Below are 111,375 nucleotides of genomic sequence, written 5' to 3' on the forward strand. Positions count from 1 at the left end.
AGTTCGAGCGTCGAGAATACATGAACGTCGAGCGTGCTCACCCCTCTCAGTGGGCCATGCTGGGCTTTTTCTTCGGCGGCATGATCGTCGGAGGGATCGGGTTTCTGTTGCTCTGGCTGACGCTGTCGGGCGAGTACGTGCTTGCGGTCGCGTTCGGCTGGCTGCTGTACGTGACCGTCCTCGGCGTCGCGTCCTGGGGTGGGTATCGCTACGCTGTCGGACGGTTCGACGCGTTCTCGCTCGACGATATGTAAGGATCGGATAGCCGAAAAAAGCCGACTACTCCTCGATGAGCCGATCGACGATCGCCTCGGGGTCGAACCGTTCGAGATCGTCGTAGTCCTGGCCCGTCCCCAGAAAGAGGATCGGCTTGCCGGTGACGTGGGCGATCGAGATCGCCGCACCGCCCTGGGGATCGGCGTCGGCTTTCGTGAGGATCGTGCCGTCGATCTCCGCGGCGTCGTCGAACTCTCTGGCCCGGTTGACTGCGTCCTGTCCGGCGACGGCCTCGTCGACGAACAGCGTCATGTCGGGCTCGATCACGCGGTCGATCTTCTCCAGCTGGGCCATCAGGTCGTCGCTGGTGTGCAATCGCCCGGCAGTGTCGCCGAGAACGACGTCCACGTCGTTGGCCTCCGCGTACTCGACTGCGTCGTAGATGACGGCCGTCGGGTCCGAGCCCTGCTCGTGGGAGATGAACGTCCGATCGAGGTTCTCGGCGTGCTCGCGGAGCTGTTCGTTCGCGCCGGCACGGTAGGTGTCGCCGTTGGCCAGCACCGACGAATTGCCATGCTGTTCGAGATAGTGGCTGAGCTTCGCGATCGAGGTCGTCTTCCCGACGCCGTTGACGCCGGTGAAGATGATCACGATCGGCTTCTCCGCCTCGGCGATCCGCTGGTCGAAGTCGAACTGGCCGACGCTGATCACGTCGTACAGCGCTTCGCGCAACGCGTCACGGACGAGGTTCCCGGTCGATTCGAGTCGTCTGCGGGTCTCGCCCGTGAGGTTGGCTTTGACCCCGTCGAGGATCTCCTGGGCGACCTCCATCTCGACGTCGCTCTGGAGGAGTGCGATCTCCAGGTCGTCGAGGTGGTCTTGCAGGTCGTCCTCGTCGATGACGGTCTTGCCGGTTGCGAACAGCTTCGCCCTCTCAGCCAGGCCGCGACCCGACGATTCGTCGTCGTCCGACGCGTCTTCGTCGGCCGGCGGTTCGTCTTCGCTCGACGCGTCTTCGTCGGCCGGCGATTCGTCCCCGGCCGCTGATTCGGCAGTCGCTTCGTTCGGGGACGCCGCCGTCCCTGCCGAGGTGTCAGCGGCCACCGTGCCGTGGTCCGTCTCACCCGCGGCTTCGTCGGGCCTGCCAGCCGAAGACGCGCCTCGCGTGGCTGTCTCCGCCGGAGATCCATCCCGCGTCTCTTCCTTCGGGGACTCCTCGGGTTTACTCGGGTCGCTCGTGGGGTCTGGCGGCGCGTCCGCTGGCGACGAAGCGGTCTCGGGTTCCGCGTCCCCGTCGACGGCTGCTTCGTCAGCACCCTCGTCGACCTCTCCGTCGGCCGCCGCTTCGTCGACCTCTTCGACGGCCTCCTCGTCGACGTCTTCCTCGACGTCGCTGCTGAAGCGCCCGAGTTTTTCCTTCAGTCCGTCGAACATCGCCTACTCTTCGTCTTGCTGTTGCTGCATCTGCTGCATCTGCTGCATCTGCTGTTGCTGGAGCTGCTGCGCGCGCTGCTCGAGCTGCTCGCTCTCGGATTCGATCTCGGCGATCTCTTCTCGGACGTCCTCGATCCGGTCGTCGATGGCGTCCTTTTTGGTCTCCAGCGTCTCGATGGCGTCGTCCTGTTCCTGCTCGGCCGCGTAGTCCGCACCGAGTCCGACGATCACTTCGTCGATATCCTGAATCTCCGCGCGGACGTACGCGCCGCCGCCGAGGGGGACCTGCACCGTCGAGCCGGTCTCGAGGGTCTCGATCGCCTCGATCGCCTCGTCGGTCTCGGCCTTCTCGGTCTGCAGGTCCTGGATGTCCTCTTCGAGCTCCTCTTTCTCCTCTTCGAGTGCCTCGATCGCCTGTGCGATCTCCTGAAGCTGACCGCCGCCGGCGCCACCACCGAGGCTCATGCCTGCACCTCCGTGATCTCGATCTGGGTGCGTTTCAGCGCGTGCTTGGATCCGAACTCGGCGTAGGTGCGCTCGATCGCGACGTCCTCGTTCGGTGCCTCGATTGCCGTCTCGAAGTTCTGCTGACCGTCCCGCGCCTGGAACGACCCTTGAACAGTAAACGTGCTCATGGTCGGGTGGTAGAGAGTCAAGGGGAAGAATCTTCCCATCCACTTTCCTGCTGAGGGGGCTTCGCGGTGCTGTGGAGTGTCCCATCCGCAGGAGTGTGGACGAAAACCTGGGTATCGCGGGGATAGCGCTCGGTCCTGTTAATACCGATGGCTATACAATTTCGAAATGATTAGGCACGATGTCGTGCCGGACATCTTTACGAACGCATAGCCACCGGTGTAAACCATCCTGAACAGCCACTACCGATCTACCAGCGTCTGCGCGAATCGCGGATGAGCAAGCGCTGCGCTGAAGCGCGGGGATGGAGTCACCGGCCATCGAGCGGCAGGTGAGTAACGGAAGTCGCGAAAAGCTGCGCCTAGATGTAGCCGAGCGCGTCCTCGATCCGGCCGAGTTCTGGGCCGGTCGTATCCTGGCCGGCGACGTAGCCGGCGTCGTTGGCGAGCAGTCCAGAGCCGACGAGCGAGGCGCCGTAGTTGATCGTACCGATGTCCGCGGGCACGTCGAACAGTGCTTCCAGTGCGTCGAGTTCGCCGTCCGTGGCCTTCGGATGTGCGAGCACTCCCCTATTGGTGACGACTGCGGCTGTCCCGACGGTCTCGACGCCGGCGATGAGACCCCGTTCGATGGGCACGTCGAGTGCGTCCTTGACCGCGAGTACGGCTTCCCGCGAGAGGTCGGGGTGGACGTACGCGCCGGCGTCGTTGGCCAGCACGACGTTGCCGGCGGCGTTGATCCGGCCCGGGAGTTCGACGACCGGTCGATCGATCACCCCGGCGATCCGATCGCGCTCGCGGTCGGTGATCCGGCTGCTGACGAGCAAGCCGTTTTGGTTGCCGGTGGCTAACGCGCCGACCGTCCCGGATCCGCCGACGGTCGTCTCGACGGCCGAGACGTCGAGCGCGTCGGTGACAGTCGCGATGAGATCGGCGTCGAGATCCGGTCGGATGAGCAGGCAGTCGTCAGTGGCACGGGCGAAGACACCGACGTACGACGACCCGGAGAAGGCAGCGCGGGGCACGCTCTACTCGGCCGGCTCGGCCTCGACGACCGCCTCGCCTTCTTCTTCGAAGCGAGCGGCGCGAACCCGAAGTTTGCTCGGCGGCTTCGAGCGGCTGCGCGACCAGACCGCCTCGTTCAGCGATGGATCCAGCCGAACGGCGTCTTCCGGGACGGCGAACTGCTTTGCGAGGTGTTCGCGCATGATCGCCATCGCCTTGTCCGCCCGTTCCTGTTTCGGTGCTGCTTTCGCGTCGCGAAGCGGGACGGTAACGACCCGCTCCTCGAAATCACTCGCACTCATTATTCGTCAGTGTCGCTGCGCCGCCAGTGGCGTCGCTTGGGGTTTCGCTGCACGTCCCGGTCGGTCTTCATGACGACCCACGCCGGAACACGGCTGTTCTGTCGCTCCAGTTTCGCCAGGCGCTTCTTCTTGCCCTTGGATTTCTTGCCCATAGTGTCAGACCCTTCCGCGTGGCTGCTTAAATGTGTGTTCCTTTTCGGTCGGCCCGGTGTCGGTTGGTGGTCTCGCGTTTCCGCACAGCCAGCATGTCGCACGCCAACTGCCCACGGTGGAGTGGAGGTCCCATCTCGCTATCTAGTTTGAAAACTGGGAGGATGGATCTATGTAGGTCGATAGACGATAGTCGAGTCGATGCGGCGTCGAAGATTCCTCACGACGGTGGCGACCGGGGCAGTCGTCGGCACGGCCGGTTGTATGGGCGGCGAGGTCGTCTTTGCGAAAAACGAGTCGGTGATCGTTCCGCCGGACAAGGGGGCGATATTCGAACTTCCGGCGGAGGGCGACGAGATCGAATACACGGCGCGCGATGACGAGCCCTTCACGGTGTACGTCTTCGAGAGCGAGCAGGCGATCGAGGCGTATCGCACGTATATCAAGGGCGGTGAGCCTGACGAGCGACCGACGGGGACCGACTCGTTCGGCGGACAGGCGATCAAGCTCCGGGACGACCTCTACGAGCTGTCGACCGAAGACCGGGCTCGGGAACCGCTGAACGTCGACGGAAACGCGTATTTCGTGCTCGATAACTCGAACTACCAAGACGCGGTATCGGCCCATTCGGACTCGCTGTCCATCCAGCTCGACCTGACGGTCGTTTCGAGTACGCTGCCGATCTGATCGTGGCTGTGATACCGCAGGAGCGATAGTGATTGTTGTACGCCCCTTCCGGGTCGACCGCACGGTGTCGTCCTGTCGAACGGCGTGAGACAGGGCCGGAAGTCGAGTGAAGCGAGTCTGCAGGTGCGGTTGTACCGGTACATCGGTACAGCACTCATTATCAGTTGGAGTCCCGAGCAGTTGCGGATGGACGGGGCGACGGCGAGCCGGCTGCCCAGACAGCCGAACCGGAGAGACCGGCCCGCAAACGGGCGCGAGCGACTTCGAGACCGGTCGGAAACGGGAACGCTTATAAACTCCCCTCTGGAATACCAGTCCTGTATGGCAGACCTAATCGTCAAAGCCGCTGTCAAGGAAGCGCTCAATGACATGAATGTTGCCTCGGACTTTTACGATGCCCTCGACGAGGAAGTCGACGAGCTGCTCGAAGACGCCGCTCGTCGCGCCGAGGCTAACGACCGCAAGACGGTCCAGCCGCGCGACCTGTAAGTCGCCACATCGGACCTCGTTTTTTCGGCGTGCTGGTTCCCCAGCGATAGCTCTCGCTCCGTATCACCGACCGTCGTCGTGGACGTACTCGAGTGCCCGGTAATACTGTTCTCTGTCGACGCGCTGCTCTAGTTGCTCGAGTCGCTCGCTTACTCGCTCCGGAGTCATATCAATACATTCATTATAGAAAATTATAGTTTTTGCGGCCCCACGCCACAACGGCGATGTCAGGGGCTGACCTCCCCCTACTCGACACAGGCCGACAGCAACCGTCGGAATCGACACGGGTCGACAGCAACCGTCGGAATCGACACGGGTCGACAACAGTCGTTGGATAATTAAGACAGTTGGACGGAAACACGATAGCATGGACGTGATCGTACATGGTGGGGCAGGCTCCCAACCGGACCGGCCGTCCGAGAGACGATCGGCGCTTAAAACGGCGGCCAGACGCGGTTCGGCGGCCGCGTCTCCCGTAGACGCGGTCGTCGCCGCTGTCCGCTGGCTGGAGTCGGCGCCGGAGTTCAACGCGGGCGTCGGGAGCGCCGTCCAGAGCGACGGGACGATCAGAACGGACGCGGGAATCATGACCGGACGTGGCTCGGCAGGTGCGGCCTGTTCGATGCCCGGCGTCGAACACGCTGTGGAGGTCGCGCGCGTCGTCATGGCCTCGACACCACACGTCCTGCTGGCCGGCGAGCACGCCGTCGATCTGGCAGCGTCGTTCGGGATCGAGACGCACGTCGACCTCTGGACCGAGCGCACTCGGGAGCGCTGGAACGAGGTCGAACCACCGATGACGGGAACTGGCGACCAGCTCGCCTGGGTCCGGGACCATTTCACGGGACACGACACGGTCGGCGCTGTCGCGACGGACGGCGAACGCGTCGCGACCGCGACCTCGACCGGTGGCCGGTGGTTCGCGCTGGCCGGCCGGGTCGGCGACGTCCCCCAGATCGGAGCAGGCTTCTACGCGAGCGAAGCCGGCGGAGCCAGCGCCACCGGTGCCGGGGAAGACATCGCTCGCGAGACGCTGGCCAGACGCGCTATTCATCGTCTCGAAGAGGGGGCGGACCCGCAGACTGCCGCCGACCGAACGATCGCCGAGTTCGACGACACCCACGACAGCGTCGCCGGCGTGATCGTGATGGACACAGACGGCAACGCCGGACGTGCTCACTGCGGTGAGTCGATGCAGACCGCGAGAGACAGTTTCTGAGAGTGGCTGTTGTAAGTCTGTTCCTGGTCGATCGCCCGGTGACGGGCGATTGTACCGGTCGATCGCTACAGCAGTCACTGTGATGCGACACGAATACGGACGGCAGCGAAAGCGGAACACAAACGCTTTCGGTCGCGCGGATCGAACGCTTTCGACATGAGTGAGGTCGACCTGACGAGCGAACAGTACGAGAAGTGTCGCGAGGCCGGCGAGATCCTCGCGGAGGTACGCGACGAGGCCGCCGAGATGGTCGAAGTCGGTGCGTCCCACCTCGAAGTCGCCGAGTGGGCTGAAGACCGTATCCGCGAACTCGGCGGGGAACCCGCGTTCCCGGTGAACATCTCGATCGACGAGGAGGCCGCTCACGCGACGCCGAGCATCGACGACGACAGTACCTTCGGAGAGGAGATGGTCAACCTCGACATCGGCGTCCACGTCGACGGCTGGCTGGCCGACACGGCCGTCACGGTCGACCTCTCCGGCCACGACGAACTGGCGCGAGCGTCCGAGGAAGCGCTCGACGCCGCCATCGAACTGGTCGAACCCGGCGTCGAGACCGGCGAAATCGGCGCGGCCGTCGAGGAAGTCATCGACGGGTACGGCTTCAACCCCGTCGTGAACCTGACCGGCCACGGACTGGGCCACTGGGAGCAGCACACGACGCCGAACATCCCGAACCGTGCAGTCTCACATAGCACGACCCTCGATATCGGCGACGTGGTAGCGATCGAACCGTTCGCGACCGACGGAAGCGGCAAGGTCAGCGAAGGCGGCGACGAGGAGATCTTCGCCCTGGACAGTGAGGGATCGGTCAGAGACCGGACGGCACGCAAGGCACTCAATCAGATCGTCGAGGAGTTCAAGACGCTCCCGTTCGCCACCCGATGGCTCGACGTCTCCCGGCCGAAGATGGCGCTGCGCCGTCTCAAACAGCAGGGGATCGTCCACGGCTATCCTGTGCTGAAAGAGGACGACGGATACTACGTCAGTCAGAAAGAACACACGATCATCGTCACCGAAGACGGCTGTGAAGTGACGACACGATCACGGTAATCGGCCCCGTCGACTCTAGATGTTGTTCATCCGCACGGCCGTCTGCTCGCCACAGGCGAGACACTCCGTGACACGATAGGGCTCGCGCGAGAACTCCGCGTTGTCGGATCGATCGCTCTCTGTCACGAGTTGCAGTGTGATAGAGTGAACCGTTTCCCGCCCACAGTGCTCACAGAACTCGGATCGCTCGGTGCGTGCCCCCGCTTGCGTTGCCATCGTAGTTGCCAGTTCCGCTGTGAGGGGTATAAAAACGATCGACTGTTCCGCACTGTTTACGACGTAACCACCAGACAGAAACCGGACCGATAGTTACCGGCTGAGAGATCCGGAAACCGTTTATCGCTCTCCCATATCCCGTTTGGACGAGATTGCTGAGAAAACGGCCGACAGGTTTAAATATCCGGTTCGATCGCCGAGCGGCACGCATATCCGTCGGGCTGCCGGAGCGACACACATGGAGCAGGTGTTCGCGCCGTGGCGGATCGAGTGGGTGAAACGCCCGCACGACGACCCCGACGTCGACGAGTGCGTGTTCTGTGAACTGCCGACCCTGGGAGACGACCGAGGGTACCATCTGGTCGCCCGGAGTGACCACGCCTACGTCCTGTTGAATAACTACCCGTACAATCCGGGTCACGCGATGGTGATCCCCTACGAACACACGGGCGCGTACGAGAAGCTGGATCCCGAGGTACTGTTCGATCACGCCAGACTGCAACAGCGAACCGTCGAGGCGATCGAGACGGCGCTCGACCCCGACGGGCTGAACGTCGGAATGAACCTCGGCGGGAGTGCTGCCGGCGGCTCGATCGACGACCACCTCCACACCCACGTCGTTCCACGCTGGGACGGCGACGCGAGCTTCATGACCGTCATCGCCGAAACGAAAGTCATCGTCGAGGCTATCGAAGACACCTACGACCGGTTACACGAGGCGTTCGCCGCACAGGAAGGCGCGACCGTTCCGGCAGAGGGTGGGGCCGTCGAGATCGAGACGACGTCGAAGCCGATTTGATCGTCCGCCTCGAAGCCGGCACCGATGTCGACGTCCCGTCGGACAGCGTTGCGCCGAGTCGGGCTACTCGTGCTCGTGATCAACGCGGGCCTGGTGCTCGCGAAGGGAGCCGTCTGGTGGTACACGGGCAGTCTGGCGGTCCAGTCGGAGGCCGTCAACAGTCTCGCGGATACCGTCTACAGCGTCGTCACGGTCGGCGGTCTCTACCTGACGACCCAGCCCCCCGACTTCGAGCATCCACACGGGCACGAGCGGATCGAACCGTTCGTCTCCCTGTTCGTCGCGCTTGGTGTCTTCGCGGCCGGGATCGGTGTCCTCTACCAGGCCGCCCGGACGGCTCTGACCGGCGACGTCTCCGTCACGCGTAACTTCGCAGCGGTCGCCGTGCTCGCGGGTACTGTCGTCGTCAAGTACGGTCTCTATCGGTACGTCATCGCTGTCGGTCGGGAACACAGTTCCCCAGCGTTACGGGCCACCGCGATCGATAACCGTGCGGACGTTCTCACCGCGAGCGCGGCGCTCGTCGGGGTCGTCGGTGCCACGCTGGGGTATCCGCTGCTCGACCCGATCGCCGCGTTCGTCGTTGCGTTCGGGATCCTCTACACCGGCGTCGAGATCGTCCAGGACAACGTCAATTACCTGGTCGGCCGGGCACCGCCGGCGGATCTCCGCAAGCGGATCGTCCGACGCGCGCTCGCACACCCCGACGTAGAAGGGGCACACGACGTGATCGCCCATTACGTCGGCCCCGAAATCGACGTGAGCCTCCACATTGAGGTCGAGGGCGACCGCACACTCCGGGAGGCCCACGACATCGAGACGGCCGTTATCCAGTCGATCCAGGCGCTGCCGGAAGTCGACGACGTGTTCGTCCACGTCGATCCGAAAGAACTCGGCGAGTGGAAAGACGACGAGGAAGTCAATCGGCTGGTCGAGCCGGGGGAGGAGTGACGGCCGGTCACGACGCGTGGCTCGGCCCGCCAGGACGGCTGACCGACCGGTCAGGATTTCGCAAAAACTAAACACGCAAGCGCGAGACGGACAGGCGTGAGCGAGGGGACGAGACTCGCGGACGCGGACTGGAAACACCGGGTGTTGATCTGGAAGTTCTACCTCTACCGGGCGACGCTTTCGGAGGGATTCATCTACCCGATTATCACGCTCTATCTCCTCGCGCGGGGGCTGAGCGATGGGGACGTCGGACTGGTCAACGGGCTCTTTTTCGCCGGCGTGGTCGGAGCGGAGATCCCGACGGGTTACGTCGGCGACAAGATCGGGCGGCGAAACAGCCTGATAATCAGCACGCTCATGATGTCGGTGTCGATGTTCGCGTTCACGGTCTCCGGATCAGTACTTTCGTTCGCGGTAGTGTACGTCTTCTGGGGGGTCGCGCTGACGTTCCGCTCGGGGACTGGGTCGGCGTACCTCTACGACACGCTTGACGAGCGGCTAGACACCGACGAGTACGCGAAGATCACCGGCCGCGGTGGGGCAGCGTTTCTCGTCACCTCCGCAGTCACCTCGGTCGTCGGCGGCGTCCTCTATGGGATCGACCATCGGATCCCCTTTGTCGCCGCCGGCCTCGTCACCGGATCAGGTGCGCTCGTGTTGCTCACCATGCCCGAGACCGAGCAGTACGCCAAGGGCGACGGCGGCAGCGCGTTCTCGGCACGCGACGCCGTCGAGACCGTCCGCGAGAAGTTCCTCGCGCCGGAGCTCCGGCGGTTCATCGCCTACACCGCGCTCCTTCTGTCGGTCCCGGAACTGGCTGACCTGTACATCCAGCCGATCGTCGTCGCGGCAGGCGTTCCCGAGCAGTCGCTCGGGTTGCTGTACGCCGGCTTCATGCTCGTGACGGCGGTCGCCTCCTACAACATCGATCGCGTTCGCCGGCGGGTCGGGATCGAAGGCTGGTTCGCGGCCGCACCGCTTCTGATGGCGGCCGTGCTCGCCGGCATGCTCGTCGAACCCTGGCTCGCGATTCCGGGCTTCATCGGCATGCGGATCGTCAAGAGTCTCTCGTATGCCTTCCGCGGGCAGCACCTCAACGATCACCTACCCTCTCTCGGACGGGCAACCGTCCTCTCGACGGCGTCGATGGTCTATGGCGTTTCGTTTATTGTCTTCCGCATCGGCGGCGGTTCGCTCGCGGAAGCGTTCGGACCGAAACTCGCGATCGTCGGCCTCGCTGTGGGAGTCGCGGTGCTGACACAGTTGCTCCGGATCAGCGGCGACATCGTCGTCAGACCAGAAACGTAGTGGTTGGCGCAACAATCGAGAATGACGGTGGAATTATACGTTTTGAGCGTATCTAGGGGTGCATGGGCGCGCCGCTCCGGGTGCTCGCGGTCGAACCCGAGGATCTGACCCCGAGCGCGGTGTCACTCTCGCAGATCGACGGCCGACTGGAAGTCGACGTCGAATTCACCCCGGAGCGTGCGCTTGAGGCGCTCAAGGAGCGGTCGTTCGACTGTGTCCTCAGTGCGTACGACCTCCCGGACAGCGATGGAGTCGAGTTCCTCTCGATGCTCAGAGATGTCTATCCAGACGTTCCGGTCGTGTTCTATCCGGCTCGCGGGTCCGAGCGCCTCGCGAGCGACGCGCTCGCGGCCGGCGCGACGGACTATTTGCCGCGGCGCGACGAAGCGATCCATCTTTCGAAGGTCGCCGATCGACTCCAGAAGGTCTGCCAGCACTACCGCGGGCAACGGGAGCAGCGAGCGATCGCCCAGCGCTACGAGACGCTGCTGGAAGACATCTCGGAGACGGTGTTCGTCACTGACGACGATGGGGCATTCACGTACGTCTGCCCGAACACCAGTCACGTGTTCGGCTACACGGCAGACGAAGTGAGCGATCTCGGAACGGTCGACGCGCTGTTCGAAGAGTCGCTGTTCGATCAGGAGACACTGGAGAATCGCGGTGAGATCGAAAACATCGAGACGGAAATCACGGGCGCGACGGGCGACCGCCGGACAGTGCTGGTGAGCGTAAAGCGAGTCGACGCCGAGGACGGGACGACGCTCTACACGGTGCGAGACGTCACCGAGCGCGAGCGCCGCAAGCGCGAGTTGCGCCAGTACGAGCGGATGATCAACACGATGCAGGAGTCAGCCTGTATCTACGACGAAGACGCTCGTTTCAAGGTCGTCAACGAGTACCTGGCCGAGTTCTACGATACGGCTCGGGATGATCTCGTCGGCAAAAAGAGCAACCTCGTTCCCAAAATCAACGCGCAGTACGACGGCGATGCGTTCGGTGAACTGTTTACCGGCGAGCGCACGGAGCTCTCGGGGGAAGTCGCCGGGGAGTTCCCGACCGCCGGCTATCAGGTACTCGACTACCGGCTGACACCGCTGACCGTCGATGGCGAGGTCGAAGGCGTCGTCGGCGTAACTCGCGAAGTGACCGAACAGCGTGAGTACGAACAGCAACTCGAAGAGACCAACGCGCTGCTTTCGGCGCTGTTCGAGGCGCTGCCGGTGGGTGTGCTCGCCGAGGACGAATCGCGCCGCGTGCTCGCGGCGAACGAGCGGTTTTTCGAGTTGTTCGACATGCCCGGAGGGCCGGATGACGTCATCGGTGTGGACTGCGAGCGACTGGCTGAAGAGGCAAGAGACATATTCGTAGACGAGGCGGAATTTCTCGAGGGGATCGACGAACGTATCGACGCACGCGACCCCGTCGACAGCGAAGAGCTGGTGCTGGAAGACGAGCGCACGTTCGCACGGAGCTATCGACCGCTCGAACTACCCGACAGCGACGGTCACCTGTGGATGTATCGCGACGTCACCGAGCAGAAAGAGCGCGAGCAGACGCTCCGGCGCGAGCGCGACCGGCTCGACGAGTTCGCAAGCGTCGTCAGCCACGACCTCCGAAACCCGCTTCACGTCGCCCGTGGGCAACTTGAGTTGGCCAGCGAGGACTGTGACAGCGAGCACCACGAGACCGTCGTGGAGGCGCTCGACCGAATGAGCACCCTGATCGACGACCTGCTGATGCTGGCCCGAGAGGGCGAGCAAGTGAGCGAGCGCGAACCCATCGATCTGGCAACGCTCGTCGAGAGTTGCTGGCAAAACGTCGAAACGAACAGCGCGACCATGCAAGTCGCGATCGACCGGACCGTCAGCGCCGACCGCAATCGACTTCGACAGCTGTTCGAGAACCTGTTCAGAAACGCTGTCGAACACGGGTCGACAGAGCCCGATACTGACACTCACTGGGGTGGCCTCGTGCGTGGCTCCACGGATACCGACGCCCAGGCCGGCCAGGATGTCCCACGCCAGGGCGTCACGATCACGGTCGGAGAACTGGCAGACGGCTTCTACGTCGCGGACGATGGCCCGGGAATCCCGCCGGAAGACCGCGATCGCGTCTTCGAAGTCGGCTACTCGACCATCGACACGGGGACTGGATTCGGGTTGAGTATCGTCGAGCGGGTCGCCGACGCCCACGGCTGGGACGTCCACGTGACCGAGAGCGAGGCTGGCGGCGCGCGGTTCGAGTTCACCGGCGTCGACTGGGTATGACGAAAATTCGCCGGAGGCGACAGCCACACCCTTTGTCGGGCCAATCGTCAGGTATGGCACTCTCGCGACGCACGTATCTGGCACTTGTCGGCGGAACTGCTGCCGTCGCCGGGTGTTCGACCGGCAGTGCGCAAGCGCCGAGCTACGACGCCCCGTCCGTGGCCGTACCCGAGGCGGTCAGTTCGCACCTCTCGGACGCGTCGAACTTCGACGGCACGGCACTCGATCTCACTGGCCGTGACGAAGTCGAAGTGGCCGTCGGCGCGGAAGGAAACGCCGGATACAACGCGTACAGCCCGGTGGCGATCCAGATCACGCCCGGAACGACGGTCGTCTGGGAGTGGATCCGTGGCAACCACAACGTCATCGATACCGACGGCGCTTTCCAGTCGAACCTGGGAACGGATCTGACGTTCGAGCACACGTTCGAGGAACCCGGCACGTACACGTACTACTGTTCTCCGCACGAGAACTACGGCATGAAAGGGGCGGTCGTCGTCGAATCAGAGTGACTGGTGGGCGTTTGTGCTAAGAACGCAAGGGTGACCGTCAGCTCGAGTATCGTCTCCACACACTGGCTGTCGACTGGCGGGCCGGCGACCGAACCGATATACAGATACGCCTGTCGATAGAACCGGACAGCGTGGTCGACATCGAACCAGCGACGGCCGCCGACCCCGAGGCAATTCGCCCGGTGCTGACGGCGGCGTTCGAAGACGAGACAGAAGCCGAGCTCGTCGACGTGTTGCGCGAGGAGGACGCGTTGCGCGCCGACTGCTCGTTGCTCGCTCGCGAGGAGGATCCCGTCGGGTTCGTGGCCGTCTCCGACGCAGAACTCCCGGCCGCCCCCGGCGCGGAGGTCGTCGTCCTCGGTCCCGTCGGGGTCGTCCCGGACCGGCACGGAGAGGGGATCGGATCGAAACTCGTGCGCGAAGCCATGCGGTGTTGCGTGCGCGCGGGCTGTACTGCAGTCGTCCTCGAGGGCGATCCCGAGTTCTACGAACAGTTCGGGTTCGAACCCGCCTCCGCCTACGGACTGGAGAGCGATCTGGACCCGCCGCCGGGAGCGTTCCAGGTCTGGCCGTGTCGGCCGGGCACACTCGAGGGCGTCAGCGGTGAGGTCCGTCATCCGATCCCGTTCCACGCCCTCTAGTCCGAGAGCGGTGCGCTCTTTTTTCCGCCGCACCAACTGCCGATGGCCGATGACGACTCGCCGCGGCCCGACGGCTGCGACCTCCGAACCGGCTTCGACACCCGGTGATGACGATCCCTGTGAGTACCGAGGCCAATTTCCATACAAGAAGTGATACTGCCGGCTGTAACATTTCGAAATAATTCGCCACCCCGGGGTGGCGAATATCTTTACGAACTTACAGCCGGCAGTATGAGTGAACGTGGGTGAATCGCGTTTGCGACCCGCTGAAGTGGGCCGTTGTGCCCAAAGCGCGATTTCGTCGAGGGGCGTCGAGCCCGAGGCCAGAATCGGCGAACAGCCACATGGGTGGACGGGACGCGCTCGACGTCGGGCGCATCGATTGTACGCTACGGCTTCCAACAGATGTATGCCAGTCTAGTTAGTAATTCAACTATTATGGCGCCCTCACATACCACGGTGACGACTGGCACCGAACAGCGCACGTCGGCACGGGACACCCGGCTCCGACTGTGGAACGCCGTCATGGCAGTCCTCCACTTCCTGCAGGGGGTGGCGATGGTCATCCTGGCCGACCAGGTTCTATGGCCGGTCACACGCACCAGATACGGTTTCAATCCCGAAACCGAGACCATCTTTCCGGAGACAGTGTCGTTCGTCGACGCCAACCTCCCGCTGCTCGTGGCGGGATTCCTCTTTATCTCCGCGTTTGCACACGCCGTCATCGCGACCGTCCGGTACGACCGGTACGTCCAGTATTTGGACAGAGGGATGAACCCCTACCGCTGGTACGAGTACTCCGTGAGTGCCTCGCTGATGATCGTCGTGATCGCCATGCTGGCCGGCGTCTGGGATCTGGGAACGCTCGTGAGTCTGTTCGGACTCGTCGCGGTGATGAACCTCGCCGGACTCCTGATGGAGCAGCGCAACGAATCGACCGACGTCACCGACTGGACGCCCTACTGGGTGGGTGTCGTTGCCGGAATCGTCCCCTGGATCGTCATCGGGATCACGTTCATCGGGACGGTGACGGCCAGCGGCGGTGAGTTCCCCGAGTTCGTCATCTACATCTACGTCTCGATCTTCGTCTTCTTCAACCTCTTTGCGCTGAATATGGTCCTGCAGTACCTGGAGGTCTCACGGTGGAAGGACTACCTCTTCGGCGAGAAGACGTACATTCTACTGAGTCTGGTGGCAAAGTCCGCTCTCGCATGGCAAGTGTACTTCGGCACGCTGAACTCACCGATATAAGTATCGGAGGTCCAGGAAACGGAAGATTCCACTCGCCGGAGCGATCCGTAGCGTCTGCTGGTCCCGGCCGCAGGGTCGTCACAGCGAGACGAGCTTTCGAAGCATACTACTGGTGATCGCGAGGTGACGCTGCATCGGATCGTTTGGAATGGGGAAGCGAAGCTTCAGGAGGTCCGGTCCGGATCGATCCGCCAAGAAGTCGAGAATAGCTGTTGAGAACCGGGAAGTAACTTTAATACGATGGGTCGACCGACATGGAACCATGAGTGATTCACAAGCGTACGATCCGGTCATGGTGTCGTCGGACGGGGTGACCGTGGCCAAGCGGTTCGAGGCCGATGAGTTCCCCGTGCCGGCGATCGCCTTCCGGATCGAATCACGCCGTACGGAGCCAGTGACGATCACGCTGGTCGATACCGTCCCGGAGGACGTGGCCGTCGAGGACCTCGGTTTTCACCCGGAGTACGGGAGCGAACACTGGACGATCGACGACCAGCAGATCATCTTCGAGCGGGAGATCGAAGCCGAGTCGGAGTACACAACCGTCTACGGCATCCGCTCGACAGGAACAGACGACGTCGAGAAGTTCCTCACGGAACCGACGATCGAACAGGTCGATCCGCCGCTGGAAGACGAGGGCGACGTGCTCAACGAGTCGAGTTCCGACGTCGTCAAGGACGTGATCGCCGGCGAAAGCGACAGCGTGCCCGGGCTGGACGCCGACGAGGACGAAGAGATCGAAACGCTCGATCTAAAAGACCCCAACGCACCCGACGCGGAGGTCGGACAGGCAGACGCTGCTGACGCCGCCGGTGGCGAGGGTGGGCCGGACCAGTCAAACCTGACGACAACGCTGCTCGCGGAGATCCACCACGGGGCCGTCGACGAGGACGTCGTCCGCGCGCTCAGACAGGAACTGTCTCTGGACGGCGCGGATAGCGGGGCGACCGACGCCCGGATCCAGCACCTCCAGAACGAAGTCAGCGACCTGGCCGCCTACACCGAAACGCTCGAGGAGTTCCTCGCCGAAAACGGGACGGGCGAACAGCTGATCGCGGACTTCCGGAGCCGCCTGGGCTCTTTCGAGGACGAGCTCGATCGAATCCAGCGGTTGACGATGGAAAACGACGAGGAGATCGGCGAGGTTCGGTCCGAGGTCGGAGAGATGTCCGACCAGATGTCCGGCGTCGAGGACACCGTCTCGTCGGTGGAGGGAACGGTCGAAGCGGTCGAAGGAACTGTCGAGGAAGTCGAAGGGACCGTCGAAACGCTCGACTCGCAGGTCGGGGAAATCGACGAGGAAGTCGATTCGCTCGGCGAAGACGTGAACGGAATGGACGAACACCTCGCCACGCTGGAAGGGGAGATCGATTCGCTCCGTGGCGAACTCGAGGAGGTCGACAGCCGCGTCAGCGACGTCGGCGACGTCGACGACCGGATCGACGACATCGAGACCGAGATCGAAGACCTGAAGCAGTGGCGCGAACAGCTCTCGTCGGTCATCGGCGGCGGCGAGTAACGTCACCGGCACTCCGGTAGCGAGTTGTCGGCACGACCGAAGCTTCGTACGACCGATACAGAAGGGATTTCCAGCGGTCCGTATCGAACCGGTTCCGTTTTATCCGCTGCTCCGCTGGGATCGACAATGACAACCGTCAGCGTCGCCGTCCCGCGAAAGGGACGGCCACTCGAAGCGGTGCTCGAACGGCTCGCCGACCGCGCCGGCGCCACAGACGTAGCCGACCGGATCAGTTCGACGCTGCGCTACGAGAAAGCGATCGCCAAGGGCAACCAGTCGGCGGACGCGGACGTCTACGACCGACTCGCGGCGTACAGCGACGTCTCCGAGCCGACCGAACCGGAGTATTCGCTACTCCGAGACGACCGCGACGGTATGCCGCGACGGGTGGTGTTCGACAGCGTGACGATTCCGACCGACGAGGGGGCGGTTCGACTCGTCGGCCGGGAAGAGCCGTTCCGCGCGCTTCGCAAGCACGAGTTCGCCCTCGGATTCGACAGTGCGGATCTCGTTCTCGAGGAAGTCGTTGAACTCCGATCCGATCCACTCGGCGACCTGAGCGCGGTCAACGAGCGTATCGATCCGATGGACACCGACGTTCGGATCCGAACCGGCCTCGGCGACACGGTCTATCACACGCTGCTGGCGACGCCCGACGTCGCGCCGCCCAACAGATCGCTCGACCGATCGTTCGTCGCCGAGTACACGGGGTCACTATGTATCTCACCACGGTACGAACGGCTCGTCGAGGCCGTTCTCGGAACCGACGCGCTCGACGGCGTCGAGTTTACCTATCCCGAAGCGAGCCAGACCGAGGAGTTGGCCGTCGCGAACGCCGGGATGGGCGTCTATCTGACTGTGACCGGATCGACCGCCCGCGAACACGGTCTCGTCGTCGGCGAGTCGCTGTTCCCCAGCGAGACGGTGCTGCTGGAGAACGACGTCGAGCGGACCGACGAAACCGACGCCGTGGCTTCGCTTCTCGCCGGCGAGGACATCGACACCGAACTCGCGCTGGCGTAGCCGTCAGGTCAGCGGCGTTTCTTGTGACCCGGGATCACGGTCATCGTTGCAGTCTAGCAAAGACCTTTGACGAGTCCAGAAGTATTGACAGTCATGACGGACGTACTGATCGTCGGCGGCGGTCCCGCCGGACTGAGCGCGGCACTGTTCACACAGAAGAACGGTCTCGAGACGACGGTCTTCGACACCGACGACACCTGGATCCACAAGGCACATCTGTTCAACTATCCGGGAATCGGGTCGCAAGACGGCTCGGCGTACCTGGAGACCCTGCGGACGCAGGTCGACAGCTTCGGCGTCGAACGCCGCCAGCAGGAGGTCACCGACGTTACGACTGCCGACGACGGCTTCGCTGTCACGACCGACGAAGGCGAATACAAAGGAACGTACCTGGTGCTGGCGACCGGTGCGGATCGCGACCTCGCCGACTCGCTGGGCTGTGCGTTCGACGACAGTCTCGTCGATGTCGATCTGTCGATGGAGACCAGCGTCGACGACGCCTACGCGGCCGGTGCGATGGTCCGCGCCGAGGAGTGGCAGTCGATCATCTCCGCCGGGGATGGAGCTGCGGCAGCCCTGAATATCCTCTCGAAAGAGAGGGGCGAGCACTACCACGACTTCGACGTGCCTGCCGACGCCGCTGCAACGTTCGGCCCCGACGAAGAGTAACGGATCGAGTCGGCTCGACCCGGACGAAGCGTAGCGAATCGAAGAGGCGACAGCGCGGCCGTTTTCACGCTCGCTCGCATACGCCTAGGTATGAAGATCCGCGGCGAACGCGAGTGCCAAGCCTGTGGCACCCAATGGTCGTACTACGAGACGGGATCGATCACGTGCCCGGAGTGTGGCAGTATGCGGAGCGTCGGCGTCGACGAGCGCACCGAACACACCGACAACCCCGCGGAACTCGATCTTTCGCCGGTCACGGGGGCGATCGACGCCGAACCGATCGACCGCGTCGCCGAACGTGCCGTCGAGCAGTGTCGCGAATACGTCCGCAAGCGTGGGTTCATCCGCGGCGGCGAGCTACGCCATCTCGATCCGACGTTCGTCGCGGCCGTCGAACTCCAGCACGTGGCGAGCGAGCTCGCCCGCTCGATGCGGGTGGGCGAGGACGAAGAGCTGTATTTCCTGGCGCTGGTTCGAGGGGCAGCGGACGGTCAGCGACCGGCTCCCGACGATGTGCCAGACACGCTGGCGGCCGCACGCGGGCTCGCGACCGCTGCGGTCATCGACGCATACCGTCGCGATCTGACGCGCTATCTGACCGAGCATCCCGATCCCGAGGCACGCACGACGATGGGGCGGTTCGTCGATCACCGCAAGCGGATCGAGGCGCTCGACGGCTCGATCCAGCCGGACGACGCCGAGACGCTTCTGGACGGCCTGGCCGAGTTGAGCAGGTACGCGGCTGCCGGTGATCAGGCAGCGCTTGCGTCGGCGCGTGATCGACTCGACGGACTCGAATAGCGAATACGGAGATCTAGGGCAGTTCGACCTCGATATCGGCCCGGTTGCCGGCGGCTTTGACCGTGTTGTACAGCAACATCGCGCGGGTCATCGGACCGACGCCGCCCGGAACCGGCGTGATCGCGCTCGCCTTCTCCTTTGCGCTCTCGAACTCGACGTCGCCGACGAGTTCGTACCCCTTCTCGGTGTCGGCCTCGACGCGATTGATGCCGACGTCGATGACGACGACACCGTCCGAGAGCATCGACCCGTCGATCATCTCGGGGACGCCCGCGGCCGCAATGACGATGTCGGCCTGCCGGGTCTTGGCTGGCAGATCTTCGGTCCGGGAGTGACAGACCGTCACCGTCGCGTTCCCGCCCTCGGTTTTCTGCATCAACAGGTTCGCCATCGGCTTGCCGACGATGTCCGACCGGCCGACGACGACGGCGTCTTTGCCCTCCGGATCGACGTCGGCGGCAGCCAGGAGTTTCTGGATGCCGTGTGGCGTGCAGGGTTTGTATCGGGGCTCGCCGGCGACCAGCCGACCGACGTTCTCGGGGTGGAACCCGTCGACGTCCTTCGCGGGATCGATCGCGCGCAAGACCGCACGCTGGTCGACGTGCTCCGGGACCGGCATCTGGACGAGGATCCCGTCGACCGACTCGTCGTCGTTGAGCCGTTCGATCGTCTCGAACAGCTCTTCGGCGGGCGCGTCGGGCTCGATCTCGATGTCGATCGCCTCGATGCCGACCTCCTCGCAGTCGTCCTGCTTCATCGAGACGTACGTCTCGCTGGCCGGGTCGTCGCTCATCAGGACCGTCGCGAGCGTCGGGGTCGTCCCGTCGGCTTCGAGCGTGTCGATGTTCTCGCTCAGGTCGTCTCGGATCCGCTGGGCGACGGCATTACCGTCAATGACGTGGGTCATTACCTCAACCAGGGCGGCCGTGGCTCAAGAACGTCCCGGATTCGACTCGCACTACCGGCTCTATTCACGAACAGGTCTTCTCACTGCGGACAGTCCCCCTCGGTCAGCGGCCGGGAATCGCCGCCCTGCTGGACGAACTGTGCTGTCCCGTCGGGGAGTGACACGACCGCCGCCTGCCCCCCGTAGCCGTGTTGCTGGTCGTGTCCCCGGACCACGACACAGGCGACGCCTGCCGGGATCTCGATGGTCTCCGAGCGCGTGAACGGTGCCGTCGAGTGGGCGTGAAGGAGCGTCCGCCGGCCTAGTCGAGTTCCGTCGAGGCGTTCGACCTGCCACCAGTCGGCGTAGCCGTCCTCGCCGTCATCATCGTGATAGAGGGTGACGTCGAACCGGTAGGCACCCTCTCCGTCTGAAGTGATCTCGACGTCGACGACGTTCGCCTCGCGGAGATCGAGATCCGCTCCACCCGAGGTCGGTGTCCCGTCGGTAGTATTGTCGCTCGTGGGTGTGGGAGAGTCCGACGCACAGCCAGCGAGTACGCTCAGGACGCCGACACAACTCGCGAGCACTGAACGGCGCCTCGTTCGGCGGGGTACAGACATCGGATATCGGTAGGGGAAGACGAGCAAAAAGTGACATCCTCCGCGCCGTTCACGGCGCGGCTTCCCCTCACCGCCGAAAGCGGAAGCGTTGGGAACTTACGTTCGCACACCGACGAGTACAGGGAGTGCCACGCCCCCGTTACTCCTATCCCGTAGGGGATTCGGAGGTACCTTGTTGTTTGCTGTCGGTATCCTCGCCGCTCCCGCAAGGGATACCTTGCGAGAGTCGGGTTGGAATCCCGAAATTGTCCAATTGTCCCGACATGGGGGCGGCCGTGCCGCCTCGGTTGGGTGTGCAAACGGGCGTGGCAGGCAAAAATGTGCCGCTGTGACGCGATTCACGCCCGGCGTAAACGCCGGGGGATTCTCTCGCTGTTGGAAGATAGGTGGTTACGGAGGACTCACCGGCCCGGTTTCACTCGTAGAGGGGTTCCTCGTCGTCGTACAGCGGGTACTCGTCGGTGAGTTCCGTAACGCGTTCGCTGACCTCGGCGACGACGCTGTCGTCGTCGGGTGCGTCGACGACCTCGTAGATCAGATCGGCGACCTCGCGGCAGGTGTTTTCGTCGAATCCGCGGGTCGTCAGCGCGGGCGTGCCGGCGCGAATACCGGATGGGTTGAACGCCGAGCGCGTCTCACCGGGGACGGTGTTCGCGTTGAGGACGATCCCCGCTTCCTCGAGGGCTTCTTCGACTTCCTTGCCCGTCGTGTTGGGGTGTGACGGGCGGAGGTCCACGAGTACGAGGTGGTTGTCGGTGCCGCCCGAGACCAGTTCCAGCCCGTGTTCTTGCAGTCGGTCGGCCAGCGCTTTCGCGTTGGCGACGGTCTGGGCGGCGTAGTCCTCGAAGGCGGGTTCCAGCGCTTCCTTGAACCCGACGGCTTTGCCCGCGATATTGTGCATCAACGGACCGCCCTGACTCCCGGGGAACACTGCCGAGTCGATCTCGTCGGCGTATTCCTCGTCGCACATGATGATACCGCCACGACCGGAGCGGATCGTCTTGTGGGTCGATCCGGTGACGAAGTCGGCGACACCGACCGGCGAACTGTGGACGCCAGCAGCCACGAGACCGGTGATGTGTGCGATGTCGGCGAGGTGGTACGCGCCGACGTCGTCGGCCACGTTCTGGATGCGCTCCCACTCGACTTCTCGCGGGTACGCGGAGTAGCCCGAGACGATGATGTCCGGATCGAACTCGCTTGCGTGTTCGGCCAGCCCCTCGTAGTCGATGTAGCCCGTCTCCTCGTCGACCTCGTACTGCTCGACCTCGTAGACCTGGCCCGCGAAGTTCGCGGGATGACCGTGACTGAGGTGGCCACCGTGGGTGAGATCCAGCGAGAGAATCTTGTCACCGGGTTCGAGCATCGCCAGGTACACGCCCATGTTGGCCTGGCTACCGGAATGGGGTTGGACGTTGACGTGTTCTGCACCCCACAGCTCTTTCGCACGGTCGATCGCCAGTTGTTCGATATCGTCGGCGTACTCACAGCCGCCGTAGTACCGCGAACCCGGGTACCCCTCGGCGTACTTGTTGGTCAACACCGAGCTCTGGGCCTCGAGGACTGCCTCGCTAACGTGGTTCTCGCTGGCGATCATCGCCAGCGTCTCGTTCTGCCGCTCGACTTCGCCCGAAAGGGCCGCCGCGACTTCCGGATCGATCGCTCGGACCGCGTCGTAATCCATGTTCGTGGTTGACGGCCGGCCGGATAATAATCTACCTGTCTGCGCCCGCGGCAGCGAACGTCGTGGCAAGCCGATCGCGCCGCGACCGATAAATACAAGTCGGTGAACCGTACATCTGGAAGATGCATGGTCACCTGGGGGTGACAGTCCTGTGCGAACGTCGCGACGATCGACCGGTCGTAACGACCACGGATACGTGTCGACCATCGTTCGGCGCGTGTCGCCCGCCACGACAGATCGCGGGCCACATCGGACGTGCGACCGCGAACGACAGCAGCAGATCGCTGCCACGGACGTCCGAACTCGAGAGAGCTGACCGAACGGGCGGAAACGTCTGGCTGACCAGTTTCCGCCGGTCATCGCGGTGGTACGCCGTTTGGTGGAAACGTACGGCCCGTATCGCGACGGGTGCGCCGGAACTGTTGCTCCGGCCGCGGGAGACCTGCGACCATGGCCACACGATCTCGAGGACGCTCGCGACGTGTGGCCAACCCATCTTCGGTCCGGCATAGAGCGGAGCCACCGTCAGTGAGCGGTGAGTCCCTGTTGTCGATATGGGGATCTCTGGAATAGTTTCATTCTGGAATATGTGAATATATACCGCAGGCACTATTTATACGATTGATGATGAAAGAATCAGCGTCTATTCCCGTCGTTATCGGCCCCGATGGGAGATCGCTAAACCGCCCGTATTCGGCCACTTCCGTGGGTTTAAAGAGGGTGGCGGATGTAGCGCCTATAAATCGACTCCTGCTTGACCTTACATTCTAATGAAATAAAACCAACTGCAGCGATACAATTAAATGCACGCGGGGAGTAGGTAGTAATACAACATGGTCAGCCAAAACATCCTCGAGTCGGACGTTGAAAGCATACTCGAAACGACGCTCTCGGACGCCGACGAGTTGGTCGTCGTCAATCCCTCACACGAGACAGTTCGAGCACTCGTTTCGTCGATGGGTGGCCTCGACGACGTACCTGTTGTGAACGTACTCGCAGAGGAGCGGACACTCAAGGACGTCATGGACGACTTCCTGGTTGCGAGTGCCGCAGCCGATCTGATCGAAGCGGACACGCTTACGCTACGCGTGCTTGAGGATCCGCCGGTCAATTCGCTGTTGATTTCGACAGACTCCGTCGTCTCGCTCGCCACGGCAGGCGAGCGGGTCGCGGGCCTGACGACGACGGACGACGACTTCGTGACGGACGCATACGAACACTACACCGAGCAGTGGGAAGTCGCAAAACGGTTCAAGCTCCGCACACCGCCCATCTCCCGGGTCCGTGAGACGCTCGGACGAGACATCGGCGAGGACGTTGCAGCCGACTTCGACGGCGTGCTCGACTCGCTGGAGACGGCACGGGGCAACGGAGAGGGTCTCGACGAGGTGACGATCAGCCTGCTGGTCGCCGCGAAGAACGGCGAACTGCTGTACGACATCAGCAAGTGGGGCGAAGACATCGGCCTCGCGAGCAAAGCCACGTTCTCGCGGACGAAGACACAGCTCGAAGATCAGGGCCTGATCGACACCGAGAAGGTCCCGATCGACGTCGGACGGCCGCGGCTCCGACTGAAGTTCGGCAAGGACGAACTCCTCAACGCCAGCGCGGACGAACTGGCGAGCGTCGCACAGAGCCTGATCCAGGCAGAGTGACTGCCGCACCGTGATGAGATAGCGAGCACGAATCGACGCCGCGGGGTTTTTTCCTCCGGCCTACATCTGGACAGCCAGTGATGACTGTAGGTCTCGTCGGATCGGGGCCGGCAGCCGAGGCCGTAACTGCCGCGGTTGCCGACGTGGACGTTTCCGTGACCCAGACAGATCCGTCAGCGTTTGGAAGCGAACAGCTCGGTATCGTCGTCGCGATCGCAGGTGATCGGGCATTCGAACGGGCGAATCGACACGCGATCGAGACGGAAACACCGTGGATCGCGGTCGAACTCGGCGGCATCGGCGGCTATCCGGTCGTCGACGCCGCAGTCTCCGGGTTCGATCCGACGAGTGGGTGCTACGCGTGCCTCCAGGGCCGGGTCGGTGCGACCGTCGATCCGGAGGCACAACCGAGTGCCGCACCGGCTGTGCCGATCCAGCGGTTCGCGGGCGCGATCGCGGGCCGTGCCGCCGCGATGGCAGTCACTGACGGCGATTCGCCGCTGTTCGGACGCGTACAGACGATCCCACAGGCGACCCACCCGCTGCTCGAACTCCCCGGCTGTCGATGTGGATCGGACCTGTCCCCGGAGTTCGAACGCAACACGTCAGCGGGGACCCTCGAAGACGCCCTCGAGATGGCGGAGCAGGCCGTCGACGAGCGGACGGGAATCGTCACCGAGATCGGTGAAGTCGAGTCCTATCCAGCCCCGTACTATCTGGCGCAGGTCTGTGACACCAGCGGATTCAGCGACGCGACGGCCAGCCGGGAGGCGGCGGGCGTCTCCGACGACTGGAACGAGGCGCTGATGAAGGCACTCGGAGAAGCGCTCGAACGATACTGTGCCGGTGTCTACCGGACCGACGACTTCACCGCAGCCGCGGCGGCCGACCTCGACGGTGCAGTCACGCCGTCGCTTTTCGTCTCGCCGGAGCAGCCGGACGACGGTGCGCGACGCCAGTGGGTGCCCGGCGAGCACCTCCAGAGCGGCGACGACGCCTGGCTCCCGGCGGAACTCGTCTATTATCCCCCGCACGAACAGGACATCCGCCCGGCGATTACGACCGGGCTCGGTCTCGAACGCTCGACGGTCGGAGCTATGCTCGCCGGGCTGTACGAGATCGTTGAGCGCGACGCCGCAATGTTGTCGTGGTACTCCACGTTCGAGCCGCTGGGACTCGAGGTGAGCGACGATCGGTTCGAGGAACTGGCGGCTCGCGCCCGGTCGGAAGACCTGTCGGTGACGCCGCTGTTGTTGACCCAGGACATCGACATCCCGGTCGTCGCCGTCGCCGTACACCGGGAGTCAGCGTGGCCGCGGTTCGCGCTCGGATCGGCCGCGGATCTGGATCCCGGGGCCGGCGCGCGGTCGGCGCTCGCGGAGGCCGTCCAGAACTGGCTCGAACTCGACGGGATGGGCCGCGAGCAGGCAGCCGAGGCAAGCGGCGCGATCGGCTGGTACGCCGACTTCCCCGAAGAGATCGAAGCGTTCATCGACGTCGACCAGTCGGTGCCGGCCGCTGACGTGGGGCCCGAGGAGTTACCCTCGGGTGAAGACGAACTGGATCTGGTTCTCGACCGGCTCGCGGAGGCCGACCTGGACGCGTACGCGACCCGTATCACGACCCGGGACGTCGCGTCGATCGGCTTCGAAGCCGTGCGCGTGCTTGCCCCGGGCGCACAGCCGCTGTTTTTCGACGACGCGTACTTCGGCGAGCGCGCCAGAACCGTGCCGGAATCGCTCGGGTTCGAACCCCGTCTCGACCGGGAACACCACCCGTTCCCCTAGATACCGAACGTCGCCCGGATCATGTCACGGGTGCCGGGTCCGAGTCCGACCGCGGCGATCGCCATCAGCAGGACGATGGCGTACCGAGGGTTCTCGTCGATGAACTCGTCGTTGAACAGCCAGACGATCGCCAGCGCGACGGCCATCTTCACCAGCAGGAACGGCCAGGAGGTCCCGATGACGCTGGTCACCGACGACGGGAACACCGTCTCGGTGACCGAGATGATCGTCGCGTTGGCGGGGTGTTTCGGAACGTACTGGAAGGGGAGCCCGAAGGCGTCCCACCAGTCCGACGCAAGGACGTTCGCGACGCCGTCGATGGCGTGGGCCCAGAGAACGACCAGCCCGATATAGCCCGTGCCGCTGTTGATCTCGGGGGCAAATCGATCCGCGAGCCAGTACAGCGCGTACGCGATCCCCGTCGCCAACCCGACGGTCACCAGCAAGAACGCGGGGTACTGTCCGATCGATTCCTCGAGGACGGAGGCGGCGACCAGTCCGGAAAACGTGACGACGAACAGGACCGAGCCGATCGCTCCGAGCACCGGCGGATACGACTCGACGAAGTCGTTGCGTGACAACCAGACGCTCACCAGCAGTGCCGCGAGCGTGAGGAAGAAGACGGTGAAGTAGATCAGCGGGCTGATGAGCAGCGTGTTCAGCGGATAGCCGATGAGCTGCTCGCCGCCGTGTGCCGACTGTGCGAGCCAGTTGTTCGCGTCTTCGACGACCCGAAGGGCCCCGCCGAACAGCATGAACGGAACCAGTCCGAAGAACAGGTTGCGGTTGCGACCCAGGTGTAGCTGCCTGAGCAACAGCAGGATCCCGATCAGGAAGAACAGCCCGACGATCATATACCCGACCTCCGAAACGAGGGTGTATCCGGGTTCGGCGACGACCAGCCCCTGATCGGCCGCATTCGAACAGGCCGCCTGTCCGGATTCGAGCGAGACCGAGCCACCGTCGTTGACTGCACACCGTGCGTTGTGCGCGTCGGCGTACACAGGGCCCCAGAAGTACCGCCAGATGAAGCCGTCGTAAACCTGCCGCGGTGCGAGCACCGAGCCGGCCGCGAGGGCGACGACGCTGGCGAAAAACGTCGCGAGCCACGCGCGGGCAGGTCCGGTTCTATCGATGACGTCCATGCCGAACACGCCGGGGCGGGGCGTGTTTAGGTTTCCGGTCGTGGACGGTGCGGACGTCCCCCCAAAGGCAACTCCGAGACCCTTATCCTCGCCGGTAACCAACAGACGAACACGCGTGGCTATCACGGACAAGATCTACGTCAAGAACCACCGTCAACTCGCCTCACAGATGGAAACGAACTTCCCGAAGGGGGCGTTCTCGGGTGCGACGCTGGATCTACTGTTCCAGGGGGAGAACCTGGCGAAACTCGACGACACGACCCGCGATCGCGTCCTCGATTTCGCCGAGGACTTCCTGGACTGTGACTGTGAAGGAGCACCACACTGTGGCCATCCCGAACGGAAGTTCATCGCCTATTTGCTGGAACTGCGCGAGACAGGCCTCGGACCACAGGCGATGGTCGACGTGATGAGCGACGAATACATGGTTTATGCGTATCCGGGCGACATCCGGTCGTTTCTGGACGATTCGATCAGGCAACTGGAAGCGATCGAGACGCTGGCCGACGTCGACGGGCAACCCGACGCGACCGACGCGGCCCGACAGGCGCGAAAACGGCTCCGCTAGAGGTCCTCGAAATCGCCGATTCGGTAGGGCTTGTCGTCTTCGTCGCCGTCGAGTTCTTCCAGTTGGACGACGTCTTCCTGGTCGTTCTCGTCGAGTTGCTGTCTGAGTTCCGTCGCGTAGCGCTTGTACTCTTCCAGTTGCTCCCGGAGGTGGTCGGCTTCGAGCTCGAGCCGCTCGTGCTCGCGAACGAAGCTCTTTGGAACCTCGATCTTCGGCGGGAAGCTCTGGCTGTCGCTCCCTTCCTCGTCGAGTTCGTGTTCCGGGACGACCTTCACCTGGCCGTCGTGGGCGACGAGCATGTCGACGTAATCCCGGAAGACGGCCGACAGCGAGATGTCGCGCTCCTCGGCGATGTCACGGAGCGTCTCGAACTTCTCCTGGCTGACCCGGAAGGAGATCGTCTTGTTTTTGTTGCCCATGAATGTGTGGATATCGCCCCTCCTGGTACTTAATCGTTTGTCAGACGCTCGCACGTTCACCCCGGTCACAACGAGAACGAGGCACCAAGCAGTACGGCGTTGATCGTGGCGGCGAGGAGCCACGGCAGTGCCAGTCCTATCGGAACGACCGCACCACGCTCGTCGAGCGAGAGGCGCACACCCACGCCGACGACGACGATGAGCAACTTGACGCCCAGAAGGGCAACGATCCCGGCCGCTTCGATGGCGGTACGCATCAGCGGATTGGCCTCCGTGAGCCCCACCTGTAGACCGTAATGTGTGAGCACTACGTCCGCGAAAAGCGTCACGAGCAGCACGATCCAGAGCTGTGGCTCGACAGCAGCGAGGCGGTCGACGACCCGACGATCCCCCTCCGTATGGTTTCCCTGTGATGACAGTCGTATCGACATCGAATCCCCCACGATCCGCCCTTATCTGGCGACACGCGACCCCTCTGGGTTCCTACACCCAGACGCGTGGCACCACTCCTCACGGACGGTTCACAGGATATTTTGGTCGGGAGAAACAAGTACTTTTCCGCTACTGTTCGCTCATCGCTTCGCTGGCCATGTTTCGACCCTGCGCGTTGAGCGTCACTTCCGTGCGGGTTCGAACCTTGTCGACAGCACCGACCTCGAGCAGGTGCTGATAGATCTCCTCGACCTCGTCGACGTCGATCCCGACGAAATCCGCCATTTCGAAGGGGGAAACGCCGGAGTACAGCGCCATCAAAACCTGGCTCTCTGCTTCTGAGAGTTCGTAATCGTCCTCTCGACGCTCGACGACGTGCTCGAATAGCGTCGCCAGCACGGTGGTGTGCCGGGCGTTGCCGGAGAGGTGAGTCTCGACACTGCGATCGTCCTCGTCGGTGTGTTCGACGGCGACGATATCGCGCTCGGCCCCCATGACGGACCCCGTACGCTCTTCGACCGTCCCGACGTCGTCGATTTCCGCCGTCAGCTGGTCCCCGTCGGGAAACTGAAGTTTGAACACGTCCGCATCGAGGGCGAACTTCGCTTTCGACCACGTCGTGTCGTCCTGGACGACACCACCCACGACTGCCGGGTGTTTCGCGAGAACAACGGATCCGCCGAGATTGGCTCGACAGTAGGTCTCGACGAAGTCGTCTCTGTCAGTCGCCGTGACGACGAGCACGGACGAACCGACGCGAAGGGTCACCGTCCCGGCCGTCTCGATGTCGTCCGGAACGACCGATTCGTCACGGGGGATCGTCACTTTCCCGTGCGGGATCACTTGTTTCGAGCCGTCCTGTGCGACGACGAGGCGTTTGTTCGTCAACAGCAATCGACAAGACGTCCAGGAGGGCTGGTCGACGGGCTCACCGTCCCGCACCACGTCGTAAACGTCACCTGCTGTCTCGAGGAGTTTCCGTTCGTCGCCGCTCATTGGCCGCCGTTGTACGAACGTAGGTCGGCAAGCGGTTATAAATCCCGGTCGTGGCGATCGAGATTCAGAACCGGCAGGTCCGCTTTCACGGGAGGGACACGGGAGAGACAGCAAACAGCATTCGTTGGACGGCCGCATTGATCAGGGGCTGTACCGTGTCGTGCCCTTCGAGAGCAATCGTCACGCGTGTCCCGTCCCGGCTGATCTCGGCGTCGTCGAGCGCGTTTCCGATAACCTCGTCGTCGACGCGCTGCTCGAGGAGGACCGGGATCGCTTCGGCGTACTCCTTGAGCTGTCGCGCACCGGTCCCGTCGTCGCCCGTCACCTGCATGACAACTCGCGGTCGGTCGCCGACGGTCGACAGCGAGCCGGCGACGAACCGGACGCTGTCGACCACGTCACGAGAAAACCGCGGTAGATCGCGTGTGATCGCGTCGATCGTCCGCTCGCCGGCAGCCGTGGCGTCGATCGCGAACGTGACCGGCCCGGACGGGACCCGACCGTACGCCCGCCGGACGGCGGGTCGCACGGCGTCGTTCGATCCGGTGTCGGTCGCGACGACGGCGCGCACACCGCCGCCGACGCCGACGACGTGTCGGCCGTCTTCGAGCGTGCCGACGGTCAGACCGGTCTCTTCGAACGTGTATGCGGGTCGCCCCCCGACGGTGGTTTCGGTCGCTTCGCCGTTCTGTGATTCGATCGCCGAGACCACCTCGGTGGTCGACCAGCCGGTATCGATCACCGCGCCGGCCACGCCTTCGGCAGGCGTGGCGAAGCCGACTGCCTGCTCGATCTCGCGCGGATCGAGGCCGACCTGTCCCTCGACGATCGCCGCCAATCCGTTGACGTCAGTCGCAGGCACGGCGTCGTCGAGCAGCGCGCGCAGGGGATCGGCGTCCAGAAGCGCAGCCACGTCGGCGGTCGCGAACGCCGTCGCGGTCGCAGGCACCGGACCGACCGACGGCGTCGACCCGGATCCCAGCACCGGGATCCGGTCGAGGCACCCGGCGAAACCGAGTCCGGCAACCGCTCCTGTCGCGCCTCGAAGGACCTCACGACGCGACCGTCGGGAACCATCCATGTGACGGGATGTGTCCGCCCGGTACAAGTATCACGCGTTACACACCCAGAGAAGCAGTCGACGGGGCCGAGCGCGAGGTCCCGTTATTCGACGTAGTCGATGTCGTCGCCGAGTTGCTGGGCGGCTTTTTCCTGTTCGGCCTCGCTCTTGCCGTAGATCTGGGGGCTCTCGACGCCCGTGACGACGATCATCGTCTCCATCTTGCCCTCGTGGTCCTGGTCGACCGACGCGCCCCAGATGATCCGCGCGTCGGGGTCGATCCGGTCGTAGATCTCCTCGACGACGCCCTCGGCCTCTTCGATGGACATGTCCGGACCGCCGACGACGTTCACCAGCGCGGAGTTGGCACCGTCGAACTCCACGTCCAGAAGCGGCGAGCGTAGCGCCGAGCGGATCGAATCCTGGGCCTTGTTCTCGCTGTCGGACTCGCCGAGCCCGATCATCGCGACGCCGCCGTTCTCCATGATCGTGCGGACGTCGGCGAAGTCGACGTTGACCAGTCCGGGCTTGGTGATCAGTTCGGTCATCCCCTTGACCGAGCGCATCAGCACGCGGTCACAGATCTTGAACGCGTCCTGCAGGGGCATCGACGGGGCGTAATCGAGCAGCCGGTCGTTGGGCACGACGATGACGGTATCCGAGACCGCGCGCAACCGTTCGAGCCCGGCGTCGGCGTTGGCCCGGCGGCGCTCGCCCTCGGCAGTGAACGGGATCGTCACGATCGAGATCGTCAGCGCGCCCTGCTCCTGGGCGGCCTGGGCGATGACCGGAGCCGAGCCCGTACCGGTCCCGCCGCCGAGACCGGCGGTGACGAACACCATGTCGGAGCCGTCGATCGACTGCTGGATGTCCTCGATGTTCTCCTGGGCAGCCTCCTCGCCGATCTTCGGGACCGATCCGGCCCCGCGACCGCCGGTGCGCTTGCGACCCATGAGGATCTTCGTGTCGGCTTTGACCTCGTCGGCGAGGTGCTGGGCGTCCGTGTTAGCGGCAACGAGCTTCGCGCCGTGGATGCCCTCCTCCATCATGCGCGTGACGGTGTTCCCGCCGGCGCCGCCTGTCCCGACGACCGTGATCTTCGTCTCGAGATCCTCTACGACACTGGCCAGCTCTTCGTCGCTCATCTGCCCGGAGGTCGAGACCTCCTGAGACGACTGTCCGGTGCCGTCCTCGGAAGCCGGCTCCTGGTGTTCCTGCTCGGCTTCCTCCATGGCATCGTCGATGATCGAGTCCATATTTAAAGGGGGATTGCAGAGCCACATATTTTATTCTTTGCACCTCGGCTGACGTGCGTCAGACGATAGATTCGAATATGCGATTTCGGAAAATGGTTCAGACAGAGTAGAGACACGTCGCGAGGGTTCGCGAGAGACGTCCAAGAATCTGGAAACGAAACGGTGGGAACGCCGTCGCCGGGAGCACGATAGCGCCGACGTGGGGCGACACGACGTCGGTGGATCCGGGTCGGTCCGGAACTGCCGTCGTCCAGGAGTGAGCTACGACGTTTCCGGCATCGGAAACCGACGCTCGCGCTCGACGTGCACGACGTCGGGATCGATCGTCCGACCGTCGATTTCGACCGGTTGTCCGGCCGAGAGCTTCCCGAAGGCCGGTCCTTCGGGGATACCGAGCGTCGCGGCTTTCTCGGGATCGAACTCCCGTTTGCGTGCGACGACGGCGTGGGGGGTCCGTTCGACCGATTCGTATCTCTCTGTGAGAATCCCGGCGAAGTCGTCGACGATCGCCGACAGTGTGCTCCCCTCGGCGAGTGCCACCCGGTCGCCGAGTTTCGTGCCGCCTTCGACCGTGTCGAACCCGATCGCCCGCCGTCGGACCGCCGCGAGCGCGCGGTCGGGATCGATTCCCTGGACCTCGTCCCGGAGGTCGGCCGGTAACGCGGAGACGACGAGCGATCCCTCGTGGTCGCGGGCCCTGTCGCCCAGTCGCGCTCCCGCGTCGATCGGCCCGAGCGCGTCTTCGACCCGCTCGACCACCGAGAGCGGGACGCCGGTGGTTTCGTGCGTGAACGTTTCGCCGACGACGCGGTAGCCCAGCGATTCGATCGCCGAAGCCAGGTCGGGTCGATCGTCGGCCAGCAGCGCATACTCGGCCCCGCTCGCCTCGAACGCGGCCCGGAGAACCTCGTGGTCAGGCTCGCCCATCGCATCGAGCGCCCAGTCCGCGCCGATGTGACCGATCGCCCAGTCGGTCTCGCGGACGACCCGTTCGAACCGGGGAGCGTAGTGACCGCCACCGAAGCCGACGAGGTGGCGTCGGGCGTCGTTTTCCCGGGGCGCGTCGGGCGCGATACCGCGGAGGTCGAGGATCGCCTTCGCGACAGCCCGGGCCGCATCGGGGTCGTCCCACTGTGGTTCGGCGCTGCCGACCTCGACGAACATCGACGGCGTGTCGATGTCGGTCGGACCGTGATGGGTACACTCCATGCCGACCTCGTACGCCTCGGGTGCATGGCGTGAGAGTGCCTCGACGACGCTGGCGTGAGCGTTCGGTGCAGCGCGGGCGAAGGCGCCGTCTTCCCCACCGTACTCGGCCGGGCCGAAGTTACCTGTGTGGTGGGCTGTCAGCAGCTTTCCTGTCTCGCCGGCGTGCTTGGAGGCGAACACGAGAAGGTCGGGGTCGTCGAAGACTGTGTCGACCGCGTCGAGTTCGAGATGACGGGTCTCGAATTCGCGGAGTTCGACGTCGTCGAGACGGTAGACGTCACCGCCGCCGTCGGCGTCGGACCGGGTCTCGTCGGCCTCGACATCCCAGTCTGCAAGCGTCAGCAACTGCTCGCCGATGTTTGCGGACGCGCGATCGGCCCGGGAAACGACGATTCCGAGCATCAGTCCGCAGGTTCGACCGCGAGCGGTTCCCGTCCCAGCGCGGCCCGGGCGGCGTTTCGCGCGCGAGTGAAGACCTCGGTCAGTGCGTGGCGGCGTCGATACAGCAGGACGAACGCGAGCACGAGATAGAGCACGGTGAACCCGTGGAGGAGGTCGATACTCAACGCTTCGGGATGTGCGACCGAGAATACGCGCAACACGAGAAACTCGATGGCCACCTGTGAGATGAACAGCCCGAACAGTGCGAGCGCCTCCCGCATCGAGATCTCGAAGTTGATGAGGATCGACAGCGCGAACAGCGACTGTGCTGCGGTGATCCAGATCTCCGCGGACTGTTTGGTGTCGAACGGTAGCGTCCCGAGTCCGCCGGCAGCGATCGAGTAGACGATCGCCAGCGTCCCGATCAGCAGCGTCCACTGATTGAGCTTCGAGGAGATCAACGCGTTGAACCCGGCCGTCGAGCGTGCCTTGTTGACCAGCACGGCGACGACGATCAGTTCCGGCGACTCGCTGGCCAGTGGTGCGATCCACTGGATCATGAAGAACTCCGGGACCCCGAGTGCGATCCCGATGTCTTCCAGCCCGTGCGCGAACGGCTCCACGGCAGTGAAGATCATCAGCCCGGAGTATGCAAAGAGCGTCAGAACGACCGTGACCCGGATCGGACGTGCCTTCGCCTGGAAGTACGCGGGGACGCCGACGTGTTCCTCGGCCTCGTCGACATCGCCCCGGATAATGATCCCGATGTAGAGAATGTACAGCCCGAGCAGCAACACGGTGTCAACGAGACCGATCCCGCCGGAGAGCGGAACGAGGAAGGCGAAGACGGTCGCCAGAAACAGGAACGCGATCTCGGTCGCGAGTCCCCGGTCGATCGTCACGACGTCAGCCAGCAATCCCGGGCGCTTCTGGACGGCTGGATCGCGCGTGCGCACCGCCTGCCAGACAGTATAGAAGGCGATACCGGCCCAGCCGATCCCGATGAGAATCCGGTTCGCCCCCGTCATGTTCGCGACCGCGAGGTTGGCGTCGTGGCAGGCTCGCGCCAGCGCGTCGGCCGCCGGCGTGGAACTACACGCGGCCGTCGTCGCACCGCCGGAACCGGCACCCCACGCATACAGGGCGTCGACGGCGTACTCCGGTGCGACAGCAAGGACGGCCAGCACGGCGATGGCAAACGCCCGTGGAACGTCTTTCTCGGCAGTTTCGGCGGCCCACGCGAGCAGGAACGACGCGCCGAGAACCGCCAGCCCGGTCACTGCGACTGTGGCGTACGTCCCTGTCGAGACACCCAGGAGGCGGACGGCGACCCAGGGTGCCGACAGGAGACCCGCAATCGCAACCTGTCCGAGGGGATGACGAAGTCGGCTCACTATCCTGAGACACCGGACCGCTCACGGAAAGTCTTGCGAAACGTCCGTCGGAACAACCGCCCGGACACCACATCGTGAAAAAGCAGTTCGACGACAGTCTCGCTAGAGTTCGGCGACGACTGCTCCGCAGTCTGCACAGGCGAGGACCGGCTGTTCAGGGTCGCCACGCACCGAACCAGGGCCGCCACAGCAGTCCTGTCGCGTCGATTCTTCGACCGGGCCGCCACAGACTGGACACGTCTGGAGGAAGGTGCGCAGCGGCTGTGCGGCGAGCGCCCGGATTTCCGGGGGCAGGTCCCACTCCTGCAGCGCCTCGACGGCGGTTATCTCGGCGATGGCGACGGAACGGCGAAGCCAGATGTCTCGACCGCTGGCCAGGAGCACGTGGTCACCGTGGAGTTGTGCCTCGATGTCCGTCGGGGACGCGGCTTCGGCCCGGGCGAGAAATTCGGACTCCTCGGCAGTCCGCAGCGTCGCCATGCGATCGGTCCAGGCCTCGCGGAACGCGTCATTCAGGAACAGCTGTTCGCCGTCGGTTTCGACGACGCCCGCGGCGACGAGCGATTCGAGGACGGCGTCAGGATCCGGCTCGTCCGCCCCGTCACCCACGTCGGAAAGGACATCGGTTTCGCGTGGCGGCCCGGTGTGGCCGAAATCGAACGGGAGCGGTTCGACGAGCCGCGGGGCGAATCGCGGTGTCCCGGGGACGACGTAACCACGGAGCGCGAGCACCGCGAGACCGACCGCAACGGTGACGACGGCTGCGACCGCGCTCCAGACTGCGACAGCGGCACCGACGACGGCGATAATGGCGAGATTGACGACGGTGCACGGTCGGCAGCGGTTGTCACCGGTGTACTCGGGTCGACGCAATCGATCGAGGGGTGTGAATTGACTCATGAATACTCACAGCTGTTGTGCGGGCTTTTTTACCGGTTCGCCGTGGACGGCGTGATAGACGGTCGGGAACGCGGCCAGACCGACGACCTGAACGACGCCACCGAGCGGCGTGAGCAGGAGCGTTCCGGCGGAAACGGCCACGTGGCCGACGCCCATCGACGCGAGGAAGAACACCACGCTGAAGTACGCCACGCGGAGCGGTGCTGACGTCAACTCCGCGCGCCGCGGCCACTCGCCGACCGACGGCGAGCCCGCCCTGAACGCCGCGAGCGCGACGCTCCCCGCGGCGATCGCAGTTAATCCGGCGAGCGGGACTGCGTCCGGATACAGCATCTGTGCGAAGACGACGACGGCGAAGCTCGGCGTCGAGAGGACCGAAAGCTCCGCGCCGCCGAAGAACACCCGTTCGAGCCACTCGCGAACGCCCGCCACGTTACCACGCTCCGCGCGAAAAGCAAACGACTGGTGTCTCTGTCACGGTTGCCAGCCACTTCACGAGCCAGCGGTTTAACTCTTGCAGGCTTGGCTCTCCTGTGACAGCAGCCTGTCACTGTCCTCGGCCTCGCCGACAGCAGCCGTCGGGGCCGGTTCGCATCTCCGGTAACAGCCGTGTGATGAGTGGCCCCAAGTTCTCGCGTGGCGCGCGCAATGGATCATAACGCATGGCGAACGCGAAATTATATGGTATTGGATGAAAAATGGTTAACTAGCGAGCGTCGTCACGATGAGCGGCCGAACGTTCCCGGGCGCAGTAGCCGTGTCTGTAGCTCTATTTCCCCCTATGTATAATTATGATTGCAAAAATACTATATAGTAGGTACTCAATAACAACACCTGTAATGAACGGTAGTTCAGACAGTGGTGAGCGATCCGGAGTATCGCGGCGACGGTTCATCGAAGCGACTGGCGCGGCAGGCGTCGCAATGACGCTGGCCGGCTGTGGCGGTGGCGACGGCGGTTCGGTCGTGATCACGGCCGATCAGGAGTACAAGGACGCGGAAGACGAAGTCATCGACGCACTGTACGACGCTGGCCTCAGCGAGGACATCGACGTCGAGATCAGAGCAGGTGACTTCGAGTCCGGTCAGCGACAGAGCGAGTTCGTCTCGGCGCTGGACGCCGGGCGGTCGGACCCGGACATCTTCATGATGGACTCGGGGTGGACGATCCCGTTCATCGTCCGCGACCAGCTCGTCAACCTGAGCGAGGAGATGTCTCAGGACACGCTGGATTACGTCCAGAGCGACTACCTGGACTCGGCGGTCCAGACGGCGAGCGACCCCGAGACGGGAGACCTCTACGGGCTCCCGCTGTTCCCGGACTATCCGGTGATGCACTACCGGAAGGACCTCGTCGAAGACGCGGGCTACGATCCCGAGGGTGAGAACTGGTCGACAGAGCCGATGACCTGGCAGCGATTCGCGGAGATCGCCGCCGACGTCTGGGACCAGAACGAGGACGAACTCGATTACGGGTTCACGACCCAGGCAGCCGAATACATCGGGCTGGCCTGCTGTACGTTCAGCGAGACGATGACGTCGTGGGGCGGCGCGTACTTCGGCGATCACAGCAACCTCTTCGGGCCGGTCGGCGACCGGCCGATCACGGTCAACGAGGAGCCGGTCCACAACACGATCCGCATGATGCGGTCGTTCGCCAGGGGTCCGGACGCCGAAAACGCCCACCCGGACTACCCGAAGATCACGAACACGGACATCTTCGAGTTTACCGAAGAAGACGCACGCGCGCCGTTCACGGGCGGAAGTGCCGCCTTCATGCGCAACTGGCCGTACGCAATCTCATCAACGTTCGGTGACGACGAATCCCCCGTCACCCCGGAGATGTACGGGACGATGCCGCTGCCCTACGCCGTCGAAGAGGGCGAGGGCAACCACGAGGGCACCGGCGGTCCGAGCCACGCGCTCGGTGGCTGGCATCTCACGATCAACCCCAACAGCGAACAGCAAGACGACGCTGTCCAGGTCCTCGAGGCCTTCGCCAACGAGGACGTGATGCTGACTATTCTGGAGAACGTCGGCAACCTGCCGCCGGACCCGTCGGTCACCGAGAGTGCGAACCCGGACAACGTCGGCGCGATCGGGGACCACCTCGACACGCTGGCCGTCGCAGGAGAAAACACGGTCGCGCGCCCGGTGACGTCGGTCTACCCCGACCAGGAGCCGATCATCGCCGAAGAGGTCCACGCCGGGTACCGCAACGAGAAGTCCCCCGAGGCAGCCATGTCGGACCTCGCGGACCGTCTCGAAAGTACCGAAGAGAACTAAACCAGGGTGTCTGAACTGTGAGTTCAGAGACGGAAGAGGCGAGCACATCACTGCTCATGCGGCCGCTCAACTGGCTCGAGACCAGGGGTGACGCCCTGTTTGCGTACATCCTGTTAGCCCCCGCGTTCCTCCTGTTGGCGGTCGTCGCGTTCTTCCCGCTGATACAGACGTTCCGGTTCTCGCTGCGGGCGGACGCGATTCGATCCGCCGACCCGTTCGGGGCGTTCGTCGGCTTCGAAAATTACACGAACCTGCTGACCGGCAGTGCGCCCTTGCCACAGCAGTTCATGGACCTGTCCTTCGGGACGCCGATCCTCCAGCAGGCGCTGTTCGTCACGCTCGCGTTCGCGATCATCAGCGTGCTGTTCGAGACGCTGATCGGATTCGGGCAGGCGTTGATCCTGGACAAGGAGTTCTACGGTCGGCGCTGGGTTCGCGTCGCGATCATCATTCCCTACGCGATCCCGATCGTGATCCAGGCGATGATCTTCTACCTGATCTTCAGTCCCCGGATCGGGTTCGGGACGGAGTTCATGCAGTGGCTCGGCGTCTTCGGGTCGAATCCGCTGTCGAACACGACCGATTCGTTCCTCATCGTGCTCGTCGCGGACGTCTGGAAGACCTCGGCGTTCATGGCGCTGCTGATCCTGGCTGGTCTGCAGAGCATCGACCGCCAGCTGTACGACGTCGCGAAGGTCACAGGCGCGTCGCCGTGGCAGCGGTTCAAGTACATCACGATGCCGCTGATCGCGCCGCCGTTGCTGGTCGCGATGCTGTTCCGGACGATGGACGCGATGCGCATCTACGGGCTGATCGACGCGACGGCAGGCTGTCAGACGGTCCCATCGATGAGTTGCCTGGTCATCACGGCGCTCCAGGCAACTCGACGGTGGGCCTCTGCCTCGGCTGTCGCGTTCCTGACGGCCGTCACGATCGGTCTTGTCGTGGTCGTCTATCTGATCGGCTTGCGTGACTCGGAGGCTGGTATGACATGAGCGACGCTGAACCCGAACATCCGGACCTAGCCGCACAGGAGCGTTCCGAAGAGCCCGAACTCGACCGCGGTGTCGTCGAGGCCTGGGCCGCGAAGATGATCTCCAACCCGGACCGCGCCTACAAGTCGCTGTTCTACATTGCGACAATATTCTTCCTGCTGACCACCCTGTATCCGTTCTTCTGGCTGCTCATGGTGGCGATCACTCCGAGCGGCAGCCTCAACGACGTCGGGGTGCTCACGCCGGGTGGATTCAATCCGGAAGCGTTCATCGACATCTTCCAGCTGTTGCCGTTCCACCGGTTCATGTTCAACAGCTTCCTGATCGCGACGGTCTCGACGGTGCTCGTGCTGTTCGTCGCGAGCCTGGCCGGGTACGTGTTCGGTCGGCTCCGGTTCCGCGGGAAAACGCCGCTGTTGCTGACGGTGCTGGTCGTGTCGTTCTTCCCGCCGGCGGCCTTCTTCGTGCCGCTGAACCGGCTGTTCAACCGGAACGTCGACGTGTTGCGTCCGCTGCTGGCGGACGGATCGCTGTTCAACACGCCCTTCGCGATCGTCATCCCGGTGTCGGCGCTGTATCTGCCACTGTCGATCTTCATCCTGATGACGTTCTACGCTCAGATCCCGGACGGGCTCGAGGACGCAGCCAGGGTCGAAGGGACGACCCGCCTCGGCGCGCTCTTCCGGGTGATCGTGCCCCTGTCGGCCCCAGGTGTCGCGACCGCTGGCGTGTTGACGTTCATTACCGTCTACAACGAGTATTTCTTCTCGTCGCTGATGACGGACGGCAGGCCGGAGATGTGGGCCCCGATGCTCGAAGGCGTCCTCGCCTTCCGGGGACAGTACGAGATCCTGTTCAATCTCATGGCAGCTGCGAGCATCGTGGCCGTGTTGCCAGTGGCGATACTGGTCATCGTGGCACAGGAAAAGATCGTCAGCGGACTCACCTCAGGAGCACTCAAGGAGTGATATCGAATGGCATCAGTCACACTAGATAACGTTACGAAGGCGTACGGAGACGAGATCGCAGTCGAGGACATGAATCTCGAAATACGGGACGGCGAGTTCTTGACGCTCGTCGGTCCGTCGGGTTGTGGGAAATCGACTACGATGGAGACGATCGCTGGGCTGACCCAGCCGACAGAGGGATCGGTGTATATCGGCGGACGGGACGTTACCGATCTCCCGCCCAAAGACCGCGGGATCGCGATGGTCTTCCAGAACATCGCGCTGTTCCCGCACATGGACGTCTACGACAACATCTCCTTCGGGCTCCGCCTCCGCAAGTACGATCAAGAGGAGATCGAAAAGCGCGTCGATCGCGCCGCCGAGATCGTCCAGCTCGGAGGAATGATGGATCGGATGCCCGAAGAGATGTCCGGCGGGCAGCGCCAGCGCGTCGCGATCGCTCGTGCGATCGTTCGCCAACCGGACGTGTTCCTGATGGACGAGCCGCTGGCGAACCTGGACGCCGAACTACGCATCCACATGCGCACTCAGCTCCAGCGGTTGCACCGCGAGCTAGACACGACGATCATCTACGTCACCCACGACCAGGCCCAGGCGATGACGATGTCCGACCGCGTTGCGGTCATCGACAACGGCCACTTACAGCAGGTCGATCCGCCGCTGACCTGTTACAACGCGCCGGACAACCTGTTCGTCGCCAGCTTCATCGGGTCACCAGCGATGAACTTCTTCCACGGAGCCGTCACCGACGACGGGTTCGGTTCGGAGTTCATGAACCTCGGGTTCGATCCGGAAGAGATCGGAGCGACACCCGGGAAAGATGCGACGCTCGGGATCCGGCCCGAAGACGTGTATCTGAAGCGCGATCGCGAAGAGGCGACCGTCCCCTCGGAGACGATCAAGGCACACGTAGACGTTCTCGAGCCGATGGGTGACGAAGTGTTCACCTATCTGCTGCTGGAAGAGGACGTCGAAACCAGCGCCGAAGGCCGCGGTGAAGGCCAGTTGCTACTCAGCCTGGATCCCCAGACCGACATCGAAGAGGGCCAGAAAGTCGAGGTCGTCTTCGACCGTCACGAGGCCCACCTCTTCGACTCGGCATCCGAAGAGGCGATCGCGCACAGCCTCGCCTGACAGCAGCTATCGTGGGTAGCCGCCGTGGCGACCGCCAGTTCAGTGGTCGCCCGGTAAATCCACACTTTCACGACGCAACGGGCAGCAGAAGAGAGACCATATCTATCCCCCTTTGGAATGCCACGAGCAGAGCCGTTGGACTGCACCGTAGCGATACAGAATCCGATCGTGATCGACGTGTGAACGTATCAGAACTCGAAGCCACGCTCGAGACAGCGGGGTTCTCGCCGTACCAGGCCAGCGCGTACGTCGCGCTGCTGGAGCTGGGAGCGGCGACAGTGCCGGAAATCGCCGAGAAAAGCGGCGTTCCGGACTCCCGGCTGTACGACGTGTTGCGCACACTCGAATCAGAGGGGTACGTCGAGGTCTACGAACAGGAGTCGCTACGAGCACGGATACACGACCACGAGAAACTGCAAGCGCGACTCCGTGAACGGGCTGGACGGTTTTCCGACGCACGCAAAGAGATCGAGCGGCGCTGGGAGGAGCCGCCGGTCGAGGAGACCGTCGTGAACGCGGTCACGCGCTTCGAGACGGTGCTCGAAAGCGCGGCCGACGCGATTGAGGCGTCCGACACGCAGGTGGAACTCGCAGTGAGTCCCGAACAGTATCGGACGCTTCGGCCGGCATTACAGACCGCTTCGGAGAACGGAACGAGCATCTACCTCGCGATATCGACCCCCGACGGCGAGGCACTGCCGGATCCGGAGTCAGTCGCGGCCGTTTGCACGGAGGCGCGTCACCGGGAACTGCCGTCGCCGTTCGTGGCGATCGTGGACCGATCGAAGGTGTACTTCGCCCCGCATACCGGATCGGCTAACGAGTACGGGCTGATCGTCGACGATCGGACGCACGCATACGTTTTCCACTGGTTTTTCCTGACGAGCCAGTGGGCCGTCTGGGAGCCGATCGGTGCTGGCGAGCGGGCGAGCACGGACTACCTCGACATTCGGTACCTCGTCCGCGATCTCGTGCCGCTGCTCGAAGACGGCAAAACGGTCCGCGTGCACGTCGACGGTGCCGACACCGAATCCGGTCAGCAGCGGACAGTCGAAGGAATCGTCCGTAACGTCGTTCACAGCGGTGCCGGGGGCACTGGCTCCGGATCAGCCGCGCGGAACGGTCGCGTCACGCTCGAACTCGAGACTAACTCCGGCACGGTCGAAGTCGGCGGTTGGGGGGCACTGGTCGAAGACGTCGAAGCACACCGGCTCCGGGTAGAGTCGGTGACGTGACGTCAAGGGCCCGAATCGGGTGTGCTAGAGTCGGCGATCGAGATAGTCGCCGAGGATCTCGAACGCCCGGATCTTCTGCTGGATGTCGGTTGATCCGTGTCCCTCCTCGCCGAGTTCGTGATACTCGAAGTCCGTCCCGTCTTCCCAGCCCCGCTCCTCAAGAGCATCGCGAAAACGACGGGCCTGCCCGATGGGACAGCGCGGGTCGTTGGCACCGTGGATGATACAGATAGGGCGCTCTATCGCGTCGACGTGTTCGATGGGGCTGCGCTCGCGCCACAGTTCGTAGTTCTCTTCGGGGTCACCCATCTGCATCCGGAGCTGGTGCTGGAAGTGGGGCATGTCTTCCTCATAGAGCCTGTGGAGATCAGTGATGCCGATCCAGGCGATTCCGGTCGTCCACAAGGCCGGGTACTGGGTGAGCTGGCAGTATACGCTGTAGCCGCCGTACGAGCCGCCAAACACAGCCACGCGGTCGGCGTCGATCCACTGGCGGTTCATCAGCCAGCGGCCACCCTCAGCGATGTCAGCCTGTTCGTCGCCACCCCAGTCACCGTGGATTGCGCGCTTGAACTCGCGACCGCGACCGGTCGAGCCGCGGTAGTTCGGTCGAAGGACAGCGTATCCCTGGGAGACGAGAAACTGCGTGTAGACGTCGAATTGACGCTGTGTCTGAGCATGCGGGCCGCCGTGGGGGAAGACGACGGCCGGGATATCCGCCTTATCGTCGCCCCGGGCCGTCCCGTCGCGAGGATCGTACAGTAACGCTCCGATCGTGTACATCTCGCTTTCCGGAGTGGCGCCCGGACTCTCGTAGGTGACGTACTCCGCATCGACGAACACGTCCGGGTCGACCGAACCGTACTCGGCATCGAGCAGAACCCGGTAGTCGTCGGCGTCGAGGTCGTACGCCAGCAGACGCTTGCGTTCGGCTGGCGTCGAATGACCGAACACGACTGTCGATGCGTCAGCGAAGACCGAGCCGCCAGCGACGTGGAACGACACGGCCCCCTCGGGAAGATCGAGCTCCCGGCCGTCAAGCGTTTCCAGATCGTAGACAACCGGGACGACAGCAGCCCCGCGCGTCCGAGTCGTGAGTGCCCGCTGACCGTTGAGACCGACCGCGACGCCACTCTCTTCGGCCTCGTGTGGCCCGAGCCACGTCACACTCTCGGTCGCCAGATCGTATACCCCCACCCTGCGACGGTCCTCAGTGTCGTCGCTGACGAGCAGTCGGTTTCCGCCGGGAAGCCAGTCGTGAAGCTGTGTCTCAGAACCCTCTGTACCGACCGCGATCGTCCGCGGATCGCTGCCATCCGCGGTCGCCACGTAGACGTCAGTGTTCTCGAGTTGTCGAGATTCGTTTGTGACGTAGGCAATCCGGTCGCCGGACGGCGAGAACTGCGCGCCCCTGATCGGCTGGTCGTAGTCGGTCAGCTGTATCGTTCGGTCACTCTCCCTGTCGTGGCGGTACAGGTTCAACTGCTTCCCTTCGTCGCTCCCGAACAGTATCGCGTCATCCGCGACATCGAACAGCAATCCCTGCCCGTCGACCGCCAGCACTTCCTCGACGTCGCCATCGAGCGAGATCGTGTAGAGGTCGTTCTGCTCGTTGCCGGCCTCGTCACGGTGAAAGAGTATCTCGTCGCCGGACGCGCCCCACCGGATCCACCACCGGGCGTCACGTGGCACGTTCTCGTTGCTGATCTGCCTTCGTTCGCCGCTCGCCCGGTCGAGCACGTAAAGCTCGTTGCGACCCGTCTCGTCGTAATATAACGCGACACGCGAACCGTCGGGCGAGATGGTCGGATGATAAAACTCCGGCAGGCCGGCCACGTCTTCGAGCGGGACTGTCGGGTCAGAAGACATGAGAGAGTGTTGTCACACCTCACATGTAAAAATCAGGGTGGCGGTCGATCTACGAGGACCGTCCGCTATCGGTCGATCAGGGCGCGCCGACCGGCACGCGCTCGCCGCGTTTGTCTCCGCGAACCCAGACGTAGTCACACGAGTCGAGGGAGAACGTGATCTCCCCGTCCGCGATCTCGTAGTCGCCGGGGCCGACGACGTCGAACGCGGCGTCAGCGGGCACTTCGAAGGGGACCGAAACGTCACGGTACTCGGTCGCACTGTTGTGCGCGGCCATCAGGACCGTGTTGCGATGGTCCATCCGGTGGACGAACACCTCCCTGGGGTCGACGTCGACGATGTGGTAGTCGCCGTGGCCGATCTCGGTGCACATCGTCCGGGCGTCGATCAGCCGTTTGATCCGTTCGAGCAGCGAGTCCGAGTCGTTCAACTGATCGGCCACGTTGACCTGTTCGTACCCGTACTCGTCGTTGTCGACGACGGGATTGTAGCACTCGTCGGGATCGGCCGTCGAGAAGCCGCCGTTGTCGTTTGCCGACCACTGCATCGGCGTGCGAACGGATTCGCGCTCGGGTAGCGAGAGGTCTGACCCCATGCCGATCTCGTCGCCCGACAACAGGACCGGTGTCCCCCGGATCGAGAACATGAGGCTGTGGGCCATCGCGATGCGGTCGTGGTCGTGGGCGTACAGATCAGCCAGCCGGAGACGGTGCCCTCGACCGAAGATCCAGGAGTCGCCCTCGTCGTCGCCGAAGAACTCCCGGGCGTGTTCGAACGACTCGTGGGGGAGTTTGAGCAGGTTGAACTCGTCGTGGTTGCGCAGGAAGTTCGCCCACTGGCCGACTCCCGAGATGTCCGGCAGGATCTCGTTCGAGCGATAGAGCGGCCACATGTCTTTGATCGCGACGGCGTAGACGAGGTGCTGGTTCGTCACGAAGTCAAAAAGCATGTCGAACCCCTCGCCGCCGGCGAAGTATTCGCCGAGCTGGTCGGGCTGGTCGTCAGCCTCCGCGAGCAGGATCGCGTCGTCTTTCTCCTCGCGGACGACCCGTTTCATCTCCTCGAAGATCCCCATGCCCTCTTCGACCGAGATCGCGTTGTGGCCTTTCGGGTGCATCATGGGATGGGCGGCGTCGATGCGGAAGCCGTCGACGCCGACGTCCAGCCAGAACCGGAGGACGTCGTGGATCTCCTCCCGGACGGCCGGGTTCGAGATGTTGAGATCCGGCTGGTGGTGATAGAACTGATGGTAGTACCACTTCTCGGCGACCTCGTCGTAGCTCCAGACGCCGTCCTCCCGGTCGGGGAAGATGTTCGGATGTGAGTAGGCTTCCTCGGGATGTTCCGTCCAGAGGTAGTAGTCGTGGTATTTCGAGTAGGGGTCCCGACGCGCGCGCTGGAACCACTCGTGGTCGGTCGAGGTGTGGTTGAACACCATGTCGGTCAGGACGCGGATCCCGCGGTCGTGGGCGCGATCGACGAACTCGCGAACGTCGCCGAGTGATCCGAGCCGCGAGTCCACGCTGTAATAATCGGCGACGTCGTAGCCGTTGTCCCGCAACGGGCTCGGGAAGAACGGCCGCACCCACAGACAGTCGACGCCCAGCCCCTCCAGATAGCCCAGCCGGTCGATCAGCCCCTGGAAGTCGCCCCAGCCGTCGCCGTCGCTGTCGTTGAACGTCTTCACGTCCACCGAATAGATGACCGCGTCCTCGTGCCAGTCTGTGGTTCGAGTCATATATCCCTAGATCGATCGCCATGGTCTAAATAGTATTGATTTACAACAGTAGTTGTATTACCATGGTGGGGGTGATAATCGGTAGTCTGACAGATGTGAGGCAGCCGCGATTGCCTCCTCCGGGCGGGAGCGATCCGGTCGCAGGTCCATCGCCAGGAGGGAACGGCTTAAGGTCGCGCCACTCCGAGCCACGGGTATGAGTGTACGTGTCGACCCGACGGGGGTGGCAGACCCGTGAGCGTCGGCGAGTCTCTCGATTCGGACCATCAGCTCGCACGGTTGCTACAGATCGGGATCGTCCTGGAGGAGGTTGTCGAAGCGCGGGCGTCAAAACACGTCGAGGCAGTGGTAGGCGAGACGGCAGTCGCCGAGTACATGCAGGCGGCGGCCGAGGAGTCGGCCCGTCATCGGGATAAGCTCGAAGACCTGATCGCGGATCTGGACGTGGAAACGGTGCCGTTCGAGCAGATCAAGCGGCTGGTCGAGGCGACCTACGAGGCCGACAGCGACTTCGACGACGTGCTGTACGACCAGCTGTGCAACGAGGAGACGGCCTACAAGTTCTACGAGGACCTGATCGCGGCGATCGAGGCAAGCGAGACGGAGTTTACAGTCAGTCGCGATCGGCTGCTCTCGGTACTCGAAGAGATCCGCGAGGAGGAAGCCGAGGGTGTCGAAGCAGTGACCCGGCTCATGGAGGAACAATGAACACGGCAGACCAGTACCTCAAGGCGATCTATCTGATCCAGCAGGTCGAGGACGGGCCCGCCTCGACAGGTTCGATCGCCGACCGGCTGGACGTCAGTCCCGCGAGCGCCAACGAGATGGTCGGCAAGCTCGAATCTCAGGGGTTGCTCGAACACGAGAAGTACAAGGGCGTGGACCTGACCGACGAGGGGATCCGGCAGGCCCGGGACGCGCTGGAGACGTACTGTATCATCGAGCGGTTCCTCCTGCAAGTGCTAGAAGTCGAGGATTTCCGAGCCGAGGCCCGAACGCTGGAGAGCGTGATCGACGAGACCGTCGCCGAGCGACTCGACACGATCGTCGACCGAAACGAGGACTGCCCGGACTGTTTCGATCCCGAGAGCGACGTCTGTGAGTGTCTCGAACCGGAGATCGAAGTTCCGGAGTGATCGTGGGCGGGGGACACGAGAAAAGAAGATATAATTCCCTTCCAGCACATACGGTCGAACGCGCGTTGCAGTCCCGTGGTGTAGTGGCCAATCATAGAGGCCTTTGGAGCCTCTGACGGCGGTTCGAATCCGCCCGGGACTACTTTTGCGACGAACGGACGTGAGGAGCAAATAGCCGACGGTGGATTCGAAGCAGACGGCGCGAGGATTCGTGCCGTCGAGGTTCGAATCCGCCCGGGACGCCCGTCCATGGCCAGCAAGCAATACTGATCAACAAGCAGGCACGGCGATGTGCCGGGTCGGGCCGCCGAGTGGCCACTACTCCCGTCGCAGCCGCTCGCGTCGCTTTTCGAACTCCTCGTCGGAGATCTCGCCTCGCGCGTAGGCGATGCGGAGTTCTTCGAGTGCACCGTCGTCGTTCGCGGTATCGGATTGTCGGGCCGAACGAAACAGGAGGGCGACGAGTCCAGCGACGCCAGCCAGGACGAGGAGCCACACCAGACCCCAGAGCCATCCGGCGCCACCCCACATCCACGCATCGCCCATGTGACTGCTCCCCCACATTCCGACGGCGGGCATCAGGAGCGCCATCGCGAAGAACGGCACGAGCAGGACGGCAGCGACGAGAATGAGGACGGTAACGAACGTCTGGTCATTCGAGGACATATAACATATTTCGACTGGAGAGGGTATAAAACACCCAGTCGAGTGATAGTGATTACTGTAACGATTTACCGGTACGACCGCACTACTTTGTGCGGTCGACCCGGAACAGACGTACAGTAATCACTATGAGTCTGTCAAACCTGAAATCCTCTCTCCAGTCGGGATTACCCTGTGGATTGGGAAGCGAGCCGCCGGCTCGACCGGGATCGACTCGGCACGTGCAATGAGAAAGCCTCAGGATACTCGGAAACGTATCTGGTGAGACAGAACGCATCCCGCCGACAGACACGGAGACAGCGGCGTTCGACCCGGATTGGGGCCGCGTCAAGCGGATCGGCAAGGGGCCGTTCGCTCGTCGCGTCCACTCCTCGCAGCACGGGCGTGGCGGGATTCGAACTACGCCCGAGAACCTGCGCTTCGCGCAGAACCCCGGTCTACTGCGAACTCCGGGCCCGTTCGCTCGTCGCGTCCGCTCCTCGCAGCACGGGCGTGGCGGGATTCGAACCCGCGATCGAGAGGTTAGGAACCTCTCGCCCTGTCCGCTAGGCCACACGCCCTCGTAGAGTGATCTGCGGTGACGCGAAAAAATGCTTGCGCTCTCCGGCCCGAGGCTTTATCCACGCCACGTCCTGAACACAGCGTATGACCGACGAGACCACGCGACGGGGATTCCTCGGCTCGCTCGCAACCGGAGCGGGGATCGCGCTCGCGGGGTGCGCGACCGCTCCCGCGAGCGATTCGAACGAACCACGAGGGAACGTCACGAAACTCGACCCGCTGGCGACGCCGGACGACCGGGGCAACCCATCACGATTCACGGAGGTCTACCGGGCTGTCAGAGACTCGGTCGCGGAGGTCCGCGTCCGGACGGGCGCGAGCGTCGGCCGCGGCACCGGCTGGATCTACGATACCGAGGGCCGTCTGGTGACCAACGAACACGTCACCAGAGGTGCCACGGAGGTGTTCGTCCGGTTTCGGACGGGCGACTGGCGACCAGCACGAGTCCACGCGGAAGACGTTTACAGCGACCTTGCCGTCCTCGTTCCCGAAGACCTGCCCGAATCGTCGTCTGCACTCCCGCTCAGAAAGCAGGATCCGCCGATCGGCGAGGAGGTACTGGCCATCGGCAACCCCTTCGGGTTCTCCGGGTCGGTCTCTTCGGGCATCGTCAGCGGCCTCGATCGCTCGCTCCCCGCCGCGGGCGGCAGCCAGTTCTCCATCCCGGACGCGATCCAGACTGATGCCCCGGTCAACCCCGGAAACAGCGGCGGTCCGCTGGTCGACCTCCAGGGGAGCGTCGTCGGCGTGATCAACTCCGGCGGCGGCGACAACATCGGATTCGCCATCTCGGGGGCGCTCGTCTCGCGGGTCGTTCCGGCACTGATCGAGAACGGCGAGTACAGCCACTCGTATGTGGGCATCACGCTCGGACCAGTCACGCCGGAGATCGCCGAGCGAGTCGGTCTCGAACAGGCAAGTGGCGTCTACGTCGCCGAAGCGATCGAAGGAGAGCCCGCTGACGGCGTCCTGGAAAGCGGCGACGTCATCAAGCGAATGGGTGGTCAACCGATCCCGACTGAACAGGCGCTGTCGACGTTTCTCGCCCTCCAGACGAGTCCTGGCGACACGATCGAGATCGAAGTCATCCGCGACGGCCGTCGAGAGACCGTCTCGCTCACGCTCGGCGAACGGCCAGCACCACAACTCCCGAATTAATCGCTCGAGGGAGTGTCGCGTGGATCACTCGCCGCCGTCGACTTCACCTTTCAGGTCCTCGAAGGTCGCGACGCGTTCGGCGTGGGCGTTGTGCTGGTGTATCGACTCGTCGTTTGACTGTCTCATCCGGATGATAGCGTCGTCGTCGAGGTCGGGATACTGCTCGACGACGCCCTCGGCCATCGAACGGACACAGTCCTCGACGAACTTGGCGTCGCTGTGTGACTGGAACGTCATGTGGTCTTCGTCCGGGCGCTTGGCCAGGTTGTAGATCCGGGCGCTCATCGACTCGCGAGCGATCTCGATGAGTTCGTTGAGATCGACCGGCGGGTCGCCGTCGGTTTCGACCGTCAGCGTGGCGTGGCCGCGCTGGGAATGTCCCGGCTGCGGAACCTTCTCGAGGAACTCGTCGATGACCTCGTCCTCGACATTAAGGTCGTTTAGCGTCTGTCGGGCACGAGCGACGGACATCCCCTGGCTGCAGGGACAGACCGTCATACCCGTCACACGGGCACCGATCTCCTCGCGAGTTCCGTCCTCGGTTGCAGTCGCGGAGGCGATGATGTCGGCGGTCGACTGCGTCGGTTTGTCGCTTTCTGGCGTCCGCTCGCGTGTGACGTACTCGGCCTCCATGCGCACCTCGGCCTGGGTCGTGTAGTCGTGTTTCTTCAGCAGTCGCTCGGCAGCCTCGCCACAGACGTTCTCGACCCGGTAGACCTCCTCGGCGACGGCGGCCTCCAGCGTCTCGTCGATAACCTCCATGTTCCGTGACATGTCGGCCCCCTTCCGCCAAGACGGCAGATCGACGAACACCTTGAACTCGGCCATCAAAACGATCGGACGCTTTTCCTCACGCCCGAGTTTGACGAGTTTTTCGACGCCGGTGACGCCGACCCGATTCAATCCGACTGTAACGTCTGGGCTCGTCGCCTGGACGTCCGGAAGCTGCTCGCTCATTCGAGCCACCCTAGGGAAGAGCCGACGTTAGTGCTTTCGGAAGTGACACTGTTTTATAGAAAGCGAGGCGAAAGCTCACGGCTTTGGCCGGTGGTAGCTCAATCGATCACTTCGTCCGGAAGGGGTGGATTTGGATTCAGCTCGCGAAACATCGCGGCGAACGCGTCGTCGTTGAACTCCGAGAGCGTCTCGTCGAGTCGTTCACGAACTGCTTCGCGCCGTTCGGTGAGTTCGACGTACTCCTCGCTGTTTTCCAGCTCCGACTGGCTCTTGTTGGCCTGCAGCGTCGCGAGTTTGCTCGTCAGCGAGTAGAACTCCTGGAACTGAGCGTCGTACTTCGCACAGGTGAGCAGCCGATCGACGGTCTCGAACAGCTCAGAGCGAGACACTGGCTTGGTCAGGTAGTCGTCGAACGGCATCTCGATGATGTCGAAGTCCGGATCGACGGCCGTCACCATCGCGACCCGCGTCTCGATCCCCTTCGAACGCAGGGTCCGGAGCACCTCGTCGCCCGATATCTCCGGCATCCGGCGGTCCAGTAACACGACGTCGATCGTCTCGTCGATCGCATCCAGCGCCCCCTGGCCGCCGTATGCCGTTCGCACCGCATACTTCTCGCGCAACTGTGCGGCGTAGGCGTCAGCGACGTCCGGTTCGTCGTCCACGACGAGAACCGTCTGCGTGTCACTGGGTGGCATTCGAATACGTGAGTGACGTTCGCGGACGAACAAAAGGTTTCCGGACATCGGTTAGTGAAATAACATGAAGCTCGCTGCTGTCGGGCGGTTTTGCTTATTATCGGATAGCACGTCATGGTCATGGATCGACAGCCGACAGTCAACAGTATGCGGATACACGATGTCCGTCGTCCTGATCGCATCGCCACTGTTATGCCGGCCGGCGCGCCAGTGGTTTCTATGAGTTCAGACCTGACTGCGACGCTGCACACGAGCGAAGGCGACATCGAGGTACGGCTGTTCGAAGAGCGTGCTCCGCGGACGGTCGAGAACTTCGTCGGTCTGGCGGAGGGTGCAGACGACTACGAAAACACAGAGATCGCACCCGGGACCGGCGCCTGGGAGGATCCCGAGACCAGCGAGAAGCGGATCGATCCCCTCTACGACGGCGTGGAATTCCATCGCGTGATCGAAGACTTCATGGTCCAGACCGGGGACCCGCTGGGCAACGGCCGCGGCGGTCCCGGCTACACATTCGACGACGAGTTCCACGAGGAGTTGCGCCACGACGGTCCCGGGATCCTCTCGATGGCCAATCGCGGTCCCAACACCAACGGCTCGCAGTTTTTCATCACGCTCGCGGCACAGCCCCACCTCGACGACAAACACCCGGTCTTCGGCGAAGTGATCGACGGGATGGACGTCGTCGAGACCATCGGTTTAGTCGATACCGACATGAACGACAACCCGACGTCACCGATCACCATCGAGAGCGTCGAGATTCACGACTGACGGCTGCTATCGGTCCGTTCCGGTCGATCGAAGGAACGCAGACGAACCGGCAACTCGTTACAGCAGTCCGTTTCATACTGCTGGCTGTGACATTTCGAAGGAATTCGGCACGAAGTACCGGATATCTTCGCGAGCGTACAGCCGGCAGTATCAGTATCCGATTCCGCCGCTGCCGTCGTCCGTCGTCGGTGGTTCTCGGAGTGGCGATCCGTCCGGCCGGAGCACGTACCAGACGCCGGACGCCCCCTGTCCGTTGGCGTCGCCGGGGCTGTCGTCGCCCGCGTAATAGTACAGCGGCCAGCCGTCGGCGGACACCTGCGTGCTTCCGTCCTCGCGTTCGAACGTCGCCAGCGTCGCCGTCACGTCGTCTCCCGCCGACGGATCGCCCTCGACTGTCACCGGAGGCCAGGTGCTGACACAGCCGCCGGTGCAACTGCTCTCGTCTGCCCCTGCGGTGTCGCTTTCGAACATGTACACCGTCATCCCGTCGGGCCCGACCAGAATCTCGCCGAGCGTGTCGTGATCCCGGACCTCGATCGTCGGGGACGTGGCCACCGTCGTCTCAGTAGTCGTCTCGGTGGCCGTCTCAGTAGTCGTCTCAGTGGTCGTCTCCATGCCCTTTGGCGTGCCGTCGGGACCGAGCACGTACCACGCGTCGTTGACGCCTTGCCCGTTGACGTCACCGGGGCTGTCGTCGCCGGCGTAGTAATACAGCGGCCACTCTCCGGCCAGAACTTGCATCGATCCGTCGTCGCGGGTGATCGTCGACAGGCTCGCCGTCACGCTGTCGGCTGCAGACGGACTCTCGTCCACAGTCAGCGGCGGCCACGTGGCTGCACAGCTGTCGTAGCACGTGCTGCCGTCGGCGTCCGCGTCGGGGACGAACATGTACAGAGTCATGCCATCCGGCCCGACTAGGATGTCGCCATGGGTGTCGACTGACCGTACCGAAACGGTCACGTCTTCGTCGGTCGTCGGGTTCGAGCCGTTTCCGTCGCCGCCGAGACAGCCAGCGAGCGCAGCCGTGAGCGTAGCCGTCCCGAGGAACTGTCGTCTCGTCGGTACCATATCGGCATGCACGGACGACTGAGACAAGTACGATTTCCGAATTCAGTCCGAATTTCGTCCGGGATCAGACCAACGTGATCCTCGCGATCGCGACCAGCGCGAGAGTTTCCAGTCCACAGAGCAGTGCCATCCCGACCTGTATCGTCGGCGTGGTCACCGCATACCAGCCGACGAACGCGTCGTCGAGGAAGTACAGGTACAGCCAGATCGCGTTTTCGACCAGCAGGAACGCCGCAAACACCAGATACGCCAGAGTGTGGCTGGCGCCGTGGCGGCGGTAGTTCCGCAGCCAGACGGCGCCCATCGCCCCAACGAGCAGCAGGTTGGCGGCGGCAGCGGCCTGTGCGACGGTCATCCAGATGCCCATCGGTACCTCCTTGATCGGCCCGGAGTATATGTGCTTTCCAAATTCCGTCCCATAATCAATCTTCCTCGACGGTGTCCAGGATCTCCTCGACGGTGTCCCAGTGGGTCCGCACCTGGTCAGTTGGAAGGTACACCGCCCCGTAGTCGTCGCTGGAGGCGGTGACGACGTTGTTGTCTTCGAGCACCCTGAGGTGATGACGGATCGTCGTGTAATCCATGTCCAGGGCGCCGGCGAGCTGATTGGGATTGCGCGGCCGGGAATCGATAGCTCGCAGGAGGCGAGCGCGTGTATCGGCCCCGCGAGAACTCGCCAGCAACTGCCAGAGCACACCCTCCATTCACTCACTCGTTTGCCGGGCCACAATGTAAACGTCCCGCCCGGTCTACCCGACCGATTCGGTGCCGGAACTCCGGGCCGCGCGTCCGACCGGTCCGAAGACGCTCCGATCGGCCCCGCCCGTCCCCAGAGCGTTCCAAACCGTTTATACTGGGCGGGGGGCAACGACGCTACATGGCGAAAGAGCAGACTGAAGTTCGCGAACTCGACGAAGGGAGTTACGTCATGATGGACGAGACGCCGTGCAAGATCACGAGCTACAGTACGGCCAAACCGGGCAAACACGGCAGTGCCAAGGCTCGCATCGAGGGCAAGGGCGTCTTCGACAGCAAGAAGCGATCACTCTCCCAGCCGGTCGACGCGAAAGTGTGGGTCCCGATCATCGAGCGCAAGCAGGGCCAGGTCGTCAACGTTGACGGCGACGAGATCCAGGTGATGGACCTGGAGACTTACGAGACGTTCGTGATGGTCAGCCCCGACGAGGCCGATCTGAGCCCCGACGACGAGATCGAGTTCCTCGAGTACGAAGGCCAGCGCAAGATCGTCTGAATGTCAGGGTTCCCGGGTGCACACGCCGATCGGGCGGACGCCGAGTACGTCGTCGTCGGCGCGCCGCTCGATCGCTCGACGACCTACCAGCCTGGGACGCGGTTCGGCCCACGGCGTATCCGCGCCGTCGCCGAGTCTTTCGAGGATTACGACCATCACACCGGTAGTCGCTTCACTGCCCTCGGCGTCCACGACCACGGCGACGTCCGCCCCGGTGGGGACGTCGAGGAGTATCTGATCTACCTCGAAGGCGTTCTCAGCGACGTCGATCGAGACGGTTCGATCCCCGTGTTGCTCGGCGGCGAACACACTGTCACCGTTGCGGCCGTCCGGGCGCTGGATCCGGACGTGTTCGTCTGTCTGGACGCCCATCTCGACCTCCGCGAGGCGTTCGGCGGCGATCCATACAGCCACTCGACGGTCACTCGTCACGCGCTCGAGGTCGCCGAGGAGGCCATCATCCTCGGCGCGCGTGCGGGCAGCGAACGCGAATGGCAGCGCGCAGCCGAGGCCGACGTGACGGTCGTCCCGCCCGAGGAGGTGTCCGAGTGGAGTCCGGCGTTCGAGCGCGAAGTCTACCTGAGCGTCGACATTGACGCGGCCGATCCCGGATTCGCCCCAGGCACCGGGACGCTCGAACCGTTCGGTCTCGACCCGACCGCGATGCGAGAGGTCGTGCGGGCGGTCGCGCCCCACGCCGTCGGCGCTGACGTCGTCGAGGTCAATGATCAGGACGACGACCAGGCCGCCGTCCTCGGGGCGAAACTCGTCCGTGCGTTCGTTTTCGCACACGCGGACGCGGCTCCGGCGTAGTGCACATGCGGACGACAGATGCCGGCGGAGTCGCCCGGAGGCGCCACCAGCAGTACCCACCCGGACGGACCCATAGCTTTTGATCCCGGCCGTTCTGTGTCCAGGCATGGACCGACTCGCGTCGTGTTATTTTTGCGGGGACGCTGTTGATGCGCAACTCGATGAGTACTCGCTGGTCACGTCAGACCGCGTCGAGACCGGCCGGGATATTGTCCTGTGTCCGTCGTGTCGACAGAAACTCACGACCGTCATCGAGGAAGTACTGGACGCCGCAATCGGAGGCGAGTCGATCGGATCGCCGGCCGAGGTCGACCTCGACGACGATCCCCTGGAAACGCTCGAAGATCCCGACGAGGACGTGACGACCACGAGCGAGGGTGAACAGGCCCGGAGCGGACACGACGAGTCGCCGTCCGCGGAGGACACGTCCACCGACGAGACGTCGGCATCCACGGGGACGGACGACGCGTCCGGTGACACAGGCGATATGTTCGGAGACGCGGACGAGACGTCGGCATCCGATGAGGGACGAGGGAATTCGATCGAGTCGAGCGGCGACGCGAGGAACGGATCGGAGCGCGACGAAGAGGGGCAAGCAACGTCGGACGACGGGGAGTCAGCCGTGACGACGGCCGATTCCGACGGCCGGGCAGACGCTGCCGGGCGCGAGAGTGACGACTTCGAGCGTGCCGAGTACAACAAGGTCGTGCGATTGCTCCAGAATCGGGAGTTCCCCGTCGAAATCGAAGAGATCACGGTCGTCGCACGGAGTGCTTACGGAATCGATCGGGACACGACGCATACGATCCTGGAGGCCCTGATCGATCGAGGGATTCTCGAAGACCGGGGCGACGAACTCGTCCGCGCGTGATCGTCTTCCGAGAAGATTCCTCGATCACGTCCACGAAAATCCGTTCGATCGCGACCGCAACCACTACACTACAGGGTGACGAACGGCGACTATGCGCTGTGATGAGCTCGCCGAACGGCTGGACGAGCGACTGGCAGTCGACGAGTACGCTGACGTCGACGCGAGTGCCAACGGGCTCCAGGTCGGTCCGGCCGATCGAGAGGTCTCCCGGGTCGCCGTCACGGTCGACGCCGCCGTCTCAACGATCGAACAGGCGGTCGACGCCCAGGCCGACCTCATGATCGCCCACCACGGGATCTCGTGGGGCGGGATCGACCGCGTGACCGGGACGGACTACCGGCGACTCGCGCCGTTGATCGAGACCGGGCTGGCACTGTACGCGGCACATCTCCCGCTCGACGGTCACCAGACGCTCGGGAACGCGGCCGGGCTGGCCGACCTGCTGGAGTTGACCGACACCGAGCCGTTCGGCGAACTCGGCCCCGTCCACGTCGGCCAGCGAGGGACTGCCCCCGACGCCTACAGCGTCGACGCACTGCACGATCTGCTGGCGGGCGAACTTGTCCACGGTGGCGAAGGCGTGCAGGTGCTCGAGTTCGGTCCGGCCGAGATCGAGGACATCGCGATCGTCACCGGGAGCGGCGCCGACTGGCTCGAGGAGGCTGCCAAGAGCGGCGCCGACGCGTTTGTCACTGGCGAAGGCAAGCAGAAGGCCTACCACCTCGCGAAAGAACACGGCATCCACGTCTTCCTCGCCGGCCACTACGCGACCGAGACCTTCGGCGTCAAGGCTCTCCAGGATCGCCTCGAAGAGTGGGGCCTGAAGACGACGTTCATCCACGAACCGACCGGGCTCTAGTCGAATACTCTTTAGTGTCGCCCGTCCTGACTTGTCCCATGACCGCGGGCGCCAGCTTCAGCCAGCAACTCGAATCGCACACTGACGCGTACCTCGATTGTTTCAAGGCGTGTATCGATCTCCTGCCGGAGCTGCTCGATCAATACGCCGCGGGCGAGGACTACAGCGCGACCATCGAAGAGATCGAGGACCTCGAAAGCGAGTGCGACGACCGCAATCTGCAGATCGTCGCGCTGATCACCAACGCCGACCCAATTGACATGGGGAAACTCAACACGCGCATCAACTACAACCAGTCGGCGCTGGTCGAGTTCTATCGCACCATCGACGTCGTCGTGAACGTCACCGAGCGGATCGCCCACGAACTCGACATGATGCAACCGCCTCACGACAACGCGTGCTTCGAGGGGCTCCGGGAGATGGCCACCGAAGTCGCGGACACGACGGAACTACTCGAAGAGGTCATCGAGCGGTTCGTCCACGACCTCAGCACCTACGAGGCCTCGGATTCCCTCACCGACGAGATCCAGGGGATCAGAGACATGGAGAGCCGATGTGACGAACTCCGCAACGAGGTAATCACGACGGCGTTCGCCGACGATTCGATCGACCAGCCGCTGATGTACCGCGAGTTTGCGATTCTCTTCGACGAACTCGCCAACCAGATGGAAGATATTACCGAAGAGATCATCATCGTCGCCAGCAACGCACCCGGGATCGTCGCCGAAGAGGGGCCCGAAGATCAGTGACCCGCAGAGAGTCCTGGAGCGGAGTGCGGTCCGCCGCGTCGTGACCGGCACGGTTCGGGGTGGGATCGCTGTCGACGTCGCTGCCCACGGCCCCGAGACGATGTGTTTAAATGACCGACCGCAGTATGAACGCTCAATGACGACACTCTACGATGTCCCCGCGGAGGACCTCATCGAGGCCATCGCGGACCGACTCGCCGAGGACGGCGACGTCGAGGCACCGGACTGGATCGAGTTTACGACCACGGGCGTCGACCGCGAGCTCCCGCCCGAGCAGGACGACTTCTGGCCGCGTCGCGTCGCCAGCCTGCTGCGGAAGGTCGCCGTCGACGGGCCCGTCGGCGTCGGCTCGCTCGCTACCGCCTACGGCAACACCAAGGACGGCTCCAACCGCTATCAGGTCCGGCCCCCGAGCCAGAGCGACGGTTCCCGGAAGATCATCCGCACCGCGCTCCAGCAGCTCGAAGACGCTGGCTACGTCGAGACGGAAGGCAACGACGGCCGCGTGGTCACCGCCGAGGGACGAAAGCTGCTCGATTCGGTCGCCGACGACGTGCTCGAAGAGCTCGATCGGCCCGAACTCGAACGCTACGCCTAATCGACGCGACCGACTGCTTCTCCCGCGCTCGATCGATCTGGTAGCTGTGGCTCCACGCTCGATCGATCTGGTAGCTGTGGCTCCACGCTCGATCGTGCCCGGCGACGATTGGTATGTTCGTCGTCCGTCTGCTCCGGATTGATCACACGGTGTCGTGTGCCCTCACCGGGTGATCGTTACAACGATCACTATAACGTACACCGAGGACTCATCCGTGCGCGTCCCCTAGAGAATAGAATGGCACCGTATACCCACCAGTACCGTATCGACGCCCCGTTCGACGAGACAATCGAGATCGTGACCGACGCGCTCGCCGAGGAGGGGTTCGGCGTCCTCTCGGACATCGACATGCAGGCAGCATTCAAAGAGAAACTCGACAAAGAACACGCCCGGTATCGAATCCTCGGGGCGTGCAACCCGCCGCTCGCGTACGACGCGATCGACGTGGAGTTCGAGATCGGTGCGCTCCTGCCGTGTAACGTCGTCGTCTACGAGACGGACGGCGACGAAACCGGGGTCAGCGTCGCCGACCCGACGCAGTTACTCCCGGTCATCGGCAACGATGACGTTGAGCCGCTCGTAGAGGAAGTCAACAGTCGCATCGAGGCCGCCTTCGGCGCGATCCCGAACGCTGAAACTGTCTCGGTATAGTAGCTCCCCGGCACCCTGAGCTCGCGCCGATAATCGCGACACCGGACCAGAGAGATTCCGATCGGGAAGCCAGTACGGATCTGGAAACCAAAGAAATAGATACGCACGTACCAACTAGCGTCCACTGATGGCGGACCACAACTTTCTCGAATCGGACTGGGACTATGCCATCGTGCTGGACGCCTGCCGGTACGATGTCTTCAGCGAGGTCTACGACGACTACCTTCAGGGCGATCTCGAAAAGCGAACGAGCATCGCCTCCTCGACTCCGGAGTGGGCCTCGAAGACGTTCACTGACGAACACGACCTCGCGTACTTCTCGGGCAACCCCTTCATCAACGACCTGGGGATCCCGCTCAACGAACTCAAGTGGGGTGCCAGTTCTGGCTACGAGTGGACTGCGACCGAACACATCAGCAATATCATCGACGTCTGGCAGTCCGGGTGGGACGACGACCTGGAGACCGTGCCGCCGGACAGCCTCAACGAGGCCTTCTACGCCAATCGGGACTCCGTCGAGGCCGCCGAGCGGACGGTCGTCCACTACATGCAACCCCACGCGCCGTACCTCTCACGCGGCAAGGGCCAGAAGCTCAAGCAGATCCAGAAAGGGATCAAGCGCCAGGGGGCCCAGCAGGGCCGATCCGACGACGGCGTTCTCTCCTCGGCTGTCGGGACAGTTCGCCAGAAGGTCGAAGGGACACTCGACGGCGTCGAACTCGCCCAGAAGATGGGACTGTGGCTGGAACTCGGCCCGCGTGCGGTCCTCAAAAACGGGACCCGCGGCGCGGCGATGGGCCTCTACGAAGAGAACCTCCGGATCGCCATGGAGTCGGTCGTTGACCTCATCAAGGACCTCGACGGGGACATCGTCGTGACGGCCGACCACGGCGAAGCGTTCGGCGAGGAGGGCGTCTGGGAACATCACATCGAGACCCACATCCCGGCGCTCGTCGAGGTCCCCTGGCTCGAAGTCGGGGGCGTCCGCTAGTTCGGACCTGTCCGCTGGTTTTGCCAGTCGAACCGTAGTCTAGACGGTGACGTTTATCCCCTTCCCCGGACGAGAGAACGTATGGTCCGGCATCCGGGTGCGCGAGCGACAGTCTGGCTCGTGACAGTCGTCGCGGTGCTTTCCTTTGCGGTCGGGGTCGTCAACATTGCCTCCCAGGAGGTGGCCCTGCTGAGCGGGTACATCCCGGAATCTGTCCAGCGCCTCGCAGGGTTCACCGGGGCAATGACCGGCTTTCTCATGCTGGCCAGCGCCTACGGTCTCCGGATGCGACTGCGTGTCGCCTGGTACTCGACGCTGGTCTTGTTGCCGGTGACCGCACTCCAGGGCGTCGTCCAGTCCGGAACGGTCACGGTACCGCTGGTCGGCGTCCCGGTGCCGGTCTCGACACCGCTGGTCGTGCTCTCGCTGGCGTCGATCCCGCTCGTCGCGAGCGGCCGGGGCCAGTACACCGAGTCGTGGTCGCTGTCGACGAGTCAGCTCGCAGCGCTTTCGGCGCTGGCCGGCTCCCAGATCTACGGGACTGCCGGGTCCTACGCGTTGCACGAGCACTTCCCGGCCGTGAACACGGCGCTGGACGCGTTCTACTTCACGCTCGTGACGGCCTCGACGGTCGGGTACGGCGACATCACGGCGACTAGCCAGGTCGGACGGCTGTTCAGCATGTCCGTGCTGGTTATCGGTGTCGCCAGCTTCGGTGCTGCGGCGGGGACGCTGCTCGGCCCGGCGATCGAGGCACGCTTCGCGGCCGCGCTCGGACAGATGTCGGAGGCGCAACTCAGAATGCTCGAAAACCACATCATTGTTATGGGGTACGGCGAACTGACCGAACCGATCGTCGAAGGGCTCGAGGAGTCCCACAACTCCTTTATCGTCGTCACGCCGGACAGGGAACGGGCCTCCTCACTCCGGGATCGAGATCTCAACGTCCTGGTCGGCGACCCGAGCGACGAACAGCCGCTATATGACGCCGGGATCGAGCGTGCCGCCGGCGTCCTGGCAGCGACCAACGACGACGCCGGGGACGCGCTCGCAATCTTGACGGCGCGGGCGCTCAACCCCGACATCCGGATCGTTGCGGCGGCGACCGATCGCCAGAACATCGACAAGCTTCGGCGGGCCGGTGCCGACGCCGTCATCAGCCCCGCCGTCATCGGTGCCCACCTGCTCGTGCAGTCGGCACTGGGGAAGGCGGAAGTCGAGTCTGTCGCCGACCGCATCCTGGGAACGACCGGCGAGGAGGTCGAAGAGATCGCCGAAGATCACGACGACGAGCCAGAGGGGGCGTCGACCGAATAGCTGTCTTGCGAATCCTGTAGCACTATTACGCCCGATCGCAAACGCTCACGTATGGCTGACCTCGTGATCACCGCCGGCGAGCACGAGCTCGAAGCGGACTGGCTTGCGGAGAACCACCGAACGCGGGACGCACTGCTCGAATCGCTCCCTGTTTCCGGCGAGGCCGCCCGCTGGGGTGACGAACTGTACTTCGACGTGCCGGTAGACGTCGACCCAGCGGCGACGCGGGCGGAGGTCCCAGTCGGCACGATCGCCTACTGGCCGCAGGGCAACGCGCTGTGTCTCTTCTGGGGCCCGACGCCCGCGTCGATCGACGGGATGCCCCGTGCCGCCTCGCCGGTCGCGCCGCTCGCCCGCATCGACGACGTCTCGCCGCTCGACGCGACCGAGGGCGGCGCATGGGTCCGGGTCGAAATCGCCTGATCGAGACTGTCCCGTCAGGCGTGACAGGAGCGGATCGTCGACTAGAAGTTTCGATCGAGGATCGCGATGTCAGTGTCGAGTTCGCCGAGCCGTTCGTAAGTCGGCGGTGAGAGGAACCGCGATGCGGTACTCCGGTCCCGGCTCGACCCTAGCACGATCAGATCGAACTGGGCGGCGTTTTCTCCGAGGAACGAGGCGATATCGGCGCGGGCGACTCGCGTCTCGACGCGGCCGTCGGCAGTCTCGGCGAGGTTCGCGAGCATCTCCTCGGCGCTGCGACGCTCGCGTTCGGAATCGATACAGTGACACACGCTGACTGTGTCGCCGGTCAGTCGCGTCGCGAAGTCGATCATGGCGTGAGCGACGTCGCTTGCCTGTCGCACGGGAACCAGAACCCGCGACCACCGGACCCGCCCGTCGTAGGACTGGTGTGCGAGCACGTCGATTTCGCCCCGGAACAGTTCGCGGATGTGCGGGGCGAGGCCACCGTTTCCGGTCTGGTAGGGGACCGTGATCAGATCACAGCCGGTCTCTTTGGCCGTCCTGGCGATCGTCCGAGCGCGTGAACCGCTGCCGGCTGCGACGACGACCTCACAGGGGACGCCGACGACCGTCTCGATGCGCTCGGCACGCGATTCGAGTGCGGCCGCAGCGTTTGCCACGGCTCGGTCTCTGGCGCGCTGTCGGATCGCCCGCTCGTCGTAGGCGCCCCAGTCCTGACTGATATCGCCGGCGTCGACCGCATCGTCGCGGTCGGGCGGTTCGCGCGTGAAATCGGCCCAGTTCTGGTGGACGTCATCCGGCTGGACACCGGTCGGGTCGGCCCGCGGCACGGACACGTCGTCGTCGGGCGGTTCGGCCCCGTCGAGCAGTGCCTGCTCCTGTGCGGCGATGTCTTCGTCTGCGACGACGTCACAGAGGACGACCTTCCCGGCGTCGTGGGCAGCCGCGAGCCGCGCGCCGAGCATCGCGGTTGCGTCCTCGTGGGGGCCGCCAGTCGGGACCAGCACGTGATCGTCACCCCGGGTCGACTCATAGAGGATGTTCGCTCGCTGTTCGTAGACGTTGTCGCGCCAGAGGACGAACGCGCCAGCCACCAGGGCACTCGACGCCGCGACGCTGAGGACGTACGCGAACTGATCCGCGCCGGTGACGTGCACCAGCAGCGCCGTCGAGAACGCCGCCGCCTCTTCGATGTCGAGCCCCCAGGTGACGACGCCCGTCAGAAGGAGTCCGAGCGCGACGGCTCCCGGATCGGCGGCCAGCGTCTGGGGTTGGGGCTGATACCAGAACCGAAGCGCGAGCTCTAGCGCGATCCAGCCACAGAACGCGCCCGCCGTGAGCCCGCCGACGAACCGCCGCGGCGAGGCGTATCGACCTTCGGGGTTGGCGAAGAGAGTGTACGACCCCGAGGCCAGCGGCGGGAACAGCAGGAACGGCAGGAGGTCGATCGCGTTCGACAGTGCCGTCACGGCCCCCAACAGCAGCGGCAGCGCGACGAGTACCGAGAGGTGCACCAGGTTGCGCGTGTTCTCGATCCACCGGTGAAACGTCCTGATCTCCCCGCGGACCAGCCTGAAGAGCCGCCTCCGGAGTCCTCGCACGCGTTCGACCGGGCCTGGCATGACTTACCGTCCGAACCACCTACAGGGACAAAAAATCCGCGGCCCCGTTCCGCGCGGGCCTCACACGTGCCGGCCGTATCACGACGGTGTCCCGCGCTACAGTTCCACGGCGGCTTCGAGTGCGATCTCGATCGCCCGTTCGACGTTGTTCTTGGCCTTCTCCGGCAGTTCTTCTGCTTCGGTTTCGCCTTTCTGGATTCCCTCGACGAGGTTGCCGTCGACAGTGCAGATCGCACCTGCGGCCAGTCCTTTCCGGCGCGCGAGCGTGAACAGCGCGGCCGCCTCCATCTCGACGGCCAGCAGCCCGGCAGCCTCCCAGGCGTCGACGTACTCCGCTGTTTCGGCGTAGAACGCGTCGTCGGTCGCGATCGGGCCGACGTGGACGGTCCCGCCGGTCGTCTCGTCTTCGATCCGTTCGGCGGCCTCGGCCAGCCCCGAAAGCGCGTCATAATCCGGAACGGCGGGGACGGTCGCCGACTCGTAGCGTTTGGTCGTCCCCTCGTCCTTGGCCGCGCCCGTGGCGACGATCATGTCGCCGATCTCGATGCCCGACTGAAGTGCGCCGGTCGTCCCCACGCGGAGGACGGTCTCGACGCCTACCGCGGCCAGTTCTTCGACGGCGATCGCGGCCGAGGGGCTGCCGATACCGGTCGAACAGATCGTCAGCGGCCGTCCCTCGTAAGTGGCGTTGACGACCCTGTACTCACGATTCTCGGCGACGAGCTCGACGTCTTCGCAGTGATCGGCGATGCGATCGACGCGGCCGGGATCGCCCGGCACGAGCGCCAGGTCGTGAACGTCGCCCGCTTCGACGAGCAAGTGTGGCTGTTTGGCCATGTCTCGCGGTGGGTGCTCGGGGGACAAAAATCGGATCGATCCGCGACGCCCGATTCGCGGATCGCTCCGGAACGTACGAGCCCGAACGATTCACAACGCACAAGCACTCCCCGCAGCGACTCTCGTTTGTGTCACCAGTCGATTCGGGACTGCTGTCGATCTTCGCGACCGCCATCGCGCCGATCATCGCCATCGCCGCAGTCGGGTACGCGCTCGGCCGGACGCAGGACGTCGACGCCGGGCCGCTGAACACGATCACCGTCTACGTGCTCGCGCCGGCGCTGGTCTTTCACAGCGTCGCGACCACCCCGCTGGGCGGGGAGACGCTGCTGTGGCTGGCGATCGGCGTCACGGGGTTCACCCTGACAATGGCCGCCCTCGCCCAGGGGATCGGGCGGCTCGCGGGCGAGACCGAGCCTCTGCTCGGTGCGTTCGTACTGGTGAGTTCGTTCGGCAACGCCGGCAACTACGGCATCCCGCTGTCGGATTTCGCCTTCGGTTCGGTCGGTCGCTCGACGGCCGTCCTGTACATCGTCGTCCAGAGCGTCCTGTTGTACACGCTCGGGGTCTATCTCACCGCCCGCGGCCGCGACGAGAGCGCGCTCGCGGGCGTTCGGCGGGTCTTCTCGATCCCGCTCGTCTACGCTGTGGTCGTCGGGCTGGTCGCGGGCTCGCTTGGACTGTTGCCGCCTGCCGAGAGCGCGATCATGGAGACGGTCGGCATGGTCGGCAACGCCTCGATTCCCGTGATGTTGCTGTTGCTCGGGATCCAGCTGTCGAACGCCGAGCTCGGGGCCGCACTGGGCAGCGTCGTCCGGGCGAACGCCCTGAAGATGGTGGTCGCCCCGGTCGTCGCCGTCGGCGTCGCGCTTCTGTCGCTTGCGGCGTTTGCCAGACTCGGGCTCCAGGGCCCGCAGGCGACCGTCGCTCGAGTGTTCGTCCTCGAATGTGCGACGCCGGCTGCCGTGACGCCACTGATCCTCGTGGGCGAGTTCTCCGGCGGTTCGGTCGACGGCGTCACGCCGGAATCGTACGTCTCGACGGTCGTGTTCACCTCGACGCTCGTCTCGATCCCCACGCTGACCGCCCTGATCGCGATCCTGCAGTCCGGGATCGTTCTCTAGAGCGCGGGTTTGTCACTACAGCTCCGTCACGCGAACGCCATCGTCAGTCCCGCAGTGGATCTCGTCGGCCAGTTCGACGAACAGGCCGTGTTCGAGCACGCCAGGTAGTGCCGAGAGAGCTCTCGCGAGCCCCGCTGGATCCTCGATCGTCCCGAAGTCACAGTCCAGCACGAGGTTGCCGTTGTCGGTGACGACCGGGCCGTCCTTGCGTTCGGCCGCCCGGAGCTGTGGGTCGCCACCGAGATCGGCTACCGTCTCGGCGACCGTGCGACGGGCGTCCGGGAGCACCTCGATCGGTACTGGATGGTCGAGGGCGTCCGCCTCCTTCGTCGGATCGACGACGACGAGCAGCCGGTCGGCGGCAGCGTCGACCAGCTTCTCGCGGGTGTGCGCCGCGCCACCGCCCTTGATAAGCGTCCCGTCGGCGACCTGATCGGCCCCGTCGATCGCAAGGTCGGGCGTCGCGTCTTCGAGGGTCGTCAGTGGAATCCCGACTTCGCGGGCCAGCTGTCGCGACTGGTAGGAGGTCGGGACGCCCTCGATGTCCAGGCCGGCGTCGACGCGCCTGCCGAGTTCGCGGATCGCGTAGGCGGTCGTGCTTCCGGTTCCGAGGCCGACGACCATCCCGTCCGAGACGGCGTCGACCGCCGACTCGCCCGCGGCGCGCTTCTGCTCGTCCGTGCCTCCGCGTTTCATACTCATTGGGGCGAGCGGTATCCGGAAAAGCGTTCGCGTCTGCGATCGTATCAGCTGCTATGTGTATGTCTGACGTAAGTTTATGCGGGCGGGGATGTGTGATAGGGATATGTGCGGCAATCGCGTCGAAGAGCTCGAAGAGCAGGTCAATCAACTCCAGGCAACTGTCGACGGGCTGACGGACGAGCTGGTCGAGTGTAAGGTTCGCATTCGGGAACTGGAAAACGCCGTCGACGCCGATATGGGATTCAGTCCGGCCTCGGAGGGGACCGATTCCGACACGAGAGAGACATCGGCCGAAGAATCTAACACCGAGGAAACCGATCCAACGGACGAACAGGGCGAAGAGCTGGAGACGGACGGCGATTCGGACATCATCATCGCATGATACGAACGACCGTACGTCCCTTCCGAACCGACCGCACGTCTGGATGCGGTCGGGCCGGTACATCGGTACACCAGTCCGTATGACGCCATCGGGTGCCCAACCGGCGTCCGCGGAGAGTTGACCCCCCATGCACATCAAAGAGCTCGTACTCGACGACTTCAAGAGCTTCGGTCGGAAGACGCGAATCCCCTTCTACGAGGACTTCACCACGATCAGCGGCCCGAACGGCTCGGGCAAGTCTAACATCATCGACGCCGTGCTGTTCGCGCTCGGACTCGCCCGGACCTCGGGCATTCGCGCCGAGAAACTGACCGACCTCATCTACAATCCCGGCCACCAGGACGGCAGCGTCGAGACGGCTGGCGAACGCGAGGCCAGCGTCGAGGTCGTACTGGACAACGCCGACCGGACCCTGGAGCGGTCGCAGGTCGTCAACGCCGCCGGGACCGACAAGATCGGCGAGATCGACGAGATCACGATCAAACGCCGCGTCAAGGAAACCGACGACAACTACTACTCGTATTACTACATCAACGGTCGGTCGGTCAACCTCTCTGACATCCAGGACCTGCTCGCACAGGCGGGCGTCACGCCCGAGGGGTACAACGTCGTCATGCAGGGCGACGTGACCGAGATCATCAACATGACCCCACACGCCCGCCGCAAGATCATCGACGAGATTGCGGGCGTCGCGGAGTTCGACGCGAAAAAGGAGGACGCCTTCGAGGAACTGGAGGTCGTCGAGGACCGGATCGAGGAAGCCGACCTCCGGATCGAGGAGAAGCAGGACCGGCTTGACCAGCTCGAGGACGAACGGGAGACTGCGCTCGAATACCAGGAGTTGCGCGACCAGAAAGAAGAGTACGAAGGCTATCGGCGGGCGGCCGAACTGGAGGACAAGCGAGACGATCTCTCGGAGGTGCGCGATGAGATCGACGAGCGAGAGTCCGAACTCGCGGAGTTGCAGGCCGAACTCGACGAACGGGAGGGCAAGGTCGTCCGGCTGGAGGACGAACTGGCCGAACTCAACCGCGAGATCGAACGCAAGGGCGAAGACGAGCAACTCCAGCTCAAACGCGAGATCGAGGAGGTCAAAGGCGAGATCTCCCGGCTGGAGGACAAGATCGGCACTGCCGAGGAGAAACTGGAAGACGCCGAAAACGAGCGTCGGCAGGCGTTCGTCGAGATCGATCGCAAGCAGGAGACGATCGACGATCTGGAGAGCGAGATCCGCGAGATCAAGGTCAACAAGTCCTCGCTGATGGCCGAGATCCAGGAAAAGGAGGCCGAACTGCAGTCGGTCGAAGCCGAGATCGAGGAGCTGGGCGAGGAGTTCGAGGACGTTCGCGAGGAGCTGGAGTCCCGGAAAGAGAGGCTCGCGGCGGCCGAATCCGAGCGCAACGACCTCCAGCACGAACAGGATCGGCTGCTCGACGAGGCGCGGCGACGCTCGAACGACCAGCGCGAGAAAGAACAGGCCATCGAGGAGGCCGAGGCCAGGATCCCCGAGATCGAGGCCGAACTCGAAGACCTGCGAGCGGAACTCGAGAAGGCCGAGAAGAACCGCGAGACGATCACCGAAGTCGTCGCCGATCTCACCCAGGAGAAGCGCGAACTGCAGTCGGACCTCGAATCCATCGAGGACGAGATCAGCGCCAAACAGCAGGAGTACGCCCAGCTGGAGGCGAAAGCCGACGACAGCGGTGACAGCTCCTACGGCCGGGCGGTGACGACGATCCTCAACGCCGACAAGGCGGGCGTCCACGGGACGGTCGCCCAGCTGGGCAGCGTCAGCGGAACGTACGCGACTGCCTGTGAAACAGCTGCAGGAGGACGGATGGCACACGTCGTGGTCGACGACGACGGCGTCGGCCAGCAATGCATCGAGTACCTCAAATCTCGCAACGCCGGGCGAGCTACCTTCCTGCCGATCACGAAGATGCAACACCGGTCGCTGCCCGGCAAGCCCGACCATCCGGGTGTGGTCGATTTCGCTTACAATCTCGTGGATTTCGACAGCGAGTACGCGCCGGTCTTCTCGTACGTGCTGGGCGATACGCTCGTCGTCGAGGACATGGAGACCGCCCGCGAGTTGATGGGCGAGTTCCGGCTGGTGACTCTGGAAGGCGATCTGGTCGAGAAGAGCGGTGCGATGACCGGCGGCTCCCAGAGCGGCTCTCGCTATTCGTTCGCGGGCAGCGAGGGGAAACTCGAACGGGTCGCCCAGCAGATCAACGATCTCGAAGACCAGCGCCAGGACGTCCGTAGCGACATCCGTGACGCTGAGGACCGTCTGGAAGACGCTCGCGACCGCAAGTCCGACGCCGCAGAGCAGGTCCGGGACATCGAGGCCGAGATCGAGAAGCGCGAGGACGAACGCGAGGGGGTCCGCGAGGAGATCGCCGACCTCGAAGACGACCTCGAAGCGATCGAGGCCGAACGCGAGGAGGTCTCCGAGCGGATGGACGAGATCGAGGCCGACATCGAAGCGAAGGAAGCCGAGATCGAGGAGATCGAGGCCGACATCGCGGAGCTCGAAGCGGAGATCGAGGACTCCGAGCTACCCGACCTCACCGACGAGGCAGAGGCGATTCAGGCGGAAATCGACGAGCTGCAGGATCAGGCCGACGAGCTGGACGCCGACCTGAACGAGAAGCAACTGGAGAAAGAGTACGCCGAGGACGCCATCGAGGATCTCCACGAGAGAATCGAGACGGCACAGAACCGCAAGGCAGACCGCCAGAAGGAGATCGCCGAACTGGAGAGCAAGATCGAGGACCAGGAGGGGGTCCTGGCAAAAAAGGAGGCCGCGGTCGAGGACCTCGAAGACGAGCTGGCCGATCTCAAGGACGACCGCGAGGACCTCCGCGAGGATCTCCGGGCGGCCAAAGACGCGCGAGACGAGCAGAAAGAGGCCGTCGATAGAGTCCAGAGTGACCTCGACTCCCTGGAAGAGACGGCAGAGCGCCTCGACTGGGAGATCGAGGAGCTCGAAAGCGAGGTCGGCGACTACGACCCCGAGGAGATCCCGGATCACCACACGGTCGAGTCGGAGATCGGTCGTCTGGAGAGCGAGATGGAGGCGCTGGAACCGGTCAACATGCTCGCGATCGAGGAATACGATAACGTCCAGGCCGATCTCGACGAGCTGGAGGAGAAACGCGCCACGCTCCAGGAGGAGGCCGACGGAATCCGCGAGCGGATCGCGACCTACGAGGCTCGCAAGAAGGAGACGTTCATGGAGGCGTTCGAGTCGATCAACGACCACTTCGAGTCGATCTTCGAGCGCCTCTCGAACGGAACGGGCCACCTCTATCTCGAAAACGAGGACGATCCCTTCGACGGCGGATTGACGATGAAGGCCCAGCCCGGCGACAAGCCGATCCAGCGGCTCAACGCCATGAGCGGCGGCGAGAAGTCCCTGACCGCACTCGCATTCATCTTCGCGATCCAGCGCCACAACCCGGCACCGTTCTACGCGCTCGACGAGATCGACGCGTTCCTCGACGCGGCCAACGCCGATCGGGTCGGCGAGATGGTCGACGAGCTCGCCGGCGACGCTCAGTTCATCGTCGTCTCCCATCGCTCGGCGCTGCTCGAGCGGTCCGAGCGAGCGATCGGCGTCACGATGCAACAGGACAACGTCTCGGCGGTGACCGGGATCGACCTGAGTGCTGGAGGTGTTCCTGCTGATGACTAGGGAGACGCGAACGGCAGTGAGCGTCTCCGACAGTCGAGCGGGGAACGGAGTGACCCGCGAGACTAGCGAGGATCTGAACAAAGTGAAGATCCTCGAAAGGGCGAGCGGGGAGGAGTACCGACCCGCGAGCAGGGAGACGCGAACGGCAGTGAGCGTCTCCGACAATCGAGCGGGGAGAGCGAGACGCGACTGTCAGGAGCGTCTCGGACGCGAGCGGGGAGAGGATCGACCCGCGAGCGAAGCGACCCGCGATAGCGAGGATCTGAACAAAGTGAAGATCCTCGAAAAGAGCGGCGAATCGGAGGTGAACCATGACTGACGACGAGATTCCACTGGACATCACAGGTCACGAGACGCGAGACGGGACCGACGACGGGACAAGCCTCCCCGACGGCGGCACGAGCGTCGTCGCGGGCGGCGAGTCGGGCAGTCCCGGCGGGCCGCCAGGGCCGGACGGAGCAAGCGAGAGCGACGACACCGAACCGGTCGAAGTGCTCGTCCAACTGGCCGAAGACGGCGAGATCGACCCCTGGGACATCGACGTCGTCCGGGTGACGGACAAGTTCCTCGACGCGCTCGAAGAGGCGGATCTGCGGACCTCCGGTCGGGCGCTGTTCTACGCGAGCGTGCTCGTGCGCATGAAAAGCGACGCCCTGCTGGAGGACGACGGTCCCGAGCAAGAGCCAGTTGCAGACGAACCGTGGGTCGAGCCGCTCGGCGAGGAGGAGTTAGGCGTCGATCCCTTCGACCAACTCGACGCCGAGATCGACCGCCGGCTCGAACGCAAGCGCGCCCGGGGCATGCCCCAGACGCTGGACGAACTCGTCCACGAACTGCGCGATGCCGAGCGGGACACCTGGTGGAAGGAATCCCGGGAGTACGACACCAGCGACTCGCCCCAGGGCTACCAGCGCGGGACCCAGCAACTCGACTACCGGACTGCAGACGACCTTCGGATGGACGAGGAGCCGACCGCGGCCGAAGTGACGGGAACGGCCCACGCCGAAAACATCGACGAGATCATCGATAGCGTCGAACGATCGCTCCGCGAGCAGTACGACGCCGGCCGGTCTGAAGTCCTCTATCGCGAGATCGGCGACGTCGGCGGCTCCCGGGTCGAGACGTTCCTCGGACTGCTCTTTCTGGCCCATCGGGGTGAAGTACGACTCTCACAGGACGACCTCTTCGGGGACCTCTGGATCCGGAATCCCGATGCTGCCGAGACCGCGTCGGACTGATACGGATTATTGGAACGATGTCCCGTTCCGAGCGACATATCGGCTGTCTATGCGGACAGACTGAGGATAATTCAGTAGCGGGCATCGGCTCCCGACTCCGTAGATGGCGTTCGAGTCGCTGCGCACTCTTCGTGGTCCGTTCGAGAGAAAACCGGGATAGTGCGCCAGTTGACTGGCACGGGGCCGTAGCCGACCGCGGCTCGTGATTCCCCAGCGGTGCCACCCCCAAAGTGGCGTCATCCCCCCACGCACGGTCGGCGATCCTTTCCCCTGCGGGTGACACTATCCCTCGTTCCAGTCCGACACCAGGTTACTATAAAATATTTTTGATCGCGATCAGAGTACGGCACCGAGGTACAGCGAGACGACGAGGAAGACCCACACCAGATCGACGAAGTGCCAGTACATCGAGACGGTACTGACAGATGTGTGACGATCCGGGGTGTACTGACCCATGAGACTCCTGGCGAAGATGATACCGAGCAGGATCGCACCCAGCGAGACGTGTGCGCCGTGGAGACCGGTCAGCCCGTAGAAGGCGCTGTTGAACGCCCCGCCCTGGATCGTGAAGCCCTCGTGGACGATGAACTCGTAGTACTCGTATGCCTGTCCGGCGATGAAGACGACCCCGAGCAGGAGCGTGAGCCCGAGCAGACGGACGTACCGCTGACGGTTGCCGTTCCGGAGTGCGACGTGCGAGAAGTGCAGCGTCACACTGCTCGTCAGCAAGATCGCGGTGTTGATCAGCACTAAACTACCGAGCAGTTCTGGGAACCCGTCAGTACTCCAGGCGCCCGACCGGATGAAGAAGTAGTAGACGAAGCCGGCACCGAAGGTGGCGATCTCCGAGCCGAGAAACAGGACCATCCCGAACCGGAGTGAGCTGCTGCTTCGCTGCTCGGTCCCGTGTTCCCAGTAGGTGGCCACGAACGCGTGATACAGCCAGCCGTAGATCCCCGCGAGCAACAGCAGGACGCTCGCCGCGAGGACGCCACCCGCAGCGACCCGCAGCGTGACCGCCTGTTCACCGACGGTCGTCAGCGTCGGGTTCGAACTGCTGCTCCAGATCACGAGCGCCACGCCGATGTAAATCAGCGCCCCGCCGACGGCCGTGACGAACGGCCACCAGCTGGCCTCACCGAACCCACGGGGCCAGTCCTCGACTGCCGGAAGGTGATGTCCCCCGTGGTCCTCTGAATCTGCGGTACTCATACCCACCCGTAGCGGGCCGGATACTAAAAATCCCCCTGAATACGGGGGTGTTTGCTTATAATTTGGTCCGGAAGCTATTCATCGACGGGGCTCGCAAGCGTGACGTACATGGGCGGTCGTCGGTCCTGGCGTCGTTACGGTCGAGTTGCCGGCCTTCTCGCAGTGCTGGCGGTAGCCACCGACACGGTCGGAGCACACGGCGCAGCCCTGAGCGACGGCGGCCGCGAGGCCGTCGCCGTTCCGACCTGGCTGTTTCTGGTGACCGGGGGCGCGGCGATCGGTGCGTCGTTCCTGCTCGCGTCGTTGGTCACCGACCGTACGCTCATCGCCGCGATCCACGACTGGCGACGACACGTTCCGGTCCCGGCCGAGTGGCTTCTGCGGTCGCTGCTCTCCCTGCTCGGCGTCGCCGGATTGCTCTGGGTGTTCGTGGTCGGCGTCGCCGGCCCACAGCGGGGCACTGCCAACGCAGCGGTCCTGCTGGTGTGGGTCGGCTGGTGGGCCGGTTTCACGATGTCGACGTATCTCGTCGGCTCGGTCTGGCCGGTCCTCAACCCCTGGCGGACGCTCACGGATCTCCTTCCGTCGCTGAAGCGATCGTATCCCGACCGGCTGGGCGCGTGGCCGAGCGTCGTCGGCCTGCTGGCACTGATCTGGATCGAGGTCGTCAGCCCGGTCGCCGACGACCCGCGAACACTTGTGACCGTCGTCGTCGGATACACGGCCGTCACGTTCGCGGGCGCGGTCGCCTACGGCCCGGGCAAGTGGTTCGAGACTGTCGACCCGATCGCGCGCGTCTTCCGGTACTACGGCCGGCTCGCACCGCTGGCTCGCGAGGGCGGTTCGATTCGGCTTCGTTTGCCCGGCACTGCGCTCGCCGAGACCCGACTCGTTGACGGGTTCGACGAGGTCGGGTTCGTCATCGCGCTGGTGTGGGCGACGACCTACGACGGGTTCGTCGCGACACCTGCCTGGGAGTCGGTCGCGGGCCCGATCGTCGAGGCGGGCGTCCCGTCGCTGGTACTGTATCTCGTCGTGCTCGCGTCCGGCTATCTGCTGTTCGTCGCTGTATACGTGATCGGGACGCGCTACAGCCGGCGGCTCGCCGGAACCTATCTCGCGACGCCGACGCTCGCCCGCCGGTTCGCTCCGCCGCTGCTCGCGATCGCTGCCGGGTATCACCTCGCGCACTACCTTGAGTACTTCCTGTCACTGGCGCCGTCACTGGTCACGACCGCCGCGACGCCGCTGACGCTCCGCGAGACTGTGCCAGTGCTCGTGCTCCCCGGGTGGTTCGACGCCGTCGCGCTCGCGAGCGTACTTCTCGGTCACGTGCTGGCCATCTGGACTGCCCACGCGGTCGCGTTCGATAGCTTCCCCGGGCGCTTACAGGCGATCCGCAGCCAGTACCCCTACACGCTCGTCATGGTCCTGTACACGATGTCGAGCCTGTTCATCGTCTCGCAGCCGACCATCGAACCACCGTTCCTCTAAGCATGACCAGTGAAACCTACGACATCCCGCCCGGCGAACCGGTCTACGAGTGTCCCTACTGCGGACGCCCGTTCCCGGAGGAGCGGTTGCTCGCGTTACACCGCGGGCTCGACCACCTCGACCGTCTCGACGACGAGGAGCGGAGTGCTTTCGAATCCGCCTACGAGGCCGAAGCCGAGCCACTCAAGCGATACCGGATCGCCGCTGTCGGTGTGCTCGTGGTGCTGTACTTCGGATTGTTGATGGCCTTCGCGCTGCTCGGGTGATTACCGGTTCACTGCGGCACGCAGATCGTCCGGCAGTCCACCCGGTAGTTCGTCCCGGTCGTGGGGCTTCTCGAAGTCCGAATCGGGCCCTTTCGGAACGATTCGCTTCGGGCTGACCTCGGGATGGGTCGTGTAGTAGTGCTCTTTGATGTGGTCCATATGTACCGTCTCGGCGACGCCCGCTTCACTCCGCGTTCGCCCGTCCGGCGTCCCCTCGCTCCGCTCGGCGACGCCCGTCTGATAGACATCCCGAAGATACGGCCAGAGATTGTCGTACTCGCGGATCAACCGGTGGTTACACATGAAGTGCGTGTGATAGACCTCGTCGAAACGAACGAGCGTCGTGAACATCGCGATGTCGGCTTCGGTCAGTCGGTCGCCGGCGAGATAGCGCTGGTCGGAAAGCACCGAATCCCAGTGGTCGAGCGCGTCGAACAACTCCTCGACAGCCCTGTCGTAGGCCGCCTGTGAATCGGCGAACCCGGTACGATAGACGCCGTTGTTGATCGGCTCGTAGATCGCCTCGATGATCCTATCGACCTCCTCGCGGTAGCCCTCGGGATAGAGGTCGACGTCGCGGTCGGCGACGTCGCCGAATTCGGTACCGAGCATCCGCATGATCTCCTTGGACTCGTTGTTGACGATCGTCTCTTCCTGTTTGTCCCAGAGCACGGGGACCGTCACCCGGCCGGTCATCTCGGGGTCGGCCATCATGTAGATCTCTCGGAGGAAGTCCGCCCCGTTGACCGTGTCCGGCGTGCAGCCGTCTTTTTCGGGCGTGAACTGCCAGCCGTCCTCCCCGCGATAAGGGTCGACCACGTCGACGCTGATGGCGTCTTCGAGTCCGAGCAGTTTCCGCGCGATCAGCGTCCGGTGAGCCCACGGGCAGGCATACGAGACGTACAGGTGATACCGCCCGGCCTCCGGCTGGAAACGCGCGTCCGGGCTGTCCTCGATCCAGTCGCGAAACGCCGTCTCCTGGCGCTCGAACTCGCCTTGCTCGTTGGTCGTCCGGTAGACGTCAGTCCGCCACTCGCCGTCGACGAGCATGTTCATCGTGACCCTCGATACGGTTCCCATCCTGAAAAGCGGGCCAGTGACGCCGGTGTTACCGATACTGGTGGGTATAAAAGATATTCGGCACGCCGTCGCGCCGAATCAGTTCGAAATGGTATAGCCACCAGTATGAGTCCGCGTTCGCGTGTCTCTATCTCTGTGATAGTGACACACAGTATTCGTCGGCGTTCGAAGCCCTTATCCCGACGCTGGGCCACGTATTCGCCAAGAGTACCTATGTCGGACAAACCAGCCTCGATGTACCGAGACATCGACAAGCCGTCGTACACTCGCCGTGAGTACATCACTGGCATCCCCGGTTCGAAGATCGCACAGCACCAGATGGGCGACAGGAACACGGAGCCCGAAGACTACCCCGTCCAGATCAGCCTCATCGTCGAAGAAGAAGTCCAGCTCCGCCACGGCTCGATGGAGGCCGCCCGCCTGTCGGCCAACCGCCACCTGATCAAGGAACTCGGCGAGGGCAACTACAAGATGGTCCTCCGGAAGTTCCCCCACCAGGTCATCCGCGAGAACAAGCAGGCGACCGGTGCCGGGGCCGACCGTGTTTCCGACGGCATGCGCCAGGCCTTCGGGAAGATCGTCGGCACTGCCGCCCGGATCCAGAAGGGCGAGCGCCTGTTCACCGCCTACTGTGACGTCGACCAGGCTGCAGCCGTCAAGGAAGCCTACCGCCGTGCCTACAACAAGATCACCCCGCCGTGCCGGATCAAGGTCGAACGCGGCGAAGAGCTGCTTATCGCCTAAGTGAACCGCTGGCGCGGTTCACTCGCCCCTAGTAGAATTCCACCAGGCCCGCGACGAGACTGCCAGCGGTTGCTGGCCGCTCGTAGGGGCAACGCCAGCGCCTTTTGCAGCCGCTCGCGAACTTTCGAGCGGCAGGCCTGCCTTTCCCCGTTTCGCGCGATGAAACGCCCTCACGGCCACCGCTCGGTCACCGTACCGCACAGCCGCCGTACGGCCGACCGTTTTCTAACCACACCTCGAGCAGCGAGGTAGCAAATGGTTTGACCCGGGCCGCCGAGAGACTCCATATGGACGCAGACATCACCAAGTCGACAGTCAGCGGGACGGTCCAGGCCCCGCCGTCGAAGAGCTACACGCACCGAGCGATCCTGGCAGCCGGCTACGCCGGAGGCGCGACCGTCCGCGATCCGCTCGTGAGCGCCGATACGAAGGCAACGATGCGCGCGGTGGAAGGCTACGGCGGCAGCGTCGAGCGCCACGACGATCACCTCGACGTGACGGGCTTCGACGGCCGCCCCGAAGTTCCCGACGACGTGATCGACTGTGCCAACAGCGGAACGACCATGCGCCTCGTGACGGCCACGGCCGCGCTCGGCGATGGACTGACCGTCCTCACCGGGGACGACTCGCTTCGCTCGCGACCGCAAGGCCCGCTGCTCGACGCCATCGACCAGCTCGATGGCCGCGCCGAGAGTACTCGCGGGAACGGCCAGGCCCCGCTGGTCGTCGGCGGTCCGATCGACGGCGGGCGCGTCTCGATCCCCGGCGACGTCTCCTCGCAGTACGTCACGGCCCTGCTGATGGCCGGCGCCGTCACCGAAGGGGGAATCGAGATCGACCTCAAAACCGAGCTCAAATCCGCGCCGTACGTCGACATCACGATCGAGGTCCTGGAGGCGTTCGGCGTCGACGCCGAGCAAACGGCCGACGGATTCGCCGTCGCGGGCGGCCAGTCCTACGATCCCGTCGACGGAGAGTACACCGTTCCGGGCGACTTCTCGTCGATTTCGTATCTGCTCGCGATGGGCGCGCTGGCCGCGCCGGACGGGTTGACCGTTACCGGCGCCCACCCCAGCGCGCAGGGTGACTCCGCGATCGTCGACGTGCTCCAGCGGATGGGCGCCGATCTCACCTGGGACCGCGAGGCGGGCGAGATTCACGTCAGCCAGTCCGATCTCTCGGGTGTCGAGGTCAGCGTCGCGGATACGCCCGATCTGCTGCCGACGATCGCCGTCCTCGGCGCCGTCGCCGACGGGACGACTACCATCGTCGACTGCGAACACGTCCGATACAAGGAGACCGACCGCGTCGCCGCGATGTCCGAGGCGCTCACCGCGATGGGGGCGTCAGTCGAAGAAGAACACGACACGCTGACGATCCACGGCGGGGACAGCGATCTCGACGGCACGACCGTCGATGGGCGGGCCGATCACCGGATCATCATGTCGCTGTCAGTCGCGGGACTCGTCGCTGACGGAACCACGACCGTCGAAGGGATCGAACACGTCGACGTGTCGTTCCCGAACTTCTTCGACGAACTCGAGACACTCGGTGCCGAGGTCAGCCGGTGAGGTCCGGCCGCGATCGCCGATCAGTGCTCCGGCTCTTCAGCCGGGGCGAGCATGTCGTCAATCGTCAGGATGAGGCTGTTTCCGGTGTCGTCTTTCCCCTCGATCGTCCCGACGATCTGCAATTTCGACAGCGGGGTCGGTCCGACGGTGATCGTGTCCCCCTCGTCGAACTCGCCGATCGATCCCTGAAGCTTGATCTCTGCACGACACTTCTCTGGGTGGTGGACGCTCGTCAGGTTGATCGCCTCGACGTTGGAGTGTTCGACTTTCTTCCCCTCGTGAAACAACGGGACTTCCGCTGGCTGATCCATCTCCTGGATCTGTAACGCGTCATAAGCGTTCGCTGTCGGCTTGTATCCGCCCTTCGGCCCCGGCACGCCCTCGACCAACTGGAGAGCTTTGAGACTCTGCATCTGGTTTCTGATGGTCCCCGGATTCCGGTCGACCTTCTCGGCGATGTCTTCTCCCTTTACCGCGCTCTCTCGCTCCCGGTAGAGATTGACGAGTTCCTGGAGAATGTTCTTCTGGCTGGGCGTCAATTCGATCGATGACATTACCGGTTTTTCGTTACAAAACGCCTTAAAGCCCCCGGTGGCGTGGATCGATCGTGCCACGACGAGGCGGATTACTCGTCGGTGTCGTCACTCACCGGCTGGTCTGCCGGCTCGGAACTCTCACTCACCGGCTGATCTGCCGGCTTGGAACTCTCACTCCCCGGCTGATCTGCCGGCTCGGAACTCTCACTCCCCGGCTGATCTGCCGGCTCGGAACTCTCACTCACCGGCTGATCTGCCGGCTCGGCAGGAGACGACCCCTCTCTGAGGATATCCTCGGGCGGATTCCGACCGAAATGGAGCCATCCGGCAACACCGGTCAGCGTCGCCAGTACGCCAGCCCCAATCGGAATCAATCCGTCATCCGTCGACGCACTCGAATCCGCGTTCTGAGACCCATTGCCGCCACTCCCTGGCGGCGACGGCGTTTGCGTCGGTGTTGGATCCGGTGTTGGCGTGGGTGTTGGATCCGGTGTTGGCGTGGGTGTTGGATCCGGGGTCGGTGTCGGCTCTGGGGTCGGCGTGGATTCGGTCACGGTGATCGTTTGCCGAATCACATCTTCCGTGCCGGTGTCATCTCGGACCGTCAGCTGAATGGAATATTCACCGGGATTGTCGAACGTGTGATCGACGACCTCGCCAGCTTTCCCTTCCGCTCCAATGATCCAGTTATAACGGGTGATCTCACCATCAGGGTCGTTCGACCCCGCTGCGCTGAACGTGACAGTCTCGCCCGGGTTCGGTGACGACGGAGTATACTCGATGACCGCCGTCGGCGGCCGGTTGGCAACTGGGACCGATTTCGTCACCGTGTCTGTCAGCCCGCCCTCGCTCTCGACTGTCAACGCCACCTCGTAGGTGCCACGCGTGTCGAACGTGGTCTCGACGATTGGTCCCGTCGCTTGCTCGCCGTCGATCGACCACTCGTACGACGAGACCAGGCTGTCCGGCCCCGACGCCGACGCGTCGAAGGTGATCGTCTCGAGGGTCTTCGGCGAGGCCGGTTCGAACTCGAACGCCGCCGAGACGTACTCCGAGAACGCGGCGACGTTGTCACGCGTGCGGACGTACAGCCGCCCGTTCGCTGCGGACGGTGCGGAGAGCACTGGCGATCCCGCGTCTGCCGTGTACAGTTCGGTTCCGTCGGTCGCATCGAACGCGTAGATGGTCCCGGCGTCCGTCCCGACGAAGACGACACCCGAAGCCACGATCGGCGTCGTCCCGGTGCCGTCAACGCTCGCAGTCCAGCGCTCGCTCCCGTCTTCCGGGTCGAGTGCGTGCAGCGTCCCGTCCGAATCGGGGACGTACACCGTCCCGTCCGCGGCGGCCGGCGACACGTCGACCGGCACGCCGAGGTCGCGCGACCAGTGACTCTCTTCGTTGCGGATCGCGTGGAGCACGCCAGCGGCGTCGGCGACGTATATGGTCTCGTCGCCGACGACGACGGCCGATCGGATCGGATCGTCGCTGACGTTGACCTTCCACAGATCGGTCCCGTCGGCCGCGTCCACCGCGTACACCCGACCGAAATCGTTCCCGACGTAGACGACTCCTCCGGCCACTGCCGGCGACGATCGGATCGGTGCCCAGGTCCGGGACGTCCATACTTCGTCCCCGCTGGTCGCATCTAAGGCATAGAGAGTTCCATTATTGCCACGGACTCCGGCATAGACGATCCCGTCGGCCACCACGGGCGATGTCTCGATGCGCTCGTCTGTACCGGCCGAGAGATAGGTCTGACTCTCGCTCCCATCGACAGACACCGCGCGGAGGTTGTTGTCGACACCGACGAAGACCGTTCCGTCTGCCACAGCAGGCGTCGAACCGACAGCGTACTCCGCTCGCTCTTGCCACAGCTGTTCGCCGTCGTCAAGACTGATACCGTAGACGTCGTCACCGACAGTGACGAACAACCGCCCGTCCGCGACGACCGGCTGGGATCCGCTCACGTCGCCGTCTTTGAATCGCCACTGACTGGCCGCGTTGACTTCGGGAACGTCGCTGGACGGTGCGTGGCCTGCGTTCGTTCCGTCGTATCCGAACTGCGGCCACGATCCGTCCGTCGCGCTCGCTGCACGTCTCGCGGACTCGCCCGCGAGGCCCACCCCCGCCGTGACTACGCCGAGTGCCTGCAGGTAGCGTCGGCGCGTCGATGACGCTCGCTCTGTCATCGCATCACCTCCATAGTGTTCCGTCTCGCTGCATCCAGTGTTGCAGTCACGACCGCGAGCCAGCCGACCATGTGTATCTGCCTTTGGCTATCCAGAGTATGAAAACCATTCCATTGTGTTTCCCTCCCCGGCGGTCACGAGCGCGGGACTCGGGACAGCCACATCACGAGTGCGACCAGGGTCAGCAACGCGAGCGTCGCCAGCGCGATCACGAGCGGCTCGCCCCGGGCCCGACCGACGAGGAGCCGCCACGCCGGCCGCGCGACGCCGGCCGCCTTTGCCCCGGTCGCGATCGCCAGCACTGCCGGAAGTGCATAACGCACGAGCGGGTACAGGCGTCCGAGATCGGCCTGCACGCGAGAGAACTCGTGCTGCCAGACGAACGCGTACACGATCAGCAGGGCGGATATCGGGAGCGCGAACGTGCCGACCGACTCGTCGACGAGATCAAGCACGGGCCGTCCCGCGAACGCCAGGTCCACGGGACTGTAACTCAGCGCCGATGGCAGGCCCGCGAGCAAGACCCCTCCGGTCAGAAGTGCCGTCGCCCGTTGGCGGCCGTAACCAGTCGTGTTCGCCGTCGCCGCGACGCCGACCTCGAGCAACGAGACCGCCGAGCTCAGTGCGGCGAAAAACAGCAGTCCGAAGAACGCAACGGCTACGACCCGGCCGAGCGGCATCGTCGCGAACGCCGCCGGGAGCGTGGTGAACGCGAGCTCCGTCCCGAGCGTCGGCTCGAGGCCAAAGCTGAACACGATCGGAAAGATGACCAGCCCCGCGGTGACCGCCGCGGCGATATCCGCGACCGTGATCACCAGCGCGGACCGCAGCAGGGTCGTCCCTTCGTCGAGGTAACTCCCGTAGGTGAGCATGATCCCCTGGCCGACTGACAGCGAGAAGAACGCCTGCCCGAACGCCACACTCCAGAGTCCGAGATCCGCGAGGGCCTCGAACCGGGGCGTGAACAGGAAGGTCGCAGCTCGATCCCACCCGGGAAGCGTCGCAGCGTAGAGTGCGAGCGCGGCGAGGACGACGAACACGGTCGGCATCACGATTCTGGCCAGCCGTTCGATGCCGCCACGAACACCAAGCGAGACGACCCCGCCGGTCAGTACCGTCACGACGACGAAGTACCCCACCGGAAGCCAGCCGTCAGTGAACGGCGCGAATGTCACCTGCGACCCGACCAGCCACGAGAACAGAAACCCCAGAACCCAGCCAGCGAGCACGAGATAGTAGCTCAAGATGAGGAACACGCCACCGACGACGAGCCATCCGAGCGGCGCGTATCCTGATTTCGCGCTCTCGAACGCGGAGATCACGTCCGTCCGGAGGTGCCGTCCGATGGCGAGTTCCAGCACGAGCAACGGCACCGCACAGGCGAACGCCGCGATCAGGTACGGAACCAGGTACGCACCGCCGCCGTTCTGCCCCACGACGGCCGAGAACCGCCAGATGTTCCCGAGACCGACGGCCGCCCCGGTCGCCGCGAGCAGAAACCCAAGACGCGACGACCACCGCTCCGTAATCATAGGGTCGTATTGAATCGCACCAGTGATAGTTCGACCGGCTCACGGGATCCGTGTCTTGATCGGCGAAAAACGAAGTCGCGAGGACAGTACAGCGAACGAGGTTCAGATGTCTCGGTCAAGCCGAGGGCGCACGACAAGATCGAGACTGACAACGGCGTCCAGAATTACTCGTCGACGTCCTCGTAGACCCAGGGCTCGTCCGCTCGCTCGTAGTCGACCAGTTCCTCCTCGTCGAAGAACAGGTCGATCTCGCGCTCGTTGGATCCCGGGTCCTCGTGATCGGAGCCGTGGATGATGTTCTGTCCGAGGTCCAGTCCGTAGTCGCCGCGGATCGTTCCGGGTGCAGCCTCGGCAGGATCGGTCGCGCCCATCATCTGGCGGACCTGGCGGGTCGCGTCTGCGCCCTCCCAGACCATCGCCATGACGGGTCCGGAGGTGATGAACTCCACGAGCCCGTCGAAGAAGGGCTTGTCCTCGTGTTCGGCGTAATGCTCGTGGGCGAGTTCCTCATCGATCTGCATGAACTTCGCGCCCACCAGCTTCAGGCCGCGATCCTCGAGTCGCGTGATGATGTCACCGACCAGCCCGCGCTGGACGGCGTCCGGTTTCGCCATTACGAAGGTTCGTTCGTCGTGGTGGCTCATATTTGAAGTAGTCGTTCAGGCCTCGGCCTCTTCGGTCTCGGTGTCTCCCTCGTCGTCCGATTCGTCCGCCTCCTCGCCTGACTCGCTGTCATCGTCCGCCTCTTCGGCGTCTGCATCGGCCGGTTCGTCCGCCTCTTCGGCGTCTGCGTCGGCCGGTTCGTCCGCCTCTTCGGCGTCTGCGTCAGTCTCAGATTCGGCGGCTTCGAGGTCCGGCGCGGCCTCGGGTTCGTCCTCGGCGTCTGCCTCGACAGCATCAGACTCGTCTGCCTCCTCCGCTTCGGCTTCGCGCTCGGCCGCGACCGTCTCCTGGCGGTCGCTCTCGCGGCCGGCTTCGGTCCAGTTCAGGTCACGGGGTTCTCGACCGAGTCCGGCGTTCTTCTCGCATTTCGAGGAGCAGTAGTGCAGCGTCGTCCCGTTCGTTCGGACGAGCATCGTCCCCGTGCCGGGCTCGATCTCGCTGCCGCAGTAGTCACACTCGCGTGTCTGTGGCATCTTACTGGCCTCCGATTGCGTCGGCTTCGCGGGCGGTCTCCCGGAGCTGCAATACGTCACCTTCCCGGACCGGACCCAGGACGTTCCGGGTGATGATCCGGCCCTGGTTGGATCCCTCGCGGATGCGGCACTTGACCTGCATGGCCTCGCCGTGCATCCCCGTCCGGCCGACGATCTCGATGACCTCGGCGGCCGTGGATCCGCTGTCTTCGGATTCCTCAGCACTCATCCGTGCTCACCTCACCGAAGCTCCTCGAGCTTCTCGGCGATGTCCTCGACGTCGCTGCTGGCGTCACCGGCGTCGACGATCGCCGCGGCCGCGCTCCCGACCTCCAGGCCGGCGGCCTCTCCGAGATCGTCCTGTTCGGCGACGAAGACGAAGGGAACGTCCTTCTCGTCGGCCAGCTCGGGGAGGTGCATGACGATCTCCTCGGGCTGGACGTCCTCGGCGACGAAGATTAGTTCTGCGGAGCCGCGCTCGACGGCTTTGGTTGTCTCGTTGGTACCTTTCTTGACGGAACCTGTGTCCCGCGCGATCTCGAGCGCCTCGAGGGCGTCGGCTTCGAGATCGGCAGGGACGTCGAAATCGACGTATACTGGCATGTGTTGGTCACCTCCTGCACGTGGGCTCGCGCTCCCCCGCCGTTTCGGAGGGCGACCCTCCGGCGGCGCCGAAACCGGCGCACGCAAATCCTAGATGGCTAGGAGCATCATCAACCCCGCGCAGGCTGTACCCGATAGTGAACTGCCACACCTAAAAGCGCTTTCGAAGCGCGTACTGCGTGGGAGGGCGGCACATACCGGCCGAGGCCCGTGTTTCCCTGATCAATCGATATCCCGTCGTCGGAAGTACAGCATGCTCGCCCCGACCAGCAGAACCGTCCCTCCGAGCAGGATCGCGCCGCCGGCCCAGTCGTAGCTGCCATCGACGAGCACCGCCGTCGCGTCGAAGTATCGCATCGGCGCGATCGCGCCCAGCTGCTCGTAGTCGGCGATGACCGTCAGCGACTCGAACAGGAACAACCCGAAGATCGCGACCAGCGCGCCGCGCTGGGCGATCGTCGACCGACTGGTCACCACCGACAGGACGAGTCCGATACCGCCACAGGCCAGTAGATACGGGATCGCAAGCAGGTGGACGACCGCCAGATTCACCGGGTCGATCGGGTAGCCGATCACAATCGTCCCGACGTAGATGACGAGCGGCAAGACGGCGTTCACGACGACGATCGGGACGAGCAACGCGAGGAATTTCTCGCCGAGCACACGCGCCCGCGACATCGGGAGCGACAGCAGGATGTCCATCCGCTCGCGGTCGATGTCGCTTGCGATCAGCGTCGCGGCGCTGTAGGCCACGTACAGCCCCAGCAGGAGCACCCAGCCGATCGAGTACAGCTCGGCGGACAGAAAGCCCTCGATCGTGTTCATCGTCGCGATGTTGAACAGCTCCCGGAAGACCTCCGGCATCTGGTCGATGAACTGATCCAGGTCCACGTCCGTCGCCAGCGAGGGGAACGTCGCGATGTACATTCCCGCGAGCAGCGTGAGCGCGACCGTGAGATAAACGGTCCCCCTGAGTCGACGCCGTGCCTCGTAGCGGGCGAGTTCAAGCATTACCGTCACCCCCGGCAGGTGCGGCATCACCGTTCTGGCCTCGTGCCGTCCGCTCGCTCGGCTCGCCAGGGCCGTAAAACCGCATGAACACCTCTTCGAGCGGCGCCTCCTCGACGTCGAGGTCGACGAACGAGTACGAGGCGAGATCCGTTACGAGGTCGTTGATGTCGCCGGTGTAGGTGAACCGGACCTCGGTGACGACATCGGCGTCGCTTTCGAAGTCGGTCGCCGCGAGCAACTCCTCGGCGCGGTCTTCGATCAGCGTTCGCTCGAAGCCATGGACCGTATCGCCATTGAACGCGTCGCTCTCGACGTGGCCGGCGATTCTGGCGCGGACGAACTTCCCGGAACGATCGAGCAGCGACTCGATGGCCTCGGTCGTGACGAGTTCGCCGTCCCGGAGAATCGCAACCCGGTCGCACACCCGTCGAACCTCGCTGAGCACGTGCGAGGAGAAAAACACCGTCACGCCCTGTTCGCGTTCCGCGCGGACGAACTCGTTGAATCGCTGTTGCATCAGCGGATCGAGCCCGCTGGTCGGTTCGTCCATGATTACCAGCTCGGGGTCGTGCATGAACGCCTGCACGACGCCGAGTTTCTGTCTGTTTCCCGAGGAGTAGTCCCGGACCTCTCGGTCGAGCGGCGGTTCGAACAGTTCGAGCAACTCCTCGCGACGCTGCTCGCCTTTGATCGACCCGTGAAGGTCCAGTATCTCACGGCCGGTCGCGCCGTCGTCGAACGCGGGATTGGCCGGTAGGTAGCCGATTGATCGCTTGGCTTCGATCATCGCCGGCTCGTCGGTGCTGTCCGCACCGAGTACCGTCGCCCGTCCCGCGGTCGGGTTCAGCAATCCCAGCATCGTCCGGATCGTGGTGGTCTTGCCCGCCCCGTTGGGGCCCAGAAAGCCGAAGACCTCGCCTTCTTCGACCGTGAAGTCGATCCCCCGGACAGCCCGGACCTCGCCGTAGTGTTTGGTCAGGCCGGTCACGTCGATGACGCTCATCCCCTCGTTCATCGCAGCCTCGCGTGAAATATGTTGCCCGAGTCAGCCCTAGCCGCGTGACGATCGAGTCGGCTACAGCAGCGCGATCACCGCGACAGCCAGAAGCATCGAGCCGGTCAAAAGCGTCTGGACGACGACCGTTCCGAGCATGCCGGCAGTCGCATAGGCGGCCATTCGGATGCCGGTCGCTGCTTCCCGTTCGCGGGCGTAGCTCGCGAGAAACACCGTCCCCGCGACGCCGACGAGTAACCCGACAGGCCCGGCGACAACAGTTCCCGCGAACCCGGCCACCCCGGCGAGCAGGCTCACCCGCGTCGAGACGCCGCTGCTCTTGGCGGCCGCTGCGCCGCCCAGCCAGTCGACGAGTGCCGCAGTCACGCCGACCGCGAGCAACACCACGAGCACCAGCCAGCCCGGCTTGCCGGTCGCCCACCAGTAGACGAGCACGCCACCAACCGACAGCACCGGCCCCGGCAACAGCGGGACGACGCTGAAGACGACGCCAGCCAGAAGCAGCGCGAACGCGACGATCACGAACGGATCGGGTACGATCATCGGAATCGCTCCCGTTCCGCCCGTGTCTCGTCGGTCCCGTACGCCTCGAGGAGTCGCTCGGTCGCGTTCCCGAGCGCGCGCATACACTCCCGCCGGGAGACGAAGTCGAGTTCCTCGGCGACGGCGTCCCAGCCGTGCGTCTGCAGGACTTTCCGCACCAGCAGCCGCTCGGATCGGGGTTCGAGCGTCGGGCCGTCGTCGGCCGCCGTCGGGCTATCCACGTCCGTCAGTGTGGGAGTGTCATCGTCGGTCAGCGCCCGGAGCGCGAGCGTGCGGAAGGCGTCGGGCGCGGTGTCGAACAGTCCCGCGCCGTGTGGCGATCCGGCGAGTAGTCGCCACTCCCAGGCGGAGAGATCCAGCCGGGCCGATCCGTCGACAGCCGACAGCACCGCCCGGACCACGTCCGGGTCGAGATCCGCGAGCGGGTCGGTGAGCATCCCCCGGACGCGTCCGAGAAACCACGACGTATGGCGATCCTGCAGTGCCGATCCCGAGTCCGAGAGCGCCTGCAGCATGATCGCGGAGTGCTCGCCGCTACGGTCGTTGCGCGTCGTCGAGACGTGGACGGTCCGGTAGCCGTTGTCCGCCCAGAACGCGACCAGCTCGGGCGTCGCGCCGAACCCGACGCCGAGGTAGTCGTATCTGCTGGGCCGTTCCGTTCCAGCCTGATCGGACTCGCCGGCCGCTTCCGCTTCGATCCGTTCGAGCAACAGCGATCCCAGGCCGCGCTCGCGGGCCGCGTGGTGGGTCGCGATCCGCATGACGCGCCAGCCCGTCTCGACCCCCGCGGCCTCGTCGCGGAGTTGCGTCGTCAGCACGTCCGGCAGCATGTTCCCCCTGATTCGCCCCCCTTCGTACATGTCCGCACGCCGGTCGGCGTCCAGCCCGCCCTCGCGGGCCAGGAGCGCGACCGAGACGACGTGTCCGCCGGACAGCAGTGCCCGAACCGAGACGTTCGGGCCGTCGAGCAGCCGAGCGAGGTCGTCGGGCTCGGTCCGGTAGTGGGCGAGCACGAGCAACCCGAACACCTCCCGCAACAGGTGTTCGTCCGACCGGAGTCGCTGGCTCGAAAGTCGCTCGTAGGAAACTGTCTCCGGGTGGGCGTCGGCGACCAGCGGCTCGACGGGCGGGCGCGCATCGAGCAACAGCGCTCGCGTCGCCCAGACCTCGACGGGATCGCCGGCCGCGTACCGGATCGGCTCGTCCATGCGCACCTCGCTGACCGGTCGGTCGGACTCGGCCAGCCGATCCTTGAACCGGACCGAGAAGCCCCGGCCGGCCCCTTCGTAGCCGTGGATCGTCGTCGTGAACGCCACCGCAGGGGCGTCGAGAAACCCCTCCAGTAGTCGGACCGGCAGGGCCGCCGCCTCGTCGACGACGACCGCGTCCGGATCGTCGGGCAACTCGACGGCGTCGGTCGGCAGCGCGTATCGCACCCGTCCCTCGTCGGTCGCGAGACGGCGGGGCGCCGTCTCGTCGTCGACCTCGACCGGTTCCTCGAGAGCGTCCAGCAACTCTCGGGCACGAGCAAACACTTCGCCGGCGCGCCCGTACTGTGGCGCGGTCACGAGCACGTCCTGGCCCGACGCCGCCAGACATCCCGCAGCCAGTCCCGCAGCACTGGATTTGCCCCGACCGCGGTCGGCCTCGACGACGACGGTGCCACCGGGTTCGGCCAGCGCCTCCAGTTCCGCCAGCGTCTCGGCCTGATCGCGGGTCAGACAGGCGCGGTAGGCTTCGGCGGGGAAGACGCGATCGTTTCGGCTCGGGACCGTCGGGTCGGGTATGGGCAGGCGTGGGGCGGGGTCGGTCAGCCCGTCGGATTCGATCGTGTCGTTCTCGACGTCGACGACGGCGACGCCGCGATGGGCGTACAGCGTCTCGACCAGCCGGGCCCGGAAGTGGCCGGTTACGTCGCCGGACTCGAACGGCGGGACTGCGAGCGTCTCGTCGAAGTCATCCCGTCTTGCGGGCCACGCCGACAGCGGCGGTGCGAGTAGCACGAACAGGCCGCCGCCGTCGACGGCACCGACGATCTGGCCGAGCACGTTCGGCCGGAGCGACTCGTGGGCGTCGTAGACGACTGCCGTTCGCGTTTGACCGAGCAACTCGCTGGCGTGGACGGGATCGAGTCGCTCACAGTTCACGAACGACTCGGGGCCGACCAGCGTCGTGAACTCGGGAGAGATGTCGGCTGCCGCCAGCGCGTCCTCAGCGCGATCGCGTGTCGTCTCCGGCTCGCCGGCGAGCGCGAGCACGCGACGCTCGTTGCAGTCCCGGGCCTCCGCCCGGAGCGCGGCCGCAAGCTCCATACCCGACCTGATCGTGCCCCCCGTAAGTCAATTCCGCCTCTATCTGCTCAGCCCGAATCGCCGGTGTCTACGGATTCTTCGGAAATCAGGCTCTGTCCGGCCGGCTGCCGTCGACGTCGATCGCGTCGACCGGACAGACGTCGACACAGAGCATGCAGTCGATACACTGGCTCTCGTTGGCCGGATCGGCTTTCATCTCGCTCTCGGGATGACCGGGCGTCTCCACCCACTCGAAGACGTCGACCGGGCAATCCTCCAGACAGGCACCGTCGGCGAGACAGATGTCGAAGTCGACCGCGACGTGCGTCCCGTGGATCCCTAGCGACTCGGGTTCGTCGACCGGTCCCCAGACGTCGTGTCCGTTGTGTTGATCGACCTTTTCGCGGTTCTGCTCGAAGTGCGGATCGATGGCCATAGCCGAATCAACTCTCGAACGTACCTAATACTGTCGCCGGATTGTTACCCTCGTTCCCGGTTTCAGTTACGGAGCGGCGGCCCGCTACTCCGCGAGCAACGCCGCGAACTCTTCGCGGACCTTCTTGACCTTCGGCTCGATCTGCACCTGGCAGTAGCCGTTCGCAGGGTTCTTTTCGTAGTAATCCTGGTGGTACTCTTCGGCCTCGTAGAACGTCTCGAGCGGCTGGACTTCCGTGACGATCCCGCCGTCGTAGACCTCCTCGTTCAGGCGCTCGATGAACCCGTCGACCTGCCGGCGCTGCTCGTCGTCGTGATAGAGGACGATCGAGCGATACTGGCTGCCGACGTCCGGTCCCTGACGGTCTTTCGTCGTCGGATCGTGCACCTTGAAGAAGACCTCCAGGAGTTCGAGGTAGCTGATTTCCTCGGGGTCGTACTCGACCTGGACCACTTCGGCGTGGCCGGTCGAACCCGAACAGACCGCCTCGTAGGACGGGTTCGGCACGCCCCCGCCGGCGTAGCCGGACGTGACCGACGCGACCCCGCGGAGTTCCTTGAGCGCCGCCTCGATACACCAGAAGCATCCGCCGCCGAGCGTCGCTGTTTCCGTCATTACCTCGTGTTAGTGTTCCAGGGGTAAGTCCCCCGTGGTGGTGGCAATTGAATCCGGCGATCTACCGGGAAAGAGCGGCTGCCGAGCGAACAGCTGATCGGGTGTCGGTTACCGCTCAGACAGCTGATCGGGTGTCGGTTACCGTTCAGACAGCTGATCGGGTGTCGGTTACCGTTCAGACAGCTGACCGGGCGTCCACTGGCCGTCGAAATCGACGTGCGTGAACGGCTTGGCGTCGTCGCCGGCGTAGGTGGCCACGAGCTGTCCGTCACCTTCCAGGTAGTACTTGTAGGTCGTCAGCCCGGCCAGTCCGACGGGACCGCGGGCGTGGATCTTGCCCGTCGAGATGCCGACCTCCGCGCCGAGCCCGTAGCGGTAACCGTCGGCGAACCGCGTCGAGGCGTTGTGGAAGACGCTGGCGGCGTCGATCCCGGTCATGAACGTCTCGGCGGCGTCGCCGTCCTCGGTGACGATCGACTCGGTGTGCTTCGAGCCGTGCGTGTTGACGTGTTCGACGGCCTCGTAGACATCCCCGACGACCTTGATCGACAGTTCGAGGTCGCCGTATTCGGTGTCCCAGTCCGCCTCAGTCGCCGGGTCGACGTCGACGACCTCGCGGGTCTGCTCGTCGCCCCGTAGCGTGACACCGGCGTCCTCGTAGCGCTCGACCATCCCGGGCAGGTACTGCTCGGCGACGGCCTCGCTCACCAGTAGCGTCTCGACGGCGTTACAGACTGCCGGGTACTGCACCTTCGCGTCGAAGGCGATGTCCTCGGCCATCTCCAGGTCGGCCGCCTCGTCGACGTAGACGTGACAGATCCCCTCGGTGTGGCCCAGCACCGGAATCTGCGTGTTGTCCTGGATGTAGGAGACGAACTCCGAGGAGCCACGCGGCATGAGCAGATCGACTTTGTCGTCCATCTCCAGCAGCCGATCGACCTCTTCGTGGGCCTCGATGAGCTGGGCCCAGCCCTCGGGCATCGCGTCGATGGCCTCAGCCGTGGCCTGGACGATCGTCTCGTAGAGAATCCGGTTGGACTCGCTGGCCTCGCTGCCACCCTTGAGGATGACGCTATTGCCCGACTTCAGCGAGAGCGCGGCGATCTGGACCAGAGCGTCGGGCCGGGACTCGAAGATCGTCCCGACGACGCCGATCGGGACCGCAACCTTGTACAGCTCCAGGTCATCGTCGAGTTGTCGCGCTTCCAGGGTCTCGCCGAGCGGATCGTCCTGCTCGGCGACGCTCTCGACCATCTCGGCGATCGATTCGAGCTTGCCCGAATCGAGCTTCAGCCGGTCGACCAGCGCCTGGGTGTACTCGCCCTGCGCGAGCATCTCCTCTGCCTCTTCGACGTCTTTCGCGTTGGCTTCGAGGATCGCCGCCTCGCTGTCGCGGATCGCGTCGGCGATCGACTGGAGCGCCCCATTGCGCGTCTCCTCGTCGACGTTGGCGAGCCGGAGCGCCGCCTGCTGTGCCTCGGTCACCTGCGCTTGCGTGTCGTATTCACTCATCGTGGACACCGTTTATGGGGACGAATAGCGTCCCGACCGGTTTGGCTGTGGCGATTTTCTCCAGGACGTCCCGTTCAGTCGATTTCGCGATGATCGCCGGGATGCCGTACTCACTGACGTCACGGGCACCCTGCACTTTGGTCTGGATGCCGCCGAACCCGCCGGTCGTCGTCTCCTCGATGATCTCCAGGACGGCGTCGTAGTTGTCCCCGACCGCTTCGATCAACTCGGCGTCGGGGTCGTCCTTGGGATTGCCGGTGTAGACGCCGCCGACGTCGGTCAGCGTGACCAGGAGGTCGACGTCGATACCGACCGCGATCGACGCGGAGATCATGTCGTTGTCGCCGATCTGGATCTCTTCGGTCGCGACCGCGTCGTTCTCGTTGACGATCGGCACGACGCCCCACTCGAACAGCGTCTCGACGGTGTTGCGGAAGTTTGTGAACCGCTCGGGGTTCTTCAGGTCGTGTTCGGTCAGCAGCAACTGGGCGACCTGCTGGTCGTACCGGTCGAAACTCTGCGTGTAGTGGTGCATCAGGTGGCTCTGGCCGATCGTCGACAGTGCCTGCCCCTCCTCGACGGTGTCGCTGTCTTTGCCCAGCAGCCCCATGCCGGCACCGATCGCACCCGAGGACACCAGCAGGACGTCCTTGCCCCGCCGGCGCAGGTCCATGATGTCGCTGACGAGCTTGTCGAGTTTCACGCGATCGAGCTGGGAGTCCTCGTCGGTCAGGGAGTTCGTCCCCGCTTTGACCACGACGCGCTGGGCGTCGGCGGCCAGCTGTCGCGCTTGCCCGATCTCCTCGGCGTCGATCGTCTGGATAGTCTCACTCATCGTGGAATTCCTCCGCGATCTCCGCGGACCGTCGCTCGGCCGCCTGGACGGCTTCGATCACTTTCCCTTCGACGTCGCTGTCCCAGAGGACCTCCATGCCTTCGATGGTCGTGCCGTTAGGCGAGCAGACCGCGTCGATCAGTTCGTCGACGCTGCGATCGTCTCTGAGAACGGTCTCGGCCGCGCCCTTGAACGTCTGGGCTGCGAGCGTCTCCGCCTGCTCTGGGTCGAGTCCGCCCTCGATACCGGCTTCCTTCATCGCGCCGATGAGATAGAAGACGAAAGCCGGGCCGCTCCCGTTGACGGCCGTCGAGACGTCCATCAGGTCCTCGTCAATCACGGCGTACTCCCCGACCGTCTCCAGTAGCTCGCGAACGTCTTCCGAGAGCCCGTCGCGGGTCACCGCGGCCGCCATGTCGCCGGTCTCGGCGGCGAGGTTCGGCATGACCCGGACGACCGTCGCGTCCGTTCGGTCGGCGACGAACGTCGTCGAGACACCCGCCGCGACCGTGACGAGCGTCTGATCGGCCGACAGATTCAGGTCTTCGAGGACGCTCGTGACCACGCCCGGCTTGACCGCGAGGACGACCACGTCGCTTTCAGTGGCGGCCGAGAGGTCCGTCGTCGTCTCCGTGCTGTACGCCTCGATCGCGGCGAGCGCGTCGGGATCAGCGTCGATCGCCGTCACCCTGTGCTCGCCGCGGGCGAGCCCTTTGACTAGAGCTCCGCCCATGTTGCCACAGCCGATAACGCTGACGTCTACCATCTTACCCGAGCAGAGTGGATTGGGCGACATACCAACTGCGGTTTCTCCCGGGACATCCCCGGAGACTGGGGCCGTCAGATCAGTGCGGGAGGTGCCGTGCGATGTCGACGATTTCACACTGCCCGTCGAGCGTCACTTCCAGACGCTCGGCCCCCGCTGTGATCGTGACTCGGTATCGAGGGGGCGATTCCGAGACGACCGAAACAGCATCGTCGTAGACGAAATCCAGCTCCCAGAAGCGTCGATCGTCGACGAACGTGCCGTGATCGGCCAGAAACGATACCACGGCCGGTTCCGCGAGGAGGTGCAATCCAATCGGGAAGCTGTAGGGCGCGCCACAATCGCTGCAACGTCCCTGGGCAGCGACGGCGATCGACCAATCGGGATCGACTTCGATCCGTGTCTCCATGCGGCCGCTACAGTGAGGGCAGACGCCTCGATAGGCGAGCGTGACGTCGCGCCAGACCTGCCGCGAGTACGCGTCGATTGTCTCTTCGGCCGTCCGAGTCGCTCGCCCACGCGGCGGGAAAAACCCGTAGTGGACGACAGCGCCACACGACGGACAGGCCAGTCGCATGTCCCCGTCCTCGTAGTAGACGTGCAGCCGATCGCCACAGTCCGGACAATCGACGCTCGTCAACTCGTCGATGGGCGGCGGCGAGAGCCCGAAGCGTGCGTCTAACAGGAGGTCGACGACGTTCGCACCCAGCGACGTCAGCCGGTAGCCGTCGTCGGTCTTCTGGACGAACCGATTGAGGAGCTTGTCGAGGTGATAGTTGAACCGCCCGCTGTCGTCGATCCCCGCCGCGCGCCGGAGGTCCTCGAACGACGACTGTTCCTCGTCCCACAGCGCCAGCAGAATGTCGACCCTGGAATCGTCCGCGAGGACGCCGAACGCGTCCGCCGCCGCCTCGGTATCCACCGCCAGTGTCGACTCGTTCATACTCATACTCCCGTGTGCGTCCGATTCAATCTGTTGCTGTTGCCCGTGGCAGGGTTCTGTCTGCCGCCCGCGGCTACCGGCGCCGTCACTTCCGATTTCTGTCCGGCCGTACCGAACGAGTCTTCACAATTTTTGTAGCCCAGCTATCGTCACAGATACACTTCGTACCCTGCCGTCAACCGGGAAGCCTGCCTCAGACTACTCGAATCTGCCCGAATCGCCGAAATCGCGTCACACTCCCGTCGATCGTCTCGGTGAGCGTACAGAAATGTAGTTCTGAGTAGACATTTCTGCAGCTATCTCGTTACACACACAGAGATGCGACGGAGACAGTATCTCGGCAGCGTCGCCGGTCTCGGCGCGCTGTCGGCATTGCCGACAGCCGAAGGCACCGTACGCGCACTATCGGCAGGCGTCACGCCCGAGAGCCATCACCCGGGACCGCCGCGAGTCATGCACGCCGGCGAACGTATCGTCGACCCGCCGACTGCCGACTACAAGGGCGACCCCTCTCCGGACGATCGGGATCTGCTTTCCCCCCGCGTTCCGGACCCCCAGCGCGATCCTGACAACTACGACGCCGATGCGTTCACCTGGACGGTCGCCGAGACGCCACCGGACAGCGAGATCGAGGGGTTCCACGAGGACGACGCGGAGTACGATTACGGAACCGACAACGTGGTCGAGTTCGATCCGGACGTCCCCGGTCGGTACGTCCTCGAACTGGACGCGCCGGACGGGACCCACGAACTGACGATCAGGGTCTTCCCGGAACCCTCCTCCGACGCCGCCGGACCGCCCCGCGTCCGGCCAACTGGCGAATACGACGCCGATGCGGACGCGTTCGTGATTGAGGCCAACCAGGCGACCGCCCCGGACAGCGACACCGCTCCTGGGGACGTGGCCGTCGAGTTCCTCACCGACGACCGGGACGTCCTGAGCGATTCCGATCTCGACGTCGACGGTTCGACGGCGACTGTCCCAGCCGACGCCGTCGACGGGACGGCGCGGGTACACGTCGTTGCCGTCGACGACCAACCCAGCGTCGTCGAGACGGTCGAACTCGACGCCGACGCTCAGACGGTGACGCCGCTCAACGCGCCGCCGGAGTGGCTCAAGGACGCGACGATGTACGAGATATTCACCCGGTCGTTCGGCTCGGAAGCCGGCGAGGTTGACTTCGAGTACCTCCAGTCGCGAGTCGATTACCTGGCGGATCTCGGCGTCGACGTGGTCTGGCTCACGCCGGTCGTCGACGCGACGAGCCACCGGGAAGACGACCCCGTCGGCGGCCCCCACGGCTACGACACGGTCGATTACTTCGAGACGGCATCCGAACTGGGTACTGTCGAGGAGTACGAGGCGTTCATCGACGCCTGTCACGAGCGGGACATCAGGGTGTGTTTCGATCTCGTGATCAACCACACGGCCCGTCGACACCCGTTCTTCCAGGACACCGTCGACGTGGGCGAAGACTCCAAATACTACGACTGGTACGAACGGATGGCCGACGGCTCGCCGGCGAACTACTTCAGCTGGTCGGACCTGATGAACATCAACTACCAGTCGGTCGCGATGCGCGAGCACGTCCTCTCGGTCGTCGACTACTGGGCCGAGCGGGTCGACGGCTTCCGGTGTGACGTCGGCTACGGCGTCACGCACGGCTTCTGGAAGGAGGTCCGCGAGCGCGTCAAGGCAATTGACGAGGACTTCTTCCTGCTGGACGAGACAATCCCCTACATGCGGCGGTTCAGCGAGTCGGAGTTCGATCAGCACTTCGACGACGTGCTCTACCAGACGCTGGTCGACGTCGGGCAGGGCCTCGACGCCAGCAACGTCGTCGACGCGATTACCGAGCGCAAGCGCAGCGGAATCCCCGATCGGACGCTGTTCCTGCAGTACCTGGAGAACCACGACCTCCCGCGGTATCTCAACAACGTCGGCAAGCAGGCCGAGCGGGCCGCCGCCGCGGCGACGTTCACGCTCCCGGGGACGCCCATGATCTACTACGGTCAGGAGCGCGCGCTGCCGGAATACAGCGAGTCCCGGGTCACTGACCAGGGCTTCGCCCGCGCGTTCATGAACTGGGCCGACTACGACGAAGAGCACCTGGCGTTCTACAAGTCGCTGATCGCGGCCCGCGACGAAATCCCGGCGCTGGCTCATGACGCCGACTTCCGCGGCGCCTATTACGAGAGCGACTCCGAGAGTGTCGTCGCGTACGGCCGGGACGCCGGCGATCAGAAGGTCGTCGTCGTGCTCAACTTCGGGGACGATCCCGCCCGCGTTGACCTCCGTGGCCCCGTGTCGACGACCGATCTGCGCACCGGCGACGACCTCGGCGTCGACGACGAGACGACGACCGTCGAGGTCGACTCCGTCGCGATCCTGGAGACGCCGTCGCTGTCGGGACTGGGGAGTCACGTTGTCGGTGTCGACGACGAAACCGGCGACGTTCCCTACACCTATCCGACCGGCGACGCCTACGCCGACGGGGCGTTCGATCTGACGCGTCTGGACCTCCACGAGTCGGAGACGGACTACCAGTTCCGCTTCCAGTTCGACGGGCCGATCGAGAACCCCTTCGGCTACGACGGGGGCTTCTCCGTCCAGCACCTGCAACTCTACCTCAGAGATCCGACGGACCCGTCCGGTTCGACCGCGACCCGCGAAGGGATCGCGGCGTCGCTCTCAGCGCCGTATCAGTACCGGATCGTCGCCGATGGCGAACATGGCGCACGCGTCGAGACGCCCGACGGCGAGATGGTCGCCGAGGGGTCGGTGTTCGCGAGTCCGTCGACGCGCTCGATCAGAGTCGACGTCCCGAAACACGCTGTGCCGGGCGATCCGACCGACAAGCAACTCGTCCCGCTGCTCGCGGGCTACGATCCGGACGCGCCGGGGAACGTCACCCGCGTCGGCGAATCCGCCGGCGAGCGTCGCTTCGGCGGTGCCGACGGTGAGGTGCCCCACGCGATCGATCTGTTCACTCCGGAGGGCGTGACGGCGGCGGAAGTACTCGCATCTGACGCAGGGATCCCGTATCTCGTCCTGACGGACCCCTTCGAGGGCGAACTGCTCGCGGACTGGGACGATCCGGTCGGCGATGACGACGGACCGGGCACGTATACGTACCCGACCGGTGAGGCGTTCACCGACGGCGCGTTTGACATCGAACGGTTCACGATCGGGGACACCGGCGACCGCCTGCTGTTCGTGCTCGAACTGGCCGGCGAACTCACGAACCCGTTCGACGGCGGACTCGGGTTCTCCCTGCAGCACCTCCAGCTGTACGTCGCGACCGACGGCGACGATCCGACCGCGACCGCGGGCCGCACCGGCACCAACGTCGCCTTCGAGACGCCCTACAACTACCGGATCGTCGCCACTGGTGACGAGAACCGCAACGTCGTCGAAGACGCCTCCGGGACCGTCGCCTCCGAGGGGGTCGAGGCTGGCGGCTATCCGTCTCAGGACGCGATTGCCGTCTCGGTGCCGAAGACAGCGGTCAGCGGCGACCTCGATGGGGCTGCCGTCGCTCCGCTGCTGTTCGGCGACGACCCTAACAGCCCGGGTGGGATCCGACCTGTCCAACCCGAGGCGACCGAGTCGGCGTTCGGTGGGGCCGACGGAGCGAACGCACCCGCGGTCCTGGATCTGCTCGTCCCGGACGGGACGGATCAGTCGACTGTCCTCGAAAGCGGCGACGCCGTCCCGCTGCTCTCGCTGTCGAATTTCTCCGGGACGCTCGTGCACGACTGGAGCGATCCGACCGGCGACGACCACGGGCCCGGCAGCTACGAATATCCCTCCGCGGACGTACTGACGCCCGGGACGTTCGACATCACGGACGTCGAACTGTACCGGGCTGGGGACCGCTACCGATTCGTCTACTACTTGAACGACGAGATCACGAACCAGTGGTCTGGCAGCCAGGGCTTCTCGCTGTACTTCATGCAGGTCTACGTTCGAGATCCGACGGCAGACCCGGCCGCTCCGGCGACGACGGAAGGTCGAACGGGAACGAACACGGAGTTCGCACAGCCCTATCACTACCGCGTCGTCGTGAGCGGCTACGACCTGCAGGCGGTCGAGGCGGCCGACGGGTCGATCGTCGCCGAGGACGTGACGACGGCGGTCCATCCGGACCTGCAGGCGATCTCCTTCGACTTCCCGGCGGACGTGATCGGCGACGCGGAACAGCTGCAGTTCGCGCCGCTTTTGTTCGGCTACGACGGGTTCGCGGCGGGGCAGGTCCGGACCGTCCAGGCCGAGCCGACCGAGTGGAACTTCGGGGGCGGAAGCGCCGAGGGCGTCAATTCGAACGCCATCGACATGATCACGCCCGAGGGCGTCCCCCAGTCGGAGGCGATGGCATTCGAGGACGGGACGCAGCTTCCGTTCGTGCCACAACTGGACGCCGACGGACGGCCGACCGTCACCGTCACCGCTCCCGATACCGTCTTCGCGACGGCGGAGGCGACCCTCGACGCGACGGGCTCGACCGATCCCGACGGGCAATCGCTCACCTACAACTGGGTGCAAGTCAGCGGCCCGTCGGTCGAACTCACAGAGGAGACGGCGGCCGATCCGTCGTTCACCGCGCCCGAGGTCAGCGAGGAGACGACTCTGGAGTTCACGGTGACGGTCACCGACACCGACGGGAACAGTGCAGGGGCAACGACGACCATGACGGTGCTGCCCCAGTCGGAGAACGAGGGGCCCGTCGGCGAAGTCACGCTCGGCACGGACGTATCGGAGCCGGTTCCGGCGGGAACGACGGTCGAGCTCGACGCCGGGGAGTCCTCCGACCCCAACGGCGGCACCCTCAGCTACGCGTGGATCCAGACCGGCGGCCCCGACGTCGATCTCGCGAGCGACAGCGGCCAGACGACCTCGTTCACTGCGCCGTCGGTCGGCGACGCGGCCACTGTCGTCGTCGAAATGACCGTCTCCGACGGACAGGGGGCAGCAGGCACTGCCACGATCGGCGTTGCCATCGAATCCGTCCAGACCACAACGCGTCCCACGACCACCGAATCCGACACCGAGACGAGCGCTGGCGAGACGGGGACGGATACTGTGACCGACACTGTCACAGAGACGGGTGACGGCTTCGGTCCCGGGTTCGGAGTCGTCTCAAGTGCGCTCGGGACGATCGGCGGCGCGGCCTACGCGATCCGGAGCCTGACTGCCTCCGATACCGACGCTGACAGCGAGAAGTAGCGGGTCCGCTGTCGGTGGGTGGACGTTTCACAAAGCCTTTTGGTCAGATCGTCGTTCGTGGTCGTAATGGAATACGGGCTGGTCGCGCTCTGGCTGGTGACGTACCTCCTGTTGCTGTATCTCGGACAGCCGCTCGCACACGCGTTGTTGCCCGACTTCGAGGACCGCGGGGCCGCGCTTGCGCTCCCGCTCGGGCTGGCGGTCGTCTGGCTCGTCGTGTTCGCTCTCGGGCGCGTGTCGATCCAGTTCGGGCTCTGGATCGGACTGCTCGTGCTCGCTGGACTCTCGGCCGTCGCGGTCTATCGCGGGTTCGAGGTCGATCACGACGCGTACGTGCGCACCGCGCTCGTGTTCGCGGTCGCGTTCCTCTTCCTCGTCGCGATCCGCGCGGTCGATCCGGCCGCGTCTCCCGGTGGCGGCGAGAAGTTCCTCGACATGAGCCTGTTGCAGTCCTCGTTGCGCGGGTCGACGATCCCGCCGGAGGACGCCTGGTTCGCGGGCGAGACCGTCCGGTATTACTACGGCGGGCACCTGCTCGCGTCGCTGCTTGCCCGACTCACCGGCACGACAGGCCGGTTCGCCTACAACCTCGCGCTGTCGGGATATTACGCGATGCTCGTGACGGCAGCCTACGGGCTGGCGGGCTCGATCGCCGCCCACCGGGACTTCTCGTATCGGCGGGCCGGGATCGGAGCCGCCTTCTTCGTCGGGTTCGCCAGCAACCTCCTGACGCCGCTGCGGTTCGGTGGCGCATTGCTGGATGCTGTCGCCGCACGGGTCGGGCCGCTGGGCGCGATCCCGTCGGCGGTGGCGAGGGTCTGGGAGGCGTTCGCCGGGCTCTTGCTCCCGCTCCCGCGCGAGTACGGGATCGCGACCTCGATCTCGGAGTTTCACTACTGGTCGGCCAGTCGGGTCCTCGAAGGCGCGATCACGGAGTTCCCGCTGTTCGCGTGGCTCAACGGCGACCTCCACGCGCACATGATGAACACGCCGTTCCTGCTGGCCGTCGCCGCCGTGCTCTTTCAGGTGTTCGTCGCCGGCACCGACCGTTCGCGCCGTCGCACGCTCGCGACCGTCTTCGGCCTCGTCCCGGCACTCGGGGCCGTTATCGCCGTCGTCAATTCGTGGTCGTTCCCCGCCATCGGCGGACTGACGATCCTGGCGCTCGCACTCGCGCCGGATCGACCGATTTCGGCGCTGTTCGGCCGGAACGAGCCTGTCCTGAACGACAGCGGATCCTTCGGCCGCCCGCTTCTCGAAGCGCGGACACTCGCCGTCGCGATCGTCGCCGGCGGGGTCGTCCTCGTGCTGGCCTGGTTGCTCTCGGCACCGTACTGGCTCGTCACCGCGAGTTCGACCGGTTCTCCGGCCGTCTTCCCGGACCGGAGCACGCTGGCGGAACTGCTCGTGACCCACGGTGCGTTTCTGGTCCTGTTCTGGCTGTCCCTCTACCGGTATAGCCACCCGTCGGTCTCCTCGCGAGGAGCTCTAGCCGCCGTCGTCGTCCTGCTTGTCGCGATGACGACGGTGATCGACGTCGCTGCCGTCGGGCTGTTCGGCCCCCTGATTCTCGTCGGCTGGGTGCTGTTGCGGGACGACCGCCGTCCCGACGTCGACGTGGTCGGGTCGACCGACGGTCCGACTCGCCCCGGTTTCGAGACCGTGCTGCTGGTCGCAGCGGCCGGACTGATCGTGCTCGTGGAATTCGTCTACCTGCAGGACGGCGCGATCTCCGGGCGGTTCAACACGGTGTTCAAAGTCTATATGCAGGCATGGGTGCTCGCGTCTGTCGCGGCCGGGGTCGTTCTGACGCGGTTGCTCGACGACCACCACCCGGCGCTGGGTCTGTCGGGGCCGCGGTGGCGACAGGGTTTCCGGGCCGGGACGGCGGTGCTGGTCGGCGCGCTCTCGCTGTACGGGCTCCTCGCACTCGCGGGCCACTTCGGGCTGTACGCTGACGCGACTTCGGGCGGACTGCTGTCCGGCGTGCCAGTCTGGCTCACCCTCGCCGCGTTCCTGCTCGTGGTCGCGCTCGTCGGTTGGCCGGCCCTTGCCGGCGTTTCCCGGTGGGTGCCGCCCGACCGCGAGGGCTGGCGGGCCGGCGGCCGGCTGGCGATTGGATTGCTCGTCGTCTCTGCCGGGTTTGTCGGCGGACTCGCGCTGGTCGACGCCGGCAACGACGTCGAACCGACGATGGACGCGCTGGCGTTCGTCGAGTCGGACCACCCGCGAGAGGCGGGAGCCATCTACTGGCTCGACGGGGACGTCGACGGGCAGCCCAACATGGTCAGCCATCCGGGCCAGCAGTATCGGTGGGACAACGCGCCCGCTAGCCTGACAGGCGTGCCGACGGTCGTGGGCAAACCACCCGAGGCAGTCTATCGCGGGGAAGACGTGTACCGGCAGCGCGTCGACGACGTGCGGACGATCTTCATTGGCCAGCCCGCCGAGCAGCGCCGACTGCTGTCGAAGTATGACGTCGAGTTGATTTACGTCGGTCCGGACGAGCGAAGCAACTACGAGACGATAACCGTCGACGAGCTAGACGAGGTCTCCGTCGAGAAGCAGTGGCCGGCAGTCACGGTCTATCGGGTGAATCGGACGGCCCTCGACGAGACGTAGCTGTCACCAGGTATGGACGACGACGGTCACGTTTCGACGACGGTCACGGTTTCGGCCTCGGTCGAGAGCGTCTCCAGGTGCATCGGGATGTACTGACGGCGCTCGTAGTCCTCGCGTTCGTCTTCCTGGCCGATCGTACACCACAGCTGCGGCCGATCCGGGCCGTGCCAGTCGCCCTGTCGCTTGACCGAAAAGCAGACGTACTGCTGGCCGTCGTACTCGATGACGGCGTCCTTGCGGAGATCTCCGGGGTCGCCGTTGATGATGAGGTTCTTCATGCTCGCTCGTTCGGTGCAACCGCACTTAGGGACTTCGGAGCCGGCGACGGTCACAGGATCGCACGGGTGACGACGCCCGGATCGGACGGAACCAAACGGGTTTTAAGCGCCCACGTCAAATCTCGGGCAAGGACGATTCGCTATGCAGATGCCACGCCGATTTAACACGTACTGTCCGAACTGTAACGAACATCAGGAACACGAGGTCGAGAAGGTCCGGACGGGTCGCTCCTCCGGGATGAAGAAGGTCAACGACCGCCAGCGAGAGCGCAACAGCGGGATCGGGAACGACGGCAAGTTCTCGAAGGTGCCCGGTGGGGACAAACCCACCAAGAAGACCAACCTCACGTACCGCTGCAGCGAGTGTGGCAAGGCCCACCTCCGCGAGGGCTGGCGCGCCGGCCGACTCGAGTTCCAGGAGTGATCATCATGGCTGGAAACTTCTACGCCGTCGTGTGTCCGGACTGTGAGAACGAACAGATCGTCTTCGGCAAGGCCGCTTCGGAAGTCTCCTGTGCGGTCTGCGGGCACACGCTCGCAGTCCCCACGGGCGGTGAGGCCGAGATCGAAGGCGAGATCGTCGAAACCGTCGAGGCACGGTAACGATGAAGTACAGCGGGTGGCCGGAACCGGGCGAACTCGTCGTTGGCCGCATCGACGAGATCGAGGACTTCGGCGTCTTCGTCGACCTGCTGGAGTACGAGGACAAGCGCGGCCTCTGTCACATCAGCGAGGTCGCCAGCGGCTGGATCAAGAACGTTCGCGATCACGTCAACGTCGATCAGCGCGTCGTCGCGAAGGTCCTCGACGTCGACGAGTCCTCCCAGCAGATCGACCTCTCGCTGAAGGACGTCAACGACCACCAGCGCAAGGACAAGATCCAGGAGTGGAAAAACGAGCGCAAGGCCGACAACTGGATGGAGCAATCGTTCGGCGAGGACATCTCCGACGAGAAATACGCCGCTGTCGGGAACGAACTGCTCGCCGAGTTCGGCTCGATGTACGCTGGCTTCGAGGGGGCCGCCATCCGCGGTGCCGAGGCGCTCGAAGAGACGGACCTCGAGGACGACGAGATCGAGGCGATCGTCGAAACCGCCCGCGAGAACGTCTCGGTCCCCTACGTCGAGGTGTCGGGCTACGTCGACCTGCGGGCGTTCGGCAGCGACGGCGTCGACGCGATCAAGGAGGCGCTGCAGGCTGCCGAAGGCAACGGCGAGGTTCCCGAGGAAGTCGACCTCGAGGTGACTTACGTCGGGTCGCCGGAGTACCGGATCAAGGTCCGGGCGCCGGATTACAAGACCGCCGAGTCACAGCTCGAAGAGAGTGCTCAGCGGGCCGCCGACGTGATCGAAAACCACGGCGGAACGGCGCAGTATCACCGCGAGCGCAACACCGACGAAGAGTAACCGCTCTCTTTTGATGAAATCCGACATTCGCGTGTGTTCGGCATGGCGCGAAGCCCACGACCGCCCGGTCTATACGCTCGCCGGGAGCTGTCCCGACTGCGGGGCGGAGGCCGTCAACAGCGCGCCGGCCCCGTTCTCACCCGAGGACCGGTACGGCTCGTACCGACGGGCACTTAAGGAGCGACGCCGCGAGTAGCGGGTATGGACCCATTCGAGATTGAGATTCTCGCCGAGCCCGACCTGGAAGAGCCAGTGCTCGTCGAGGGGCTGCCCGGCGTCGGACACGTCGGCAAGCTCGCCGCCGAGCACGTCCTCGAAGAACTGGACAGTCAACTCGTCGCACGCGTGTACTCCACGCACTTCCCGCCGCAGGTGACCGTCGAAGACGGCACGGCCGAGCTGGCCCACGCCGAATTCCACGCCGTCGAGACCGAGGAGGGATCGGACCTACTCACGCTGACCGGCGACCACCAGGCGCAGGACAACCAGGGCCATTACGGTCTGACTGACACGTTCCTGGACGTCGCGGAGCGACTGGGCGTCCAGCGGGTGTTCGCCCTCGGTGGCGTTCCGACCGGCGAGCTCATCGAGGAGTACGACGTGCTCGGCGCCGCGACGACAACGGAACTGATCGAGGAGCTCGAAGGCGTCGGCGTTGAGTTTCGCGAAGACGAACCAGCCGGCGGGATCGTCGGCGTCTCGGGCCTGCTGCTCGGCCTGAGCGAGCGCCGCGACCTCCCGGCGGCCTGTCTGATGGGCGAGACCTCCGGCTACCTGGTCGATCCCAAAAGCGCCCAGGCAGTACTCGAAGTCCTGCAGGACGCGATCGGCTTCGAGGTCGATTTCGGCTCGCTCGAGGAGCGCGCCGACGAGATGGAAGAAGTCGTCCGGAAGATCCAGGAGATGGAGAGCAGTGCACCCGCGGCCTCCGAAGAGGATCTCCGGTACATCGGCTAGAATCGGGCACGGATTGCCCCCAGCGAGCGGTTCTTGTTCGCGTTACTCGTTACTCGCTGACACTGTGCTAGACAGTCTCGCGGAGCTCCCGTCGTGGCTCGTCGTCGGCGTCGCGCTGGGAGCGATCTGCAGCGTCGTCGTCGCGGGGCTGTTCGTCGTGACCGAGCGTCTGTTTCCGAGCCGGCGGCCGTCCGAGTCCGGTGGCGACACCGAAGCGCGCCGCCGCTCGGAGATCCGGGCGTATCTAGATCGGATCGGCGAACGCTACGCCGAAGATCACGCCGTCGACGGCCAACTGGTCGCGTTTTACCTCCCCGCTCGCGAGGTGGCGATCACCTTCGATGCACGCACCTATTTCCGTCTCACCGGAACCGCGACGACGCCCGTACTCGTCGAGCACGAACTTCCGGGCGTCGCGATCGGCCCGCGCCTGCCTTTCGAGACGCCGACGACCGCCGTCGCTGGACAGGGCGAGTCCCATCCGGCCAGCGATGCGTTCGCCCGGCTCGGACTGCCCGCGGGCGCGTCACTCGCCGATGTTCGAGACGCCTACCGAGAGCGAGTCAAAGAGGTCCATCCCGATCAGGGCGGTGACGAAGACACGTTCCGGCAGGTCCGGGAGGCGTATACGACGGCCAGACGATACGCGAGCGACTAGTCAGAATCGGTGGAATCGCGGGCGACTCTGACCTCGCCGCTCTCGGTAACGAGTATCCGGATCGGCTCTGTCACGACGTTGCCGCTGATCGCGCTACTAGCCGCCGATCGAACCTCCTGTACCAGATCGACTGCGGAGCTGCTCACCTTGACGTCGGCCTCGTCACAGGCCGAGTACACCTGCGGCGGAATGTCGAACAGCGACGTGTGCGAGTCGATGTCGAGTGTCACTGGCGGGTGCAGTCGCTCCAGAAAATCGACGGTGTTGTGGGCCTTCTCGGCGTTCTCACGTGCGCTCGCTTCGATGTTCGCGACGTTGGCCCGGGTGGTCCCGAAGCGCTCGGCGATGTCCGCCTGCGTCAGTCCCTGCTCTCGGAGCGCCAGGACCTCGGCCTGTCGGCGCGTCAGTACCAGCTCGTCGGCGTCGTAGGCGGCATCGTCCAGCGGATCAGTCTCCCCATCCATGCGCTACGTGCTCGAATAGAGAACTAATCAGCAGCGGCGCTTAATACTGCCGACTGTCGTGATGCCCGCAACCGTGATCGATCTCGATTCCGATACCCGCCCAAAAGTATATTTGTTAATGGGTTTTCGTTATGTCTATGGAGATACAACGGCGGCGGTTTCTCGCGGGGCTGGGCGCGGGAACAGCAGCGATCGCTGCCGGATGTGTTCGATCCGGGGCGGATTCCGGGGCCCCGGACGTGGTCGGGGAGACCCTCACGCTCACGACGACCACGAGCACCTACGACACGGGACTGCTCGACGAGATCCATCCCGACTTCGAGGCGCGGTACGGGGTGTCCGTCGACGCGATCGCACAGGGCACGGGAGCCGCGCTCGAGTCGGCCCGTAACGGGGACTCTGACGTAGTGATGGTGCACGCTCGCGACCTCGAAGACGAGTTCATGCGTAACGGGTACGGCGTCAACCGTCGCGACCTCATGTTCAACGATTTCGTCGTCGTCGGACCAGAAACCGATCCAGCGGGGATCGAAGGCACGAGTTCGGCGACCGCAGCGCTCGCCGCCATCGCCGAGGCACGGGCGACGTTCGTCTCCCGCGGCGACAACTCCGGCACACACGCCAAAGAGCGGAACCTCTGGGAGGGAACGCAGGTCGAACCGGGCGGCGACTGGTATCAGGAGACCGGCACCGGGATGGGAGAGGCGCTGAACATCGCCAACCAGCAGGGGGCGTACACGCTGTCCGATCGCGGAACCTACCTCTCCCAGCGATCGAACCTCGACCTGACCATTCTGGTGCAGGGCCCCATCGAGGATGGTCCGGAGGCCCTCTCGAACCCCTACGGCGTCATGGCGGTCAACCCTGCAGTCCACGGCAACGTCAATTACGACCTCGCGATGGCCTACATCGGGTGGCTCACCAGCCCGGACGTACAGGACGCGATTTCGGACTACGAGCGAAACGGGGAACAGCTGTTCTTCCCCGAAGCACTCTCCGAGGACCCGAACTTCCAGCAGTACGTCCCGGAGGGGTGGCGAAGCGACTCGACAGCGGAGTGACGATGCCCCTAGAATCACTCGGCCAGCCGCTTTCGGCGGTCTTCGACCTCCCGTTCAGAGACGGGTACGTCTGGAGCATTACCTATGTGTCGCTGTACGTGAGTCTCGTCGCCGTAACGCTGAGCACGCTCGTGAGCATCCCAGTCGCCATCACGATGGCGTTCTCGGAGTTCCCCGGCAAGCAGTTCGTGAAGTCGGTGGTCAACACCGGCATGGGCTTTCCGAGCGTGGTCGTCGGTCTCGCCGTGTTGTTTCTGGTCTCGAACCAGGGGCCGCTGGGCTCGATGAACCTCGTCTTCACCAGGGAAGCGATGATCATCTCGCAGTTCGTGCTCGCGACGCCGCCGATCACCGCCATCAGTCTCGCAGCTATCACTGGGGTAGGCAAGAACGTTCGCGACGCCGCTCGCGTCCTCGGCGGGACGCGCCTCGACGTGGCGCTGGTCGTCCTCAAGGAAGCACGATACGGGATCGCGACGGCGATCCTGGCCGGGTTCGGCCGCGCCATCAGCGAGGTCGGATCCGTGTTGATCGTCGGCGGCAACATCACGAGTGCTGACGGGATCTCGAAGACCCGAACCCTGACGACCGCGATCCAGCTCGAAGCCCGGCAGGGGCGATACGAGACCGCGATGCTGCTCGGGGCGGTGTTGCTCGTCCTCGTGCTGGTCGTCAACGCCGTCGTCGTCCGGTTCAGCGATCAGGGGGTGAACTGGTGATGCTGCGCGCGACCGACCTCACACAGTCGTACGGAAGCGAGCAGGTATTTCGGGAGCTGTCCCTCGAAGTCGACACCGGCGAGGTGGTCGCCGTCATCGGACCCTCCGGCGTCGGCAAGTCGACGCTGCTCCGGACGCTCGCACTCGCACTCGCACCGGACGATGGAACCGTCACGCTCGACGGTACGGCCGCCTGGGCCGTCGACGAATCCGAACGTCTCTCGCTGCGCCGACGCATCGGGATGGTCTTTCAGGAGGCGAACCTCTTTGACGCCTCGGTCGCCCGTAACGTCGAATACGGGCTCCGTGTCCGTCGGTCCTGGTCCGACCGGTTGCGCACCGAATTACACTCGATACTCAGTTCGAACGGCACCGCCGACGCGGTCTACGAGTCCCTCGAGGTCGTCGAGCTGGCTGATAAAGCCGACCAGCAGGCGGGATCGCTCTCCGGCGGCGAGGCCCAGCGCGTCTCGTTCGCCCGCGCGCTGGCGTACGATCCGGACGTGCTGTTGCTCGACGAGCCGACGTCGGATCTCGACCCGCGCAACACGGCCGTCATCGAGGACGCGATCGACGCGGCTCGCGATCGGGGTATCGGCGTCGTCGTGGCCACCCACGACATGCACCAGGCGGAACGCGTCGCTGACCGGGTCGCGGTCCTGCTCGGCGATACCGTCACGGAGACCGCCCCGACCGAGGTGATCTTCGAGGACCCGTCGGACGCCCGCACCCGGAAATTCATTTCCGGCGAACTCGTCTACTGACCGTGTCTCTCGACGGTTCCGGCCCTGGTCAGTGACCCGCCTCGTAGTCGCGAGCCTCTTCGTCGGGCTGTAGTTCGATCGCCTCGATCGTCGAGAGGTTCCGGATCGTCCGCGAGGAGTCGATCTCGGGTGCCAGGAAGCGCGGCGTCTCCCGAAGGGCGTATGCGTCGCCGCCCTCGACGGTGAGTCTCTCGCAGACGAACCCGACGAACCCCTCGAGTCCGAACCAGGCGTCGACGCAGGCCCGATACCCATCGTCCGCGGTCATCAACAGGTGAGTGGTCTCTGGTGGGAATTCCGCAGCCTCAGCCACCGGCGCGATCGGGAACCCGCTCCAGCGCCCCTCGATCTTACGCCCGGAGTGGCAGTTGATCGTGAACTCCCGGGTCTGCCACTCGAAGCGATCACGCGCGTCTGGCGTGTCCGCGAGGATTACCTCGCTGTCTCCCTCGACCGTCACGATCGGCTCCTGTGAGGCCATCTCCCGGAGGTTGGCGGTCTGACCTCAAGAAAATACCGTCGCTGCAACGTAATCGTCGCCGATTACATCGACGGACGTAGAGCTAACTCGCTGGCAGCCCTATTTAATCATGAGGGATATACATGACGGAACTCGGCGGTTATCGCGATCGGGTCGCGCGCGTCGATCTGAGCGAGGGAGACGTACAGTACGAGGGCGTCGACGACGAGGACGCCAGGAAGTACATCGGGGGGCGCGGTCTCGGCGTCAAGTACGTCTTCGAGCAGGGGCCGGACGTCGACCCGCTCGGTCCGGAGAACCTGCTGGCGTTCATGAACGGCCCGTTGACCGGGACGCAGACGACGATGAGCGGCCGGATGGCCGTCGTCACCAAGTCGCCGCTGACGAACACGGTCACCGACTCCCACCACGGCGGCTGGTCGGCCGCACGGCTCAAGTGGGCCGGCTTCGACGGCCTGCTTTTCGAAGGGCAGGCCGACGAACCGGTTTACGCCTACGTCGAGGACGACGAGATCGAGTTGCGGGACGCCTCTCACCTCTGGGGGAAGACCGTCCACGAGGCCCGCGAGATCATCGAGGACGAACTCGACGGCGAGTACGGCAAGAACCTGAGCTTCATGGGGATCGGCCCCGGCGGCGAGAACGAGGTCCGGTTCGGCTGTATCATCAACGAGGACGACCGCGCGTCCGGTCGCGGCGGGACGGGCGCGGTCATGGGCTCGAAGAATCTCAAGGCCGTCGTCGTCAAGTCCGGCACCGACATGCCGAAACCGGCCGACAAGGAAACCTTCTCGGAGGGCCACAAGCGGGCGATGGAAGTCATCCGGGAGTCGGACGTGACTGCGCCTAACGAAGGCGGACTGTCGGTCTACGGGACGAACGTCCTGACGAACCTCACCGAGGAGATGGACGGGCTGCCGACCCGCAACGGTCGGTACACCTCGACGTCCGCGGAACGCGAGGACGACCCGAGCGAGCCGAACATCGACGCCGAGAACACCTCCGGGGAGTGGGTCCGGGAGAACATCCTTGTCGACGAGCCGACCTGTCACTCCTGCCCGGTCGCCTGCAAGAAGGAAGTCGAAGTCGAGGTCGAACTCGGCGGCGAGGAACACCAGCTCCGGATGGAATCGCTGGAGTACGAGCCGGCCTTCTCCTTCGGGTCGAACTCGATGAACGACGACGCCCGGGTCACGGCCGTCCTGATCGACCGCTGTAACAAGTACGGCATCGACGCCATCGAGTCGGGCAACATGCTCGCGATGGCCATGGAGATGACCGAAAAGGGTCAGGTCGAGGAGGGCATCGACTGGGGCGACCACGACGCCATGTACGAGATGCTGCGCAAGATCGCCGAGCGCGAGGGCGAGCTCGCGGACGCGCTGGCAAAAGGCGCGGCCGGCGCGGCCGAACGGTTCGACGCCGAGGACTCCCGGCTGGACGTGAAAAACCAGACCATCCCCGCCTACGACCCGCGTTCGATGAAGGGTATGGCCATCGGCTACGCCACCTCCAACCGCGGTGCCTGTCATCTCCGGGGGTACACCCCGGCTGCGGAGATCCTGGGCATCCCCGAGGCCGTCGACCCGGCCGATCCGGAAGGCAAGGGCGAACTGCAGGTGACGTTCCAGGACCTGCACGCCATCTCCGATTCGTTCGACATCTGCAAGTTCAACGCCTTCGCGGAGGGCATCGAGGAGTACGTACTGCAGTACAACGGCATGACTGGCCGTGACGTGAGCGAGGAGGATCTCATCGAGGCCGGCAAGCGCATCTACACGCTGGAACGGTACTACAACAACCTGGTCGGCTTCGACGGCGACGACGACTCGCTGCCGGACCGGTTCGTCGAGGGCAGCGAAGACGCCATTCCCGGCATGGGAGCCGCGGAGGGCCAGCTCGCGGAACTCGATCAGCTCAAAGAGGAGTACTACGAGGCACGCCAGTGGGTCGACGGTGTCGTTCCCGACGAGCGCCTCGACGAGCTCGACATCGCGATCGGTCCCGGAACCGGCGTCTCCGCCGGCGCGTCGGCTGACGACTGATCGTAGCTCCAGGACGTCTGCAGTCCTTCGTCCGTCTCACCCGCCGGCCCGCATCGCCTTCTGCGCGAACGACTCGACGAGCGGCGGGACGGCTTCTTCGTCCCCTTCGACGACGACAGTTACCTCTGTGAGTTCGATCGACGGGCCGATCTCGACGGTCTCAGTCGAGAGCGTCGCCGTCCAGTCCGGCCCCTCGACGGTCGTCTCGTCGATGATCTCGTCACCGAGTTCCGAGAGATAATGGCGTGCTAACCGGGCGGATATGCCGCGAAAGGACCGTTCGATTCGTTCCATTCCGTATTCACTCGCCGAACCGGATCCCGTCTTCGACGATCCTCGCGTTGCGCTCCCGGCTCATGTGCTCGGCGAGGTCGTCGTGGTCGTACAGTTGGGCGATGAGGTCCGCATAGAGGTTGCGCCACGCGATCGCGTAGATGGGCGACTGGCCCCACGCGCGCAGTTCGACGACGTGCTCGTCGTAGCGTTCGTGGCGGTCTTCGAGGACTTCGACGGCGTCCGCGACCGCCCCGGCGGCGTCGCGGTCAGACTCCGCCGTCTCGATGGCTTCGTTGATGCGCTCTTGCCAGGACGCGACGACGCGTTGCATGTCCGGTCCGGCGTCGATACCCTCCTCCGGCAGGGCGTCGAGAATCGGCTGCGGGACGCCGAGTGAAACAGTGTCCATAACCGACGTACAGACGGCTAATTCAAATAGCTTCGCCAGCCGTTCGAGCCGACGTAACTCTCTGACTACCCACCAGCGACCGGCGGAAACAGACTGAGCGTCTCGCCACCCGACAGCTCCGTGTCGAGTCCGTCGATGTGGGCCACGTCTCTCCCGTTTCGCATGACAGTGATGTACTCCCGGAGCGACCCGTCCTCGCCGTGGAGTTCGAGCCCGGGATACTCGGCGGTGAGCGCTTCGAGCACGTCGCCAACGGTCGAGACGTCGTCGTACTCCCTGACGATCGTCTTCTGACCCACCACTTCGCGGAAACTGGCGAAAAACCGCAACGTGAGTTCCATATTCGGATCGACGACTTCGAACGCCATAAATACGTCCCGGAGCCGCACGTCGAGTGTCCGAAGCCGCCTCAGAGATGTCGACCGAGAGCAGACGTGGGGGCGCCGACCGGCAGATCGGCTCGGTTCGAGAGCTTCACGGGATAGAAAGCGCTTTTGGTCGGCCCGCGCGAGGGTCCGGTAATGAGTCTCAGCGACCCGGATCGCGAACTCGTGACCGACCATCTCGGTCGCGAGCCCACCCAGGCGGAGCAAGCCCTCTTCGAGAACCTCTGGAGCGAGCACTGCGCGTATCGCTCTTCGCGCCCGCTGTTGGGCGCGTTCGAGACCGACGGCGAGAACGTTATCGTCCCGCCCGGCGACGACGCTGGCGTGGTCGCGATCCCGTCCGAGGACGGCGAAGACACCTACATCGCCATGGGGATCGAGAG

The 111,375-nt window shown here is 64.5% G+C and carries 116 protein-coding genes and 2 tRNA genes (2 of these 118 only partly in view); 61 read left to right on the forward strand and 57 right to left on the reverse strand.

What is annotated here, in order from left to right:
* Positions 1-254: the 3' end of a hypothetical protein gene (locus tag OB916_RS03780; protein ID WP_315907950.1), read on the forward strand. Its footprint begins 1,342 nt before the window's first position; only the last 254 of its 1,596 coding nucleotides appear in the window; its start codon lies beyond the left edge, outside the window; its stop codon occupies positions 252-254.
* Positions 255-279: 25 nt separating this feature from the next.
* Here the strand turns inward: OB916_RS03780 and ftsY are convergent, their stop codons facing one another.
* The 6 genes from ftsY to OB916_RS03810 all read right to left on the reverse strand — a co-directional run bounded on the left by ftsY (position 280) and on the right by OB916_RS03810 (position 3,741).
* Positions 280-1,650, reverse strand: coding sequence for a signal recognition particle-docking protein FtsY (gene ftsY, locus OB916_RS03785; RefSeq protein ID WP_315907951.1), 1,371 nt, complete (start codon positions 1,648-1,650; stop codon positions 280-282).
* Positions 1,651-1,653: 3 nt separating this feature from the next.
* Positions 1,654-2,115, reverse strand: coding sequence for a prefoldin subunit alpha (gene pfdA, locus OB916_RS03790; RefSeq protein WP_315907952.1), 462 nt, complete (start codon positions 2,113-2,115; stop codon positions 1,654-1,656).
* The gene (gene rpl18a / locus OB916_RS03795) at positions 2,112-2,285 is read right to left on the reverse strand and encodes a 50S ribosomal protein L18Ae (protein WP_315907953.1); all 174 of its coding nucleotides are present in this window, start codon (positions 2,283-2,285) and stop codon (positions 2,112-2,114) included. The genes pfdA and rpl18a overlap by 4 nt, the downstream gene beginning before the upstream one ends.
* Before the next feature lie 359 nt (positions 2,286-2,644).
* Positions 2,645-3,307, reverse strand: coding sequence for a translation initiation factor IF-6 (locus tag OB916_RS03800; RefSeq protein ID WP_315907954.1), 663 nt, complete (start codon positions 3,305-3,307; stop codon positions 2,645-2,647).
* Between the two features lie 3 nt (positions 3,308-3,310).
* The gene (locus OB916_RS03805; RefSeq protein ID WP_229112703.1) at positions 3,311-3,589 is read right to left on the reverse strand and encodes a 50S ribosomal protein L31e; all 279 of its coding nucleotides are present in this window, start codon (positions 3,587-3,589) and stop codon (positions 3,311-3,313) included.
* Entirely contained in the window at positions 3,589-3,741 is a 153-nt protein-coding gene (locus OB916_RS03810; protein WP_229112704.1) for a 50S ribosomal protein L39e, read from the reverse strand. Before OB916_RS03810 ends, OB916_RS03805 begins: the two co-directional genes overlap by 1 nt.
* 199 nt (positions 3,742-3,940) lie before the next feature.
* Between OB916_RS03810 and OB916_RS03815 the strand changes: the two genes are divergently transcribed.
* The 4 genes from OB916_RS03815 to map all read left to right on the forward strand — a co-directional run bounded on the left by OB916_RS03815 (position 3,941) and on the right by map (position 7,187).
* Complete coding sequence (locus tag OB916_RS03815; protein ID WP_315907955.1) at positions 3,941-4,426, forward strand: hypothetical protein; 486 nt, start codon at positions 3,941-3,943, stop codon at positions 4,424-4,426.
* Between the two features lie 321 nt (positions 4,427-4,747).
* Complete coding sequence (locus OB916_RS03820) at positions 4,748-4,915, forward strand: DUF1931 family protein (protein ID WP_315907956.1); 168 nt, start codon at positions 4,748-4,750, stop codon at positions 4,913-4,915.
* A 367-nt stretch (positions 4,916-5,282) separates the two neighbouring features.
* Positions 5,283-6,134, forward strand: coding sequence for an isoaspartyl peptidase/L-asparaginase (locus OB916_RS03825; protein ID WP_315907957.1), 852 nt, complete (start codon positions 5,283-5,285; stop codon positions 6,132-6,134).
* Positions 6,135-6,290: 156 nt separating this feature from the next.
* Positions 6,291-7,187 (forward strand): type II methionyl aminopeptidase, encoded by an 897-nt coding sequence (map, locus tag OB916_RS03830; protein ID WP_315907958.1) that lies wholly within the window; start codon positions 6,291-6,293, stop codon positions 7,185-7,187.
* Between the two features lie 15 nt (positions 7,188-7,202).
* On the opposite strand, the gene OB916_RS03835 is transcribed toward map, so the two are convergent.
* Complete coding sequence (locus tag OB916_RS03835; protein ID WP_315907959.1) at positions 7,203-7,403, reverse strand: DUF7835 family putative zinc beta-ribbon protein; 201 nt, start codon at positions 7,401-7,403, stop codon at positions 7,203-7,205.
* A gap of 238 nt (positions 7,404-7,641) precedes the next feature.
* Between OB916_RS03835 and OB916_RS03840 the strand changes: the two genes are divergently transcribed.
* The 11 genes from OB916_RS03840 (at position 7,642) to OB916_RS03890 (ending at position 19,147) form a co-directional block, all read left to right on the forward strand.
* Positions 7,642-8,202 carry an HIT family protein gene (locus OB916_RS03840; RefSeq protein WP_315907960.1) on the forward strand — a complete coding sequence of 187 codons (561 nt, stop codon included), beginning with the start codon at positions 7,642-7,644 and terminating at the stop codon, positions 8,200-8,202.
* A gap of 24 nt (positions 8,203-8,226) precedes the next feature.
* Positions 8,227-9,153 (forward strand): cation diffusion facilitator family transporter, encoded by a 927-nt coding sequence (locus OB916_RS03845; protein ID WP_315907961.1) that lies wholly within the window; start codon positions 8,227-8,229, stop codon positions 9,151-9,153.
* Positions 9,154-9,249: 96 nt separating this feature from the next.
* Positions 9,250-10,461, forward strand: a complete 1,212-nt coding sequence (locus OB916_RS03850; RefSeq protein ID WP_315907962.1) for an MFS transporter — start codon at positions 9,250-9,252, stop codon at positions 10,459-10,461.
* Positions 10,462-10,523: 62 nt separating this feature from the next.
* On the forward strand, positions 10,524-12,731 hold the full coding sequence (locus OB916_RS03855) for a PAS domain S-box protein (RefSeq protein WP_315907963.1): 2,208 nt from the start codon (positions 10,524-10,526) through the stop codon (positions 12,729-12,731).
* A gap of 53 nt (positions 12,732-12,784) precedes the next feature.
* Positions 12,785-13,243, forward strand: a complete 459-nt coding sequence (locus OB916_RS03860) for a halocyanin domain-containing protein (protein WP_315907964.1) — start codon at positions 12,785-12,787, stop codon at positions 13,241-13,243.
* 131 nt (positions 13,244-13,374) lie between these two features.
* Positions 13,375-13,884 (forward strand): GNAT family N-acetyltransferase, encoded by a 510-nt coding sequence (locus OB916_RS03865; protein WP_315907965.1) that lies wholly within the window; start codon positions 13,375-13,377, stop codon positions 13,882-13,884.
* 438 nt (positions 13,885-14,322) lie between these two features.
* The gene (gene heR, locus OB916_RS03870) at positions 14,323-15,135 is read left to right on the forward strand and encodes a heliorhodopsin HeR (RefSeq protein ID WP_315907966.1); all 813 of its coding nucleotides are present in this window, start codon (positions 14,323-14,325) and stop codon (positions 15,133-15,135) included.
* A gap of 262 nt (positions 15,136-15,397) precedes the next feature.
* The gene (locus OB916_RS03875; protein WP_315907967.1) at positions 15,398-16,654 is read left to right on the forward strand and encodes a hypothetical protein; all 1,257 of its coding nucleotides are present in this window, start codon (positions 15,398-15,400) and stop codon (positions 16,652-16,654) included.
* 126 nt (positions 16,655-16,780) lie between these two features.
* A complete protein-coding gene (locus OB916_RS03880) occupies positions 16,781-17,677 on the forward strand; it encodes a hypothetical protein (RefSeq protein WP_315907968.1) in 897 nt (298 codons plus the stop codon).
* A 93-nt stretch (positions 17,678-17,770) separates the two neighbouring features.
* Entirely contained in the window at positions 17,771-18,346 is a 576-nt protein-coding gene (locus OB916_RS03885; RefSeq protein WP_315907969.1) for an NAD(P)/FAD-dependent oxidoreductase, read from the forward strand.
* Between the two features lie 90 nt (positions 18,347-18,436).
* Positions 18,437-19,147, forward strand: a complete 711-nt coding sequence (locus tag OB916_RS03890) for a DUF7117 family protein (protein ID WP_315907970.1) — start codon at positions 18,437-18,439, stop codon at positions 19,145-19,147.
* A gap of 13 nt (positions 19,148-19,160) precedes the next feature.
* Here OB916_RS03890 and folD read toward each other — a convergent pair whose 3' ends face one another.
* The 3 genes from folD to glyA all read right to left on the reverse strand — a co-directional run bounded on the left by folD (position 19,161) and on the right by glyA (position 22,340).
* Positions 19,161-20,054 (reverse strand): bifunctional methylenetetrahydrofolate dehydrogenase/methenyltetrahydrofolate cyclohydrolase FolD, encoded by an 894-nt coding sequence (gene folD / locus OB916_RS03895; protein ID WP_315907971.1) that lies wholly within the window; start codon positions 20,052-20,054, stop codon positions 19,161-19,163.
* An 80-nt stretch (positions 20,055-20,134) separates the two neighbouring features.
* On the reverse strand, positions 20,135-20,656 hold the full coding sequence (locus OB916_RS03900) for a hypothetical protein (protein ID WP_315907972.1): 522 nt from the start codon (positions 20,654-20,656) through the stop codon (positions 20,135-20,137).
* Positions 20,657-21,071: 415 nt separating this feature from the next.
* A complete protein-coding gene (gene glyA / locus OB916_RS03905; RefSeq protein ID WP_315907973.1) occupies positions 21,072-22,340 on the reverse strand; it encodes a serine hydroxymethyltransferase in 1,269 nt (422 codons plus the stop codon).
* Positions 22,341-23,173: 833 nt separating this feature from the next.
* Between glyA and tbsP the strand changes: the two genes are divergently transcribed.
* Positions 23,174-23,995 carry a transcriptional regulator TbsP gene (gene tbsP / locus OB916_RS03910; protein WP_315907974.1) on the forward strand — a complete coding sequence of 274 codons (822 nt, stop codon included), beginning with the start codon at positions 23,174-23,176 and terminating at the stop codon, positions 23,993-23,995.
* 80 nt (positions 23,996-24,075) lie between these two features.
* Positions 24,076-25,782, forward strand: coding sequence for a YcaO-like family protein (locus tag OB916_RS03915; protein WP_315907975.1), 1,707 nt, complete (start codon positions 24,076-24,078; stop codon positions 25,780-25,782).
* Here the strand turns inward: OB916_RS03915 and OB916_RS03920 are convergent.
* Positions 25,779-26,927 carry a DUF63 family protein gene (locus OB916_RS03920; RefSeq protein ID WP_315907976.1) on the reverse strand — a complete coding sequence of 383 codons (1,149 nt, stop codon included), beginning with the start codon at positions 26,925-26,927 and terminating at the stop codon, positions 25,779-25,781. The two genes, OB916_RS03915 and OB916_RS03920, sit on opposite strands and share 4 nt — an antisense overlap.
* Before the next feature lie 115 nt (positions 26,928-27,042).
* On the opposite strand from OB916_RS03920, the gene OB916_RS03925 reads away from it, so the two are divergent.
* Positions 27,043-27,495: a DUF5814 domain-containing protein gene (locus OB916_RS03925; RefSeq protein ID WP_315907977.1), complete on the forward strand. Its 453-nt coding sequence runs from the start codon at positions 27,043-27,045 to the stop codon at positions 27,493-27,495.
* Here the strand turns inward: OB916_RS03925 and OB916_RS03930 are convergent.
* The 9 genes from OB916_RS03930 to OB916_RS03970 all read right to left on the reverse strand — a co-directional run bounded on the left by OB916_RS03930 (position 27,492) and on the right by OB916_RS03970 (position 35,974).
* On the reverse strand, positions 27,492-27,914 hold the full coding sequence (locus tag OB916_RS03930) for a CopG family transcriptional regulator (protein WP_315907978.1): 423 nt from the start codon (positions 27,912-27,914) through the stop codon (positions 27,492-27,494). The genes OB916_RS03925 and OB916_RS03930 overlap by 4 nt on opposite strands.
* A gap of 65 nt (positions 27,915-27,979) precedes the next feature.
* Entirely contained in the window at positions 27,980-28,345 is a 366-nt protein-coding gene (locus OB916_RS03935) for a DUF5658 family protein (RefSeq protein WP_315907979.1), read from the reverse strand.
* A gap of 130 nt (positions 28,346-28,475) precedes the next feature.
* Positions 28,476-29,342 (reverse strand): CheF family chemotaxis protein, encoded by an 867-nt coding sequence (locus OB916_RS03940; RefSeq protein ID WP_315907980.1) that lies wholly within the window; start codon positions 29,340-29,342, stop codon positions 28,476-28,478.
* An 85-nt stretch (positions 29,343-29,427) separates the two neighbouring features.
* Complete coding sequence (locus tag OB916_RS03945; RefSeq protein WP_315907981.1) at positions 29,428-30,423, reverse strand: hypothetical protein; 996 nt, start codon at positions 30,421-30,423, stop codon at positions 29,428-29,430.
* Positions 30,424-30,506: 83 nt separating this feature from the next.
* Entirely contained in the window at positions 30,507-31,658 is a 1,152-nt protein-coding gene (gene ftsZ, locus OB916_RS03950) for a cell division protein FtsZ (protein WP_315907982.1), read from the reverse strand.
* Positions 31,659-31,919: 261 nt separating this feature from the next.
* A complete protein-coding gene (locus OB916_RS03955) occupies positions 31,920-33,269 on the reverse strand; it encodes a D-aminoacyl-tRNA deacylase (RefSeq protein ID WP_315907983.1) in 1,350 nt (449 codons plus the stop codon).
* Positions 33,269-34,645, reverse strand: a complete 1,377-nt coding sequence (locus tag OB916_RS03960; RefSeq protein ID WP_315908132.1) for a sodium/calcium exchanger protein — start codon at positions 34,643-34,645, stop codon at positions 33,269-33,271. Before OB916_RS03960 ends, OB916_RS03955 begins: the two co-directional genes overlap by 1 nt.
* 99 nt (positions 34,646-34,744) lie before the next feature.
* Positions 34,745-35,542: a hypothetical protein gene (locus OB916_RS03965; RefSeq protein ID WP_315907984.1), complete on the reverse strand. Its 798-nt coding sequence runs from the start codon at positions 35,540-35,542 to the stop codon at positions 34,745-34,747.
* 6 nt (positions 35,543-35,548) lie between these two features.
* The gene (locus tag OB916_RS03970; protein WP_315907985.1) at positions 35,549-35,974 is read right to left on the reverse strand and encodes a hypothetical protein; all 426 of its coding nucleotides are present in this window, start codon (positions 35,972-35,974) and stop codon (positions 35,549-35,551) included.
* A gap of 407 nt (positions 35,975-36,381) precedes the next feature.
* Here OB916_RS03970 and OB916_RS03975 point away from each other — a divergent pair, with 407 nt between their 5' ends.
* The 5 genes from OB916_RS03975 (at position 36,382) to OB916_RS03995 (ending at position 42,159) form a co-directional block, all read left to right on the forward strand.
* Complete coding sequence (locus OB916_RS03975; RefSeq protein ID WP_315907986.1) at positions 36,382-37,827, forward strand: extracellular solute-binding protein; 1,446 nt, start codon at positions 36,382-36,384, stop codon at positions 37,825-37,827.
* A gap of 56 nt (positions 37,828-37,883) precedes the next feature.
* Positions 37,884-38,822: a carbohydrate ABC transporter permease gene (locus OB916_RS03980; protein ID WP_315908133.1), complete on the forward strand. Its 939-nt coding sequence runs from the start codon at positions 37,884-37,886 to the stop codon at positions 38,820-38,822.
* Entirely contained in the window at positions 38,819-39,790 is a 972-nt protein-coding gene (locus tag OB916_RS03985) for a carbohydrate ABC transporter permease (protein WP_315907987.1), read from the forward strand. The genes OB916_RS03980 and OB916_RS03985 overlap by 4 nt, the downstream gene beginning before the upstream one ends.
* 6 nt (positions 39,791-39,796) lie before the next feature.
* The gene (locus OB916_RS03990; RefSeq protein WP_315907988.1) at positions 39,797-40,924 is read left to right on the forward strand and encodes an ABC transporter ATP-binding protein; all 1,128 of its coding nucleotides are present in this window, start codon (positions 39,797-39,799) and stop codon (positions 40,922-40,924) included.
* Positions 40,925-41,103: 179 nt separating this feature from the next.
* Positions 41,104-42,159 carry a TrmB family transcriptional regulator gene (locus tag OB916_RS03995; protein ID WP_315907989.1) on the forward strand — a complete coding sequence of 352 codons (1,056 nt, stop codon included), beginning with the start codon at positions 41,104-41,106 and terminating at the stop codon, positions 42,157-42,159.
* A 24-nt stretch (positions 42,160-42,183) separates the two neighbouring features.
* Here OB916_RS03995 and OB916_RS04000 read toward each other — a convergent pair whose 3' ends face one another.
* Complete coding sequence (locus tag OB916_RS04000; protein WP_315907990.1) at positions 42,184-44,028, reverse strand: S9 family peptidase; 1,845 nt, start codon at positions 44,026-44,028, stop codon at positions 42,184-42,186.
* A 76-nt stretch (positions 44,029-44,104) separates the two neighbouring features.
* The gene (locus OB916_RS04005; RefSeq protein WP_315907991.1) at positions 44,105-45,766 is read right to left on the reverse strand and encodes an alpha-amylase family protein; all 1,662 of its coding nucleotides are present in this window, start codon (positions 45,764-45,766) and stop codon (positions 44,105-44,107) included.
* A gap of 234 nt (positions 45,767-46,000) precedes the next feature.
* On the opposite strand from OB916_RS04005, the gene OB916_RS04010 reads away from it, so the two are divergent.
* The 3 genes from OB916_RS04010 to OB916_RS04020 all read left to right on the forward strand — a co-directional run bounded on the left by OB916_RS04010 (position 46,001) and on the right by OB916_RS04020 (position 47,044).
* Positions 46,001-46,474 (forward strand): ferritin-like domain-containing protein, encoded by a 474-nt coding sequence (locus tag OB916_RS04010; RefSeq protein WP_315907992.1) that lies wholly within the window; start codon positions 46,001-46,003, stop codon positions 46,472-46,474.
* Entirely contained in the window at positions 46,471-46,902 is a 432-nt protein-coding gene (locus OB916_RS04015; protein WP_315907993.1) for a metal-dependent transcriptional regulator, read from the forward strand. Before OB916_RS04010 ends, OB916_RS04015 begins: the two co-directional genes overlap by 4 nt.
* A gap of 69 nt (positions 46,903-46,971) precedes the next feature.
* Positions 46,972-47,044 (forward strand) — tRNA-Gln (locus OB916_RS04020).
* Between the two features lie 176 nt (positions 47,045-47,220).
* On the opposite strand, the gene OB916_RS04025 is transcribed toward OB916_RS04020, so the two are convergent.
* Together OB916_RS04025 and OB916_RS04030 are read right to left on the reverse strand one after the other, a co-directional pair.
* On the reverse strand, positions 47,221-47,568 hold the full coding sequence (locus tag OB916_RS04025; protein ID WP_315907994.1) for an SHOCT domain-containing protein: 348 nt from the start codon (positions 47,566-47,568) through the stop codon (positions 47,221-47,223).
* A gap of 484 nt (positions 47,569-48,052) precedes the next feature.
* Positions 48,053-48,125, reverse strand: a tRNA-Arg gene (locus OB916_RS04030).
* An 85-nt stretch (positions 48,126-48,210) separates the two neighbouring features.
* On the opposite strand from OB916_RS04030, the gene OB916_RS04035 reads away from it, so the two are divergent.
* Positions 48,211-49,284: a S1C family serine protease gene (locus OB916_RS04035; RefSeq protein ID WP_315907995.1), complete on the forward strand. Its 1,074-nt coding sequence runs from the start codon at positions 48,211-48,213 to the stop codon at positions 49,282-49,284.
* Between the two features lie 24 nt (positions 49,285-49,308).
* Here the strand turns inward: OB916_RS04035 and mptA are convergent, their stop codons facing one another.
* Together mptA and OB916_RS04045 are read right to left on the reverse strand one after the other, a co-directional pair.
* Positions 49,309-50,241 carry a GTP cyclohydrolase MptA gene (gene mptA / locus OB916_RS04040; protein ID WP_315907996.1) on the reverse strand — a complete coding sequence of 311 codons (933 nt, stop codon included), beginning with the start codon at positions 50,239-50,241 and terminating at the stop codon, positions 49,309-49,311.
* 98 nt (positions 50,242-50,339) lie between these two features.
* Positions 50,340-50,939, reverse strand: coding sequence for a response regulator transcription factor (locus OB916_RS04045; RefSeq protein ID WP_315907997.1), 600 nt, complete (start codon positions 50,937-50,939; stop codon positions 50,340-50,342).
* A gap of 219 nt (positions 50,940-51,158) precedes the next feature.
* Here OB916_RS04045 and OB916_RS04050 point away from each other — a divergent pair, with 219 nt between their 5' ends.
* On the forward strand, positions 51,159-51,710 hold the full coding sequence (locus OB916_RS04050; RefSeq protein ID WP_315907998.1) for a peptidylprolyl isomerase: 552 nt from the start codon (positions 51,159-51,161) through the stop codon (positions 51,708-51,710).
* A gap of 150 nt (positions 51,711-51,860) precedes the next feature.
* Here the strand turns inward: OB916_RS04050 and OB916_RS04055 are convergent, their stop codons facing one another.
* From OB916_RS04055 to OB916_RS04065, 3 genes are all read right to left on the reverse strand, one after another.
* Complete coding sequence (locus OB916_RS04055) at positions 51,861-52,778, reverse strand: twin-arginine translocation signal domain-containing protein (protein ID WP_315907999.1); 918 nt, start codon at positions 52,776-52,778, stop codon at positions 51,861-51,863.
* Positions 52,779-52,842: 64 nt separating this feature from the next.
* Positions 52,843-53,145, reverse strand: a complete 303-nt coding sequence (locus tag OB916_RS04060; RefSeq protein WP_315908000.1) for a hypothetical protein — start codon at positions 53,143-53,145, stop codon at positions 52,843-52,845.
* A 55-nt stretch (positions 53,146-53,200) separates the two neighbouring features.
* Positions 53,201-53,482 carry a winged helix-turn-helix domain-containing protein gene (locus tag OB916_RS04065; protein WP_315908001.1) on the reverse strand — a complete coding sequence of 94 codons (282 nt, stop codon included), beginning with the start codon at positions 53,480-53,482 and terminating at the stop codon, positions 53,201-53,203.
* Between the two features lie 173 nt (positions 53,483-53,655).
* Between OB916_RS04065 and OB916_RS04070 the strand changes: the two genes are divergently transcribed.
* The 10 genes from OB916_RS04070 to OB916_RS04115 all read left to right on the forward strand — a co-directional run bounded on the left by OB916_RS04070 (position 53,656) and on the right by OB916_RS04115 (position 61,302).
* Positions 53,656-54,030, forward strand: coding sequence for a translation initiation factor IF-5A (locus tag OB916_RS04070; protein WP_315908002.1), 375 nt, complete (start codon positions 53,656-53,658; stop codon positions 54,028-54,030).
* The gene (gene speB, locus OB916_RS04075; RefSeq protein ID WP_315908003.1) at positions 54,031-54,843 is read left to right on the forward strand and encodes an agmatinase; all 813 of its coding nucleotides are present in this window, start codon (positions 54,031-54,033) and stop codon (positions 54,841-54,843) included.
* A 106-nt stretch (positions 54,844-54,949) separates the two neighbouring features.
* On the forward strand, positions 54,950-55,714 hold the full coding sequence (locus tag OB916_RS04080) for a hypothetical protein (protein WP_315908004.1): 765 nt from the start codon (positions 54,950-54,952) through the stop codon (positions 55,712-55,714).
* Positions 55,715-55,805: 91 nt separating this feature from the next.
* Positions 55,806-56,573, forward strand: coding sequence for a Nif3-like dinuclear metal center hexameric protein (locus tag OB916_RS04085; RefSeq protein ID WP_315908005.1), 768 nt, complete (start codon positions 55,806-55,808; stop codon positions 56,571-56,573).
* A 38-nt stretch (positions 56,574-56,611) separates the two neighbouring features.
* The gene (locus tag OB916_RS04090; RefSeq protein WP_315908006.1) at positions 56,612-57,322 is read left to right on the forward strand and encodes a DUF47 domain-containing protein; all 711 of its coding nucleotides are present in this window, start codon (positions 56,612-56,614) and stop codon (positions 57,320-57,322) included.
* A gap of 136 nt (positions 57,323-57,458) precedes the next feature.
* Positions 57,459-57,920, forward strand: coding sequence for a 30S ribosomal protein S19e (locus OB916_RS04095; protein ID WP_315908007.1), 462 nt, complete (start codon positions 57,459-57,461; stop codon positions 57,918-57,920).
* 237 nt (positions 57,921-58,157) lie between these two features.
* Positions 58,158-58,571, forward strand: coding sequence for a DUF302 domain-containing protein (locus tag OB916_RS04100; protein ID WP_315908008.1), 414 nt, complete (start codon positions 58,158-58,160; stop codon positions 58,569-58,571).
* Between the two features lie 127 nt (positions 58,572-58,698).
* Complete coding sequence (locus OB916_RS04105) at positions 58,699-59,562, forward strand: hypothetical protein (RefSeq protein ID WP_315908009.1); 864 nt, start codon at positions 58,699-58,701, stop codon at positions 59,560-59,562.
* A gap of 81 nt (positions 59,563-59,643) precedes the next feature.
* A complete protein-coding gene (locus OB916_RS04110; RefSeq protein ID WP_315908010.1) occupies positions 59,644-60,879 on the forward strand; it encodes an NAD-binding protein in 1,236 nt (411 codons plus the stop codon).
* A 51-nt stretch (positions 60,880-60,930) separates the two neighbouring features.
* Positions 60,931-61,302: a cyclophilin-like fold protein gene (locus OB916_RS04115; RefSeq protein WP_315908011.1), complete on the forward strand. Its 372-nt coding sequence runs from the start codon at positions 60,931-60,933 to the stop codon at positions 61,300-61,302.
* A 41-nt stretch (positions 61,303-61,343) separates the two neighbouring features.
* On the opposite strand, the gene OB916_RS04120 is transcribed toward OB916_RS04115, so the two are convergent.
* Together OB916_RS04120 and OB916_RS04125 are read right to left on the reverse strand one after the other, a co-directional pair.
* Complete coding sequence (locus OB916_RS04120) at positions 61,344-62,927, reverse strand: HPP family protein (RefSeq protein WP_315908012.1); 1,584 nt, start codon at positions 62,925-62,927, stop codon at positions 61,344-61,346.
* Positions 62,928-63,023: 96 nt separating this feature from the next.
* A complete protein-coding gene (locus OB916_RS04125; protein WP_315908013.1) occupies positions 63,024-63,764 on the reverse strand; it encodes a nucleoside phosphorylase in 741 nt (246 codons plus the stop codon).
* A gap of 128 nt (positions 63,765-63,892) precedes the next feature.
* Here OB916_RS04125 and OB916_RS04130 point away from each other — a divergent pair, with 128 nt between their 5' ends.
* The gene (locus tag OB916_RS04130) at positions 63,893-64,888 is read left to right on the forward strand and encodes an AEC family transporter (RefSeq protein WP_315908014.1); all 996 of its coding nucleotides are present in this window, start codon (positions 63,893-63,895) and stop codon (positions 64,886-64,888) included.
* A gap of 15 nt (positions 64,889-64,903) precedes the next feature.
* Here the strand turns inward: OB916_RS04130 and rpiA are convergent, their stop codons facing one another.
* On the reverse strand, positions 64,904-65,584 hold the full coding sequence (rpiA, locus tag OB916_RS04135; protein ID WP_315908015.1) for a ribose-5-phosphate isomerase RpiA: 681 nt from the start codon (positions 65,582-65,584) through the stop codon (positions 64,904-64,906).
* Positions 65,585-65,693: 109 nt separating this feature from the next.
* On the opposite strand from rpiA, the gene OB916_RS04140 reads away from it, so the two are divergent.
* From OB916_RS04140 to OB916_RS04150, 4 genes are all read left to right on the forward strand, one after another.
* Positions 65,694-65,972, forward strand: coding sequence for a DUF7518 family protein (locus OB916_RS04140; RefSeq protein ID WP_315908016.1), 279 nt, complete (start codon positions 65,694-65,696; stop codon positions 65,970-65,972).
* Positions 65,973-66,099: 127 nt separating this feature from the next.
* Positions 66,100-69,672: a chromosome segregation protein SMC gene (smc, locus tag OB916_RS04145; protein ID WP_315908017.1), complete on the forward strand. Its 3,573-nt coding sequence runs from the start codon at positions 66,100-66,102 to the stop codon at positions 69,670-69,672.
* The gene (locus OB916_RS16995) at positions 69,665-69,991 is read left to right on the forward strand and encodes a hypothetical protein (protein WP_390884021.1); all 327 of its coding nucleotides are present in this window, start codon (positions 69,665-69,667) and stop codon (positions 69,989-69,991) included. The genes smc and OB916_RS16995 overlap by 8 nt, the downstream gene beginning before the upstream one ends.
* Entirely contained in the window at positions 69,984-70,910 is a 927-nt protein-coding gene (locus tag OB916_RS04150) for a segregation/condensation protein A (RefSeq protein WP_390884022.1), read from the forward strand. The genes OB916_RS16995 and OB916_RS04150 overlap by 8 nt, the downstream gene beginning before the upstream one ends.
* 336 nt (positions 70,911-71,246) lie before the next feature.
* Here OB916_RS04150 and OB916_RS04155 read toward each other — a convergent pair whose 3' ends face one another.
* Positions 71,247-72,122 carry a cytochrome c oxidase subunit 3 gene (locus OB916_RS04155; protein ID WP_315908018.1) on the reverse strand — a complete coding sequence of 292 codons (876 nt, stop codon included), beginning with the start codon at positions 72,120-72,122 and terminating at the stop codon, positions 71,247-71,249.
* A gap of 108 nt (positions 72,123-72,230) precedes the next feature.
* Here OB916_RS04155 and OB916_RS04160 point away from each other — a divergent pair, with 108 nt between their 5' ends.
* Together OB916_RS04160 and OB916_RS04165 are read left to right on the forward strand one after the other, a co-directional pair.
* Positions 72,231-73,616 carry a hypothetical protein gene (locus OB916_RS04160; RefSeq protein ID WP_315908019.1) on the forward strand — a complete coding sequence of 462 codons (1,386 nt, stop codon included), beginning with the start codon at positions 72,231-72,233 and terminating at the stop codon, positions 73,614-73,616.
* Between the two features lie 2 nt (positions 73,617-73,618).
* Positions 73,619-73,882 (forward strand): DUF7410 domain-containing protein, encoded by a 264-nt coding sequence (locus OB916_RS04165; RefSeq protein ID WP_315908020.1) that lies wholly within the window; start codon positions 73,619-73,621, stop codon positions 73,880-73,882.
* Here OB916_RS04165 and OB916_RS04170 read toward each other — a convergent pair whose 3' ends face one another.
* Positions 73,883-74,938, reverse strand: a complete 1,056-nt coding sequence (locus OB916_RS04170) for a glutathione S-transferase family protein (RefSeq protein ID WP_315908134.1) — start codon at positions 74,936-74,938, stop codon at positions 73,883-73,885.
* A 237-nt stretch (positions 74,939-75,175) separates the two neighbouring features.
* On the opposite strand from OB916_RS04170, the gene OB916_RS04175 reads away from it, so the two are divergent.
* Both OB916_RS04175 and aroA read left to right on the forward strand, forming a co-directional pair.
* Positions 75,176-75,706 (forward strand): 50S ribosomal protein L16, encoded by a 531-nt coding sequence (locus tag OB916_RS04175; RefSeq protein WP_315908021.1) that lies wholly within the window; start codon positions 75,176-75,178, stop codon positions 75,704-75,706.
* 287 nt (positions 75,707-75,993) lie between these two features.
* Positions 75,994-77,277, forward strand: coding sequence for a 3-phosphoshikimate 1-carboxyvinyltransferase (aroA, locus tag OB916_RS04180; RefSeq protein ID WP_315908022.1), 1,284 nt, complete (start codon positions 75,994-75,996; stop codon positions 77,275-77,277).
* A 20-nt stretch (positions 77,278-77,297) separates the two neighbouring features.
* Here the strand turns inward: aroA and OB916_RS04185 are convergent, their stop codons facing one another.
* The 17 genes from OB916_RS04185 to OB916_RS04265 form a co-directional block, all read right to left on the reverse strand.
* Positions 77,298-77,831 carry an HTH domain-containing protein gene (locus tag OB916_RS04185; protein WP_315908023.1) on the reverse strand — a complete coding sequence of 178 codons (534 nt, stop codon included), beginning with the start codon at positions 77,829-77,831 and terminating at the stop codon, positions 77,298-77,300.
* Between the two features lie 71 nt (positions 77,832-77,902).
* Entirely contained in the window at positions 77,903-80,002 is a 2,100-nt protein-coding gene (locus tag OB916_RS04190) for an outer membrane protein assembly factor BamB family protein (protein WP_315908024.1), read from the reverse strand.
* Positions 80,003-80,136: 134 nt separating this feature from the next.
* Complete coding sequence (locus tag OB916_RS04195) at positions 80,137-81,534, reverse strand: sodium-dependent transporter (protein ID WP_315908025.1); 1,398 nt, start codon at positions 81,532-81,534, stop codon at positions 80,137-80,139.
* Between the two features lie 164 nt (positions 81,535-81,698).
* Complete coding sequence (ndk, locus tag OB916_RS04200; protein ID WP_315908026.1) at positions 81,699-82,178, reverse strand: nucleoside-diphosphate kinase; 480 nt, start codon at positions 82,176-82,178, stop codon at positions 81,699-81,701.
* 15 nt (positions 82,179-82,193) lie between these two features.
* On the reverse strand, positions 82,194-82,670 hold the full coding sequence (locus OB916_RS04205; RefSeq protein ID WP_315908027.1) for a 50S ribosomal protein L24e: 477 nt from the start codon (positions 82,668-82,670) through the stop codon (positions 82,194-82,196).
* Between the two features lies 1 nt (position 82,671).
* A complete protein-coding gene (locus OB916_RS04210; protein WP_229111137.1) occupies positions 82,672-82,899 on the reverse strand; it encodes a 30S ribosomal protein S28e in 228 nt (75 codons plus the stop codon).
* An 11-nt stretch (positions 82,900-82,910) separates the two neighbouring features.
* Positions 82,911-83,273 (reverse strand): 50S ribosomal protein L7Ae, encoded by a 363-nt coding sequence (rpl7ae, locus tag OB916_RS04215; protein ID WP_315908028.1) that lies wholly within the window; start codon positions 83,271-83,273, stop codon positions 82,911-82,913.
* Between the two features lie 222 nt (positions 83,274-83,495).
* A complete protein-coding gene (locus tag OB916_RS04220) occupies positions 83,496-84,284 on the reverse strand; it encodes an ABC transporter permease subunit (RefSeq protein WP_315908029.1) in 789 nt (262 codons plus the stop codon).
* Positions 84,277-85,287: an ABC transporter ATP-binding protein gene (locus tag OB916_RS04225; protein ID WP_315908030.1), complete on the reverse strand. Its 1,011-nt coding sequence runs from the start codon at positions 85,285-85,287 to the stop codon at positions 84,277-84,279. Before OB916_RS04225 ends, OB916_RS04220 begins: the two co-directional genes overlap by 8 nt.
* Before the next feature lie 72 nt (positions 85,288-85,359).
* Positions 85,360-85,842, reverse strand: coding sequence for a DUF456 domain-containing protein (locus tag OB916_RS04230; RefSeq protein ID WP_315908031.1), 483 nt, complete (start codon positions 85,840-85,842; stop codon positions 85,360-85,362).
* Entirely contained in the window at positions 85,839-88,154 is a 2,316-nt protein-coding gene (gene tmcA, locus OB916_RS04235; RefSeq protein WP_315908032.1) for a tRNA(Met) cytidine acetyltransferase TmcA, read from the reverse strand. The genes OB916_RS04230 and tmcA overlap by 4 nt, the downstream gene beginning before the upstream one ends.
* 85 nt (positions 88,155-88,239) lie before the next feature.
* Entirely contained in the window at positions 88,240-88,569 is a 330-nt protein-coding gene (locus OB916_RS04240; protein ID WP_315908033.1) for a 4Fe-4S dicluster domain-containing protein, read from the reverse strand.
* An 84-nt stretch (positions 88,570-88,653) separates the two neighbouring features.
* Entirely contained in the window at positions 88,654-89,184 is a 531-nt protein-coding gene (gene msrA / locus OB916_RS04245; protein ID WP_315908034.1) for a peptide-methionine (S)-S-oxide reductase MsrA, read from the reverse strand.
* Between the two features lie 168 nt (positions 89,185-89,352).
* Entirely contained in the window at positions 89,353-90,696 is a 1,344-nt protein-coding gene (locus OB916_RS04250; protein ID WP_315908035.1) for a glutamate-5-semialdehyde dehydrogenase, read from the reverse strand.
* Positions 90,689-91,531, reverse strand: a complete 843-nt coding sequence (gene proB / locus OB916_RS04255) for a glutamate 5-kinase (protein ID WP_315908036.1) — start codon at positions 91,529-91,531, stop codon at positions 90,689-90,691. Before proB ends, OB916_RS04250 begins: the two co-directional genes overlap by 8 nt.
* Positions 91,524-92,297: a pyrroline-5-carboxylate reductase gene (gene proC / locus OB916_RS04260; RefSeq protein ID WP_315908037.1), complete on the reverse strand. Its 774-nt coding sequence runs from the start codon at positions 92,295-92,297 to the stop codon at positions 91,524-91,526. The genes proB and proC overlap by 8 nt, the downstream gene beginning before the upstream one ends.
* A gap of 79 nt (positions 92,298-92,376) precedes the next feature.
* Positions 92,377-93,240, reverse strand: a complete 864-nt coding sequence (locus OB916_RS04265; protein ID WP_315908038.1) for a DUF7351 domain-containing protein — start codon at positions 93,238-93,240, stop codon at positions 92,377-92,379.
* A 318-nt stretch (positions 93,241-93,558) separates the two neighbouring features.
* Between OB916_RS04265 and OB916_RS04270 the strand changes: the two genes are divergently transcribed.
* Together OB916_RS04270 and OB916_RS04275 are read left to right on the forward strand one after the other, a co-directional pair.
* Complete coding sequence (locus tag OB916_RS04270) at positions 93,559-98,466, forward strand: glucodextranase DOMON-like domain-containing protein (RefSeq protein WP_315908039.1); 4,908 nt, start codon at positions 93,559-93,561, stop codon at positions 98,464-98,466.
* A gap of 66 nt (positions 98,467-98,532) precedes the next feature.
* On the forward strand, positions 98,533-101,088 hold the full coding sequence (locus tag OB916_RS04275; protein WP_315908040.1) for a DUF2298 domain-containing protein: 2,556 nt from the start codon (positions 98,533-98,535) through the stop codon (positions 101,086-101,088).
* A 26-nt stretch (positions 101,089-101,114) separates the two neighbouring features.
* On the opposite strand, the gene OB916_RS04280 is transcribed toward OB916_RS04275, so the two are convergent.
* Entirely contained in the window at positions 101,115-101,366 is a 252-nt protein-coding gene (locus tag OB916_RS04280; protein WP_315908041.1) for an HAH_0734 family protein, read from the reverse strand.
* A gap of 142 nt (positions 101,367-101,508) precedes the next feature.
* Between OB916_RS04280 and OB916_RS04285 the strand changes: the two genes are divergently transcribed.
* The 6 genes from OB916_RS04285 (at position 101,509) to OB916_RS04310 (ending at position 104,387) form a co-directional block, all read left to right on the forward strand.
* On the forward strand, positions 101,509-101,790 hold the full coding sequence (locus OB916_RS04285) for a 50S ribosomal protein L44e (RefSeq protein ID WP_315908042.1): 282 nt from the start codon (positions 101,509-101,511) through the stop codon (positions 101,788-101,790).
* A gap of 5 nt (positions 101,791-101,795) precedes the next feature.
* Positions 101,796-101,969: a 30S ribosomal protein S27e gene (locus tag OB916_RS04290; RefSeq protein WP_315908043.1), complete on the forward strand. Its 174-nt coding sequence runs from the start codon at positions 101,796-101,798 to the stop codon at positions 101,967-101,969.
* Positions 101,970-101,971: 2 nt separating this feature from the next.
* Positions 101,972-102,772, forward strand: coding sequence for a translation initiation factor IF-2 subunit alpha (locus OB916_RS04295; RefSeq protein WP_315908044.1), 801 nt, complete (start codon positions 101,972-101,974; stop codon positions 102,770-102,772).
* Between the two features lie 13 nt (positions 102,773-102,785).
* Positions 102,786-102,968, forward strand: coding sequence for an RNA-protein complex protein Nop10 (locus tag OB916_RS04300; protein ID WP_315908045.1), 183 nt, complete (start codon positions 102,786-102,788; stop codon positions 102,966-102,968).
* Between the two features lie 5 nt (positions 102,969-102,973).
* Positions 102,974-103,729 (forward strand): proteasome assembly chaperone family protein, encoded by a 756-nt coding sequence (locus OB916_RS04305; RefSeq protein WP_315908046.1) that lies wholly within the window; start codon positions 102,974-102,976, stop codon positions 103,727-103,729.
* A gap of 64 nt (positions 103,730-103,793) precedes the next feature.
* Positions 103,794-104,387 (forward strand): J domain-containing protein, encoded by a 594-nt coding sequence (locus OB916_RS04310; RefSeq protein ID WP_315908047.1) that lies wholly within the window; start codon positions 103,794-103,796, stop codon positions 104,385-104,387.
* Here OB916_RS04310 and OB916_RS04315 read toward each other — a convergent pair.
* Positions 104,384-104,851: a Tfx family DNA-binding protein gene (locus tag OB916_RS04315; RefSeq protein ID WP_315908048.1), complete on the reverse strand. Its 468-nt coding sequence runs from the start codon at positions 104,849-104,851 to the stop codon at positions 104,384-104,386. The two genes, OB916_RS04310 and OB916_RS04315, sit on opposite strands and share 4 nt — an antisense overlap.
* Before the next feature lie 137 nt (positions 104,852-104,988).
* On the opposite strand from OB916_RS04315, the gene OB916_RS04320 reads away from it, so the two are divergent.
* Genes OB916_RS04320 through OB916_RS04330 form a run of 3 tightly spaced genes read left to right on the forward strand, consistent with a single transcriptional unit; the run spans position 104,989 to position 107,395 of the window.
* Positions 104,989-105,912 (forward strand): substrate-binding domain-containing protein, encoded by a 924-nt coding sequence (locus OB916_RS04320; protein ID WP_315908049.1) that lies wholly within the window; start codon positions 104,989-104,991, stop codon positions 105,910-105,912.
* A gap of 2 nt (positions 105,913-105,914) precedes the next feature.
* Entirely contained in the window at positions 105,915-106,631 is a 717-nt protein-coding gene (locus tag OB916_RS04325) for an ABC transporter permease (protein ID WP_315908050.1), read from the forward strand.
* Entirely contained in the window at positions 106,631-107,395 is a 765-nt protein-coding gene (locus OB916_RS04330; RefSeq protein ID WP_315908051.1) for an amino acid ABC transporter ATP-binding protein, read from the forward strand. The genes OB916_RS04325 and OB916_RS04330 overlap by 1 nt, the downstream gene beginning before the upstream one ends.
* A 28-nt stretch (positions 107,396-107,423) precedes the next feature.
* Here the strand turns inward: OB916_RS04330 and OB916_RS04335 are convergent, their stop codons facing one another.
* On the reverse strand, positions 107,424-107,876 hold the full coding sequence (locus OB916_RS04335; RefSeq protein WP_315908052.1) for a hypothetical protein: 453 nt from the start codon (positions 107,874-107,876) through the stop codon (positions 107,424-107,426).
* A gap of 122 nt (positions 107,877-107,998) precedes the next feature.
* Here OB916_RS04335 and OB916_RS04340 point away from each other — a divergent pair, with 122 nt between their 5' ends.
* Positions 107,999-109,921, forward strand: coding sequence for an aldehyde ferredoxin oxidoreductase family protein (locus OB916_RS04340; RefSeq protein WP_315908053.1), 1,923 nt, complete (start codon positions 107,999-108,001; stop codon positions 109,919-109,921).
* Between the two features lie 36 nt (positions 109,922-109,957).
* On the opposite strand, the gene OB916_RS04345 is transcribed toward OB916_RS04340, so the two are convergent.
* The 3 genes from OB916_RS04345 to OB916_RS04355 all read right to left on the reverse strand — a co-directional run bounded on the left by OB916_RS04345 (position 109,958) and on the right by OB916_RS04355 (position 110,947).
* Positions 109,958-110,215, reverse strand: a complete 258-nt coding sequence (locus OB916_RS04345; protein WP_315908054.1) for a hypothetical protein — start codon at positions 110,213-110,215, stop codon at positions 109,958-109,960.
* A gap of 7 nt (positions 110,216-110,222) precedes the next feature.
* The gene (locus tag OB916_RS04350; protein ID WP_315908055.1) at positions 110,223-110,606 is read right to left on the reverse strand and encodes a hypothetical protein; all 384 of its coding nucleotides are present in this window, start codon (positions 110,604-110,606) and stop codon (positions 110,223-110,225) included.
* Between the two features lie 65 nt (positions 110,607-110,671).
* Positions 110,672-110,947, reverse strand: a complete 276-nt coding sequence (locus OB916_RS04355; protein ID WP_315908056.1) for a ubiquitin-like small modifier protein 1 — start codon at positions 110,945-110,947, stop codon at positions 110,672-110,674.
* A gap of 180 nt (positions 110,948-111,127) precedes the next feature.
* Between OB916_RS04355 and purL the strand changes: the two genes are divergently transcribed.
* Positions 111,128-111,375, forward strand: the 5' end (the start) of a protein-coding gene (gene purL, locus OB916_RS04360; RefSeq protein WP_315908057.1) for a phosphoribosylformylglycinamidine synthase subunit PurL. It continues 1,879 nt past the right edge of the window; 248 of the gene's 2,127 nt are visible here — the first part of the coding sequence; it begins with the start codon at positions 111,128-111,130; its stop codon lies beyond the right edge, outside the window.

Origin of the sequence: Halapricum hydrolyticum, assembly GCF_025517535.1 — an archaeon.
Classification (GTDB): domain Archaea; phylum Halobacteriota; class Halobacteria; order Halobacteriales; family Haloarculaceae; genus Halapricum; species Halapricum hydrolyticum.

What these genes read in the sequence shown, in the direction of transcription:
- OB916_RS04165 (WP_315908020.1), top strand. Translation starts at nt 73,619, where the DNA reads ATGACCAGTGAAACCTACGACATCCCGCCCGGCGAACCGGTCTACGAG.
- OB916_RS03805 (WP_229112703.1), bottom strand. Translation starts at nt 3,589, where the DNA reads ATGAGTGCGAGTGATTTCGAGGAGCGGGTCGTTACCGTCCCGCTTCGC.
- OB916_RS04250 (WP_315908035.1), bottom strand. Translation starts at nt 90,696, where the DNA reads ATGAGTGAATACGACACGCAAGCGCAGGTGACCGAGGCACAGCAGGCG.
- OB916_RS04125 (WP_315908013.1), bottom strand. Translation starts at nt 63,764, where the DNA reads ATGGCCAAACAGCCACACTTGCTCGTCGAAGCGGGCGACGTTCACGAC.
- OB916_RS03900 (WP_315907972.1), bottom strand. Translation starts at nt 20,656, where the DNA reads ATGTCTGTACCCCGCCGAACGAGGCGCCGTTCAGTGCTCGCGAGTTGT.
- ndk (WP_315908026.1), bottom strand. Translation starts at nt 82,178, where the DNA reads ATGAGCCACCACGACGAACGAACCTTCGTAATGGCGAAACCGGACGCC.
- OB916_RS04050 (WP_315907998.1), top strand. Translation starts at nt 51,159, where the DNA reads ATGAGTTCAGACCTGACTGCGACGCTGCACACGAGCGAAGGCGACATC.
- OB916_RS04090 (WP_315908006.1), top strand. Translation starts at nt 56,612, where the DNA reads ATGACCGCGGGCGCCAGCTTCAGCCAGCAACTCGAATCGCACACTGAC.
- OB916_RS04065 (WP_315908001.1), bottom strand. Translation starts at nt 53,482, where the DNA reads ATGGAGGGTGTGCTCTGGCAGTTGCTGGCGAGTTCTCGCGGGGCCGAT.
- OB916_RS04140 (WP_315908016.1), top strand. Translation starts at nt 65,694, where the DNA reads ATGTGCGGCAATCGCGTCGAAGAGCTCGAAGAGCAGGTCAATCAACTC.
- OB916_RS03965 (WP_315907984.1), bottom strand. Translation starts at nt 35,542, where the DNA reads ATGAGTCAATTCACACCCCTCGATCGATTGCGTCGACCCGAGTACACC.
- pfdA (WP_315907952.1), bottom strand. Translation starts at nt 2,115, where the DNA reads ATGAGCCTCGGTGGTGGCGCCGGCGGCGGTCAGCTTCAGGAGATCGCA.
- heR (WP_315907966.1), top strand. Translation starts at nt 14,323, where the DNA reads ATGGCGCCCTCACATACCACGGTGACGACTGGCACCGAACAGCGCACG.
- OB916_RS04105 (WP_315908009.1), top strand. Translation starts at nt 58,699, where the DNA reads ATGGCGGACCACAACTTTCTCGAATCGGACTGGGACTATGCCATCGTG.
- OB916_RS04280 (WP_315908041.1), bottom strand. Translation starts at nt 101,366, where the DNA reads ATGAAGAACCTCATCATCAACGGCGACCCCGGAGATCTCCGCAAGGAC.
- OB916_RS04055 (WP_315907999.1), bottom strand. Translation starts at nt 52,778, where the DNA reads ATGGTACCGACGAGACGACAGTTCCTCGGGACGGCTACGCTCACGGCT.
- OB916_RS04300 (WP_315908045.1), top strand. Translation starts at nt 102,786, where the DNA reads ATGAAATCCGACATTCGCGTGTGTTCGGCATGGCGCGAAGCCCACGAC.
- OB916_RS04080 (WP_315908004.1), top strand. Translation starts at nt 54,950, where the DNA reads ATGGACCGACTCGCGTCGTGTTATTTTTGCGGGGACGCTGTTGATGCG.
- OB916_RS04060 (WP_315908000.1), bottom strand. Translation starts at nt 53,145, where the DNA reads ATGGGCATCTGGATGACCGTCGCACAGGCCGCTGCCGCCGCCAACCTG.
- OB916_RS04205 (WP_315908027.1), bottom strand. Translation starts at nt 82,670, where the DNA reads ATGCCACAGACACGCGAGTGTGACTACTGCGGCAGCGAGATCGAGCCC.
- OB916_RS04275 (WP_315908040.1), top strand. Translation starts at nt 98,533, where the DNA reads ATGGAATACGGGCTGGTCGCGCTCTGGCTGGTGACGTACCTCCTGTTG.
- OB916_RS04155 (WP_315908018.1), bottom strand. Translation starts at nt 72,122, where the DNA reads ATGAGTACCGCAGATTCAGAGGACCACGGGGGACATCACCTTCCGGCA.
- proB (WP_315908036.1), bottom strand. Translation starts at nt 91,531, where the DNA reads ATGAGTGAGACTATCCAGACGATCGACGCCGAGGAGATCGGGCAAGCG.
- OB916_RS04295 (WP_315908044.1), top strand. Translation starts at nt 101,972, where the DNA reads ATGAAGTACAGCGGGTGGCCGGAACCGGGCGAACTCGTCGTTGGCCGC.
- OB916_RS04160 (WP_315908019.1), top strand. Translation starts at nt 72,231, where the DNA reads ATGGGCGGTCGTCGGTCCTGGCGTCGTTACGGTCGAGTTGCCGGCCTT.
- glyA (WP_315907973.1), bottom strand. Translation starts at nt 22,340, where the DNA reads ATGGATTACGACGCGGTCCGAGCGATCGATCCGGAAGTCGCGGCGGCC.
- msrA (WP_315908034.1), bottom strand. Translation starts at nt 89,184, where the DNA reads ATGACGGAAACAGCGACGCTCGGCGGCGGATGCTTCTGGTGTATCGAG.
- OB916_RS03815 (WP_315907955.1), top strand. Translation starts at nt 3,941, where the DNA reads ATGCGGCGTCGAAGATTCCTCACGACGGTGGCGACCGGGGCAGTCGTC.
- OB916_RS04100 (WP_315908008.1), top strand. Translation starts at nt 58,158, where the DNA reads ATGGCACCGTATACCCACCAGTACCGTATCGACGCCCCGTTCGACGAG.
- OB916_RS03920 (WP_315907976.1), bottom strand. Translation starts at nt 26,927, where the DNA reads ATGGACGTCATCGATAGAACCGGACCTGCCCGCGCGTGGCTCGCGACG.
- OB916_RS04340 (WP_315908053.1), top strand. Translation starts at nt 107,999, where the DNA reads ATGACGGAACTCGGCGGTTATCGCGATCGGGTCGCGCGCGTCGATCTG.
- rpl7ae (WP_315908028.1), bottom strand. Translation starts at nt 83,273, where the DNA reads ATGCCAGTATACGTCGATTTCGACGTCCCTGCCGATCTCGAAGCCGAC.
- OB916_RS04225 (WP_315908030.1), bottom strand. Translation starts at nt 85,287, where the DNA reads ATGAGCGTCATCGACGTGACCGGCCTGACCAAACACTACGGCGAGGTC.
- OB916_RS04320 (WP_315908049.1), top strand. Translation starts at nt 104,989, where the DNA reads ATGGAGATACAACGGCGGCGGTTTCTCGCGGGGCTGGGCGCGGGAACA.
- OB916_RS03890 (WP_315907970.1), top strand. Translation starts at nt 18,437, where the DNA reads ATGAAGATCCGCGGCGAACGCGAGTGCCAAGCCTGTGGCACCCAATGG.
- speB (WP_315908003.1), top strand. Translation starts at nt 54,031, where the DNA reads ATGTCAGGGTTCCCGGGTGCACACGCCGATCGGGCGGACGCCGAGTAC.
- OB916_RS04115 (WP_315908011.1), top strand. Translation starts at nt 60,931, where the DNA reads ATGGCTGACCTCGTGATCACCGCCGGCGAGCACGAGCTCGAAGCGGAC.
- OB916_RS03835 (WP_315907959.1), bottom strand. Translation starts at nt 7,403, where the DNA reads ATGGCAACGCAAGCGGGGGCACGCACCGAGCGATCCGAGTTCTGTGAG.
- OB916_RS04170 (WP_315908134.1), bottom strand. Translation starts at nt 74,938, where the DNA reads ATGAACATGCTCGTCGACGGCGAGTGGCGGACTGACGTCTACCGGACG.
- OB916_RS03955 (WP_315907983.1), bottom strand. Translation starts at nt 33,269, where the DNA reads ATGCTCGGAATCGTCGTTTCCCGGGCCGATCGCGCGTCCGCAAACATC.
- OB916_RS04025 (WP_315907994.1), bottom strand. Translation starts at nt 47,568, where the DNA reads ATGTCCTCGAATGACCAGACGTTCGTTACCGTCCTCATTCTCGTCGCT.
- OB916_RS04285 (WP_315908042.1), top strand. Translation starts at nt 101,509, where the DNA reads ATGCAGATGCCACGCCGATTTAACACGTACTGTCCGAACTGTAACGAA.
- OB916_RS03885 (WP_315907969.1), top strand. Translation starts at nt 17,771, where the DNA reads ATGACGGACGTACTGATCGTCGGCGGCGGTCCCGCCGGACTGAGCGCG.
- OB916_RS03985 (WP_315907987.1), top strand. Translation starts at nt 38,819, where the DNA reads ATGAGCGACGCTGAACCCGAACATCCGGACCTAGCCGCACAGGAGCGT.
- OB916_RS03840 (WP_315907960.1), top strand. Translation starts at nt 7,642, where the DNA reads ATGGAGCAGGTGTTCGCGCCGTGGCGGATCGAGTGGGTGAAACGCCCG.
- OB916_RS03845 (WP_315907961.1), top strand. Translation starts at nt 8,227, where the DNA reads ATGTCGACGTCCCGTCGGACAGCGTTGCGCCGAGTCGGGCTACTCGTG.
- rpl18a (WP_315907953.1), bottom strand. Translation starts at nt 2,285, where the DNA reads ATGAGCACGTTTACTGTTCAAGGGTCGTTCCAGGCGCGGGACGGTCAG.
- OB916_RS04190 (WP_315908024.1), bottom strand. Translation starts at nt 80,002, where the DNA reads ATGACAGAGCGAGCGTCATCGACGCGCCGACGCTACCTGCAGGCACTC.
- aroA (WP_315908022.1), top strand. Translation starts at nt 75,994, where the DNA reads ATGGACGCAGACATCACCAAGTCGACAGTCAGCGGGACGGTCCAGGCC.
- OB916_RS03825 (WP_315907957.1), top strand. Translation starts at nt 5,283, where the DNA reads ATGGACGTGATCGTACATGGTGGGGCAGGCTCCCAACCGGACCGGCCG.
- OB916_RS04070 (WP_315908002.1), top strand. Translation starts at nt 53,656, where the DNA reads ATGGCGAAAGAGCAGACTGAAGTTCGCGAACTCGACGAAGGGAGTTAC.
- folD (WP_315907971.1), bottom strand. Translation starts at nt 20,054, where the DNA reads ATGACCCACGTCATTGACGGTAATGCCGTCGCCCAGCGGATCCGAGAC.
- OB916_RS04150 (WP_390884022.1), top strand. Translation starts at nt 69,984, where the DNA reads ATGACTGACGACGAGATTCCACTGGACATCACAGGTCACGAGACGCGA.
- OB916_RS03990 (WP_315907988.1), top strand. Translation starts at nt 39,797, where the DNA reads ATGGCATCAGTCACACTAGATAACGTTACGAAGGCGTACGGAGACGAG.
- OB916_RS04230 (WP_315908031.1), bottom strand. Translation starts at nt 85,842, where the DNA reads ATGATCGTACCCGATCCGTTCGTGATCGTCGCGTTCGCGCTGCTTCTG.
- map (WP_315907958.1), top strand. Translation starts at nt 6,291, where the DNA reads ATGAGTGAGGTCGACCTGACGAGCGAACAGTACGAGAAGTGTCGCGAG.
- OB916_RS04335 (WP_315908052.1), bottom strand. Translation starts at nt 107,876, where the DNA reads ATGGCCTCACAGGAGCCGATCGTGACGGTCGAGGGAGACAGCGAGGTA.
- OB916_RS03975 (WP_315907986.1), top strand. Translation starts at nt 36,382, where the DNA reads ATGAACGGTAGTTCAGACAGTGGTGAGCGATCCGGAGTATCGCGGCGA.
- mptA (WP_315907996.1), bottom strand. Translation starts at nt 50,241, where the DNA reads ATGAGCGAGCAGCTTCCGGACGTCCAGGCGACGAGCCCAGACGTTACA.
- OB916_RS04270 (WP_315908039.1), top strand. Translation starts at nt 93,559, where the DNA reads ATGCGACGGAGACAGTATCTCGGCAGCGTCGCCGGTCTCGGCGCGCTG.
- OB916_RS04330 (WP_315908051.1), top strand. Translation starts at nt 106,631, where the DNA reads ATGCTGCGCGCGACCGACCTCACACAGTCGTACGGAAGCGAGCAGGTA.
- tmcA (WP_315908032.1), bottom strand. Translation starts at nt 88,154, where the DNA reads ATGGAGCTTGCGGCCGCGCTCCGGGCGGAGGCCCGGGACTGCAACGAG.
- OB916_RS04110 (WP_315908010.1), top strand. Translation starts at nt 59,644, where the DNA reads ATGGTCCGGCATCCGGGTGCGCGAGCGACAGTCTGGCTCGTGACAGTC.
- OB916_RS04290 (WP_315908043.1), top strand. Translation starts at nt 101,796, where the DNA reads ATGGCTGGAAACTTCTACGCCGTCGTGTGTCCGGACTGTGAGAACGAA.
- OB916_RS04045 (WP_315907997.1), bottom strand. Translation starts at nt 50,939, where the DNA reads ATGCCACCCAGTGACACGCAGACGGTTCTCGTCGTGGACGACGAACCG.
- OB916_RS03935 (WP_315907979.1), bottom strand. Translation starts at nt 28,345, where the DNA reads ATGTCGATACGACTGTCATCACAGGGAAACCATACGGAGGGGGATCGT.
- OB916_RS04185 (WP_315908023.1), bottom strand. Translation starts at nt 77,831, where the DNA reads ATGTCATCGATCGAATTGACGCCCAGCCAGAAGAACATTCTCCAGGAA.
- tbsP (WP_315907974.1), top strand. Translation starts at nt 23,174, where the DNA reads ATGGTCAGCCAAAACATCCTCGAGTCGGACGTTGAAAGCATACTCGAA.
- OB916_RS04345 (WP_315908054.1), bottom strand. Translation starts at nt 110,215, where the DNA reads ATGGAACGAATCGAACGGTCCTTTCGCGGCATATCCGCCCGGTTAGCA.
- OB916_RS04005 (WP_315907991.1), bottom strand. Translation starts at nt 45,766, where the DNA reads ATGACTCGAACCACAGACTGGCACGAGGACGCGGTCATCTATTCGGTG.
- OB916_RS04195 (WP_315908025.1), bottom strand. Translation starts at nt 81,534, where the DNA reads ATGATTACGGAGCGGTGGTCGTCGCGTCTTGGGTTTCTGCTCGCGGCG.
- OB916_RS03820 (WP_315907956.1), top strand. Translation starts at nt 4,748, where the DNA reads ATGGCAGACCTAATCGTCAAAGCCGCTGTCAAGGAAGCGCTCAATGAC.
- OB916_RS03855 (WP_315907963.1), top strand. Translation starts at nt 10,524, where the DNA reads ATGGGCGCGCCGCTCCGGGTGCTCGCGGTCGAACCCGAGGATCTGACC.
- OB916_RS04305 (WP_315908046.1), top strand. Translation starts at nt 102,974, where the DNA reads ATGGACCCATTCGAGATTGAGATTCTCGCCGAGCCCGACCTGGAAGAG.
- OB916_RS03980 (WP_315908133.1), top strand. Translation starts at nt 37,884, where the DNA reads ATGCGGCCGCTCAACTGGCTCGAGACCAGGGGTGACGCCCTGTTTGCG.
- OB916_RS03930 (WP_315907978.1), bottom strand. Translation starts at nt 27,914, where the DNA reads ATGGGCAACAAAAACAAGACGATCTCCTTCCGGGTCAGCCAGGAGAAG.
- OB916_RS04210 (WP_229111137.1), bottom strand. Translation starts at nt 82,899, where the DNA reads ATGAGTGCTGAGGAATCCGAAGACAGCGGATCCACGGCCGCCGAGGTC.
- OB916_RS04035 (WP_315907995.1), top strand. Translation starts at nt 48,211, where the DNA reads ATGACCGACGAGACCACGCGACGGGGATTCCTCGGCTCGCTCGCAACC.
- OB916_RS04350 (WP_315908055.1), bottom strand. Translation starts at nt 110,606, where the DNA reads ATGGACACTGTTTCACTCGGCGTCCCGCAGCCGATTCTCGACGCCCTG.
- rpiA (WP_315908015.1), bottom strand. Translation starts at nt 65,584, where the DNA reads ATGAAACGCGGAGGCACGGACGAGCAGAAGCGCGCCGCGGGCGAGTCG.
- OB916_RS04015 (WP_315907993.1), top strand. Translation starts at nt 46,471, where the DNA reads ATGAACACGGCAGACCAGTACCTCAAGGCGATCTATCTGATCCAGCAG.
- OB916_RS04265 (WP_315908038.1), bottom strand. Translation starts at nt 93,240, where the DNA reads ATGAACGAGTCGACACTGGCGGTGGATACCGAGGCGGCGGCGGACGCG.
- OB916_RS03915 (WP_315907975.1), top strand. Translation starts at nt 24,076, where the DNA reads ATGACTGTAGGTCTCGTCGGATCGGGGCCGGCAGCCGAGGCCGTAACT.
- smc (WP_315908017.1), top strand. Translation starts at nt 66,100, where the DNA reads ATGCACATCAAAGAGCTCGTACTCGACGACTTCAAGAGCTTCGGTCGG.
- OB916_RS04085 (WP_315908005.1), top strand. Translation starts at nt 55,806, where the DNA reads ATGCGCTGTGATGAGCTCGCCGAACGGCTGGACGAGCGACTGGCAGTC.
- OB916_RS04175 (WP_315908021.1), top strand. Translation starts at nt 75,176, where the DNA reads ATGTCGGACAAACCAGCCTCGATGTACCGAGACATCGACAAGCCGTCG.
- OB916_RS04120 (WP_315908012.1), bottom strand. Translation starts at nt 62,927, where the DNA reads ATGCCAGGCCCGGTCGAACGCGTGCGAGGACTCCGGAGGCGGCTCTTC.
- OB916_RS03875 (WP_315907967.1), top strand. Translation starts at nt 15,398, where the DNA reads ATGAGTGATTCACAAGCGTACGATCCGGTCATGGTGTCGTCGGACGGG.
- ftsZ (WP_315907982.1), bottom strand. Translation starts at nt 31,658, where the DNA reads ATGGACTCGATCATCGACGATGCCATGGAGGAAGCCGAGCAGGAACAC.
- proC (WP_315908037.1), bottom strand. Translation starts at nt 92,297, where the DNA reads ATGGTAGACGTCAGCGTTATCGGCTGTGGCAACATGGGCGGAGCTCTA.
- OB916_RS04355 (WP_315908056.1), bottom strand. Translation starts at nt 110,947, where the DNA reads ATGGAACTCACGTTGCGGTTTTTCGCCAGTTTCCGCGAAGTGGTGGGT.
- OB916_RS03940 (WP_315907980.1), bottom strand. Translation starts at nt 29,342, where the DNA reads ATGAGCGGCGACGAACGGAAACTCCTCGAGACAGCAGGTGACGTTTAC.
- OB916_RS04325 (WP_315908050.1), top strand. Translation starts at nt 105,915, where the DNA reads ATGCCCCTAGAATCACTCGGCCAGCCGCTTTCGGCGGTCTTCGACCTC.
- OB916_RS04240 (WP_315908033.1), bottom strand. Translation starts at nt 88,569, where the DNA reads ATGGCCATCGATCCGCACTTCGAGCAGAACCGCGAAAAGGTCGATCAA.
- OB916_RS03860 (WP_315907964.1), top strand. Translation starts at nt 12,785, where the DNA reads ATGGCACTCTCGCGACGCACGTATCTGGCACTTGTCGGCGGAACTGCT.
- OB916_RS03945 (WP_315907981.1), bottom strand. Translation starts at nt 30,423, where the DNA reads ATGGATGGTTCCCGACGGTCGCGTCGTGAGGTCCTTCGAGGCGCGACA.
- OB916_RS03810 (WP_229112704.1), bottom strand. Translation starts at nt 3,741, where the DNA reads ATGGGCAAGAAATCCAAGGGCAAGAAGAAGCGCCTGGCGAAACTGGAG.
- OB916_RS04220 (WP_315908029.1), bottom strand. Translation starts at nt 84,284, where the DNA reads ATGCTTGAACTCGCCCGCTACGAGGCACGGCGTCGACTCAGGGGGACC.
- OB916_RS04315 (WP_315908048.1), bottom strand. Translation starts at nt 104,851, where the DNA reads ATGGATGGGGAGACTGATCCGCTGGACGATGCCGCCTACGACGCCGAC.
- OB916_RS16995 (WP_390884021.1), top strand. Translation starts at nt 69,665, where the DNA reads ATGACTAGGGAGACGCGAACGGCAGTGAGCGTCTCCGACAGTCGAGCG.
- OB916_RS03880 (WP_315907968.1), top strand. Translation starts at nt 16,781, where the DNA reads ATGACAACCGTCAGCGTCGCCGTCCCGCGAAAGGGACGGCCACTCGAA.
- OB916_RS04000 (WP_315907990.1), bottom strand. Translation starts at nt 44,028, where the DNA reads ATGTCTTCTGACCCGACAGTCCCGCTCGAAGACGTGGCCGGCCTGCCG.
- ftsY (WP_315907951.1), bottom strand. Translation starts at nt 1,650, where the DNA reads ATGTTCGACGGACTGAAGGAAAAACTCGGGCGCTTCAGCAGCGACGTC.
- OB916_RS04095 (WP_315908007.1), top strand. Translation starts at nt 57,459, where the DNA reads ATGACGACACTCTACGATGTCCCCGCGGAGGACCTCATCGAGGCCATC.